119 protein-coding genes, 1 tRNA gene and 5 pseudogenes (2 of these 125 running past the window's edge) are annotated in these 110,825 nt (G+C 62.2%); 57 read left to right on the top strand and 68 right to left on the bottom strand.

Annotation, left to right across the window (positions count from 1 at the left end):
• From NUH86_RS01145 to fabD, 12 genes are all read right to left on the bottom strand, one after another.
• Window positions 1–1,318: the 5' portion of a type II and III secretion system protein family protein gene (locus NUH86_RS01145; protein WP_267250871.1), read on the bottom strand. The gene continues 191 nt to the left of window position 1, outside the view; 1,318 of the gene's 1,509 nt are visible here — the first part of the coding sequence; its start codon is at window positions 1,316–1,318; its stop codon lies beyond the left edge, outside the window.
• Window positions 1,305–2,228 carry a Flp pilus assembly protein CpaB gene (gene cpaB, locus NUH86_RS01140; RefSeq protein ID WP_267250870.1) on the bottom strand — a complete coding sequence of 308 codons (924 nt, stop codon included), beginning with the start codon at window positions 2,226–2,228 and terminating at the stop codon, window positions 1,305–1,307. The genes NUH86_RS01145 and cpaB overlap by 14 nt, the downstream gene beginning before the upstream one ends.
• A 77-nt stretch (window positions 2,229–2,305) precedes the next feature.
• Entirely contained in the window at window positions 2,306–2,506 is a 201-nt protein-coding gene (locus NUH86_RS01135; protein ID WP_267250869.1) for a Flp family type IVb pilin, read from the bottom strand.
• Window positions 2,507–3,161: 655 nt separating this feature from the next.
• The gene (locus NUH86_RS01130) at window positions 3,162–3,947 is read right to left on the bottom strand and encodes a DUF2569 domain-containing protein (RefSeq protein WP_267250868.1); all 786 of its coding nucleotides are present in this window, start codon (window positions 3,945–3,947) and stop codon (window positions 3,162–3,164) included.
• Between the two features lie 156 nt (window positions 3,948–4,103).
• Window positions 4,104–5,729, bottom strand: coding sequence for a sensor histidine kinase (locus NUH86_RS01125; RefSeq protein ID WP_267250867.1), 1,626 nt, complete (start codon window positions 5,727–5,729; stop codon window positions 4,104–4,106).
• A gap of 188 nt (window positions 5,730–5,917) precedes the next feature.
• Window positions 5,918–7,846: an excinuclease ABC subunit UvrC gene (gene uvrC / locus NUH86_RS01120; protein ID WP_267250866.1), complete on the bottom strand. Its 1,929-nt coding sequence runs from the start codon at window positions 7,844–7,846 to the stop codon at window positions 5,918–5,920.
• Between the two features lie 47 nt (window positions 7,847–7,893).
• Entirely contained in the window at window positions 7,894–8,865 is a 972-nt protein-coding gene (gene mltG / locus NUH86_RS01115) for an endolytic transglycosylase MltG (protein WP_267250865.1), read from the bottom strand.
• A gap of 10 nt (window positions 8,866–8,875) precedes the next feature.
• Complete coding sequence (fabF, locus tag NUH86_RS01110; RefSeq protein WP_267250864.1) at window positions 8,876–10,135, bottom strand: beta-ketoacyl-ACP synthase II; 1,260 nt, start codon at window positions 10,133–10,135, stop codon at window positions 8,876–8,878.
• A gap of 180 nt (window positions 10,136–10,315) precedes the next feature.
• A complete protein-coding gene (locus NUH86_RS01105) occupies window positions 10,316–10,549 on the bottom strand; it encodes an acyl carrier protein (protein WP_007689016.1) in 234 nt (77 codons plus the stop codon).
• 243 nt (window positions 10,550–10,792) lie between these two features.
• A complete protein-coding gene (gene fabG / locus NUH86_RS01100; RefSeq protein WP_267250863.1) occupies window positions 10,793–11,533 on the bottom strand; it encodes a 3-oxoacyl-[acyl-carrier-protein] reductase in 741 nt (246 codons plus the stop codon).
• Window position 11,534: 1 nt separating this feature from the next.
• The gene (locus NUH86_RS01095) at window positions 11,535–12,341 is read right to left on the bottom strand and encodes a crotonase/enoyl-CoA hydratase family protein (RefSeq protein WP_267250862.1); all 807 of its coding nucleotides are present in this window, start codon (window positions 12,339–12,341) and stop codon (window positions 11,535–11,537) included.
• Entirely contained in the window at window positions 12,338–13,273 is a 936-nt protein-coding gene (gene fabD / locus NUH86_RS01090; protein WP_267252195.1) for an ACP S-malonyltransferase, read from the bottom strand. The genes NUH86_RS01095 and fabD overlap by 4 nt, the downstream gene beginning before the upstream one ends.
• Before the next feature lie 249 nt (window positions 13,274–13,522).
• On the opposite strand from fabD, the gene NUH86_RS01085 reads away from it, so the two are divergent.
• Window positions 13,523–13,885: an RcnB family protein gene (locus NUH86_RS01085; protein ID WP_267250861.1), complete on the top strand. Its 363-nt coding sequence runs from the start codon at window positions 13,523–13,525 to the stop codon at window positions 13,883–13,885.
• Between the two features lie 35 nt (window positions 13,886–13,920).
• Here NUH86_RS01085 and NUH86_RS01080 read toward each other — a convergent pair whose 3' ends face one another.
• Window positions 13,921–15,324: a GntP family permease gene (locus NUH86_RS01080; protein ID WP_267250860.1), complete on the bottom strand. Its 1,404-nt coding sequence runs from the start codon at window positions 15,322–15,324 to the stop codon at window positions 13,921–13,923.
• Window positions 15,325–15,654: 330 nt separating this feature from the next.
• On the opposite strand from NUH86_RS01080, the gene rpsF reads away from it, so the two are divergent.
• The 3 genes from rpsF to rplI are packed head-to-tail and all read left to right on the top strand — an operon-like array spanning window position 15,655 to window position 16,944.
• Window positions 15,655–16,095, top strand: a complete 441-nt coding sequence (rpsF, locus tag NUH86_RS01075; RefSeq protein WP_267250859.1) for a 30S ribosomal protein S6 — start codon at window positions 15,655–15,657, stop codon at window positions 16,093–16,095.
• Between the two features lie 14 nt (window positions 16,096–16,109).
• Window positions 16,110–16,334 carry a 30S ribosomal protein S18 gene (rpsR, locus tag NUH86_RS01070; RefSeq protein WP_004212076.1) on the top strand — a complete coding sequence of 75 codons (225 nt, stop codon included), beginning with the start codon at window positions 16,110–16,112 and terminating at the stop codon, window positions 16,332–16,334.
• A 13-nt stretch (window positions 16,335–16,347) separates the two neighbouring features.
• Window positions 16,348–16,944 carry a 50S ribosomal protein L9 gene (gene rplI, locus NUH86_RS01065; RefSeq protein ID WP_267250856.1) on the top strand — a complete coding sequence of 199 codons (597 nt, stop codon included), beginning with the start codon at window positions 16,348–16,350 and terminating at the stop codon, window positions 16,942–16,944.
• Window positions 16,945–17,706: 762 nt separating this feature from the next.
• Here rplI and NUH86_RS01060 read toward each other — a convergent pair.
• Window positions 17,707–18,729 (bottom strand): IS110 family transposase, encoded by a 1,023-nt coding sequence (locus NUH86_RS01060; protein ID WP_267250855.1) that lies wholly within the window; start codon window positions 18,727–18,729, stop codon window positions 17,707–17,709.
• A 110-nt stretch (window positions 18,730–18,839) separates the two neighbouring features.
• Here NUH86_RS01060 and NUH86_RS01055 point away from each other — a divergent pair.
• Window positions 18,840–19,825, top strand: a pseudogene (locus NUH86_RS01055) (IS481 family transposase); the annotation flags it as partial.
• Between the two features lie 229 nt (window positions 19,826–20,054).
• Here the strand turns inward: NUH86_RS01055 and cofC are convergent.
• Genes cofC through NUH86_RS01035 form a run of 4 tightly spaced genes read right to left on the bottom strand, consistent with a single transcriptional unit; the run spans window position 20,055 to window position 23,123 of the window.
• Window positions 20,055–20,654: a 2-phospho-L-lactate guanylyltransferase gene (gene cofC / locus NUH86_RS01050; RefSeq protein ID WP_267250854.1), complete on the bottom strand. Its 600-nt coding sequence runs from the start codon at window positions 20,652–20,654 to the stop codon at window positions 20,055–20,057.
• 1 nt (window position 20,655) lies between these two features.
• Window positions 20,656–21,591: a 2-phospho-L-lactate transferase gene (cofD, locus tag NUH86_RS01045; RefSeq protein ID WP_267250853.1), complete on the bottom strand. Its 936-nt coding sequence runs from the start codon at window positions 21,589–21,591 to the stop codon at window positions 20,656–20,658.
• Entirely contained in the window at window positions 21,588–22,346 is a 759-nt protein-coding gene (gene cofE / locus NUH86_RS01040; protein WP_267250852.1) for a coenzyme F420-0:L-glutamate ligase, read from the bottom strand. Before cofE ends, cofD begins: the two co-directional genes overlap by 4 nt.
• A 51-nt stretch (window positions 22,347–22,397) precedes the next feature.
• On the bottom strand, window positions 22,398–23,123 hold the full coding sequence (locus NUH86_RS01035; protein ID WP_267252194.1) for an alpha/beta fold hydrolase: 726 nt from the start codon (window positions 23,121–23,123) through the stop codon (window positions 22,398–22,400).
• Window positions 23,124–23,553: 430 nt separating this feature from the next.
• Here NUH86_RS01035 and NUH86_RS01030 point away from each other — a divergent pair, with 430 nt between their 5' ends.
• The gene (locus NUH86_RS01030) at window positions 23,554–25,083 is read left to right on the top strand and encodes a right-handed parallel beta-helix repeat-containing protein (protein ID WP_267250851.1); all 1,530 of its coding nucleotides are present in this window, start codon (window positions 23,554–23,556) and stop codon (window positions 25,081–25,083) included.
• Between the two features lie 291 nt (window positions 25,084–25,374).
• On the opposite strand, the gene NUH86_RS01025 is transcribed toward NUH86_RS01030, so the two are convergent.
• From NUH86_RS01025 to NUH86_RS01010, 4 genes are all read right to left on the bottom strand, one after another.
• A complete protein-coding gene (locus NUH86_RS01025) occupies window positions 25,375–25,923 on the bottom strand; it encodes a hypothetical protein (protein WP_176596128.1) in 549 nt (182 codons plus the stop codon).
• 159 nt (window positions 25,924–26,082) lie between these two features.
• Window positions 26,083–26,451: a winged helix-turn-helix domain-containing protein gene (locus tag NUH86_RS01020; protein ID WP_267250850.1), complete on the bottom strand. Its 369-nt coding sequence runs from the start codon at window positions 26,449–26,451 to the stop codon at window positions 26,083–26,085.
• 105 nt (window positions 26,452–26,556) lie between these two features.
• Window positions 26,557–26,808, bottom strand: coding sequence for a hypothetical protein (locus NUH86_RS01015; protein WP_267250849.1), 252 nt, complete (start codon window positions 26,806–26,808; stop codon window positions 26,557–26,559).
• Window positions 26,809–27,006: 198 nt separating this feature from the next.
• Window positions 27,007–27,234, bottom strand: coding sequence for a hypothetical protein (locus NUH86_RS01010; protein WP_267250848.1), 228 nt, complete (start codon window positions 27,232–27,234; stop codon window positions 27,007–27,009).
• Window positions 27,235–27,382: 148 nt separating this feature from the next.
• Here NUH86_RS01010 and NUH86_RS01005 point away from each other — a divergent pair, with 148 nt between their 5' ends.
• A complete protein-coding gene (locus NUH86_RS01005) occupies window positions 27,383–28,492 on the top strand; it encodes a sensor histidine kinase (protein ID WP_267250847.1) in 1,110 nt (369 codons plus the stop codon).
• Window positions 28,493–28,557: 65 nt separating this feature from the next.
• Window positions 28,558–29,301 (top strand): LytR/AlgR family response regulator transcription factor, encoded by a 744-nt coding sequence (locus NUH86_RS01000; protein WP_267250846.1) that lies wholly within the window; start codon window positions 28,558–28,560, stop codon window positions 29,299–29,301.
• 144 nt (window positions 29,302–29,445) lie between these two features.
• On the opposite strand, the gene NUH86_RS00995 is transcribed toward NUH86_RS01000, so the two are convergent.
• Window positions 29,446–29,781, bottom strand: coding sequence for a UrcA family protein (locus NUH86_RS00995; RefSeq protein ID WP_267250844.1), 336 nt, complete (start codon window positions 29,779–29,781; stop codon window positions 29,446–29,448).
• Between the two features lie 529 nt (window positions 29,782–30,310).
• On the bottom strand, window positions 30,311–30,883 hold the full coding sequence (locus tag NUH86_RS00990; RefSeq protein WP_267250843.1) for a septal ring lytic transglycosylase RlpA family protein: 573 nt from the start codon (window positions 30,881–30,883) through the stop codon (window positions 30,311–30,313).
• Between the two features lie 125 nt (window positions 30,884–31,008).
• Between NUH86_RS00990 and uvrA the strand changes: the two genes are divergently transcribed.
• Window positions 31,009–33,957: an excinuclease ABC subunit UvrA gene (gene uvrA, locus NUH86_RS00985; RefSeq protein WP_267250842.1), complete on the top strand. Its 2,949-nt coding sequence runs from the start codon at window positions 31,009–31,011 to the stop codon at window positions 33,955–33,957.
• 3 nt (window positions 33,958–33,960) lie between these two features.
• On the opposite strand, the gene NUH86_RS00980 is transcribed toward uvrA, so the two are convergent.
• The 3 genes from NUH86_RS00980 to NUH86_RS00970 all read right to left on the bottom strand — a co-directional run bounded on the left by NUH86_RS00980 (window position 33,961) and on the right by NUH86_RS00970 (window position 35,872).
• Window positions 33,961–35,007, bottom strand: coding sequence for a beta family protein (locus tag NUH86_RS00980; RefSeq protein WP_267250841.1), 1,047 nt, complete (start codon window positions 35,005–35,007; stop codon window positions 33,961–33,963).
• Window positions 35,008–35,010: 3 nt separating this feature from the next.
• Entirely contained in the window at window positions 35,011–35,406 is a 396-nt protein-coding gene (locus tag NUH86_RS00975; RefSeq protein ID WP_267250840.1) for an ImmA/IrrE family metallo-endopeptidase, read from the bottom strand.
• An 85-nt stretch (window positions 35,407–35,491) separates the two neighbouring features.
• Window positions 35,492–35,872 carry a hypothetical protein gene (locus NUH86_RS00970; RefSeq protein WP_267250839.1) on the bottom strand — a complete coding sequence of 127 codons (381 nt, stop codon included), beginning with the start codon at window positions 35,870–35,872 and terminating at the stop codon, window positions 35,492–35,494.
• Window positions 35,873–36,308: 436 nt separating this feature from the next.
• Between NUH86_RS00970 and NUH86_RS00965 the strand changes: the two genes are divergently transcribed.
• The 3 genes from NUH86_RS00965 to NUH86_RS00955 all read left to right on the top strand — a co-directional run bounded on the left by NUH86_RS00965 (window position 36,309) and on the right by NUH86_RS00955 (window position 38,187).
• Window positions 36,309–37,337, top strand: a complete 1,029-nt coding sequence (locus NUH86_RS00965) for a hypothetical protein (RefSeq protein WP_267250838.1) — start codon at window positions 36,309–36,311, stop codon at window positions 37,335–37,337.
• A gap of 114 nt (window positions 37,338–37,451) precedes the next feature.
• Window positions 37,452–37,670, top strand: a complete 219-nt coding sequence (locus tag NUH86_RS00960) for a hypothetical protein (protein WP_267250837.1) — start codon at window positions 37,452–37,454, stop codon at window positions 37,668–37,670.
• Between the two features lie 172 nt (window positions 37,671–37,842).
• Entirely contained in the window at window positions 37,843–38,187 is a 345-nt protein-coding gene (locus tag NUH86_RS00955) for a glycine zipper 2TM domain-containing protein (protein WP_267250836.1), read from the top strand.
• 67 nt (window positions 38,188–38,254) lie between these two features.
• Here NUH86_RS00955 and NUH86_RS00950 read toward each other — a convergent pair whose 3' ends face one another.
• From NUH86_RS00950 to NUH86_RS00935, 4 genes are all read right to left on the bottom strand, one after another.
• Window positions 38,255–39,187, bottom strand: a complete 933-nt coding sequence (locus NUH86_RS00950; protein WP_267250835.1) for an electron transfer flavoprotein subunit alpha/FixB family protein — start codon at window positions 39,185–39,187, stop codon at window positions 38,255–38,257.
• Window positions 39,184–39,933, bottom strand: coding sequence for an electron transfer flavoprotein subunit beta/FixA family protein (locus NUH86_RS00945; RefSeq protein WP_267250834.1), 750 nt, complete (start codon window positions 39,931–39,933; stop codon window positions 39,184–39,186). The genes NUH86_RS00950 and NUH86_RS00945 overlap by 4 nt, the downstream gene beginning before the upstream one ends.
• A gap of 95 nt (window positions 39,934–40,028) precedes the next feature.
• Window positions 40,029–41,228 (bottom strand): ADP-forming succinate--CoA ligase subunit beta, encoded by a 1,200-nt coding sequence (sucC, locus tag NUH86_RS00940; protein WP_267250833.1) that lies wholly within the window; start codon window positions 41,226–41,228, stop codon window positions 40,029–40,031.
• Between the two features lie 138 nt (window positions 41,229–41,366).
• Window positions 41,367–41,699, bottom strand: coding sequence for a hypothetical protein (locus NUH86_RS00935; protein ID WP_267250832.1), 333 nt, complete (start codon window positions 41,697–41,699; stop codon window positions 41,367–41,369).
• Window positions 41,700–41,766: 67 nt separating this feature from the next.
• Between NUH86_RS00935 and NUH86_RS00930 the strand changes: the two genes are divergently transcribed.
• Window positions 41,767–42,165 (top strand): low affinity iron permease family protein, encoded by a 399-nt coding sequence (locus NUH86_RS00930; RefSeq protein WP_267250831.1) that lies wholly within the window; start codon window positions 41,767–41,769, stop codon window positions 42,163–42,165.
• Between the two features lie 14 nt (window positions 42,166–42,179).
• Here the strand turns inward: NUH86_RS00930 and NUH86_RS00925 are convergent, their stop codons facing one another.
• Both NUH86_RS00925 and nhaA read right to left on the bottom strand, forming a co-directional pair.
• On the bottom strand, window positions 42,180–42,359 hold the full coding sequence (locus NUH86_RS00925) for a hypothetical protein (protein ID WP_267250830.1): 180 nt from the start codon (window positions 42,357–42,359) through the stop codon (window positions 42,180–42,182).
• Window positions 42,360–42,510: 151 nt separating this feature from the next.
• Window positions 42,511–43,701 (bottom strand): Na+/H+ antiporter NhaA, encoded by a 1,191-nt coding sequence (gene nhaA, locus NUH86_RS00920; protein WP_267250829.1) that lies wholly within the window; start codon window positions 43,699–43,701, stop codon window positions 42,511–42,513.
• A gap of 156 nt (window positions 43,702–43,857) precedes the next feature.
• Here nhaA and NUH86_RS00915 point away from each other — a divergent pair, with 156 nt between their 5' ends.
• From NUH86_RS00915 to NUH86_RS00895, 5 genes are all read left to right on the top strand, one after another.
• Window positions 43,858–45,246 (top strand): glycosyl transferase family protein, encoded by a 1,389-nt coding sequence (locus NUH86_RS00915; RefSeq protein ID WP_267252193.1) that lies wholly within the window; start codon window positions 43,858–43,860, stop codon window positions 45,244–45,246.
• Complete coding sequence (locus NUH86_RS00910) at window positions 45,243–46,277, top strand: hypothetical protein (protein WP_267250828.1); 1,035 nt, start codon at window positions 45,243–45,245, stop codon at window positions 46,275–46,277. The genes NUH86_RS00915 and NUH86_RS00910 overlap by 4 nt, the downstream gene beginning before the upstream one ends.
• A gap of 49 nt (window positions 46,278–46,326) precedes the next feature.
• Window positions 46,327–47,241: a sulfite exporter TauE/SafE family protein gene (locus NUH86_RS00905; protein ID WP_267250827.1), complete on the top strand. Its 915-nt coding sequence runs from the start codon at window positions 46,327–46,329 to the stop codon at window positions 47,239–47,241.
• Window positions 47,238–47,999, top strand: coding sequence for a TIGR02186 family protein (locus tag NUH86_RS00900; RefSeq protein WP_267250826.1), 762 nt, complete (start codon window positions 47,238–47,240; stop codon window positions 47,997–47,999). Before NUH86_RS00905 ends, NUH86_RS00900 begins: the two co-directional genes overlap by 4 nt.
• 199 nt (window positions 48,000–48,198) lie before the next feature.
• Window positions 48,199–49,203 (top strand): class 1 fructose-bisphosphatase, encoded by a 1,005-nt coding sequence (locus NUH86_RS00895; protein ID WP_267250825.1) that lies wholly within the window; start codon window positions 48,199–48,201, stop codon window positions 49,201–49,203.
• Window positions 49,204–49,576: 373 nt separating this feature from the next.
• On the opposite strand, the gene NUH86_RS00890 is transcribed toward NUH86_RS00895, so the two are convergent.
• From NUH86_RS00890 to NUH86_RS00875, 4 genes are all read right to left on the bottom strand, one after another.
• Window positions 49,577–50,617 (bottom strand): rod shape-determining protein, encoded by a 1,041-nt coding sequence (locus NUH86_RS00890; RefSeq protein WP_267250824.1) that lies wholly within the window; start codon window positions 50,615–50,617, stop codon window positions 49,577–49,579.
• 115 nt (window positions 50,618–50,732) lie between these two features.
• The gene (locus NUH86_RS00885) at window positions 50,733–51,113 is read right to left on the bottom strand and encodes a TadE/TadG family type IV pilus assembly protein (RefSeq protein WP_267250823.1); all 381 of its coding nucleotides are present in this window, start codon (window positions 51,111–51,113) and stop codon (window positions 50,733–50,735) included.
• A complete protein-coding gene (locus NUH86_RS00880) occupies window positions 51,110–51,571 on the bottom strand; it encodes a TadE/TadG family type IV pilus assembly protein (RefSeq protein WP_267250822.1) in 462 nt (153 codons plus the stop codon). Before NUH86_RS00880 ends, NUH86_RS00885 begins: the two co-directional genes overlap by 4 nt.
• Window positions 51,571–52,827, bottom strand: a complete 1,257-nt coding sequence (locus NUH86_RS00875) for a pilus assembly protein TadG-related protein (protein WP_267250821.1) — start codon at window positions 52,825–52,827, stop codon at window positions 51,571–51,573. Before NUH86_RS00875 ends, NUH86_RS00880 begins: the two co-directional genes overlap by 1 nt.
• A gap of 536 nt (window positions 52,828–53,363) precedes the next feature.
• Here NUH86_RS00875 and NUH86_RS00870 point away from each other — a divergent pair.
• The 6 genes from NUH86_RS00870 to NUH86_RS00845 are packed head-to-tail and all read left to right on the top strand — an operon-like array spanning window position 53,364 to window position 58,241.
• Window positions 53,364–54,233 (top strand): cytochrome c oxidase subunit II, encoded by an 870-nt coding sequence (locus NUH86_RS00870; RefSeq protein WP_267250820.1) that lies wholly within the window; start codon window positions 53,364–53,366, stop codon window positions 54,231–54,233.
• Entirely contained in the window at window positions 54,233–55,951 is a 1,719-nt protein-coding gene (locus tag NUH86_RS00865; RefSeq protein WP_267250819.1) for a cytochrome c oxidase subunit I, read from the top strand. The genes NUH86_RS00870 and NUH86_RS00865 overlap by 1 nt, the downstream gene beginning before the upstream one ends.
• Window positions 55,948–56,523: a cytochrome c oxidase subunit 3 gene (locus NUH86_RS00860; protein ID WP_267250818.1), complete on the top strand. Its 576-nt coding sequence runs from the start codon at window positions 55,948–55,950 to the stop codon at window positions 56,521–56,523. The genes NUH86_RS00865 and NUH86_RS00860 overlap by 4 nt, the downstream gene beginning before the upstream one ends.
• A gap of 24 nt (window positions 56,524–56,547) precedes the next feature.
• Complete coding sequence (locus NUH86_RS00855; RefSeq protein ID WP_267250817.1) at window positions 56,548–57,222, top strand: heme-copper oxidase subunit III family protein; 675 nt, start codon at window positions 56,548–56,550, stop codon at window positions 57,220–57,222.
• Between the two features lie 8 nt (window positions 57,223–57,230).
• Complete coding sequence (locus tag NUH86_RS00850; RefSeq protein WP_267250816.1) at window positions 57,231–57,566, top strand: cytochrome C oxidase subunit IV family protein; 336 nt, start codon at window positions 57,231–57,233, stop codon at window positions 57,564–57,566.
• Window positions 57,567–57,569: 3 nt separating this feature from the next.
• Window positions 57,570–58,241 carry a c-type cytochrome gene (locus NUH86_RS00845; RefSeq protein WP_267250815.1) on the top strand — a complete coding sequence of 224 codons (672 nt, stop codon included), beginning with the start codon at window positions 57,570–57,572 and terminating at the stop codon, window positions 58,239–58,241.
• 617 nt (window positions 58,242–58,858) lie between these two features.
• Here the strand turns inward: NUH86_RS00845 and NUH86_RS00840 are convergent.
• A complete protein-coding gene (locus NUH86_RS00840; protein ID WP_267250814.1) occupies window positions 58,859–59,101 on the bottom strand; it encodes a hypothetical protein in 243 nt (80 codons plus the stop codon).
• Between the two features lie 132 nt (window positions 59,102–59,233).
• On the opposite strand from NUH86_RS00840, the gene NUH86_RS00835 reads away from it, so the two are divergent.
• Window positions 59,234–60,853 (top strand): alpha-glucosidase, encoded by a 1,620-nt coding sequence (locus NUH86_RS00835; protein ID WP_267250813.1) that lies wholly within the window; start codon window positions 59,234–59,236, stop codon window positions 60,851–60,853.
• Window positions 60,854–61,142: 289 nt separating this feature from the next.
• Here the strand turns inward: NUH86_RS00835 and NUH86_RS00830 are convergent, their stop codons facing one another.
• Window positions 61,143–61,754 carry a response regulator transcription factor gene (locus NUH86_RS00830; RefSeq protein WP_267250812.1) on the bottom strand — a complete coding sequence of 204 codons (612 nt, stop codon included), beginning with the start codon at window positions 61,752–61,754 and terminating at the stop codon, window positions 61,143–61,145.
• An 83-nt stretch (window positions 61,755–61,837) separates the two neighbouring features.
• On the bottom strand, window positions 61,838–62,452 hold the full coding sequence (locus NUH86_RS00825) for a PilZ domain-containing protein (protein WP_267250811.1): 615 nt from the start codon (window positions 62,450–62,452) through the stop codon (window positions 61,838–61,840).
• Window positions 62,453–62,679: 227 nt separating this feature from the next.
• Here NUH86_RS00825 and NUH86_RS00820 point away from each other — a divergent pair, with 227 nt between their 5' ends.
• From NUH86_RS00820 to NUH86_RS00800, 5 genes are all read left to right on the top strand, one after another.
• Window positions 62,680–63,096, top strand: a complete 417-nt coding sequence (locus NUH86_RS00820) for a BLUF domain-containing protein (RefSeq protein ID WP_267250810.1) — start codon at window positions 62,680–62,682, stop codon at window positions 63,094–63,096.
• A gap of 193 nt (window positions 63,097–63,289) precedes the next feature.
• Window positions 63,290–64,066 carry an SDR family oxidoreductase gene (locus NUH86_RS00815; protein WP_267252192.1) on the top strand — a complete coding sequence of 259 codons (777 nt, stop codon included), beginning with the start codon at window positions 63,290–63,292 and terminating at the stop codon, window positions 64,064–64,066.
• A gap of 95 nt (window positions 64,067–64,161) precedes the next feature.
• The gene (locus NUH86_RS00810) at window positions 64,162–64,686 is read left to right on the top strand and encodes an enoyl-CoA hydratase-related protein (protein ID WP_267250809.1); all 525 of its coding nucleotides are present in this window, start codon (window positions 64,162–64,164) and stop codon (window positions 64,684–64,686) included.
• A gap of 84 nt (window positions 64,687–64,770) precedes the next feature.
• The gene (locus tag NUH86_RS00805; RefSeq protein WP_267252204.1) at window positions 64,771–65,016 is read left to right on the top strand and encodes a hypothetical protein; all 246 of its coding nucleotides are present in this window, start codon (window positions 64,771–64,773) and stop codon (window positions 65,014–65,016) included.
• The gene (locus NUH86_RS00800) at window positions 65,001–65,150 is read left to right on the top strand and encodes a zinc-binding dehydrogenase (protein ID WP_267252191.1); all 150 of its coding nucleotides are present in this window, start codon (window positions 65,001–65,003) and stop codon (window positions 65,148–65,150) included. Before NUH86_RS00805 ends, NUH86_RS00800 begins: the two co-directional genes overlap by 16 nt.
• Window positions 65,151–65,159: 9 nt before the next feature.
• On the opposite strand, the gene NUH86_RS00795 is transcribed toward NUH86_RS00800, so the two are convergent.
• Both NUH86_RS00795 and radA read right to left on the bottom strand, forming a co-directional pair.
• Complete coding sequence (locus NUH86_RS00795; RefSeq protein ID WP_267250808.1) at window positions 65,160–65,681, bottom strand: CvpA family protein; 522 nt, start codon at window positions 65,679–65,681, stop codon at window positions 65,160–65,162.
• Between the two features lie 11 nt (window positions 65,682–65,692).
• The gene (gene radA, locus NUH86_RS00790; protein ID WP_267250807.1) at window positions 65,693–67,060 is read right to left on the bottom strand and encodes a DNA repair protein RadA; all 1,368 of its coding nucleotides are present in this window, start codon (window positions 67,058–67,060) and stop codon (window positions 65,693–65,695) included.
• Window positions 67,061–67,149: 89 nt separating this feature from the next.
• Between radA and NUH86_RS00785 the strand changes: the two genes are divergently transcribed.
• The 3 genes from NUH86_RS00785 to NUH86_RS00775 all read left to right on the top strand — a co-directional run bounded on the left by NUH86_RS00785 (window position 67,150) and on the right by NUH86_RS00775 (window position 70,851).
• Window positions 67,150–67,848 (top strand): endonuclease/exonuclease/phosphatase family protein, encoded by a 699-nt coding sequence (locus NUH86_RS00785; RefSeq protein ID WP_267250806.1) that lies wholly within the window; start codon window positions 67,150–67,152, stop codon window positions 67,846–67,848.
• 64 nt (window positions 67,849–67,912) lie between these two features.
• Window positions 67,913–70,246 (top strand): patatin-like protein, encoded by a 2,334-nt coding sequence (locus NUH86_RS00780; RefSeq protein WP_267250805.1) that lies wholly within the window; start codon window positions 67,913–67,915, stop codon window positions 70,244–70,246.
• Window positions 70,243–70,851: a hypothetical protein gene (locus tag NUH86_RS00775; protein ID WP_267250804.1), complete on the top strand. Its 609-nt coding sequence runs from the start codon at window positions 70,243–70,245 to the stop codon at window positions 70,849–70,851. Before NUH86_RS00780 ends, NUH86_RS00775 begins: the two co-directional genes overlap by 4 nt.
• Here the strand turns inward: NUH86_RS00775 and NUH86_RS00770 are convergent.
• Window positions 70,843–71,130, bottom strand: coding sequence for a 4a-hydroxytetrahydrobiopterin dehydratase (locus tag NUH86_RS00770; RefSeq protein ID WP_267250803.1), 288 nt, complete (start codon window positions 71,128–71,130; stop codon window positions 70,843–70,845). The genes NUH86_RS00775 and NUH86_RS00770 overlap by 9 nt on opposite strands.
• Window positions 71,131–71,214: 84 nt before the next feature.
• On the opposite strand from NUH86_RS00770, the gene NUH86_RS00765 reads away from it, so the two are divergent.
• The 4 genes from NUH86_RS00765 (at window position 71,215) to NUH86_RS00750 (ending at window position 73,564) form a co-directional block, all read left to right on the top strand.
• Complete coding sequence (locus NUH86_RS00765) at window positions 71,215–71,640, top strand: metallopeptidase family protein (RefSeq protein ID WP_267250802.1); 426 nt, start codon at window positions 71,215–71,217, stop codon at window positions 71,638–71,640.
• Complete coding sequence (ccmA, locus tag NUH86_RS00760) at window positions 71,637–72,242, top strand: heme ABC exporter ATP-binding protein CcmA (RefSeq protein WP_267250801.1); 606 nt, start codon at window positions 71,637–71,639, stop codon at window positions 72,240–72,242. The genes NUH86_RS00765 and ccmA overlap by 4 nt, the downstream gene beginning before the upstream one ends.
• On the top strand, window positions 72,239–72,886 hold the full coding sequence (locus tag NUH86_RS00755) for a heme exporter protein CcmB (RefSeq protein WP_267250800.1): 648 nt from the start codon (window positions 72,239–72,241) through the stop codon (window positions 72,884–72,886). Before ccmA ends, NUH86_RS00755 begins: the two co-directional genes overlap by 4 nt.
• 378 nt (window positions 72,887–73,264) lie before the next feature.
• Complete coding sequence (locus NUH86_RS00750) at window positions 73,265–73,564, top strand: hypothetical protein (RefSeq protein ID WP_267250799.1); 300 nt, start codon at window positions 73,265–73,267, stop codon at window positions 73,562–73,564.
• Window positions 73,565–73,578: 14 nt separating this feature from the next.
• Here the strand turns inward: NUH86_RS00750 and NUH86_RS00745 are convergent.
• From NUH86_RS00745 to NUH86_RS00730, 4 genes and pseudogenes are all read right to left on the bottom strand, one after another.
• Window positions 73,579–74,124 (bottom strand): annotated as a pseudogene (locus NUH86_RS00745) (transposase); the annotation flags it as partial.
• A gap of 296 nt (window positions 74,125–74,420) precedes the next feature.
• Window positions 74,421–74,933, bottom strand: coding sequence for a flavin reductase family protein (locus NUH86_RS00740; protein ID WP_267250798.1), 513 nt, complete (start codon window positions 74,931–74,933; stop codon window positions 74,421–74,423).
• A gap of 67 nt (window positions 74,934–75,000) precedes the next feature.
• A pseudogene (locus tag NUH86_RS00735) lies at window positions 75,001–75,672 on the bottom strand (alpha/beta fold hydrolase); the annotation flags it as partial.
• A 235-nt stretch (window positions 75,673–75,907) separates the two neighbouring features.
• Window positions 75,908–77,278 carry an MFS transporter gene (locus NUH86_RS00730; protein ID WP_267250797.1) on the bottom strand — a complete coding sequence of 457 codons (1,371 nt, stop codon included), beginning with the start codon at window positions 77,276–77,278 and terminating at the stop codon, window positions 75,908–75,910.
• Window positions 77,279–77,597: 319 nt separating this feature from the next.
• Here NUH86_RS00730 and NUH86_RS00725 point away from each other — a divergent pair.
• From NUH86_RS00725 to NUH86_RS00715, 3 genes and pseudogenes are all read left to right on the top strand, one after another.
• Window positions 77,598–78,191: pseudogene (locus NUH86_RS00725) on the top strand (SDR family NAD(P)-dependent oxidoreductase).
• On the top strand, window positions 78,191–78,328 hold the full coding sequence (locus NUH86_RS00720) for an SDR family oxidoreductase (RefSeq protein WP_267250796.1): 138 nt from the start codon (window positions 78,191–78,193) through the stop codon (window positions 78,326–78,328). The pseudogene NUH86_RS00725 and the gene NUH86_RS00720 overlap by 1 nt, the downstream one beginning before the upstream one ends.
• A gap of 58 nt (window positions 78,329–78,386) precedes the next feature.
• Window positions 78,387–78,548: an SDR family NAD(P)-dependent oxidoreductase gene (locus NUH86_RS00715; RefSeq protein ID WP_323748997.1), complete on the top strand. Its 162-nt coding sequence runs from the start codon at window positions 78,387–78,389 to the stop codon at window positions 78,546–78,548.
• On the opposite strand, the gene NUH86_RS00710 is transcribed toward NUH86_RS00715, so the two are convergent.
• The 8 genes and pseudogenes from NUH86_RS00710 to NUH86_RS00675 all read right to left on the bottom strand — a co-directional run bounded on the left by NUH86_RS00710 (window position 78,529) and on the right by NUH86_RS00675 (window position 86,767).
• Complete coding sequence (locus NUH86_RS00710; RefSeq protein ID WP_267250795.1) at window positions 78,529–78,819, bottom strand: DUF1330 domain-containing protein; 291 nt, start codon at window positions 78,817–78,819, stop codon at window positions 78,529–78,531. The genes NUH86_RS00715 and NUH86_RS00710 overlap by 20 nt on opposite strands.
• 17 nt (window positions 78,820–78,836) lie before the next feature.
• On the bottom strand, window positions 78,837–79,619 hold the full coding sequence (locus NUH86_RS00705) for an SDR family NAD(P)-dependent oxidoreductase (protein ID WP_267250794.1): 783 nt from the start codon (window positions 79,617–79,619) through the stop codon (window positions 78,837–78,839).
• A 421-nt stretch (window positions 79,620–80,040) separates the two neighbouring features.
• A pseudogene (locus tag NUH86_RS00700) lies at window positions 80,041–80,585 on the bottom strand (aldehyde dehydrogenase family protein); the annotation flags it as partial.
• A 47-nt stretch (window positions 80,586–80,632) separates the two neighbouring features.
• Complete coding sequence (locus tag NUH86_RS00695; protein WP_267250793.1) at window positions 80,633–81,148, bottom strand: nuclear transport factor 2 family protein; 516 nt, start codon at window positions 81,146–81,148, stop codon at window positions 80,633–80,635.
• A 586-nt stretch (window positions 81,149–81,734) separates the two neighbouring features.
• Window positions 81,735–82,766, bottom strand: a complete 1,032-nt coding sequence (locus tag NUH86_RS00690; protein WP_139139481.1) for an IS110 family transposase — start codon at window positions 82,764–82,766, stop codon at window positions 81,735–81,737.
• A gap of 302 nt (window positions 82,767–83,068) precedes the next feature.
• The gene (locus tag NUH86_RS00685) at window positions 83,069–84,100 is read right to left on the bottom strand and encodes an IS110 family transposase (RefSeq protein WP_139139481.1); all 1,032 of its coding nucleotides are present in this window, start codon (window positions 84,098–84,100) and stop codon (window positions 83,069–83,071) included.
• A 51-nt stretch (window positions 84,101–84,151) separates the two neighbouring features.
• On the bottom strand, window positions 84,152–86,194 hold the full coding sequence (locus NUH86_RS00680) for a TonB-dependent receptor (protein ID WP_267250792.1): 2,043 nt from the start codon (window positions 86,192–86,194) through the stop codon (window positions 84,152–84,154).
• A gap of 249 nt (window positions 86,195–86,443) precedes the next feature.
• Window positions 86,444–86,767, bottom strand: a complete 324-nt coding sequence (locus NUH86_RS00675) for a hypothetical protein (protein WP_267252203.1) — start codon at window positions 86,765–86,767, stop codon at window positions 86,444–86,446.
• Here NUH86_RS00675 and NUH86_RS00670 point away from each other — a divergent pair.
• The 3 genes from NUH86_RS00670 to NUH86_RS00660 all read left to right on the top strand — a co-directional run bounded on the left by NUH86_RS00670 (window position 86,762) and on the right by NUH86_RS00660 (window position 89,023).
• Window positions 86,762–87,544: an alpha/beta hydrolase gene (locus NUH86_RS00670; protein WP_267252190.1), complete on the top strand. Its 783-nt coding sequence runs from the start codon at window positions 86,762–86,764 to the stop codon at window positions 87,542–87,544. The genes NUH86_RS00675 and NUH86_RS00670 overlap by 6 nt on opposite strands.
• A 45-nt stretch (window positions 87,545–87,589) precedes the next feature.
• Window positions 87,590–88,639: an LLM class flavin-dependent oxidoreductase gene (locus tag NUH86_RS00665; RefSeq protein WP_267250791.1), complete on the top strand. Its 1,050-nt coding sequence runs from the start codon at window positions 87,590–87,592 to the stop codon at window positions 88,637–88,639.
• A gap of 159 nt (window positions 88,640–88,798) precedes the next feature.
• Window positions 88,799–89,023: a hypothetical protein gene (locus NUH86_RS00660; protein ID WP_267250790.1), complete on the top strand. Its 225-nt coding sequence runs from the start codon at window positions 88,799–88,801 to the stop codon at window positions 89,021–89,023.
• 172 nt (window positions 89,024–89,195) lie between these two features.
• On the opposite strand, the gene NUH86_RS00655 is transcribed toward NUH86_RS00660, so the two are convergent.
• The gene (locus NUH86_RS00655) at window positions 89,196–89,843 is read right to left on the bottom strand and encodes a flavin reductase family protein (protein WP_267250789.1); all 648 of its coding nucleotides are present in this window, start codon (window positions 89,841–89,843) and stop codon (window positions 89,196–89,198) included.
• 494 nt (window positions 89,844–90,337) lie between these two features.
• Window positions 90,338–91,249 carry an IclR family transcriptional regulator gene (locus NUH86_RS00650; RefSeq protein WP_267250788.1) on the bottom strand — a complete coding sequence of 304 codons (912 nt, stop codon included), beginning with the start codon at window positions 91,247–91,249 and terminating at the stop codon, window positions 90,338–90,340.
• 242 nt (window positions 91,250–91,491) lie between these two features.
• On the opposite strand from NUH86_RS00650, the gene NUH86_RS00645 reads away from it, so the two are divergent.
• The 3 genes from NUH86_RS00645 to NUH86_RS00635 all read left to right on the top strand — a co-directional run bounded on the left by NUH86_RS00645 (window position 91,492) and on the right by NUH86_RS00635 (window position 93,010).
• Window positions 91,492–91,950, top strand: a complete 459-nt coding sequence (locus tag NUH86_RS00645) for a cupin domain-containing protein (protein WP_267250787.1) — start codon at window positions 91,492–91,494, stop codon at window positions 91,948–91,950.
• A gap of 36 nt (window positions 91,951–91,986) precedes the next feature.
• Entirely contained in the window at window positions 91,987–92,562 is a 576-nt protein-coding gene (locus NUH86_RS00640) for a cupin domain-containing protein (RefSeq protein WP_267250786.1), read from the top strand.
• A 172-nt stretch (window positions 92,563–92,734) separates the two neighbouring features.
• Window positions 92,735–93,010, top strand: a complete 276-nt coding sequence (locus tag NUH86_RS00635; RefSeq protein WP_267252189.1) for a phage head closure protein — start codon at window positions 92,735–92,737, stop codon at window positions 93,008–93,010.
• A 507-nt stretch (window positions 93,011–93,517) separates the two neighbouring features.
• On the opposite strand, the gene NUH86_RS00630 is transcribed toward NUH86_RS00635, so the two are convergent.
• Window positions 93,518–93,594 (bottom strand) — tRNA-Arg (locus NUH86_RS00630).
• Between the two features lie 583 nt (window positions 93,595–94,177).
• Here NUH86_RS00630 and NUH86_RS00625 point away from each other — a divergent pair.
• From NUH86_RS00625 to NUH86_RS00600, 6 genes are all read left to right on the top strand, one after another.
• On the top strand, window positions 94,178–94,297 hold the full coding sequence (locus NUH86_RS00625; protein WP_267250785.1) for a phage tail protein: 120 nt from the start codon (window positions 94,178–94,180) through the stop codon (window positions 94,295–94,297).
• Complete coding sequence (locus tag NUH86_RS00620) at window positions 94,294–95,319, top strand: contractile injection system protein, VgrG/Pvc8 family (RefSeq protein WP_267250784.1); 1,026 nt, start codon at window positions 94,294–94,296, stop codon at window positions 95,317–95,319. The genes NUH86_RS00625 and NUH86_RS00620 overlap by 4 nt, the downstream gene beginning before the upstream one ends.
• Before the next feature lie 82 nt (window positions 95,320–95,401).
• Window positions 95,402–95,560 (top strand): type II toxin-antitoxin system HicA family toxin, encoded by a 159-nt coding sequence (locus NUH86_RS00615; RefSeq protein ID WP_267250783.1) that lies wholly within the window; start codon window positions 95,402–95,404, stop codon window positions 95,558–95,560.
• Window positions 95,561–95,579: 19 nt separating this feature from the next.
• Window positions 95,580–95,975 carry a type II toxin-antitoxin system HicB family antitoxin gene (locus NUH86_RS00610; protein WP_267250782.1) on the top strand — a complete coding sequence of 132 codons (396 nt, stop codon included), beginning with the start codon at window positions 95,580–95,582 and terminating at the stop codon, window positions 95,973–95,975.
• 129 nt (window positions 95,976–96,104) lie between these two features.
• Window positions 96,105–97,133, top strand: a complete 1,029-nt coding sequence (locus NUH86_RS00605) for a glycosyltransferase family 2 protein (protein ID WP_267250781.1) — start codon at window positions 96,105–96,107, stop codon at window positions 97,131–97,133.
• 166 nt (window positions 97,134–97,299) lie between these two features.
• Complete coding sequence (locus NUH86_RS00600) at window positions 97,300–97,728, top strand: site-specific integrase (protein ID WP_267250780.1); 429 nt, start codon at window positions 97,300–97,302, stop codon at window positions 97,726–97,728.
• A gap of 114 nt (window positions 97,729–97,842) precedes the next feature.
• Here NUH86_RS00600 and NUH86_RS00595 read toward each other — a convergent pair whose 3' ends face one another.
• Genes NUH86_RS00595 through NUH86_RS00580 form a run of 4 tightly spaced genes read right to left on the bottom strand, consistent with a single transcriptional unit; the run spans window position 97,843 to window position 100,200 of the window.
• Window positions 97,843–98,325 (bottom strand): DUF1178 family protein, encoded by a 483-nt coding sequence (locus NUH86_RS00595; protein ID WP_267250779.1) that lies wholly within the window; start codon window positions 98,323–98,325, stop codon window positions 97,843–97,845.
• Entirely contained in the window at window positions 98,322–99,152 is an 831-nt protein-coding gene (locus NUH86_RS00590; RefSeq protein WP_267250778.1) for a carbon-nitrogen hydrolase family protein, read from the bottom strand. Before NUH86_RS00590 ends, NUH86_RS00595 begins: the two co-directional genes overlap by 4 nt.
• A 5-nt stretch (window positions 99,153–99,157) precedes the next feature.
• Entirely contained in the window at window positions 99,158–99,415 is a 258-nt protein-coding gene (gene grxC, locus NUH86_RS00585; protein ID WP_267250777.1) for a glutaredoxin 3, read from the bottom strand.
• Between the two features lie 44 nt (window positions 99,416–99,459).
• Window positions 99,460–100,200: a ComF family protein gene (locus NUH86_RS00580; RefSeq protein WP_267250776.1), complete on the bottom strand. Its 741-nt coding sequence runs from the start codon at window positions 100,198–100,200 to the stop codon at window positions 99,460–99,462.
• 41 nt (window positions 100,201–100,241) lie between these two features.
• On the opposite strand from NUH86_RS00580, the gene NUH86_RS00575 reads away from it, so the two are divergent.
• The gene (locus tag NUH86_RS00575) at window positions 100,242–101,090 is read left to right on the top strand and encodes a class I SAM-dependent methyltransferase (protein WP_267250775.1); all 849 of its coding nucleotides are present in this window, start codon (window positions 100,242–100,244) and stop codon (window positions 101,088–101,090) included.
• Window positions 101,091–101,537: 447 nt separating this feature from the next.
• Here NUH86_RS00575 and NUH86_RS00570 read toward each other — a convergent pair whose 3' ends face one another.
• Together NUH86_RS00570 and NUH86_RS00565 are read right to left on the bottom strand one after the other, a co-directional pair.
• Entirely contained in the window at window positions 101,538–102,506 is a 969-nt protein-coding gene (locus NUH86_RS00570; RefSeq protein WP_013847460.1) for a diacylglycerol/lipid kinase family protein, read from the bottom strand.
• A gap of 9 nt (window positions 102,507–102,515) precedes the next feature.
• Window positions 102,516–103,010 carry a DUF2141 domain-containing protein gene (locus NUH86_RS00565; RefSeq protein WP_267250774.1) on the bottom strand — a complete coding sequence of 165 codons (495 nt, stop codon included), beginning with the start codon at window positions 103,008–103,010 and terminating at the stop codon, window positions 102,516–102,518.
• Between the two features lie 130 nt (window positions 103,011–103,140).
• On the opposite strand from NUH86_RS00565, the gene lptF reads away from it, so the two are divergent.
• Both lptF and lptG read left to right on the top strand, forming a co-directional pair.
• A complete protein-coding gene (lptF, locus tag NUH86_RS00560) occupies window positions 103,141–104,361 on the top strand; it encodes an LPS export ABC transporter permease LptF (RefSeq protein ID WP_267250773.1) in 1,221 nt (406 codons plus the stop codon).
• A 3-nt stretch (window positions 104,362–104,364) separates the two neighbouring features.
• Window positions 104,365–105,468: an LPS export ABC transporter permease LptG gene (gene lptG / locus NUH86_RS00555; RefSeq protein WP_267250772.1), complete on the top strand. Its 1,104-nt coding sequence runs from the start codon at window positions 104,365–104,367 to the stop codon at window positions 105,466–105,468.
• A 3-nt stretch (window positions 105,469–105,471) separates the two neighbouring features.
• Here the strand turns inward: lptG and NUH86_RS00550 are convergent, their stop codons facing one another.
• A complete protein-coding gene (locus NUH86_RS00550) occupies window positions 105,472–106,539 on the bottom strand; it encodes a fatty acid desaturase family protein (protein WP_267250771.1) in 1,068 nt (355 codons plus the stop codon).
• A gap of 157 nt (window positions 106,540–106,696) precedes the next feature.
• Between NUH86_RS00550 and NUH86_RS00545 the strand changes: the two genes are divergently transcribed.
• On the top strand, window positions 106,697–107,854 hold the full coding sequence (locus NUH86_RS00545; RefSeq protein WP_267250770.1) for an N-acetyltransferase: 1,158 nt from the start codon (window positions 106,697–106,699) through the stop codon (window positions 107,852–107,854).
• 25 nt (window positions 107,855–107,879) lie between these two features.
• Here the strand turns inward: NUH86_RS00545 and NUH86_RS00540 are convergent, their stop codons facing one another.
• On the bottom strand, window positions 107,880–108,767 hold the full coding sequence (locus tag NUH86_RS00540) for a diacylglycerol/lipid kinase family protein (protein ID WP_267250769.1): 888 nt from the start codon (window positions 108,765–108,767) through the stop codon (window positions 107,880–107,882).
• A gap of 67 nt (window positions 108,768–108,834) precedes the next feature.
• Here NUH86_RS00540 and NUH86_RS00535 point away from each other — a divergent pair, with 67 nt between their 5' ends.
• Window positions 108,835–109,716: a metallophosphoesterase family protein gene (locus NUH86_RS00535; protein WP_267250768.1), complete on the top strand. Its 882-nt coding sequence runs from the start codon at window positions 108,835–108,837 to the stop codon at window positions 109,714–109,716.
• A gap of 34 nt (window positions 109,717–109,750) precedes the next feature.
• Here NUH86_RS00535 and xth read toward each other — a convergent pair whose 3' ends face one another.
• The gene (gene xth, locus NUH86_RS00530; RefSeq protein ID WP_267250767.1) at window positions 109,751–110,524 is read right to left on the bottom strand and encodes an exodeoxyribonuclease III; all 774 of its coding nucleotides are present in this window, start codon (window positions 110,522–110,524) and stop codon (window positions 109,751–109,753) included.
• A gap of 66 nt (window positions 110,525–110,590) precedes the next feature.
• A protein-coding gene (erpA, locus tag NUH86_RS00525; RefSeq protein ID WP_267250766.1) for an iron-sulfur cluster insertion protein ErpA crosses the window boundary here: on the bottom strand, window positions 110,591–110,825 show its 3' portion. Its footprint extends 92 nt past the window's final position; only the last 235 of its 327 coding nucleotides appear in the window; the start codon falls outside the window, past its right edge — the gene reads right to left on this strand; its stop codon occupies window positions 110,591–110,593.

Here is a 110,825-nt window from a genome sequence, read left to right as displayed (position 1 = left end):
CATCCTCTGCCCGCATCGGCTTCACCAGGCGCGGGGTCACGATGATGACCAGTTCGGTCTCGCTCTTCTGAAAGCCGCTCGACCGGAACAGCGCGCCAATGATCGGGATGGAGCCAAGGATCGGGAACTGCCGCACCGTATCCTGGAAATCCTTGCGCAGCAGCCCCGCCAGAGCGAAGGACTGCCCATCGCGCAGTTCCAGCGTCGTGCTGGCCCGGCGCGTTTGCAAGCCCGGAATGGTAAGGCCGTTCACCGTCACCGAAGCCGAAGGATCGATGGAACTGACCTCCGGCTCCACGACCAGATTGATGATGCCGTCATCCAGCACGGTCGGCGTGAAGCCCAGGCTGACGCCGAAGGGCTTGAATTCGATGGTGATGGCGTTGCCGCCATTGCCCCCGCCCCCGCCGCCGCCGCTATTGCTCTGCGCCACCGGGATCGGGAACTCGCCGCCCGCCAGGAAGGACGCCGTCTCGCCCGAAAGCGCCACCAGCGTCGGTTCGGCCAGGGTGGTCACGACGCCCTTGCGCTCCAGCGCGTCGAGCGCGGTGGTGAGATTGAGGCTGCCTATGGAAAAATTGGCCGCGCCGATGCCGAAGCTGTCGAGGATCTTGCTGAGGTCAACGATCGGCCGGCCATTGGTGTCGGACAGGATGGCGGAGGATTGCGCCCCATTGCCGATGCCGCCCACCACCTTGCCACTGTCGGACAGGAAGGCCGTATTGATGCCGAACTGCTTGGCCGCGCCGCGCGACATTTCGGAGAAGCGCACCTCCAGCATCACCTGCTGCGATGCGCCCACCGACATCATGTTGACGACCTTGTCCCCGGCATAGGTCTTGGCGATCTGCACCGCCCGGTCGACCGCCGCCGCGCTGGAGACGGTGCCGGTCAGCACCACCGAGTCGTTGGATATGCGCGCGCCGATCGGCTGGCCGGGCATCAGTTCCGACAATTGCCGCTTCAGCGTCACGACATCCGGCCCGACCGCCACGTCGACCACCGCGATCATCATGTTGCGGTTGTCATAGAGCGTCAGGCTGGTCGTGCCCATCTTCTTGCCCAGCACATAGACCGAACGGTTGGTCATGGGCAGGATGTCGGCGATTTCCTGATTGCCGATCAGCGCCTTCGAAAAGGGGCGGTCGACGGTCAGCACCTGGCTCTTGTTGAGCGGCACGTCGAGCTGGCCCGCATGATTGGCGTTGCTGACATTGAGGGAGGCGATCTGGGCCTGCGCCTGGATGGGGAGCAGCGACGCTCCTGCACTCAGCGTCAGCAGGGACGCCAGCATCGGCAAGGACTTAGCGGGAACCATAGCGCTTCACCTCATAGCTGGTGCCGGTCGTGCCGCGCACGATCTCGACCGATGCGGTAGACGGCAGGGCGTTCATGTTCTTCGGCACTGCGCGGGCTGGGCGGAAGGCGGGCGCGGGGCGCGGCGGGAGATAGGCCATGTCCGCGACGCGGCCGCGGGGACCGGCATAGCCGCCGACATAGGCGCCGTCGCGCAGATCCTCTATCCCCACGGTCTGCACCGCCGGATTGGGCTTGTCGGTCAGGTTGCGCAGGACCAGCGTGAGTTGCCCCACCTGCTGCGCCAGGACCAGCTTCTGCGCGTCGACCTGATTGACCTCCAGCGTGGCGGTCTTGCCGACGGCCGGGTCTTTCGACGTGTCGTTGGCATTCTGGTCGATGGCGATCACGCGGGTTCCCTGCAACAGGACGTCGGTGATCTGCTGGCTGCCCGCGACGGGGTCCGTCAGCGTGCGCGTCACGAAGACGTCGACGGTATCGCCAGGAAGCACGAAGCCGCCCGCGGCGGCCACATCGCTCACCCGCACCGCGACGGCGCGCATTTCGGGGGCCAGCACGGCGGACATGGTCGCCCGCCCGCCTTCGCCGGAAAGCTTGGAGGCCAGGATCGGCTCGCCCGGCTCGATCTGGCGCAGGACGACCCGTCCCTTGCCAAGCGAGGTCAGTTGGATGGGATCACGGAAAGCGCCCGGCGGCACCGAACTGGCGGGCCAGTCGACCGTGCGTATCTTTTCGGCGGTGACCGCCGATCCGAAGGGCAGCGACACGGTCGCCACAACAACCTTCGCCATGCCGCCATCCGCCTGCGGCGCCTTTTCGGCGCTGGACAGATAGGAGTTGGCGATGAAAACGGCTGCAAGGCCCAGCAATATTGCGAGGCCAAGGGCGATTAAAGATCTGCGCTGCCCCACGACAACTCCCCCCGGAATTGTTAATCCATTAGGCCGGCCAGAAAAATTCTGACCGGCCCAAAAGTATGATTATTTCATTAACAATCAGCAGGAGCCGCAGAAGTATCAGTTCCTGCGCTTGCAATACAATCCTTCGCATTGTTCATCGCAGTACCAACCGCGTCGCCCAAATTCCATGCAGCGACCGCAATACCGGTGCCCACGATTGCCAGGATCAACGCATATTCAGCCGCAGAAGCGCCGCTCTGATCATTCCACAGGTTCTTGAAGAAAGTCATGTCTCTTACCCCTATTCCCGCCGGAAACCATTTTCCCGGCCGCTCTTGCTCAGCTCCACGGTAGGGGCCTGTCCACCTCGCGACCCCGGCGGCGATTATCACCCACTCGCCAGGCAGTTGGCAGTTCCCGTAGAACTTGGGATCAAATTGAAGCAAAGCCGATGCAAGTCAACACGGTAAAAAAATCGTATATTTCTCAATGGCTTATTTCAATTTTTTGTTAACCTTTTCTGGAAACCAATATTGTTACCATAAGTAAACGACATGGCTTTTAAGTATATCTTTGGATATATGGCTTTAGAAAATTATAACTTATCTCATGCTTTACTAATGCTTTAATTTTCATCTACATTTGACGATCAAACTAAATATCAGTGTTACATGAATAATTCTGCATTTCTACTTTCAACAAATAGAAAGCCATCACAGATCAAGCAGGCGCTTATTTGCCCGGATAGTTGGAATGCGGAGCGGGAATTGCCTGCTGGGCTAATACCTTGGTACTAGACTATTCGGAGCGGGGAAAACCGACGACTTAGGGCGGAAAATCGGCAGTCGGCACGGTTCACCGCGAATCAGCCGCGACTCGTCGCGGGAAGATCAGGATAATTCAGCCGCTTATAGATGTCCCGTTTTGGGAAAATCCAGGTCCGCGTCAATGGGCGCTGACACGGTGGCGGAAGGTGACATTCACCCGTTCCGAAAGCAGGAGATAGGGCAGCCAGATCGCGGCGCTGATCAGCACCTTCTTCACATTGCCCGTCAACATGTCGAGCAACGCCGAGTCCACCGCATGCGGCACATTGTCGACCCCGGCCACCAGCCTGGCGATGCCGAGTTGGGCCAGCAGGTCGACGCCCCATACCATCACCAGGAAACGCGGGAACAGCGGCGCCAGCCGCAGCGCCATGGCGAAGGCGAACATGTAAAGGCTGGACAGGATCACCACATCGGCCAGCATCACGCCGTAAAGCCCGACGAACCAGGATGGCGAATAGCTGCCCAGGGCGGGGATAGAGCCGAGAAACTCCAGCGTGCGCACCGGCACGTTCACCGCGATCCCGACCAAAAGCGACGCCATCAAGCCATAGAGGCCGAATTGCGACATCTCCCGCGCCTTCAGGCAATCGACCTTGCGCCAGCGCCCCACCTGCGCCAGCCGGAAGGCGGGCTGCGCATGGATGCGCCCGGCGGGAAACAGCTTCAATCCCAGCAGCAGCGAACCGACCGGCGCCCCCACGACCAGCAGATAGGGCAACAGGCCCGCCCCGCTCACCCAAGGCGTGCTTTGATAGGGCGTCGCGGGAAAGGCCAACCGCAGGCCGCAGGCGAAGGCGGCCGCCAATATCCAGATGGCGACGATCCGTTCCAGATTGACCTGCATCGACAGCACCACGGCCACGCTCTTGCGATAGAGACGATCCCTTACCGTTCGCACCATGGAAACCGGACCTCCTCCGAACGCCTTGCCTGGCCGCGACTATCGGCCATGTTGGTAAATGCCCGGTAAATGCACGACCGACGAAAAGGCCGGGGCTGCCGCCAATATGGGGATGATGGCGGAAAAGTTAAGGAGCGCCCCTGCTCCAGTCACTCCTCACTTCCGCGGAACCGTGATCCGGATCGTCGTGCGTCCGCCGATATTCTGAAGGAACACCTCGCCGCCCAGCATCTGTATCCGCCGCATCAGCGAACGAGAGGGCACCGCCCCGCTCGACCCCAGACGCGCCATGTTGGGCACGCCGTCATCGCTGACCTGAAGGGCGATGCGGTTACCGTCCGGCTCCAGCAGGAAGTCCACGGACCGCGCCCGCGCATGCCGCACCGCATTGGCGACGATCTCCCGCACGGCGAAGCTCAGTTCCCGGCCGATCATGGCGTTGGTCGCGCAATTGCCGTCCTCCACCTTCAGGTTGCAGCTTATGCCCCATTGCTCGCCCAGCGACCGCACCACCATGGCCAGCGTTTCGGGCAGATAGGCCAAATCCTCCTCATCGGCTTCGGGTTTGATGATCCAGCGGATAGTGGCGATCTGGTCCTTCGCGATGCGGTCGACATTCTCCATGACGGCGCGCGGCGCGACAGGCTGGCCGCCCAGCAGCGGCGCGATCTGGAAACGGATGCTGGCCAGCGCCTGCAGGACGCTGTCATGCAATTCCCGCTGCAACCGCTCCCTTTCCCGCGCACCGGCGATGGCATGGGCCAGGTCCAGGCTGTTGCGTACGGTCAGTTCCTCGCAGGCACTTTCGAAAACCCGCTGCGCGATGGCGGCGCGATCCTCATGGCAGGGATCGTCCAGGCAGGCCGCACCCACCGCTTCGAAAGTGCCGATCGCCACCCGCATGGTCAGCACCGTGTCGACATCCAACAGCGCGGTCCACGCCTGCCCGCCTTCGGACAGCGCGCCCAATGTGGAAATTCCGTCGTTCGACAGGATGATCGACGCCTTTCTCGACCGGTCGTGCCAGCCGGTGTCCGCCGCCAGCAGATTGCCGAAATCGGTGGACGGCGGCTCCAGCGCGCCGCTGCCGGCGAAACGGGGCGGTTCATGGCTGGCCATGCGGAACAGCACGGCGACGGCGTCGGCCCCGGTGGCCAGCCTCAACGCCTGGAGCAGGAAGGGACCATGATCTCTCCTGGAGGTGGGCAATTCGCCCTCCAGCAGCCTATTGCTCCGCTCATATTCCAGCAAGGCTTCCCGGCGCGGCCCCAGCAACACGCCCGTCACCAGGATCGCCACCGCCAGATAGCATGCCCGCAGCACGACTCGCTCCGCTTCGGGTTCGGGCGGCAGAAAAGCGACCTTGTCGAACCATGTGGTGCCGATCGCCGCCGCACCGGCCGCCAGCGCGACCAGCAGGTGGAACCGCCGCCGCACGATCAGCGCCACTTCCACCGCCACGAAGAAGCTGCCGGAAAAATAGGGGCTGTTGGACGGGTTCGTCACCAGCAGCAGGGCAAGGAACAACAGCGCGTCCAGGCATATGACCGGCGCGCGAACCCGCATGTCCGTCACCCAGGAACGCGACGACAGGAACACCGCCGACAGCGCCAGCAGCAGCATCAGGACGACCAGCACATGCTCGGCCATCTCCACCCAATGGCGGGCGTTGGAGAAGGTGAAGCTGACGACAGTATAGATGACGGCCAGCAGCAGCCGGGTGAAATCCAGCGTCCGCCAGGGACGAAGCGCCGACAGGGCGCGCATATCCCAACAGCTCATCGCGGATTCGCTCCGCCCATCCATCGCGTGATGCACATCCCCTGTTCGACCCCGATGCTTTATCTCTTTTCAGGTCGCATCTTATGGAAAGGAAATCATGCCCCGGTCAAATGTCGATCCGTTCATCGCAAAGATAATCGGACATGGCATTGCTCGCGCCGCCGGGGACAGGGTCGCGCCCCTCCATGTCAGCCGTGGAAATAATCATATATCTGCTGGGCCACCGCCTTTGACACGCCCGGCGCCTTCAGCAGGTCTTCCAGCGCCGCGCTCTTCACGGCCCTGGCGGTTCCGAAATGCATCAGCAGCGCCTTCTTGCGGGAAGGGCCGATGCCGGGCACTTCGTCCAGCGAACTGACGGTGATCGCCTTGCTGCGTTTCTGCCGGTGCGCGCCGATGGCGAAGCGGTGCGCCTCGTCCCGCAGCCGCTGGAGGTAGAAGAGCACGGGATGGTTGAGCGGGAATGTGATTTCCCGCCCGTCCGGCATGTGAAACACCTCCCGCCCCTCGCGGCCATGATGCGGCCCCTTGGCGATGCCGATCATGCAGACATCCTCTATGCCCATCTCCTCCAATATCGCGCGGGCGGCGGACAATTGCCCCTTGCCGCCGTCGATCAGCACCAGATCGGGCCATTCGCCGCCGTCGCGATCCGGGTCTTCGCGGGCCGCCCCATCTCCCGCCCATTTGGCAAAGCGCCGCTCGAACATCTCGCGCATCATCGCGAAATCGTCGTTCGATGTTTCCGGATTCTTCATGTTGAACTTGCGATAGGCGTTCTTGCGGAAACCCTCCGGCCCGGCGACGACCATCGCGCCCAGCGCATGCGCGCCCTGGATATGGCTGTTGTCGTAAATCTCGATCCGGTCGGGCACCCCGTCCAGCCCGAAAGTCTCGACCATTTCCTCCAGCACCTTGGCCTGCGTGGTGGTTTCCGCCAGCCGCCGGTCCAATGCCTCCACCGCGTTGCGCTGCGCCTGTTTGATCAGGCGGGTGCGGTCGCCCCGCTGCGGCACTTCGATCCGCACCCTGGAACCGATGCGCTCGGTCAGCGCCTGCGCCATCAGATCGCATTCGGCAGGCACGCGGTCCGACAGGATCAGCTTGGGCGGCGGCACCTCTTCATAGAATTGCGCCATGAAGCTGCTGAGCACCTCATCCTCCGCCACCTCCGCCGTGTGGACGGGAAAGAAGCTGCGATGGCCCCAATTCTGCCCGCCGCGAATGAAGAAGGCCTGGATGCACATCGACCCGCCCCTGGTCGCCAGCGCGAAGATGTCGGCATCGCCCAGCCCCTCGGCATTGATCGCCTGGCTGCCCTGGATGAAGGTCAACGCCTTCAGCCGATCCCGCAGCACCGCCGCCTGCTCGAAATCCATGGCGTCGGACGCCGCCTGCATCGCCTGCCCCAGCTTCTTCTGCACGGCGGTCGATTTGCCGCCCAGGAAATCCTGCGCGTCCTGCACCAGTTCGGCATAATGGGCATCATCGATCCGCCCCACGCAGGGCGCGGAGCAGCGGCGGATCTGATAGAGCAGGCAGGGCCGCGACCGGTTGGCGAAAAAACTGTCCGTACAGCTTCTGAGCAGGAACAGCTTCTGCAGGGCATTGATGGTCCGCGTGACCGATCCTGCGCTGGCGAAGGGGCCATAATAGCGGCCCTTATATTTGCGCGCGCCGCGATGCTTCTGCACGCGGGGAAAATCATGATCCTCCCGCAACAGGATGAAGGGAAAGCTTTTGTCGTCGCGCAACAGGACATTGTAGGGCGGGCGGAAACGCTTTATGAGCTGCGCCTCCAGCAGCAGCGCTTCGGCCTCGCTGTTGGTGGTGACGATGGTCATGGAGCGGGTTTGCGCCACCATGCGCTGCAACCGCTTCGGCAGGCGGTCCACCTGGGTATAGCTGGTCACGCGGTTGCGCAGCGCCCGTGCCTTGCCGACATAGAGAACGTCGCCGCGGGCGTCCTGCATGCGATAGACGCCGGGGCGCGTCGGCAGGGTCTTCAACGTCGTGCGGATCGCCTCGACGCCTGCCTCCATGTCGGGCTGACTGCCGGTGACGGTGAAACTCGCCTTGTCTTCATGGAAACGATCGGGAGATTGCGGGCCGGACATGCCGCAGAGATAGCGGGCTTCGCGCGGATCGCAATGGCGCTATCCTCCTAAAGCTCGCCCCTGGCCCGGCGGATTTCAAACCATTTCCGCACATTTTCATTATGCTCTTGCAGCGTATCGGCGAAAATATGCCCGCCCTTGCCGTCCGCGACGAAATAAAGCGCCTTCGTCTCCGCCGGATGCAGCACCGCCAGGATCGACAATCGCCCCGGATTGGCGATCGGCCCCTTGGGCAGGCCAGTCATCGCATAGGTGTTATAGTCGTTGACCGCCGCGATCTCCGACTTCTTGATCCGCCGCCCCAAAGGCTTCCCCTTGGTGATGGGGTAGATGATCGTCGGGTCCGCCTGCAACATCATGCGGGCCTTCAGCCGGTTGCCGTACACCCCCGCGACCATCGGCCGCTCGGAAGGCACGCCGGTTTCCTTCTCCACGATGCTGGCCAGGATGACGGCTTCCTTCGGCGTCCTGGCGACCGTATCGGGCGCCCGCTCCGCCCACAGCTTGGCAAGCGCCTTGTCCATGGCGTCCTGCATGCGCCCCAGCACCGCCGCCCGGCTTTCGCCCTTGTCGAAGGCATAGCTGTCGGGCAGCACGCTGCCCTCCGCCGGCACCGCTATGTCGCCGGTCAGTTCCTCATTGGCCATCAGCCGCTCATGGACCAGGATGGAGGGCATCCCCTCCGGTATGGTGACGAACCGGGTCAGCGTCTTCCCGCCGCCCAATATCCTGAAGATGTCGCTGTTGCTGGCGCCCTTGGGGATCAGGAATTCGCCCGCCTTGATCGATTTGCCGCGCCCGAATATCTTGGCGCGGGTCAGGAAAGCGTCGGCGGAACGCACCGCGCCCTCCCGCTTCAACAGCAGCGCGGCATCCGCGATGGTCGCGCCGTCGGGCACGACCACCGTCATATCCCTGGTCGCCGGTCCCGCCTCGGTCCAGCCATGGACGAAGCGGAACGCCACGAAAGCCGCGACGGCAAGGCCGATCAGCAATATGCCATAGCCCAGCCGCCGCATGCGTCGTGTCTCAGACCGCCTTCATGATCAGCGAAGCGTTGGTGCCGCCGAAACCGAAGCTGTTGTTCAGCACGGCGCGCACCTTGCGCTCCTTGGCGACGTGCGGAACCAGGTCGACGCCCTTGCAGCTTTCGCTCGGCTCGTCCAGGTTCAGCGTCGGCGGCACGATCTGGTCGCGCAGCGCCAGGATGCAGAAGATGCTCTCCACCGCGCCCGCGCCGCCCAGCAAGTGACCGATGGCCGACTTGGTCGAACTCATCGACATGGTGCCCAGATGCTCGCCGAACAGCCGCTTCACCGCGCCCAGTTCCAGTTCGTCGCCCAACGGGGTCGACGTGCCGTGCGCGTTCACATAGTCGATATCGCCAAGGCCCAGACCGGATTTCCTGAGCGCCATCTCCATCGAACGATAGGCGCCATTGCCTTCCGGATGCGGGGCGGTGACATGATAGGCATCGCCCGACAGGCCATAGCCGACGACCTCGGCATAGATTTTCGCGCCGCGCGCCTTCGCCCGCTCATATTCCTCCAGCACGACCACGCCCGCGCCTTCGCCCATGACGAAGCCGTCGCGGTTGACGTCATAGGGCCGCGAAGCCTTTTCCGGGCTGTCGTTGAAGGCGGTCGACAGCGCCCGCGCCTGCGCGAATCCGGCGATGCCGATAGGGCAGATCGCGCTTTCGGCGCCGCCCGCCAGCATCACGTCGGCATCGTCCAGCGCGATCATGCGGGCGGCGTCGCCAATCGAGTGCGCGCCGGTGGAGCAGGCGGTGACAACCGCATGGTTCGGACCCATCAGGCCGTATTTGATCGACACCTGGCCGGAGATCAGGTTGATGAGGCGGCCATGGACGAAGTGCGGGCTGACCCGGCCCGGCCCGCGGTTCGCCAGCACCAGCGATTCGCTCTCGATGCCCGGCAGGCCGCCAATGCCCGAACCGATGGAGCAACCGGCGCGCAGCCGTTCTTCCTCGCTCATATTGTCCAGCCCCGCGTCGCGCAGCGCCTGGCTGGCGGCGGAAATGCCATAGACGATGAACGGATCGACCTGACGCTGGATCTTGTGATCGACGTCCAGCCCGGCGTCATAGCCATATTCGTGATCCGCCGGCTTCACTTCGCAGGCGATCCGGCACTTATATTCGCTGGCGTCGAAGCGCGTGATCGTCGCCGCGCCGGATTTGGACGCGATGATGTTCTTCCAGGTCGTTTCCACATCCCCGCCAAGCGGGCTGACCATGCCAAGGCCGGTGACGACAACACGACGCATATGCTTGCTCCGAAAAATCTCTTTGGCTCAACGCCGCCCATCTAGCCTTTCGAAAGGCGCTTGTGAACGGGGACCAGATACGAAAAGGCTCCCCAAGACCCGGTTTTTTACCGGACAGGAGGAGCCATTTCCTTCAAACGCGGCGGCCAGACCTGCAAAAGGGCGGGCCGCCCGACGTTCTTACTGCTTGCTGTCGATATAATCGATGGCGTCCTTGACGGTGGCGATCTTTTCCGCCGCATCGTCGGGGATTTCGACGCCGAATTCTTCCTCGAACGCCATCACCAGCTCGACGATGTCCAGGCTGTCAGCGCCCAGATCGTCAATGAAGCTCGCATCCTCGGTCACCTTCTCGGCTTCGACGCCCAGATGCTCGACGACGATTTTCTTTACGCGATCCGCGGTCTCACTCATGAGAGGTCCTTCTTACTGGGTATCGTTGATGGTTCTGAATATTTGTTAAGGCATGCCCTAGAGGCAAGCCCCATAAGAGGCAAGAGGCAAGAGGCAAGAGGCAAGAGGCAAGAGGCAAGAGACGATCAGCTGGTACGCCCTTTCCTGCATTCGACGGCTCAACCCCGATGGCACAAGGCGGCGGCTTTGCAAATGCCGAAAATTTTGGGGCGCGATGGAATAAACCCGCCGCGCCCGGCAAAATCAGATCATCGCCATGCCGCCGTTGACGTGCAGAGTCTGCCCGGTGACATATCCGGCTTCCTTGCTGGCCAGATACACGACTGCCGCGCCAATATCCTCGCCCGCGCCCAGATCGCCCGCCGGAATCCTGGTCAGGATCGCGCCCTTCTGCGCGTCGTTCAGCGCGTCCGTCATGGCCGACCGGATGAAGCCCGGCGCGACGCAGTTCACGGTGATGCCCCGGCTCGCCAGTTCCTGGCCCAGCGATTTCGACATGCCGATGATACCCGCCTTCGACGCGGCATAATTGGCCTGGCCCGGATTGCCGGTGACGCCCACGACCGACGTGATGGAGATGATGCGCCCGAAACGCGCCTTCATCATCGGCTTGGCGGCGGCGCGGGCCAGCCGGAACGCCGCCTCCAGATTGACGGAGATCACGTCCGACCATTCCTCATCCTTCATCCGCAGGATCAGGTTGTCGCGGGTGATGCCGGCATTGTTGACCAGTATGTCGATCTTCCCGCCCAGCGCTTCGACCGCCTGCGGGATCAGCGCGTCGACCGCCGCCGGATCGCCCAGGTTGCAGACCAGAATCTTGTGATCCCCGCCCAGTTCGGCTGCGAAAGCTTTCAGCTTCTCTTCATTGCTCCCCGAAAGGGCCAGCGTGGCGCCCTGCGCGGCGAGGGCCTTCGCGATGGCGGACCCGATGCCCCCCGAAGCGCCCGTCACCAGCGCGGTCATGCCTGTCAGATCGAACATGTCAGTCTCCCTTGAAATTCGGCGTCCGGCGCTCGAAAAAGGCGTCGATCGCCTCATCATGATCCGCCGTCGCATGGGCCAGCGCCTGCATCGCGCCCGCCATTTCCATGATCTGGTTCAATTCCGCCGTCTGCGCCGCGCGCAGCAGCCTTTTGGTCATCCGGGTAGCATGAGGCGGATTGGCGGCGATCTTGTCCGCCACAGCCCGCGCCGCCGCCAGCAAATCGGTATCCGGCACCACCTCGCTCACCAGCCCGATCCGCAGAGCTTCCTGCGCGTCGATGGTCTCGCCGGTCAGCGCCAGTTCGGTCGCCTTGGAAAAGCCGACGATGCGCGGCAGCAGCCACGCCCCGCCATCCCCCGAAACGATCCCCAGCTTGACGAAGGATTCAGCGAATTTGGCCGATTGCGCCGCGATCCTGACATCGCACATCAACGTCAGATCGCAGCCCGCGCCGATGGCAGGGCCGTTGACCGCCGCGACCACCGGCAGTTCCAGCGCCTGGAACAGCAGCGGCAAACGCTGGATTCCCGCCCGGTAATTGCGCCGCGTCTGCGCGGGCAGCCCCGCCCGCAACCCGCCCGCATCGGGCCGCATCGCGTTCAGGTCGCCGCCGGAGGAAAAGGCGCTCCCCGCCCCGGTCAGGATCGCCACGCGCACCGACAGGTCGCGCTCCGCCTCCTCGAACACGGCGCATAGCGCGTCCACCATGGCCGGGTCGGAAATAGGATTGCGCCGGTCCGGCATGTTGAGCGTGACCGTCAGCACGGCCCCGTCGCGGCTGGTCAGGACGGGATCGCTGCTCACATCGCCCCCAGGGCGGCCTCTACATCGTCCATCGTCACGATGCTGCGCACGGTCGCGTCGGGCGCGATGCGCTTGACCATCGGACCCAGCACCTTGCCGCCCAGTTCGACAAATTCGGTCACGCCCGCATCCCACATCGCCGCCACGGATTCGCGCCAGCGCACCCGGCCCGTCACCTGCTCGACCAAACGCCGCTTGATCTCCTCCGGATCGGCAATCGCGCTCGCCAGCACATTGGCATAGACCGGCAGCAGCGGCGTGTTGATCGCCGCCTTGCCCAGAGCCTCCTCCATCGCCTCCGCCGCAGGCTGCATCAGCGGGCAATGGAAGGGCGCCGACACCGGCAGCAGCACGCCGCGCTTGATGCCGTGATCCTTGACCAGCGCCACCGCCCGCTCGATCGCGCCGCGATGGCCGGAAATCACCACCTGCGTCGGGTCATTGTCGTTGGCGACGGTGCAGACCTCACCCTCGGCAGCGGCCTCGGCCAGCGCCTGCGCCTTTTCAATGTCCGCGCCCAGCAGCGCCGCCATCGCGCCCTCACCCACCGGCACGGCGGCCTGCATCGCCCGCCCGCGCAGCTTCAGCAGCTTCGACGTGGTGGCGATATCGAAAGCCTCCGCCGCACAAAGCGCGCTATATTCGCCCAGCGAGTGCCCGGCGACGAAATCGCCCTTTTCCGCCAGCGAGAAACCGCCTTCCTTCTGCATCACCCGCAGCGTCGCCAGCGCATTCGCCATGATCGCGGGCTGCGCGTTTTCGGTGAGCGTCAGGTCGCTTTCCGGCCCCTCCACCATGATGCGGAACAGATGCTGCGACAGGGCGTCGTCGACCTCCTGAAACAGCTCCCTCGCCGCCGGGCTGGCGTCGGCCAGCGCCTTGCCCATGCCGACCGACTGGCTGCCCTGCCCCGGAAAAAGAAATGCCCTCATCATCCACCTTCTGACACATGAGCGCCCTGAAAAGCGCTATTTTCCAAGCCGGACACATTCCGGCAATTCCCATCGGAGGACCGCCTTTAACGAGGACGGCGTACAAGGAAAAGGTGCGATATCGAATCCGCCTGCCGTTACAATTTCCGACAAAGTCCACGGCCCCGCGACACATGCCTGCGACAAGCTGCTCCTAAATCTGTTTTCAACGCCGGACAGCGGCGCGAAATTCGAATGAGGAGCGACGACATGATGAAGAAGTTTCTGATGGCCCTGGCCGCAACCACCATGGTCGCCAGCCCGATGGTCGCCACCCAGGCCCAGGCCGCCACGCATCGGGAGGACAGCCGCATCGTCAAATACGGTCCGCACGGCCGCACCGTCGTCAAGCACAGGACGGTCATCCGCAAGGACAATCACCGCCGCTGGGCCAAGGGCCAGCGTTTCGACCGCCGCTACGTCAGCAACTACCGGGTGATCGACAATTATCGCGGCTACCGCCTGAACGCCCCGCCGCGCGGCTATCGCTGGGTCCGTTCAGGCAATGACGCGGTGCTGATCGCGATCACCAGCGGCATCATCGGCGCGGTCGTAGCAGGCGCCATCCATTAAGACGAGAACGCCCCGGAGCCAGCTTCCGGGGCGTTTTATACCCATCCCGTCAGATAATAGACCGCGATCACCACGAAGACGGTGAAGGTCTTGATCAGGGTCAGCGCGAAAATATCCTTATAGGCCTGCCTGTGGGTCAGCCCCGTCACCGCCAGCAGCGTGATCACCGCCCCATTATGCGGCAGGCTGTCCATCCCCCCGCTCGCCATCGACGCCACCCGGTGCAGCACCTCCCGCGGTATGCCCGCCGCGTCGCCAGCCGCCGCGAACTGCTCCGCCATCGCCGCCAGCGCGATCGACAGCCCGCCCGAAGCCGATCCGGTGATCCCGGCCAGCGACGTCACGGTGATCGCCTCATTGACCAGCGGATTGGGCACGGCCTTCAGCGCCTCCTTCACCACCAGAAAGCCCGGCAGCGCCGCGATCACCGCCCCGAACCCATATTCGACCGCCGTATTCATCCCAGCGAGCAAAGCCCCGCCCACCGCCGCCCGCGACCCATCGGCAAAGCGCCGCGCCACCGGCCGAAAGGCGAAAAGCAGGATCGTCGCGATCCCCGCCAGCAAGGCGCCCTCGACCGCCCAAAGCGCCGAAACCTGCGCGACCTTCACCGCCACAGGCTCGGTCAGCCCCGCCAGCGACACGCTGACCTCATCCCCCGCCACCATGCGCGGAATGATCATGGTCAGCGCCAGATTCCCCAGCCCCACGACCAGCAACGGCAACAAGGCGATCAGCGGATGCGCGGACTTCTCGCCGCCATCGACCGCCTCCGGCTCGTTCACCAGCGTCTCCGGCGCGCCATAGCCTTCCCCCGCCGCCTGCATCGCCCGCCGCCGCCAGCCAAGATAGCCCAACCCCATCCCCATGATGCAGACCGAGCCGATCAACCCCAGCACCGGCGCCGCCCAGGTCGTCGTCCCGAAAAAGCTGGTCGGAATGATATTCTGGATCTGCGGCGTCCCCGGCATCGCGTCCATGGTGAAGGTGATCGCCCCCAACCCGATCGTCGCGGGCACCAGCCGCTTGGGAATATTCCCCTGCCGGAACATCTCCGCCGCGAAGGGATAGACGGCGAACACCGCCACGAACACCGAAACCCCGCCATAGGTCAGCAATGCCGTCACCAGCATGATCGCCGGAATCGCCCTCTGCGCGCCCACCAGTCCGATCACCGCCGTCACGATGGCGCGCGAAAAGCCCGAAATCTCGATCAGCTTGCCGAACAGCGCGCCCAGCAGGAACACCGGGAAATAGAGTTTCAGGAAACTCCCCACCTTCTCCATGAAAAGGCCGGAAAACACCGCTGGCACCGCCGCAGGATCGGTCAGGAACACCGCCAGCATCGCCAGCAGCGGCGCCATCAGGATGACGCTCATCCCGCGATAGGCCGCGATCATCAGCAATATCAACGAAAGCGCCGCGATCCCGACCGCCATAACAACTCCCCCCTTATCCCAAAACCGTTCGGGCTGAGCGAAGTCGAAGCCCTTCGCTGAACATAATGAAGCGCCTTCGCTTCGCTCAGGCCTGAACATAATGAAGCGCCTTCGCTTCGCTCAGGCAAGGGCTTCGGCTTCGCTCAGCCCGAACGGAGGATCGAAATCCCAACCACCCTTGCCTTTCCCCCGCATTTCCGTCATAGGCGCCGCTTCCCACGGCCCTGGGGTGACTCGCGGCCGCGTGGATCAATGCTTTGAGACGACAGCCGGAGGGGCGTTCCACATGGGGTGGACGTCAGCGATCGGCCAACAGATGAGGCAATACCCATGGCTCTTTACGAGCATGTGTTCCTTGCGCGCCAGGATCTGGCACAGGCGCAGGTGGACGCCCTGGCGGAAACCGCCACCAAGATCGTCGAGGAAAATGAAGGCAAGGTGACCAAGGTGGAAACCTGGGGCCTGCGCAGCCTCGCCTACAAGATCGCCAAGAACCGCAAGGCGCACTATGTGATGCTGAACATCGACGCCCCCGCCGGCGTCGTCGCGGAACTGGAGCGCCAGACCCAGATCAACGAAGACATCATCCGCTACATGACCATCAAGGTCGATGAGCTGGAAGGTGGCCCGTCGGTCATGATGCGCAAGCAGGAACGTTCCGAGCGTGGCGATCGCGGTCCCCGCGGTGATCGTGGCGATCGTGGCCCCCGCGAAGACCGTGGCGACCGTGGCCCGCGCCGCGAGCGCGAAGAAGCCCCGGCTGGCGAATAAGGAGGATCTGACCAATGGCACGCCCGTTTTTCCGCCGCCGCAAGAGCTGCCCCTTCGCCGCCAAGGATGCGCCGAAGATCGATTACAAGGACGTCCGTCTGCTCCAGGGCTTCGTGTCCGAGCGCGGCAAGATCGTCCCCAGCCGCATCACCGCGGTATCCGCCAAGAAGCAGCGTGAGCTGGCCCAGGCCATCAAGCGCGCCCGTCACCTGGGCCTGCTGCCCTACATCGTGAAGTGAGGGAGTAAGTCTCATGGAAATCATTCTCCTCGAACGGATCGAGAAGCTGGGCGCCATCGGTGACGTCGTCACCGTGAAGGACGGTTACGCCCGTAACTTCCTGCTGCCCAACAAGAAGGCGCTGCGCTCCAACAACGCCAACAAGAAGGTCTTCGAAGCCAACCGCGCGAAGATCGAGGCCGACAACGCCGCCCGCCGCACGGACGCCGAAAAGGCTGCCGAAGGCGTCAACGGCAAGCAGATCGTCCTGATCCGCCAGTCGTCCAACGCCGGCCACCTCTACGGTTCGGTCGCCGTCCGCGACGTCGTGGAAGCGCTGCATGCCGAAGGCATCACCAACGTCAGCAAGGCGATGGTCGTGCTGGAACGCCCGATCAAGACGCTCGGTGTGTTCGACGTCAAGGTCGCGCTGCACCCTGAAGTCGCCGTCACCATCACGGTGAACGTCGCCCGTTCGCCGGAAGAAGCCGAGCTTCAGTCGCAGGGCGTCGACGTGATGGCCGACCTGTTCGAAAAGGACGAGAGCGGCTTCACCGAAGATTATGATCCGAACGCGGAACCGGGCGAAATCGCCGTGGAAGCCGAAGAAGCCCCGGCCGAAGAAGCCTGAGTTTCCCCATCGGACCAAACAGAAAAGCCGCCCCTCACCGGGCGGCTTTTTTGTGTCTGAAAAGGGTGGAGGGCGGACGTTCCAAATCCTCCCCATCGAGAGATGGGGAGGATCGAAGAGAGGCACGTGACTCTCTTCGACAGCCGTAGGCTGGTGGAGGGGAAAGGGGCACGACCTTCGAAACTTCCCCTCCACCATGCTTCACATGGTTCCCCTCCCCACGCTGCGCGTAGGGAGGATTTCAGCGTCAGCCATTGTGAAGGGTTTCGGGCGCTTGCGTACAAAAGCCTCCAATGCAGGAACCCGCGGGCCCAGCAGGTTACCCTATGGGGATTTGAGCTTTCGGTTGTTTAGGCTGGAAGATGTGGGCGAGTTGATTGACGCGCAACAACGGCGGAACGGCAGGTATTGGATGCGCCAACGGCGTGTTCGTTGCACTGACCATGATGATTGCCAAGAGCTGGGCACCTCCATTTACCTCTGGCCAGACGGGCCTTGAGATGATTCATGTGTGGACGACCCCCGGTGGGCAAGGGCGATTTTCGGCAGATGATGCTTTTCCTGGTCAGGTTCATTCATGTGTCCGGCCTATTCGCGCGGCGCGAGAGGCCGCTGGCCATGATGGTGTCAGTGGATCGGATCCTCATCACTGTGTCGCGCTCGCGGCGCGGTGAATCACGCAGGTTGTTCCGATCCCCGGCTTGACCGAGTTGGCATCATTCGTTTCGTTCTCTCCTGCCCAGACTTTGTTCCGTGCGTGCTTCAGGCGATGGCCGGAGCCGCGCGGTAATCCTCCTCTCGCGTCATGACCGCCCAGGCGATCCTCGCCGTCTTGTTAGCGACAGCGACGCTCACCAGTCTCGCCGGCTTGCGCTCCAGCAGCCGGTCCGCCCAGATGCTGACGGCCGTCGTCTTGCGGCGGGTGTAGCGTAGGACAGCAGTGGCGCCGACAACGAGGAGATGGCGCAGATAGCGATCGCCCATCTTCGATATCCCACCCATGCGCTCCTTGCCGCCCGAGGAGTGTTGTTTGGGTACGAACCCGAGCCATGCGGCGAACTGGCGACCCGAGCGGAAGACGCGGGCGTCGCCGACGGTTGCCGCGAGCGCGGTGGCGGTGATGAACCCGATCCCGGGGATCGTCTCCAGCCTACGGGAAGCAATGGTGGCGCGATGCCATCTCATCAACTCGATCTCAATCGCGCGGATCTGCCCGCTCAGCCCCTCGATCATGTCAGCGATCAGCAGCAGGGTCTGGCGTGCGAGCTCCGGTACCAGCGCCGTGCCACTGGCAAGCGCTTCGACCAGCTCGCGAACATGCGCGCGACCCTTGGGCGCGATGACCCCATACTCCGCCAGGTGCGCCCGCATCGCGCTGACTTGTGCGGTCCGCTGCCGGACCAGCAGATGGCGGGCACGATGCAATATCAACACGCTCTGAGCGTCGGCGGATTTGATCGGTACGAACCGCATCGTCGGCCGCCGCACCGCCTCGCAGATCGCCTCGGCGTCGGCTGCGTCATTCTTGTTCCGCTTCACATACGCCTTCACATAGGCTGGCGGCATCAGCCTTACCTCGTGACCAAGTGCCTGGAGCTGACGCGCCCAATGATGCGCCGTCGCGCACGCCTCGATGCCGATCAGGCATGGCTGCAGCTCGCCGAGCAGCGTGAGCAGCTGGTCCCGCTTGACCTTGCGCCGTAGCACCACCTTACCTTCGCAATCTACGCCATGGACCTGGAAAACGTTTTTCGCGATATCCAGTCCGATCGTGGTAATCTCCATGTGGGCGGCTCCTTCCTACTGATGGTCGATGACAGCACCATCATGGCACGACTCGATGCCGTTTGGGTGGGGGCCGTCCACCTCATCACTGTCATCTGGCAGGAAGCGCTATGGGCCAGGTACTCCATGGGAGCGCCACAACGACTGAGGCAGTGCGTCGAGCGATACAGCATAGTCAAGCGAGCCTAAGGACGCTGGCCAAGCGCTACGGCATCAACCAGAAGACCGTCGCCAAGTGGAAGAAGCGGACCGCCCCCGCCGATCTACCACCGGCCCCAAGGTCGCGAGATCGACCGTGCTGTCAATCGAGGAGGAAGCGGTGATCGTCGCCTTCCGCCGGCACACGCTGCTTCCGCTGGACGACTGCCTCTATGCCCTGCAGGCCAGCATTCCGCACCTGACGCGCTCGTCACTGCACCGCTGTCTCCAACGTCACGGCATCTCGCAGCTGCCGAAGATCGAGGGCGATGCGCCCAATAAACGCAAGTTCAAGAGCTACCCGCTCGGCTACTTTCACATCGACATTGCCGAGGTCCGTACCGAGGAAGGGCGCCTATACCTGATTGTGGCCATCGATCGCACCACCAAGTTCGCCTTCGTCGAGCTGCACCAAAAGGCCACCCGTCGGATCGCCGGTGACTTCCTCCGTCACCTCGCCGCCGCAGTGCCCTATAAGATCCACACCGTGCTTACCGACAATGGAACGCACTTCACCGATCCCACCGGCGATGGCTGGACGCCCAACGATATCAAGAAGATACAGGCAGAGAACCAGCGCTTCCTTTGCCATGCGTTCGAGTTCGCCCGCGCCGAGCTGGATGTAGAACATCGGCTGACAAAGCCTCGACATCCCTGGACCAACGGTCAGGTCGAGAGAATGAACCGGACGATCAAGGACGCGACGGTCAAACGCTACCACTACGACAGCCACGACCAACTCCGACAGCACCTCGCCGACTTCGTCGCCGCATACAACTTCGGTCGTCGTTTGAAGACCCTGAAGGGCCTCACACCATACGAAGCCATCTGCAAAGCATGGCTCCCAGAACCTCATCGATCTACGTCAGACCCGACCCAGCAAATTCCAGGACCAAACATCGCCATCCGCCTCCGGGTTGGCGAAAGCGCGGATATCGAGGAGTTGAAGGGGCATCTTATAGCGCGGATCGCCAAGTTCAAGATTCCGTCGTACTGGTGGTTCGTGGACACCTTTCCCACCACCCTGTCTGGCAAGGTCCAGAAATTCGCCCTGCGTGATGCCTATCTGGCGCAACTGGCGGCGCAAGCGGACTGATCTTCTGCACATGGCGAGCGGACCCCGGCTGTTACAGCTGGGGTTCCTGTTGGCCGGGCCGTTCAAGCAGGATCAGGTCTTCGGGCGTATCGATGTCGAGTTGCAATCCAGGCCGCGTCACGACCGTCAACGCCGTGCCCAGACGCGCCGCCTCCCGACTATGGGCGGCAAAGCTGTCCTCTCCATATTGCAGGACGAAGTCCACCGCCAATGCTGCGGGCAGCAGCAGCGCGTTGGTGCCGGTCAAGGCATGATCGGGCGCGATCACCGCACGGGACGGCGCCGTCGCCAGCAATGCACGAACGTCGTTGCTCCCTATCCGCGCCAGATCGGCCGGCAGGAACAGGATACGTTCGGCGCCATCGGCCAGCGCGGCATCTCTGCCGATGGCCAGCGCCATGTTCAGTCCGCTCTGCCCATCGGGCAGAAGGGCTATCGCAGGGTCGATGCCGTGACGTGACGGCCCCACCAGTGTGACAACCGCATCCGGCGCCGCGCCGCGCACGGCGTCCACCACCGTCGCCAACATAGTCGCGACCAGCCTCGCCCTGCGCTCCTGACTCAGCACAGCGGAGAGGCGGGTCTTGGCGCGGGCTACACCCTTGATCGGGATGACCACCCAGGTCTTCACGTCAACGGTCGAGCCCCGCCGCCAGATCGAGCGCCGCGCGAGCCACACGTGCCCGGTCTTCGAGCGACTGCATCAACGTATTGGCCATGGCACAGGCGACCGACACTATCGGCATACCGTCGCGCACATCCACCAGCATTGCATCCAGGAAATCGGCATAATGGTCGGCGATCGTCTCGTTGGAGATCGACAGCCCCAGTTCCGCCATCAATTTGGTCGTCGGCCCCTTGACCGCCTGTCCGCCAACGATGGGCGATATCGCGACGATCGGGGCAGATGCCGATCGCAGCGCCTCTCGCATGCCGGGAACAGACAACAAAGGATCGACGCTGAGCCAGGGATTGGATGGGGCGATCATGATCGCGCTCGTTGCCGGATCACAGATAGCCTCGATTGCCGCAGGCAGGGCGGAGGCATGGGCGGCACCCTCGAAGCGGACCTGATGAACTACGGGTTGGCAGCGGCGCTCCACGAAATACCGCTGAAACGGCAATTCGCCCTCGTCCGTGTCCAGAAAGGTCGCGACCGGATCATTGCTCATCGGCAATATCGTTGCGCCGACACCAAGCGCCCCCGCCAGCCGCGCGGTCATATCCGCCAGTGTCCCCCCCGCGTTCAGGCCATGGGTGCGCAGCACATGCATCGCAAGGTCGAGATCACCCAGCAGAAACCAATCCGGGCCACCCATTCCCTTGAGCGCATCCATGAAGGCCCAGCTTTCACCCTTTCGACCCCAGCCCAGTTCGGGATTGGACTGGTCGGCCAGTGCGTAGACCAGCGAATCGATGTCCGGTGAAATACGCAGACCCAAATGCTCGAAATCATCGGCCGTATTGACGATCGCGGTAATATTTTCCGGCGGCAGCACGGCGGTCAGGCCGCGCACGAATTTCGCGCCGCCAACCCCGCCGGTCAGCACGACGATCTTGTCGGTCATCGAAACAGATCCTCCTCCATGGGTCGGATCTGGGCCGATGCTGGCATATCGCCGGTCGGAAAGGCGACGCCACGGATCAATACGGCCGGTATGCCCTCTGCGCCTTCACCTGTCGCCAGGGCGGCGGCCGTGGCGATCTGGTCGGCCAGCGCGATTTGCGTGACCTCCAATATCCGGCCGTCGCGGTCCAGTTCGCCCCGCCTGTCGATCAACGAGGGCAGGCCCGCTGCACCGATCGCGACGCCGACGACGCCATGGCGCCATGGCCGACCGAAGCTGTCCGATATCACGACCGCCGGCGCAACGCCAAGGCGCTCGCCAAGCCCCTGCCGCAAATCGCCGGCCGCCTGTTCGGGATCTTCAGGCAGAAGCAATATCTGGTCGCCCGATCCCGACCCGATGTTGGACCGGTCGATACCCGCATTCGCCATGACATGCCCCAGACGATGTCGCGTAATGAGCACATGAGGGGCCGCGCGAACGACATGTGCGCTCTCCCGCAGCACCATTTCGACAAGACGGGGCTCCTTTTTGGTCACTTTCGCCAGTTCCAGAGCCCGCGCGCTCGGGATCACCGTGTCAAGATCGACAAAACGCCCTTGCGCTTTCGACACGATCTTCTGGGTAACGACGATGACGTCGCCGACTTGCAGGGGCAATTCGCCGGTGCGCTCGAGGGAACTGGCAAGAGCAGCGGTCAGGTTTGATCGGGGCGAAATTTCTGGAATGCCGGTCAGCGGGAAAATGGATATCATGGACGCTCTCTAACAGCGTGGAACGACAAATCAATCTTCCCATCGGGCGCTCTATCGTTGGTCGAGAAGGTCGAAGCAGTGCCGGTTGAATGCCTCGTGCTCCTCGAAACAGCACCAGTGTCCCGCATTCTTCACGATGCGTAGCCGCGCGGACGGGCGAACCGCCCGCAATGCGGCGAACTGCGCCTGCGGATCGGGATGGGGGCGATCATGTTCGCCCCAGATCGCATCGACCGGAACATCGGTCCGCGCCAGCGCGCGAAGCAGATGGTCGGGCAAGATCATCGGGGCGATGCGCGGTCTGTTTGCCATCACGGGCAGGCGGTTCAGACCGACGTTCAAGGCCTGAACATGAAGGGCCAGCGCATCGACGCTGCCTGGCCGGTGCAGCATCAAGGCAAGCAGATTGTGGCGATGGGCAGGCATGTCGTTCTCGCCCCGCTTTACAGGACGCAGGGCACAATGATGCCGCGGCGTTGCCAGGCCACCGCTGCCCACTATCACTAATCGCTCCACCCGGCACGGCAGGCAGGCCGCCAGTTCCGCACCCACCAACCCGCCGAATGAAAAGCCGACGATATCGCGTGTTATCGGCATAGAACTGTCGGATATCGCCTGTACCAGCGGCGCAGCGATCTCCGCAGCCGATTGTGGCATGAACGACATGGGTGACATGGCGAAACTGGGCATGTCCGGCACGATCACAAGGCGGCTGGTCGCCAGCGCGCGGATGTTCCTGACCCAGTGCAGCCACGACCCATGCCCGCCATGCAGCAGAAGGAGCGGCGGGCCCTCGCCCCATCGTCGACTCCGCGATTTGGTCAGAAAATCAGTGATTACCCGGTGATTACTTCTGCTCGCGGGCCTTCATGGAGTCGAATAAAATGTCTTAATTTATCAATATTTTAAAGGAGTTTGGTGCCTATGGTGTGGTACTTCCGCTACCGGCGCGCCTGAAAAAGAAACCCCGCCGGAGCAAGCTCAACGACGGGGCCAAGGTTCAGGGAGTGTCACTCCAAGGGGGGAAGAGCGACCAACCCAATCTAGGGCCGCAAGATGACAATTCAAGGACATATCATCCCTTTGTCCTTTCGATGCATCGCCCCGTCCCAATCTCCACCGCGCGGCGGACGTCCATCTTAACGCACCGTTCAGCCGTCGCATATCAGGCTGACGTCCAGACCCTATCGCTGCGAAAGACCGTCACGTGCGCAAGTATCTTTGGGCGTTCCTCCTTCTTTCGCCAGGCCTGATCGCGGCCGCCCATGCCGAAACCTATTATGTCGATTCCAACCTCGGCAATGACAGCGCCAGCGGAACGGCGCGGGACCAGCCGTGGCGAACGCTGGCGCGCATCAACGGCTGGCCGCTTCAGCCCGGCGACCAGATCCTGCTGGCGGCGGGATCGGTGTGGAGGGAACCGCTGACGATCACCCGGTCGGGCAAGCCCGGCGCGCCCATCACCATCGCCGCGACCGGCGCCGGCGCTCGCCCCCGCATCGATGCGGGCGGCGTATCCGAATATGCGGTGGGCGTGATCGATGCGGAATATGTCGCGGTCGGCGGGCTGGAGGTCACCAACGACGCCCCCACCCCGTCGCCGCGCACCGGCATATTGGTGCGGGCCGAAAACCGGGGCGTGACGCGGGGCATCCGCATCAGCGACAATTATGTCCACCATGTCCGGGGAACCAACGAGCGCAAGGACAATGGCGGCATCGTCTTCAGCGCGACCGGACGGAAAGTCGCCACCCGCTTCCGCGATCTCGCGATAGAGCGCAACATCGTCTGGCGCGTCGACCGGTCGGGCATCGCCGGGATCAGCGACCGGGTGTCGTTCCTGGACTGGTTCCCCAGTGAAAAGGTCGTCATCCGCGACAATTATCTGGAGGATATCGGCGGCGACGGCATCGTCCCCCGCGGCACCGACGGCGCGCTGATCGAACATAATATCGTCCGCCATGCGGGCAGCCGCGCACCCGGCTATAATGCGGGCATCTGGCAATGGAGCACGGACAACAGCCTGATCCAGCTCAATGAGGCCGCCTATACCCGCACCCGCTATGACGGCCAGGGTTTCGATTCCGACTATAATTCGCGGCGAACCACCTTCCTCTACAATTACAGCCACGACAATGCGGGCGGCTTCCTGCTGATCTGCTCGCCCCGGCGCAATGACAAGGACAATCTGGGCAATCGCGGCACGGTCGCCCGCTTCAACGTCAGCCGCAATGACGGCACGCGCATCTTCCAGCTTTCCGGCAACGTGTCGGACGCGCTGATCGAAAGGAACGTCATCCATGTGGGCAGGGCGATGGACGTCCAGATGATCGTCGCGACCGAATGGCAGGGCTGGGCCCGCGACGTCCGTTTCCAGCATAATATCTTCAAGGTGGCGGGCACGGCCCGCTATGGCAGCGAAAATGGCCGCGACGGCCCCGACTATCTGATCAAGGCCGGCTTCTCCCCCGCCGAAGCGATCCGGTTCAGGCGCAATGCCTATATCGGCAACCATGTCGACCTGCCGGAGGATGGACTCGGCCAGTCGGTCATCCCCTATCAGGAAAGCGCCTCGGACTGGCAGGTGCCGACATTCGACCCCGCCACGCCGGACGGATTCGCGGAATTCCTCGTCCGTCACCGCGCCTGGATGCTGGCCATGCTGACACGGGAACTGGCATCGCCCGTCACGCCCCGTCAACCGCGCCGCAGCTCCATTTTCGAAGCGCGCCGCTGACCCGTTGAAAGGAGGAAGAAAGCAGCCCCGCCCCACGAAGGAAGGGCGGGGCTCAAGGTGGGTCGCACGCAGGCTGACGCCTGCCGTGGCAATAGGTCATAGAAGCCGGTGGAAGTCGATTGCGATAATATAGATGTGGATCAAGCAGTTATTATTAATTCCACCCGCCAAGGACATGCCGTTCGCGAACAGGGGAAAAAAGGACCACGGCGCAGCGGCTTGCACCGCGGCGCGCCATCGCCCCCGCCTCCGTCACGCCCCTCCCCCCGGACGGGCGCCCTGCGGAAAGGCTCAGTTAGCCTTGCTCAGATCCACCTTCTCGACCCATTCGGGATAGAAGGTCGGCTCCCGGTTCGACCAGCCCACAGCCGTCGCCGCCGCTTCGCTGATCGACTGGAGCAGCGCCCGGCGCTTTTCCGGATGCAGATGCGGCAGGCTGGCCGCCGCGCAGAAGGCGCCCGGCAACCATGGCCGCGCCCCCGCCCCCAGCAACCGCTCGTACAGGAAGCGATAGGCCGAAAAGCTGCACAGCCGGTCCTGCCCCAGGTCGAAGGCCGAAATCGTCACCAGCGGCGCCATGAACGGCTCCATCTGGTCCAGGCCGCTGTCATCCGGCACGCGCGCCTTGATCTCCTCCAGCCGCCCGTAGATTCGCGCCTGCGCCCGGATGCTGGCTTCCTCCACCATGTCGCGCGACCACAGCTTCATGGCGTCGCGCCGGTGGAGGCCGATATCCAGCGATCTTCGGATATAACGCTGCGTAGCAGCCGGGAAACTGGCGAATTCACGCAATTCCGCCAGGGTGATGGCCCCGTCCGCTGGTCTTGCACTCGTGCCCATGCTCTTGCCCTCCGACTTCAAGTCGTAAGCAGAACATGCGCCCCCTATGGTTACCGCAAGATTAAGCGCCGGTTCTGCCGACAAGCATAGGGAATCATTTTTCTTTGTGCGGCGCAACATGTAATTTTTATGAATGCGCCCAATCGAGCGGCCAGGCGATCAACCGCCATCCCTCCGCACCGGCAGCGGCCCCAGCCGCACTTCCGCCGCCAGATCGGGCCAGTGGGCGGCGTCGGCCACCCCCGCCACCGCCGCCTGCATCGCCCGATAGCGCGCCAATATCCCCGCGCCATAGTCGGTCAGCCGCGCACCCTCGTTCGATGTCGCGACCAGCGGCTCAGCCCAGCAGCGATTCATCACGTCCACCAGCATCCAGCACCGCCGATAGCTCATCCGCAACTTGCGCCCGGCGGCGGAGATCGACCCCTCGCCGGCAATCGCGTCCAGCAGGTCGGCCTTGCCCGGTCCCATGGCGATCTCCTCGCCGCAATAAATCTGTATCTTTATCTTCAGCACCGGACCACTCATCCGCCGCTTATGCCACGCCGGGGTTCAGGACGCCAATCCACGGTTCGGAACAGTGCCGCCTTCCTCGCCCTGGATCGAGTCCGTGCGCCCCTTCGGAACGGGCGGCTACCCGATCCGGCGCTCCAGCACCGCGCCGATCATGCTGCGCCACACCGCCACGTCGCCCGCCTGCGCCATTTGCGCATCGGGTTCGCGCAGCGTGTGCAGGATCGCATAGGCATCCTCGACATGGTCCTGCCAACTGGCATCGACTGCGCTCGCCGCATGCGGATCGTCGCCCCCGCCGTTCAGGCTGAGCTGACGACCGGCCAGCACGCGGGCGATGCGTTCGACCGCGGAAGTGGCGGAAGTCGGCATATGAATTGGCTCCTCTCACCTGCGGAAGGCCGCGTCGCCGCCGCCTTCCAACCCGATCATATCATGATTCCAAAGCCCGTCTATCGCTAGAGCATCGTGCGCAAAAGTGGGAACCGGTTTCGCGCAAAACGATGCGAAAACAGAAAACTGGCGCGCGCGTCCCGCGTCTCATTGATCGCGGCGCGCTTCAGCCGCCCGTCACTCATCCTTCCTACGCTCCCCCTCCGGAAAGCCGGAAGACGGCACCGGATCGCCATGATCCCCCGGCGCGGTCGCGGAGGGCGGATCGGACGCATCCATGCTGTCCTTCAACCCCTCGTCCAGCTTCTCTTCCTGGGTCACGGCATGGTCCTGCGCATCGGTCGGGCGATTGTCCCCCGCCTCCTCGCGGCTGTTGGGGCGAATATCCGTCTTGTCGTTCATCATGCGCTCCTCTCCGGCGCCGCAAAGGCGCCTCATCGATCAACGGATGGCGGCAGACGCCGGTTCCCCTGATCGACCAACGCATGGAACCCTTCGACCAGCTTCACCGCCAAGGGGCGACAGCGCCCCCGCCTTGGCCTAGACTTTTGCCATGAGCATGAAAAACGAAGACGGCGAGCCGGGCGTGCCGCCGGCGGTCGCACTTTATTCGATCCTGGGTTTCTGGTTCTTCTACGCGGTGCTGGTGACGCTGCGCGCCTCCGTCATGGGGTTCGAGGCGCAGGGGGCCATGGCCGCCCGCCGCGCCGTGGTGTCGGTGATCGGCATCGTCGTCACCTGGATTCTCTATCTCTGCCTGCGCCGCTTCGACCGCCAGCCGCTGATCACGCGCATCGTCGCCGCCTTCACCCTGGCCGCGCCTTTCGCGCTGGCGATGGCGGCCGCCAATTTCTACGTCTTCAACATCTACGACCCGGCATCGCTCTTCCCCGATCCCGATTATCGCAAATATGCCAGCGAACAGGGTTTCGCCCTGATGCAGATCGTGGAGGACGCGATCAGCCGCTATTTCTTCCTTTCCGCCTGGGCCGGGCTGTACCTCGCCCTTTCCTACGCCAGCGAAGCGCATCGCGTCGAACGCCGCGCCGACCGGCTGGAACGCGCCGCCCAACAGGCCGAACTGCGCTCCCTGCGCTATCAGGTGAACCCGCATTTCCTGTTCAACACGCTGAACTCCCTCTCCTCCCTGGTCATGAAGGACCGGCGGGACGAGGCGGAACAGATGATCCTCTCCCTCTCCAACTTCTACCGCACCAGCCTGACCGGCGACCCGCTGGAGGATGTCTCGCTGGAGGAGGAGGTGCATCTCCAGAAACTCTATCTGGATATTGAGGCGGTCCGCTTCCCCGACCGCCTTTCGACCAGCATCCACATTCCGGACGGGCTGCTGAGCGCCTGCGTCCCCGGCCTGATCCTGCAACCGCTGGTCGAAAACGCGATCAAATATGGCGTGTCGCGCACGTCCACCCCCGTCACCATCGCCATCGCCGCGCGCGAAGAGCAGGGCATGCTCCACATCAGCGTCACCGACAATGGCGACCAGCCGCCGGGCGAAGCCGACGCAGGCAGCGGCATCGGCCTCGCCAATGTGCGCGACCGGCTGATCGCCCGCTTCGGCGAACAGGGCCGGATCGACTATGGCCCACGCCCCGGCGGCGGCTTCGCGGTAAACCTGACCCTCCCCATCATCCGCCGGAGCTAGGACGTGCGGAGCCTTCCCGAACGAAATCCCCCATATTCCCGGCACAGTTTGCGAAAGGTTGAAGCATGACCATCCGGACGCTGATCGTCGACGATGAACCTTTGGCCGTCGAACGCCTCCAGATGCTCTGCGCCCGCGAACCGCGCATCGCCCTGGCCGGCACCGCCAGCGACGGGGAAGCGGCGCTGCGCCTGATCGAGGGGCTGGAACCGGACCTGGTGATGCTCGACATCGCCATGCCCCTGCTCGACGGCATCGGCGTGGCGCGGGCCGCCTCGCGCATGGGCATCCGCCCCGCCGTGATCTTCGTCACCGCGTTCGAGGGTTTCGCGGTGGAGGCCTTCGACCTCGCCGCCGTGGACTATCTGCTGAAACCGGTCGCCCATGAACGCCTTTCCCGCGCCATCGACCGGGTCGAACAGGCGCTGGGCAACCGCGCCGCCCCCTCCCCCGCCACCAGCGCGGAGGACGAACCCGAATGGGCCCAGGAATTCTGGGTCCCCCACCGCTCCGAACTGATCCGCATCGGCGCCGTCCAGATCGACCGGATCGAGGCGGAACGCGACTATATGCGGCTGCATGTGGGGGCCGGCAGCTACCTTCTGCACCAGACGATCAGCTCATTGGAAAGCCGGCTGGACCCGCAGCAATTCGTCCGCCTGCACCGCTCCCACATCGTGCGCCGCGACCATATCGCCCGCCTGCGCCACGACGGCAGCGGCGTCTGGTCCGCCTGCCTGGCCGACGGCACCGAAATCCGCATCGGCCGCACCTACCTGGCCAACGCCCGCGCCCTGACCGGCCGCTAACAAAATCCTCCCCATCGAAGATGGGGAGGGGGACCATGCGAAGCATGGTGGAGGGGAAATGCGCAATGCCTGCCCCCAACACTCCGGCCCAACAAAAAAGGCCCGGCATCCACCGGGCCTTTCTCAAGCATCAGCCAAGGAACCTCAGTTCCCTGCAACGACCGGCTTCTCCTTGCCCTTATCGGCAAAACGCGCGCCACTGCCCGCCTTGGCGATCGCCAGTTCCACCGAACCGCGCACATGGGCAGCGGCAACCGACTGGCACTTCTTGATCTCGGCCGATGTCGCGCCATGCTCGCAGACTTTCCACGCGGCCCGCCAGATGCGCCCTTTCAACGCCCTCTGGCCCTTCACGCTCGACAGATCCAGGTCGTGATAACGGACCTCGGCAGTCTTGCCGTTGGATTCGAATTCCTCGGCGGAAGCCGTACCGGCGACACCCAGCAAAGCGGCAACAGCGATCATTTTCGCGGCGATCATGGCAATATCTCCTCAACCATCTCTGTCCGCTCGCAGCGGACCTCCAGCGAAGAGAAGAGCGGCCTAAAGAAATAAGATCATCGCTTCCGTCTTCGCAGCCTGAGCTTTACGCCCACCGCAAAAACATCGCTTCCCGCATTCGACCGGCGCCCATCCCGCTCGGCCAACGACGCCCCTATCGACCAAATGCAGTCCAGCCCGGACGAACGTCAATTTTACGTCAAGAAAACAAATATTCCGTAACGGAAAATGACGAACAGCCACCGGAAAGGCCCATAAGAAAGCACCCCCGGCGCAAGGGAATGGCCGGGGGTGCATCCAGGAAGCTGTCGGGCTCTCCGGGATCTCTTTCCAATATCGTCAGCGAGGGGGCCTCGCACCGGCCGCATTTTATCAGGTCGCCGCCATGACGTCCCGCATCATAGCGCCGTCGCCCAACGGCCGTTTTCCCCATTCGATGATCCGCCGTCCCGCCGCGCCCGGCAGCATCCGCCAGGGACGAACCGACGCCATTCATCCACGAACGACATCACCGCCCTTGTCCCACAAGCTGCGCCCGCAAATTGGCCAGCGTCCGCGCATCGACAACAGGCCGCTCCGGCGCCTCCTTCCCCTCGCGCAGCTTCCTGCGGTCCTTCTCCGGCGGCTCCACCACCCGCACCCTGACCGGCGCATGGCCCGCGGCCCTGATCCCCAATTGCTCCGCCGCCCCCCGCGACAGGTCGATGATCCGCCCCCGCCCGGAAAAAGGCCCGCGATCGTTCACCCGCACCAATATCGTCCGCCCCGTCTCCAGCGACGTCACCTCGACATAGCTCGGCAAGGGCAGGGTCGTATGCGCCGCCGTCACCGCCCTGGGGACGAACCGCTCCCCATTGGCCGTCCGGTTCCCGCTCTCATGCCCATACCAGCTTGCATAGCCCAGATAGTCATAAGCCGGATCGGCGGCAGGCACATAAGTCACCCCCCGCACGCTATAGGGCTTCCCCACCCGCACCGGCACATCGCTCACCGGCCGGAACTTCACGCCCCCGCCGCAGCCCGCCAGCGCCACCGCGGCGGCCAGCGCCCCGCACCGCATCCGAACCGAAATCCCGCTCATCCCCCAGCCCCTACCCCAGCGGCCCTGCGGAGAAAAGCGCCGCCTTTTCCTTTCGTCGCACACACCCTATCTTCCCCGCCACGAAGCCTTGCCCCCGAAGAACAAATCTGGAACAACACGCCCCCATGAGTCTCACGCAAATTTCCGTCCGCGGCGCCCGCGAGCACAACCTCAAGGGCGTCGACGTAGACCTCCCCCGCGACAGCCTGATCGTGATCACGGGCCTGTCCGGCTCCGGCAAGTCCAGCCTCGCCTTCGACACCATCTATGCGGAGGGTCAGCGCCGCTATGTGGAGTCCCTCTCCGCCTACGCCCGCCAGTTCCTGGAGATGATGCAGAAGCCCGACGTGGAGCATATAGAGGGCCTCTCCCCCGCCATCTCCATCGAGCAGAAGACGACCAGCCGCAACCCCCGCTCCACGGTCGCCACGGTCACGGAAATCTACGACTATATGCGCCTCCTCTGGGCGCGCGTCGGCATTCCCTACAGCCCGGCCACCGGCCTCCCCATCAGCGCCCAGACCGTCAGCCAGATGGTCGACCGCGTGATGCTGCTCCCCGAAGGCACCCGCTTCTACCTCCTCGCCCCCGTGGTGCGCGGCCGCAAGGGCGAGTATCGCAAGGAACTGGCGGAATGGCAGAAGGCCGGCTTCACCCGCGTCCGCATCGACGGCGAACTCTACGCCATCGAGGACGCCCCCGCCCTCGACAAGAAATACAAGCATGACATCGAAGTCGTGGTCGACCGCCTGGCCGTCACCCAAGACATGTCCACCCGCCTCGCCGACAGCTTCGAACAAGCCCTGAAACTCGCCGACGGCCTCGCCTATGTCGACCTCGCCGACACCACGGTCGCAGCCCTGACTCCCTCCCCCCAGGGGGGGAGGGCTGGGGAGAGGGGGAGCCCCAAACGCGAAGCCACCCTCAAGGGCGCAGGCATCCCCGAAAACCGCATCGTCTTCTCCGAAAAATTCGCCTGCCCTGTCAGCGGCTTCACCATCCCCGAAATCGAACCCCGCCTCTTCTCCTTCAACGCCCCGCAGGGCGCCTGCCCCGCCTGCGACGGGCTGGGCGAACGTCAGTTGTTCGACCCCGAACTGGTCGTCCCCAACGAAGCCCTCAGCCTCAAGAAGGGCGCCGTCGTCCCCTGGGCCAAATCCAACCCGCCCAGCCCCTATTATATGCAAGTCCTTGGGTCTCTCGCGAAAGAATTCGGCTTCTCCCTGGAAACCCCCTGGGCCGACCTCCCGCCGGAGGTGAAGATCATCATCCTCCACGGCACCGCGGGCAAACCCGTCACCCTCCGCTTCGTCGACGGCAAGAAAAGCTACGAGGTAAAGAAACCCTTCGAAGGCGTGATCGGCAACCTCAACCGCCGCCTGCTCCAGACCGAATCCGCCTGGATGCGGGAGGAACTGGGCAAATATCAAACCGCCATGCCGTGCGAGACCTGCGACGGCGCCCGCCTCAAACCCGAAGCCCGCGCCGTCAAGATCGCGGGGGAGGACATCTCCCTCTCCACCCGCCGCTCCGTGGTCGACGCCCTGCGCTTCTTCCAGACCCTCCCCACCCACCTCAACGATCAGCAGAACCAGATCGCCAAGGCCATCCTCAAGGAAATCGTGGAGCGCCTCGGCTTCCTCAACAATGTCGGCCTCGACTATCTGAACCTGGACCGCACCAGCGGCACGCTGTCCGGCGGCGAGTCCCAGCGCATCCGCCTCGCCAGCCAGATCGGCAGCGGCCTCTCCGGCGTCCTCTACGTCCTCGATGAACCGTCCATCGGCCTGCACCAGCGCGACAATGACCGCCTGCTCATCACCCTGAAACGCCTGCGCGACCTCGGCAACACCGTCATCGTCGTGGAACATGATGAGGACGCGATCCGCACCGCCGACTATATCGTCGACATGGGACCGGGCGCGGGCGTCCACGGCGGCACCATCGTCGCGCAAGGCAACCTCAACGAACTGCTCGCCCACAAGGACAGCCTGACCGCCGATTATCTGAACGGCACCCGCCGCATCGAAGTCCCCACCCGACGCCGCAAGGGCACGGGCAAGAAACTCACCGTCCACAACGCCCGCGCCAACAATCTGCAAGGCGTCACCGCGTCGATCCCGCTCGGCACCTTCACCTGCATCACCGGCGTCTCCGGCTCAGGCAAGTCCAGCTTCACCATCGACACCCTCTACGCAGCGTCAGCCCGCGCCCTCAACGGCGCCCGCATCGTCGCCGGGCCGCACGACAGGATCACGGGCCTCGAACATTGCGACAAGGTGATCGACATCGACCAGTCGCCCATCGGCCGCACCCCCCGCTCCAACCCGGCGACCTACACAGGCGCCTTCACCAACATCCGCGACTGGTTCGCCGGCCTCCCCGAAGCCCAGGCGCGCGGCTACAAGCCCGGCCGCTTCAGCTTCAACGTGAAGGGCGGCCGCTGCGAAGCCTGCCAGGGCGACGGCGTGCTCAAGATCGAGATGCACTTCCTCCCCGACGTCTACGTCACCTGCGACGTCTGCCACGGCGCCCGCTACAATCGCGAGACGCTGGAGGTGAAGTTCAAGGGCCACAGCATCGCCGACGTGCTCGACATGACGGTCGAGGACGCGGTGGAATTCTTCAAGGCCGTCCCACCCATCCGCGACAAGATGGCGATGCTGGCCGAAGTGGGCCTCGGCTATGTCAAGGTCGGCCAGCAGGCCACCACCCTCTCCGGCGGCGAAGCCCAGCGCGTCAAACTCGCCAAGGAACTCTCGCGCCGCGCCACCGGCCAGACCCTCTACATATTGGACGAACCCACCACCGGCCTCCATTTCGAGGATGTCCGCAAACTGCTCGAAGTCCTCCACGCCCTGGTCGAACAAGGCAACAGCGTGGTCGTGATCGAACATAATCTGGATGTCATCAAGACCGCCGACTGGATCATCGACATGGGACCGGAAGGCGGCGTCAAAGGCGGCGAAGTGGTCGCCGAAGGCACCCCGGAAAAGGTGGCGAAGAACGCCCGGAGCTTTACCGGACGGTATTTGGCGCCGTTGTTGGGGTTGGAAGCCGTGGCAGCGGAGTGATTATCAATCCTGATATGGCACTTCATCGGTTGGTAGAATGCTAGATCCGCCTGACTGGATTGTCATATGCATGTTGATGCGAGCAGCCGCAGCGACTTGGCGACCAGTTACACCGGCGCCCTGATCGTCAGTTATCGCGACAGTTTCCTTACCCCAACAATCGGGAACTAAATTAAAGCATTCGTGGTGGTGCGCAATCCATGCGACTTCCGGGAAGCCCGGATCAAGATCAGGATCGGCCCTAAAAATATGCCAAGTGTGGGTGGAAGGAATGTCTATACGCGAGGGGATTGCCCCACCGCCGCCGCCTAGGGTGGGCCTAGTACTTCCCCAATCCCCATAAGTCAGATCAGTCTGCTGAAATCTCTGCGTTAGCGCAGAATATAAACGCCTCTCTGACCCAGTCTCTTCGGCATCCCCAATGATATGGGAGAAGCTATCGGGAAAGGAACTCGACATAACGACGATTTCCGCTTCCGGCAGGGCATTCACAATTCTTTCCAACACAGGAAGTGCCCAAGATTCCAGATCAATGTAATTGCGTGACCAACCTGCATCCACGACGAAGAGTGTATCATGGGGCAAAGGAGGCATATCAATTAAAATGTCAGACAGCGGAATAGTTGCACCTCGACGCTGATGGACTATTAAACCCCTATCTAGACGCTCTGCATTTCCTAACTGATGAAGCAATATGTCAGGGGATCTTGTTGATTGCAGAACAGGTACTGCTCCCCCTATATCCCCAACAAAGTTATAGTAAGCCTGAAACCCTCTACTTTCATTAAAAAGAGCATCAAACTCTCTCTGTGCTGCACGTGAATTATCAAAGCCGTGTCTATCAGCATCAAGGCTGAGACCGAACGGCTGATCACCGACCGCCTCTTTGATGCGTTTGACTGTTAACTGCAAATGACTTGCGTTTGGCCATGGCCTAGCAAGAAAGATTGGGAAAGTTCGATCTTTAATATCGGGATATAAAGACCGGTAAGCATCAACCTCTGCAATACCTGTTCTTAACAGGGGAACATACGGCTTTAGCTGTAGCACCTATCACCCGACCCTGATCGCCATCGCCTGCTTGGAAACCTCGAACACCTCTGCCAAATCTGAAACTGCATCATCATTCATACCGCTTGGGTATCTCTTCATATTACGAACAATTGCATCGCCAGGCATCACAATATCTGCGCCTAGGCGATTGGCCTCTGCTTCCATCCTCGAAGATAACTTTGAACGATAGAGCACAGAATCAACAATACCGCTATTTATTTTATCACGATGCAACAAGTAATGAGCTATCTCATGAGCGATTGTGAATCGCTGCCGCTCTTTGGACTCAAAACGATTCACCTTGATCACGAAGCTATCGCCATCCGGCTGGATAGAACCCGATATGTTCATCGGAAGCGTGGCCAAAACCACTTTGAGCCCCAACGCAGTGGCCAATGCACCAACCTTTACCGGGACATTCGCACAAAATTTGCGGAGTGTGTCCAGTTCGTCCGGTTGGATCCGATAGCTGAAGCTAAAATCAGTCAGCGTAAGGGTCCTCCTGCTGTTCCGGGGCCTTCAATCCGTCGATGCCCGTATACGCGATGTCTGCAAAAAGCTCCTCCAATTCCTTACGCAGAGGCCCGTCCTTCGCAAGCTGTTGCGCGAAATAATCAACCGAATGCGAGCGCAATTTACTTTCCAATGTGGTCCAACCAATCACGCCCGCCGCAGCCAAAAATAGTCCCAGCACCGTAATCATCAGGCTGAGCGCCGTGAGCGTTATCGACAAAAAGTCCGCATAACTCACATCTGTCGACGCACCTGCGGGCACGTGAAAAAAGTGAAGCGACATAGTCGCAGCGACCCCGGCTGCAGCAGCAACCATGCACAGGACAAAAAATTTCACGACCGAAACCATCTCAGTATCTCTACAACAAGGAGGTGAGATATCAAGACCTTGTGAATCGAAGAATTGGCTTCTGACGGTCCATCCCAGCCAACCTTACGTATAACTATCAAGATTGCTCAACTTGCCTTATAACTAAACACGTGCGTGTAAGATACGGTTGCAACCGTGACCTTCCGTAACTACAAATCTAGCCGACCGGCAATTTCGCTCGAAGAGTTTGGGCGCTACCTTGCGCGCCGTCGCGAGGCGCTGGGCGATGCCGCCATCATGCCCCGCAACAGCGGCACCCGCCGTACCGCCTCCAAAAAGGCCCTCCTGAGGGCCATAAAAGACGCAGGCGGTAACTGGTAACCACCACCCCCACACGTACCCATTTTGTTCTGTCCTACAACCCCTCGCCCCTGATACCGTCCCGGCAAACCCTCCCATAAAAAGGAGCTTTGCCATGTCCTACCAATTCCCTCCTCTCCCCACGCCCGCGCAGCAAATCCGAGCCGACGGCTGGAGCCCAGCACGCCAGCGGCACTTCCTCGAAACCCTCGCCGCCACCGGCATCATCCGCGCCGCCTGCGAAGCCGCGCAGATCAGCACCCGCTCGGCCTACACCCTGCGCATCCGCCGCGATGGCGCGGCCTTTCGCCTCGGCTGGGACGCGGCCATCCTCATCGCCCGCGCCCGCCTTGCCGACGATCTGCTCGCCCGCGCCCTCACCGGCCATGAGGAAGTGATCCGCAAGGATGCCGACGCAGGCGAAATCACCCGCCACCGCCACGACAACCGCCTCGCCATGTCGATGCTCTCCCGGCTGGACCGCATGGCGGACAGCCCGGCGCAGGGCAGCGACGCCGCCCTCGCCCGCGTCGTGGCGCAGGATTTCGCCGCCTATCTGGACATGCTCTGCCCGGAAGATCAGGCGACGGCGGAGGCGGATCGCCCCTCCCCGCCCGACCGGGAAGCAGACCGCGCCGCCCTGTCCGACCCCGCCGCCCTGGAAACCCCGCCCGCCGTCGAAGAGGTCGCCACCGCCCTGTCGCCGGGCGCCTCCGCCGCCCTTTTCGTCGCGGCCCGCATGGCGCTGACCGAGCGCGGAAAGACCCAGCTTTACCCCCTTGATGAACGGTGTGAACTTCGCCCGCCCCCGGTCCCGCGGGCAAGCCTTCCGCCCGAAGAAGCCGCCGCCCGGCTGCGCGGCATATGGTGGGATTTCGACCGGGAAAGCTGGCGCACCGACTATCCTCCCCCGCCCGGTTTCGAAGGCGATGAAAGCGAACTGACCTACGACGTCGATTATTATGAGCGCGACCTGACGGCGCTGGAGGAGGAAGTGCTCAACATCCGGGACGAGGAGGCGCGCCGCCCCTATGAACATGCCGCCATCCTCGCCCGCGACGCCTTTTTCGGCTTTTCCGCGCTGGAATGGGCTGCAGCGGAAGGGCCTCTACGGGAGGAGGCTGCACTGGAGGAAGCGGGATGACCAAGCCCCTCCTTGCATCGGCCGCCCCGCTCGCTCCGTCGCATGACGCCGGAACCGATCCCGACGGCCAATGTTATCCATGCAAATCCACCCCCGGACAAGGAGTCCCATCCCATGATCCGCACCCTGATTTTCGGCGCGATCGCTGGCTATGTCGGCAAGAAACTCTATGACGAAGGCAAGCTGACGGAGTTCAAGGAAGACCTGGTCTCCCGCTACAACCAGGCCAAGAGCGACCTTGACACGCGCCGCGCCGACGAAACCGCGGACACCGGCTCGAACCTCGCCCCCGCGACGACGCCCGCCGCTCGCACCGCGCCGCTGGCGCCCTGACCCCACCCGAATCCCTTCCCAGCGGCGAACATGCTTTCGCCGTTGGCATTACTGCCCGCCCGGTTGCCTTTTCCCCCCTTTGGGCCGCCGTGGCGGGCAGACTATTTGGCGCAACTTCCCTCCGTCAAAAGGGTTATCTCTATGCAGGGGCCGATAATGAGGAGAGAAGAAAATGCGCACCCCCCTATTGGCAGCGGCGCTGCTGGCACTGCCGTTGACGGCCTGCGCCTCCGACGGCGACAGAGGCCGCTACGGCTATGACCGACCCAGCCATGGCTACCGCACCAGCGGCCGCCCGATCAGCGAGAATGACTATATCTACCGCGACAATGACGGCCGCTATTATTGCAAGCGCGACGACGGCACCACCGGCACCATCGTCGGCGCCATAGCGGGCGGCGTATTGGGCAACATCATCGCGCCGGGCGGTTCGAAAACGCTGGGCACCATCCTGGGCGGCGCGGGCGGCGCGCTGGCTGGCCGCGCCATCGACAAGAGCGACGTGCGCTGCGAATAGGGAAGACACGAAAAAGGGCGCGGACTTGAAAGCCCGCGCCCTCCTTCAAACCCATCAGGGCAATGGCTTAGAGCTTTTCAACCAGTTCAGGCACGATCTTGAACAGATCGCCGACCAGGCCGATGTCCGCCACCTGGAAGATCGGCGCGTCCTCATCCTTGTTGATGGCGATGATGGTCTTGCTGTCCTTCATCCCCGCCAGATGCTGGATCGCCCCGGAAATGCCGACCGCGATATAGACTTCGGGCGCCACGATCTTGCCGGTCTGCCCGACCTGATAGTCGTTCGGCACATAGCCCGCATCGACAGCGGCACGCGAAGCGCCGACCGCCGCGCCCAGCTTGTCCGCCAGCGGGAAGATGGTCGCCTCGAACGTCTCGCCGTCCTTCAGCGCCCGGCCGCCCGACACGATCACCTTGGCAGAGGTCAGCTCCGGACGCTCCAGCTTGGCGATCTCGGCGCCGACGAAGGAGGATATGCCCTTGTCACCCGTCGAAGCCACCGCCTCGACCGTACCGGAACCGCCTTCCCTGGCCGCCTTCTCGAAAGCGGTGCCGCGAACGGTGATCACCTTCTTGGCGTCCTTCGACTTGACCGTCGCGATGGCATTGCCAGCGTAGATCGGACGGGTAAAGCTGTCCTCGCTCTCGACCGAGAGAATGTCGCTGATCTGCATGACATCCAGCAGAGCCGCGACGCGCGGCGCGATATTCTTGCCGTTGCTGGTGGCAGGCGCGACGAAAGCGTCATGGCTGCCCATCAGCTCGACGATCAGCGGCGCGACATTCTCCGGCAGCGCATGGCCGAAGGCCGCGTCGTCCGCGACATGGACCTTGCCCACGCCAGCGATCCTGGCGGCTTCGGCGGCAACGCCGTCGACGCCCTGGCCCGCGACCAGCAGATGCACTTCACCCAGCTTGCCAGCGGCGGTGACGGCGGAAAGGGTCGCGTCCTTGACGACGCCGCCCTCATGTTCAACCCAAACGAGCGTCTTCGTCATGCTGCAACTCCCAGCGCTTTCAGCTTCGCGACCAGTTCATCGACATCGGCAACCTTCACGCCGGCAGAACGCTTGGCAGGCTCCGTGACCTTGAGCGTTTCCAGACGCGGCGAGATGTCGACGCCATAATCGGCGGGCGCCTTGGTCGCGAGCGGCTTCGACTTCGCCTTCATGATGTTGGGCAGCGAGGCATAGCGCGGTTCGTTCAGGCGCAGGTCGGTGGTGATGATCGCCGGGGTGTTGAGCTTCACCGTCTCCAGGCCGCCGTCGACTTCGCGGGTCACGCTGACCTTGTCGCCTTCGACCTCGACCTTCGAAGCGAAAGTACCCTGCGGCAGATTCAGCAGCGCGGCCAGCATCTGGCCGGTCTGGTTGCTGTCGTCGTCGATCGCCTGCTTGCCCAGGATGATCAGGCCAGCGCCTTCCTCTTCCTGCACCTTGGCGAGCAGCTTGGCCACGCCCAGCGGCTCGACCTCGTCATCGGTCTGGATCAGGATAGCGCGGTCCGCGCCCATGGCCAGCGCCGTGCGCAGCGTTTCCTGCGCCTTCGCCACGCCGATCGACACCGCGACCACCTCGGTCGCCACGCCCTTTTCCTTCAGGCGGATGGCTTCCTCGACCGCGATCTCGTCAAACGGGTTCATCGACATCTTGACGTTCGCCAGATCGACGCCCGTCCCGTCCGCCTTCACCCGAGGCTTCACATTATAATCAATCACCCGTTTCACGGGCACAAGGATCTTCATCTCCAACATCCTCCGTTAATACGCCAACAGGGACGCGGGCGGCCCGTTTCCGGACCACCCACGCCCCAGGGTGTTCAAATAAGTGGCTTAGTGCGTCAGGCCGCCTTCCTCACTTCCGCCACGATCTTCTTGGCCGCGTCGCCCAGATCGTCCGCCGGGACGATAGCCAGGCCCGAAGCCGCGAGAATGTCCTTGCCCTGCTGGACGTTCGTGCCTTCCAGGCGCACGACCAGCGGAACCGACAGATTCACTTCCTTGGCGGCGGCGACGATGCCATCGGCAATGATGTCGCACTTCATGATGCCGCCGAAGATGTTGACGAGAATGCCCTTCACCGCCGGATCCTTCAGAATGATCTTGAAGGCCGCGGTCACCTTCTCCTTGTTGGCGCCGCCGCCGACGTCCAGGAAGTTGGCGGGGAATTCGCCGTTCAGCTTGATGATGTCCATGGTCGCCATGGCCAGGCCCGCGCCGTTCACCATGCAACCGATGTTGCCGTCCAGCTTGATGTAGGCAAGGTCATATTCCGAAGCTTCGACTTCCGCCGGATCTTCCTCGGTCAGGTCGCGCAGTTCGGCGATGTCCTTGTGACGGAACATGGCGTTGCCGTCGAAACCGACCTTGGCGTCGAGGACGAGAAGGTTGCCCTGCTCGGTCAGCGCCAGCGGATTGACTTCGATCTGCTCGGCATCGGTGTCGAGGAACGCGGCGTAGAGCGAAGCGGCGACCTTGGCGGCCTGCTTCGCCTGATCGCCGGACAGGCCCAGCGCGGCGGCGACGGCGCGGCCGTGGTGCGGCTGGAAGCCAGCGGCGGGATCGACCGAGAAGCTGTGGATCTTTTCCGGGGTCGAGTGGGCGACCTCTTCAATGTCCATGCCGCCTTCGGTCGACACGACGAAGGCGACCCGGCTGCTGGCGCGGTCGACCAGAAGGGCGAGGTAGAATTCCTTGGCGATGTCGGCGCCGTCGGTGACGTAGAGGCGGTTGACCTGCTTGCCCGCTTCGCCGGTCTGGATGGTGACCAGCGTGTTGCCCAGCATGTCGGTGGCGTGGGCCTTCACCTCATCCAGATTGAAGGCCAGGCGGACGCCGCCCTTCGCGTCGGGGCCGAGTTCCTTGAACTTGCCCTTGCCGCGGCCACCGGCGTGGATCTGCGACTTCACGACATAGAGCGGCCCAGGCAGCTTCTTGGCGGCTTCGACGGCTTCCTCGACGGAGAAGGCGGCGTAACCGGCGGCGATCGGCGCGCCATACTTGGCCAGCAATTCCTTCGCCTGATATTCGTGGATGTTCATGGGGCTCGCCCGTCCTTTCCGCTGAAACTTGATGTCGAGCGGCTAAGCACAGGCAAAGGGGCAACGCCAGCAGATTTCGCAAAACGACTTTGCAAAATTGCAAAACATTTGCGAAGCGATGCCCCCTTTATTGCGAAATCAACGCTCGATGGCGCAGATGATCGCCGCCTTGCTGGTCACGGCAAAGATCTCCGGCTCCTCCAGCGCGCGGACCTTGTAGAGGAAGCGGTCGACCGTCATATCGCCCATGTGGGACTTGCGAAGCGAGGCCAGCGACTGGAGCCTGCGGAGTTGGGGCACGCTCAGCCGATCCACCATCCTTTCGGCCATGCAGCCCGCCATGAACGGCGACAATCCCGCATCGACCAGCCCGGCGCGTACCCGCGATTCGGGCGATACCGTCGCACAGGACGCAAGAAGGAACGAAGCGCCAAGCCCGCAGGCCAGCGAACGGAAAGAGATGGTTGTCATCGCTCCTTCATGGCAAGCATGGGCTGAACAGAAGCTAAATGCGGACACGCCTTGGGAGAAAATGGAGATGGACAGGATTTTTACGGCCTTTGCGCATAAAATCGCAAGCTGGTCGGGCCAGCCCGCCGCGTTCATGCTGGCGGTTCTGGTCATCCTGGGCTGGATCGTGACCGGACCGATCTTCCATTATTCCGACACGTGGCAGCTTATCATCAACACCGGCACGACGATCGTGACGTTTCTGATGGTTTTCCTGATCCAGAATGCGCAAAATCGCGACGGCTCCGCAATCCAGGCGAAGATGGACGAACTGATCCGCGCCATCGATACGGCGCGGAACGAGTTCATCGGCATCGAACATCTGACGGAGGCGGAATTGGAGAAGATCAAATCCGTCCTGGAGAGAGAATCCGGCGATGCCGAAACGCATCGCCTGTCGATCGAGCACCTGATCCGGCGGCGCTGAATCATGCATGCGCCCTAATGCGCCAGATCGACCAGCCGTTCATTTTCACGCCTGTAGGCGTCGATCTTGTCCGAATAACCGCGGGCAAGGCCCTCATAGGCCTCCCGGCCCTTTGAGGACTGGCTCATCTGCGCGCGGATCAATGCAACTTGCTGCCTGTGCAGCAGATAGTTGACATCCATCTCCCTATTCATATTCACCCTCCTACCTGATCGCTGAAAGAGATTGGTGGGGTTCGCATTCCATGCGATTCGCTCTATGGCCGGGGCACGATAGCATCCCGCCAAAGCCCATGCGATTCCATCCGGCGCATGGGCGGAGCAGTCTAGCGGATAATGCCGACTATCAAAAGCGCTTCGCACTTTGCAGGACGAGATAGCCCACAACGGCGGAAAGCAGCGAACCGGCAAGAATACCGATCTTCGCCTGCTCAATGAGCGCGGGCGAACCGGGAAATGCCAGGGAGCCGATGAAGAGGCTCATGGTGAAGCCGATGCCGCAGAGCAGCGCCATGCCGTAAATCTGCGCCCAGTTCGCGCCGGCGGGCCGCTCCGCAAGCCGCCAGCGGACCGCCAGCCAAATCCCGCCGAAAATGCCGATCTGCTTCCCCAGGAACAAACCTGCAGCCACCCCCAACGGCAGCGGCGTGAACAGCGCGCCAAGCGCCGCGCCGTCAAGCGGCACGCCCGCATTCACGAAGCCGAATAACGGCACGATCAGATAGGCGCTCCACGGATGCACGGCATGTTCCAGGCGATGCAGCGGGCTATCGACGGCGTCGGGCGCGCCGGGGCTGGGCTTGATCGGAATGAACATCGCCGTCAGCACGCCCGACACCGTCGCATGGACGCCCGAAAGCAAGGTGAAATACCATAATGCCGCGAACGCCAACAAATAGGGCGCGAGCGTCCGCACGCCGAGACGATTGAGCCCCCACATCAGCAGAAGCGCGGCGGCTGCCCCAGCCAGAGCGGGAAGATCGATGCCGTGCGTATAGGCGAGCGCGATGATTGCGACCGCGCCCATATCATCGACGATCGCGATCGCCGTCAGCATCAGCTTGAGCGAGGCTGGCACCCGCCGCCCAAGCAACGCCACGACCCCGATGGCAAAGGCGATGTCCGTGGCCGCCGGAATGGCCCAGCCGCCTGACAGTCGAGCCTGCCCCGCGACGAAGACAAGATAGAGGCAGGCTGGCACGGCCATCCCCGCCGCCGCCGCGATGAACGGCAATCGCCTGCGTTCCCAGGTCGAAAGGCCTCCGTCGATCATCTCGCGCTTGATCTCCAGTCCGACCAGCAGAAAGAAGATCGCCATCAACCCGTCATTGACCCACAAATGGACCGTCATGCCACCCAGGCTGGCCTTCAGTTCCGGCCCAATCCCGGCATGAACGAAGGCATGATAGAGGTGCCCGACCGTCCCCGGCAGATTGGCAAAGAGCATCGCCATGGCGGCCGCCGCCATCAACAGAACGGCGCCGCCGGCTTCACTGGTCAAGAAATCACGCAGCGCCGATGGCGGACGTTTCAACATTGCCGTTTACTCCCGAGCGGCAACCTTTACGAAAAGACGCCAACAGATCAAATTCATAAATATTTCCGATATCGGAACGAATAAGCTGTTTCAAAATCAATTCGTTGCTGCCATATCCCCCGCTCAGGGCAAGAGGGGACTTGAGCCGTGGAGGAAATGGTCTTCTCCCTTCTGGCGAAGGTTCATCATGAGATTTTGCTTTTCGCGGCGGTGGGGCTGGCGATTGGCGGCATCGACGATTTCATCATAGACATGGTCTTCCTGTGCCGGCGCCTATGGCGCAATTTGACTGTCTATTCCCGCCATCAGCGCATGACCACGGCCACCCTGCCCGCTTCCCCGCGGCCGGGACGCATCGCCATTTTCATCCCCGCCTGGCAGGAAGCGAACGTGATCGGGCCGATGCTGCGCAACGCGCTCGCACATTGGGGAAATCGCGACTATCGCATCTTCATCGGCGTCTATCCCAACGATCATGAGACACGGGATGCCGTGGCGCCTTTGGCGGCCGGGGAAGAACGGCTGATCCTGTGCATCAACGAGCGGGAAGGGCCGACCACCAAGGCCGATTGCCTCAACGCGGCCTGGCGCGCCATGTTGAAGGAGGAAGAACGCACCGGCATCCTGTTCAAGGCGATCGCCCTGCACGATGCGGAAGATGTGGTCCATCGCGACGAAATCCACCTGTTCGACGTGATAATCGACCGGTTTCAATTGGTTCAACTACCGGTTCTGCCTCTGCCGGGCCATGGCGGCTGGTGGTCGAGGGCCATCACCAACCATTATGGAGACGAATTCGCGGAGAGCCACGGCAAAGCCCTGACGGTGCGCGAAGCCACGGGCGCGTCCATGCCCTCGGCCGGGGTCGCCTGCGCGTTCGAGCGGAGAATGCTGGAACGGCTGGTGAAGCCGGCCTTTGGCGGGCCGTTCGATCCTGGCTCGCTGACCGAGGATTATGAGGTCGGCCTGCGCATCGGCAATCTGGGCGGGCGCGGCGTGTTCGTCCGCATGCGCGACAGCGACGGACAGTTGGTCGCGACCAGGGAATATTTTCCCGACAATCTGAAGGATGCCGTCAAGCAGAAGGCGCGCTGGATCGTCGGCATATCTCTCGCCGGATGGGACCGCATGGGATGGCAGGGCGGTCCCGCCGAATGGTGGATGCGCATGCGGGATCGCGCCGCCGCCCTTTCCGCCTTCATCCTGTTCACCGCCTATCTGGCGCTGCTGCTCTGGGGCGTGCTGCTGGTGGGAAGCCTGTTCAGCGCCTTCCCTGTTCCCAGGCACACGCCGACGGTCGAAGCGCTGCTCTGGATCGATTTCGGCTTCATGATCTGGCGCATGGCGATGCGCGCCATCTTCTCCGGCATGGCCTATGGCTGGGTCTTCGGGCTGGGGGCGATCCCGCGCACGTTCATCGCCAACATCGTCGCGATGACGGCCGCCCGGCGCGCCATGTTCTTGTATCTCCGGTCGCTGATCGGCAGGCCCCTGACATGGGACAAGACCCGGCACCGCTTTCCCGACCTGGAATCTCCGGCATGAACCAAAGGGCCAGCGGGCGGCCGATCCGTTTCTTCGGCCTCCTCATGATCGGCTGGGTCGCGATCCGCCTTGCCAGCCAGTGGGGCGATCTCGTCGGGGAAGCCAAGGAGGATAGCGACGGAGGGGTTTTCCACCCTACGGCCTATGCGAAGAAGGGGGCAGCTTCGGCCAAAGGGAACGGCCTGCCGGCTTGGCGGAACATTGCGGCTCCAAGGCAGAGGCAGGAGCCTTCGCGCATTGCCCCGCGAACATATTCATCGGCGCCTCCAGCCGCTGGCCTGACGACGGGTTCGGCCTTCATTCCCTCTGGGCAGACAGCGGAAAAGACCGAGGAAGCCGCTCCCGCGATCAATCCCGCTCCCGCTTTGCCCCTGGCTTATTCCGCAAGCATCGACCGTTGGCACGGCAGCGCCTGGCTGTTGTGGCGGGAAGGGAGCGCCACGCGGGCCGATGCCGTTACCGGAGGCCGCCTCGGCGGATCGCAGGCGGGTGTCCGCCTCGATTTCGATCTGACGCCCCACGCCTCCAGCCGGGCAACCGCTTATGGGAGGACCAGTGCCGCGCTGAACAGTCCGGCTTCGCCCGAAGGCGCGATAGGCCTTGCCTGGCAACCGACGCGCACCGTTCCGATCGGCTTCGCCGCCGAACGGCGGATCGCGCTGGGCAAGGGCGGACGCAACGCCAATGCCGTGATGGCTGTGGGCGGCTTCGGACCGGCGCAGATCGCGCCTTCGCTGGAGGTCGAAGCCTATGCGCAGGGCGGCATGGTCGGCTTCCGGTCGCGCGACCTTTTCGTCGACGGCAAGATGTCGCTGCTGTCGCCGGTCAGCCATTCTCCCCTGCGGATCGGCGTCAGCCTTTCCGGCGGCGCGCAACCGCAGGTCGAACGACTGGATATCGGGCCGGAGCTTCAGGTCCGCCTGCCCCTGAAGCCCGTCAGTGCAAGGCTTGGCGTCGAATGGCGGGAGCGGGTCGCCGGGCAGGCTGCACCGGCATCCGGCCTTGCCATTACGCTGGGAGCGGATTTTTAAGCGGCAGCGCCTTTATCTCTGCGCATATTGGGCTTAACCCCGTAGTTCCATGGATCTCTATCTGCCCATCGCCAATCTGTCGGTGAATGCGCTGGTCATCATTGCCCTGGGCGGCGTGGTGGGCCTGCTGTCAGGCATGTTCGGGGTCGGTGGCGGATTCCTGACGACCCCGCTGCTGATTTTCTACGGCATTCCGCCGACCGTCGCCGCCGCCTCCGCCGCCAGCCAGGTCACGGGCGCCAGCGTGTCGGGCGTCGTCACGCACATGTCGCGGGGCACGGTGGATTTCCGCATGGGCGGCGTGCTGATCGCAGGCGGCGTGGTGGGGGCCGGGCTGGGCGTGCTGATCTTCCGGCTGCTGCAGGCCATCGGCCAGATCGACACCGTGATCGGCATTCTCTACGTGCTGATGCTGGGCGGCATCGGATCGCTGATGGCGAAGGAATCCATCCAGGCGCTGATCGCGCTCAAGACCGGCAAGCGCATACAGGCGCGCAAGCGGCGGCACCATCCGCTGGTCGCGGCCCTGCCCATGCGCTGGCGCTTCTACCGGTCGGGACTGTATATTTCGCCGCTGGCGCCGCTGTTGCTGGGCCTGGCGACAGGTATCCTGACCATGTTGCTGGGCGTGGGCGGCGGCTTCATCCTGGTTCCGGCGATGCTCTATCTGCTGGGCATGACGACTCAGTCGGTGGTCGGCACGTCGCTGTTCCAGATATTGTTCGTGACCATGGCGACCACGATGATGCACGCCATGACGACCCATGCGGTCGATCTGGTGCTGGCGATGCTGCTGCTGATCGGCAGCGTCACGGGCGCGCAGGTGGGGACGCGCATCTCCATGACGGTCCGGCCCGAATATCTGCGCATATTGCTGGCCGCCATCGTGCTGCTGGTGGCGGCGCGCATGGCGTTGGGGCTGGGATTCCGGCCGGACGAAATCTACACGGTCGAAGTGCGGTGAAACGGCCCGCGCTCCTGGCCCTGTCCCCTGCCCTGCTGCTGCTGTGCGCGGCGGATGAACCGACGCTGGTGCCCGACGTGTCACAGCGCGATGTCGAAATCCAGTACAGCTTCACCGGCGCGGACCTGCTGCTGTTCGGCGCCATCGTCTATCCCGACGGACGGCGGCCGAAAAAGCCCGCCGACATCATGGTCGTGCTGAAAGGCCCGGACCAGTCAATCACCATGCGCGAGAAACAGAAGGTCGCGGGCATCTGGGTCAATGCCGACAGCGCCCGCTTCCGGTCAGCGCCCAGCTTCTATGCCATCGCCTCATCCCGCCCGATCGGCAAGGTGGTCGATGAGCGGACGGCGGCGATCTACGAAATGGGCGTGGACAAGCTTCAGCTTTCCCCCTCCTCCCTCAACGTCAGCGAGGAACTGGACCGGTTCCAGAAAGGACTGATCGATCTGCGGCAACGGGCGGGCCTCTATGTCGAGCGGCCCGGCACGGTGGAGATCACGGACGGCGTGCTTTATCGGGCGCGGCTGCCGCTGTCGGCGCGGGTGATCGTGGGGGATTATACCGCAGAGACCTTTCTGGTGCAGGATGGCCGCGTGGTGGCGGCGGCGGTGCGCGATATCACCATCCGCAAGTCAGGGTTCGAACGCTTCATGGCGGTGGCCGCCGAGCAATGGCCGTTCCTCTATGGCCTGGTCGCGATGATGCTGGCGGTCGGCATGGGCTGGGCGGCAGGCGCGATCGCCAATCGGATTTGAACCGGTATCGAAACGAACCGGACAGGGCGGCTGCCCGCGCTTCGCGGCCAGTCCCGATGCGGGAACGGATGGCCCTTTCATCGCCCCAGCGTCATGAATTGGCGCTTTTCCAATGCCCGTCCGACCGCTACGGCGTAACGCGATTCCATGCATGGCGCGCGTCCGCTCGCCATATTTTATTGAGCGAGCAAAACCGCCTATGTCCATCACCCTCACCCGCTTCCTGATCGAACAGCAGCGGCAGGCCAATGCCCTGCCGTCCGAACTGCGCCTGCTGATCGAAACCGTCGCGCGCGCGTGCAAGACGATCAATCACAGCGTGTCCAAGGGCGCGCTGGGCGAGGTGCTGGGCAGCCTGGACAGCGAAAATGTGCAGGGCGAGGTTCAGAAGAAGCTGGACGTGATCGCCAACGAACTGCTGCTGGACGCCAATGAATGGGGCGGGCATCTGGCCGCCATGGCTTCGGAGGAGATGGAGACGCTCCATCCCATCCCCAACCGCTACCCCAGGGGCGAATATCTGCTGCTGTTCGATCCGATCGACGGGTCCAGCAATATCGATGTGGACCTGAGCGTCGGCACGATCTTTTCCGTGCTGAAGGCGCCGGAGGAATGTTCGGGCCGCGAGGTGACGGAGCAGGATTTCCTTCAGCCGGGCACGCAGCAGGTGGCGGCGGGCTATGCGATCTACGGGCCGCAGACGCTGCTGGTGCTGACCATCGGCACGGGCGTCTATGAATTCACGCTGGACCGGGAAATCGGATCGTGGCGGATGACCGACGGGCCGATGCAGATGCCGCAGGGCAATGCCGAATTCGCCATCAACATGGCGCGGCGGCGGCAATGGTCGCCGGGCATAGCCCGCTATGTCGAAGAGCGAATCCAGGGGACCGAGGGGCCGCTGGGCAAGGATTACAACATGCGCTGGACCGCTTCGATGGTGGCGGACGTGCATCGCGTGCTGAAGCGCGGCGGGATTTTCCTCTATCCGACGGATCATCGCTATGCCGACAAGGCGAAGCTGCGGCTGATGTATGAGGCGAACCCCATGTCCTTCCTGATCGAGCAGGCTGGCGGGGCGGCGAGCACCGGCTATGCGCGGATCATGGACGTGAAGCCGACCGGACTGCACCAACGGGTCGGCGTCGTGCTGGGCGACAAGACCGAGGTGGAGACTGTGGTCGCCTACGGGCAGGAAGGATAGAGCGGAAGGAATGGGCCAGGGCAATGTCGCGCTTTGGCCAGTCCAAGACATTCCTTCTCCCTTGAGGGAGAAGGATACGAAGCCTTGGTGACGAAGGAGCCTAGGCGGAGTTGGATGAGGGGGAGCGGGCCTGCGGCCCGCGCGATCCTGTGGATCGAGCGAACAGGTAAGGGCTGCCCCGCAGCCCTTAGATCATGCCGGGGGCATGATCGACCTGTTCGCTCCCCTCACCCAGCTACGACTAAGGCAGCAAGCTGCCAAGTCTGCGCAACCTCGGCCAGAGTCACGTGCCTCTGGCCGACCCTCAAGGGAGAGGGATTTGGAACGTCCGCTCTCCACCCATAGCCGCCGTTCGCCCCCTGCCGAGCGGTTGTCAGGAAACCGTCAAAACCCCATCATAGGCGCGGTCTTCCAGCGCCCGGCCCGCGCCCATCGCCACGCAGATCAGCGGATTTTCCGCGACCCTGACCGGCAGGCCCGTCGCGTCGGACAGCGCTTCGTCAAGCCGCCGGAGCAGCGCACCCCCGCCAGTCAGGGTAATCCCTTCCTCGATGATGTCGGCGGACAGTTCCGGCGCGGTCTGTTCCAGCGCAGTCATCACCGCCATCTTGATCTGGCCGACCGGCTCCGACAGGGCGTCGGCAATCTCCGCCTCGCCGATCGTCATTTCCGACGGACGGCCATTGACCAGATCCCTGCCCTTCACGATCATGCGGCGGCCTTCGCCTTCGGGCGGGTTGGCGGCGCCCAGTTCGCATTTCACCCGCTCCGACGTGGCTTCGCCGATCATGAGATTATGCGTGCGGCGGATGTGGGATGCGATGGCGTCGTCCAACCGGTCGCCGCCGACCCGCGCCGAACTGCTGTAGGCGATGCCGCGCAGCGACAGGACCGCCACCTCCGTCGTGCCGCCGCCGATATCGACCACCATCGCGCCACGCGGCTCTGTAACGGGCAGGCCGGCGCCGATAGCGGCGGCCATGGGTTCCTCGATAAGCTGAACCTTGTACGCCCCGGCATTGGAGGCAGCGTCCCGCAGGGCGCGGCGCTCGACCATGGTGGAGCCGGTCGGCACGCAGATCACCACTTCATGGCGGCGGCCGAAGCGGCTGTGGCCGTCCAACGCCTTGTCCATGAAATGCTTGATCATCTGTTCGGCGACGTCGATGTCCGCGATCACGCCGTCGCGCAAGGGGCGGATCGCCTGGATGCCGTTGGGCGTCTTGCCCATCATCAGCTTGGCTTCGTTGCCGACCACCTTGACCCTGCGGACGCCGTCCCGCGTCTCGATCGCGATGACGGAGGGTTCGTTGAGGACGATGCCGCGATCGCGCACATGGATGACCGTGTTGACGGTTCCAAGGTCAATGGCCATGTCGCAAGCGTGCGAGGAAAAGAGACGCGGCAGTTTCATCGATTTGGCGGGGAATCCATGACGGGAAAGCGGGACGGCTCCCCCTGCATAGTCGCCTTGTCCAACAGAAGGGCGCTGCGGCAGCCCGTCCGGTATCCAAGGCCAGTTGAGGCCATTAATAGGATCGTCGGGTATAGCTGATCGACAGAGCCGGGGTCTGGAAGACGATGAAGTTCAACGGTCGCGAATAAGTCATGGTGATTTCGGTATAGGGCACGCCATATTGCGTCCCGGTCACCACGGTCGGAACGTTGGTATAGGCCGGGTCCAGGCCGAATTCCCGTGAAGTGACCCTGGCGATGATCTGCTCCTTGGTGGGCGTGGGAAAGATGGTGGCGAAGCGCGCACCTTCATCCACCGCATGTTGCAGCCCGGTACGGGCGCAGGCGATGATGCCTAGCTGGATCGCGCCCATCAGCAGGATCAGGAAAGGCGGCAGGGCAAGAACGAATTCGATCGCCGCCGCCCCACGCTGGTTGCTTATCAGGCGCATCATCGCAGGCGCACCGATGCGGAACCGGTGAGCGCGATCCCCTGGGCAGACCAATTGCCGTTCGGCGCAAGCTTGGCGAACATCGGCATATAATTCCCCGAAATGGTGATGGCGACATAGCGCTTCGTCTGTTGATCGTCGGGGCAAGGCACTTCCGGCGTTGCAGTCTGCACCGTATCATTGCAGAGCAGGGTCTTGGTGATGCTAACGTTGCCGGTCGCGACATTCGCCGCGGAGGCAGCGTCAGCTTTCAAATTGTCGGTGTCATAGGATGCGCCGGTAAGGCCGCCAGCGGTCGCCATCTGTGCCGCGCGTTCAGCCGCGCGCTGGAGCGCGATCTTCGCCTTGAAGGCCATTGCGACATCGCCCGCCATGCAGGTCAGCAGCACCAGCACCGGCATGATGAGCGCCAGTTCGACCGTGCTGGTGCCTGAACGATCCAGGGCAAGCCGGTTCATCATCAGCCCACCAGCCTTACGCGGCTCGCGGGAATAGGGTTAACGCCTGTATTGTCGCATTCATTGACGATTTGGCTGTTGCCGATGAAGGTGACGCGCCTGCTGACCATCTTCACGCATTTGGTCTGCATTCCCGACGTGCCGGAAAACTCCATCGCCTGGCTGGGAAAGTAGAAAGCGCCTTGCAGGACGGAATCGGCGTTGCCGTTGATCTTGTTGGTTCCGGAATCCAGCGCGAGCCGGTCCTGATAGAAGAGGACACCGGAATAAGCGCCGCTGTCCGGCGCGGACAGGTTGAGCTTCGCACCGCCGTTGATGTCCACCGACGCGATCTGGCTGGCGTTGGTGGATGCATTGCGGCTGGTCAGGATGATGGTGACGCGGGAGCCGCTAAGGATAGCTTGCGATCCGACGCTGAAGCTGCCGCCGTCGATAAAATAGGTGCCGGGCGCCAGGGTAAGCGTTCCCTTGATATCTAACCCCTTGTAGCAGCCGGGCTGGAGCGGCTGGGCGACAACTTGGTTGGGCTGGACGCTATATTTGTTATTGCATCCCGTGAAATTTGCCGAGGTGGGCGCTGGCAACCCCGCATATGGGTCGGACAAAGGCAGGCTGTACGGCATCAGCGTGGTTGGCGAGACATAGTTGGTACTGGACGTCAGACCGCCTACGGCGGCGACCGGCGTCGCTGTCACCTTGCTGCTGCCGCCTGCCGTGACCGCATTCGATGCCCGGGAATTGGTGGCGATGCCGCAACCCAGATCGACGGTGGCATTGCCCTGGAGCGTGATGCCGACCGCGCTCGTCTTTTCCAACGAGACGACGCAATAATCGCCCTCCGCCAGCACGGCCGCCGTCGCTTCACCGAAGATGACAGGCGCCTTTACTCCCAATATCTTCGAGAAAGGCAGTTCCCTCGTGGTTTGCAGCACCACCCGCACCGCATTTGCATTGCCGGCGAAAGCCCCCGCGGTGGGCGCATTCTCGATGGTCGGCGTTTGCGACAGGGTGATCAGCGACAGGCGGTTGATGTCGGATGTCGCACTGTCCGATGCGCTGAAGCCCTGCGCCACCGCATAGGCCCCGGCAAGCGCCGCGCTGTCCGCCTGTCGCTGAACCTGTCGTTTCCACAAGGTCCATTGCACCGTGTCGGTCGCCAGCCCTGCCGCCCCGATCAATATGGGCATGGAGGCAGCCGCCATCATCAGGACATTGCCCGTCCTGTCCCGCAGCAATCGCCCCATCGATCCGCCGAACATCACACAAACCTTTCCTGCACATCCGGGACAAAGGCCGGATGACAGAAATATTTTAAATATTATCGGTTAATGAAATGTTATTATTCGGCAAATAATTACATATTATCTAAGTCATATATCTTACGATATATAATAGTATTTGAGATTTATACTCACATATATCAGTAATAATTTTTATTATTTATAATTTCTTGCGTTTTACTTTATTATATTGGGAAATAGGTGGCCCAACAGCAACAGGCTTCCGAAAAAACATCCTATTCCTCCGATAGGCGCCTATTCAGCCTGTCCTATTCAATATCCCTGACCCTATCTCGCAGCCTTCTTTGAAACGTCCGACAGAAACCTGCCTTCGCCTACGCGCGCCCAGGCACGCGCGCGCATACAGTGTGAACTTCGACGGAAAACGGCCAAATCCGGCCCGATGCAACCGCTTCCCCCAGCGGCATTTTTTCTGTACCTTGCCCCGGCGGTTATTACCGAGGCGACTCGAAATGCCGGAACGGCGGCGAGCGTCCTGTATAGGGAGAGGGCTTGTGCCGGTTGCGGTAGCCATCGCCATGCTTGTGGTCGGCTCGGTCGCCTTTCACCTGTTCAGTCCATGGTGGCGCACGCCCATCGCTTCCAACTGGGGATCGATCGATACCGCTCTCGACGTGACGTTGTGGATTTGCGCGGCGGCCTTTGTCGGGTTGAACCTATTCCTCGCCTGGGCGCTGGTCAAATATCGTCACCGGCCCGGTCATCGGGCGCATTATGAGCCGGAGAATAGCTCGCTCGAAAAGCGACTGACGGTCTGGACGGCCATCGGCATTGCCGGGATGCTGGCGCCGGGGCTTGCCGCCTGGGGCAAATATGTGTCCGTGCCCAAGGAAGCGACCGTGATCGAGGCGGTGGGGCAGCAATGGCAATGGTCCTTCCGCTATCCGGGGCCGGACGGCGTGCTGGGCGCGGCGGCGGTCAAATATATCACGCCCGACAATGGGCTGGGCCTGGACCCGCTCGATCCGTTCGGGCGGGACGACATATTGGTGGAAAGCGGCGACCTGCATCTACCGGTCGGCAAGCCGGTGAAGATCGTGCTGCGGTCCAAGGACGTGCTGCACGACTTCTATGTGCCGGAATTCCGCGCCAAGATGGACCTGGTGCCGGGGATCGTCACCTATTTCTGGATGACGCCGACCAGGGCGGGAACGTTCGATATCCTCTGCGCCGAACTGTGCGGGACCGGCCATCATGAGATGCGCGGCAAGGTGGTGGTGGAAACGCCCAAGGCCTTCGCCGCATGGCAGGCGCAGCAGAGCAGTTTCGGGCAGATATTGGCCGAGGCGCCACCCGCCGCCATGTCGATCCTGCTGATCAAGGCCAACGCCTGTATCGTCCCCGCCTCCTGGAGCATTCGCTGATGGCTACCACCCTGGCTGACGACCTGCGCCCGCTGCATCATCCGCATAGCTGGGTCACCAAATATGTCTGGAGCCAGGATCACAAGGTCATCGCCATCCAATATAGCGTGACCGCCATCGGCATCGGGCTGGTGGCGCTGATATTGTCGGCATTGATGCGGTTGCAGCTTGGGTTTCCGGGGGTTTTTCCGGATATCCAGCCCGACAATTACCTGCAATTCGTGTCGATGCACGGCATGATCATGGTGGTCTATCTGCTGACGGCGTTGCTGCTGGGCGGCTTCGGCAATTATCTGATCCCGCTGATGATCGGGGCACGGGACATGGTGTTCCCCTTCGTCAATATGCTAAGTTACTGGCTCTACCTGCTGTCGGTGATCGTGCTCGTGGCGGGATTTTTCGTGCCGGGGGGGCCGACCGGGGCGGGTTGGACGCTTTATCCGCCCCAGGCCATCACCGAAGGGACGCCGGGGCATCAATGGGGCATCGCGACCATGCTGGTAAGCCTCGCCATCTTCGTGGCGGCCTTCACCATGGGCGGACTGAATTATGTGACCACGGTGCTGCAGGCGCGGACCAAGGGCATGACGCTGATGCGGATGCCGCTGTCGGTGTGGGGGATTTTCACCGCGTCCGTGATGGGATTGCTGGCCTTTCCGGCGCTGTTCGTCGCGGCGATCATGATGCTGTTCGATCATTTCGCCGGCACCAGCTTCTTCATGCCGACCATGCAATCCATGGGCGCGATCACCGATACGCAGGGCGGCAGTCCGCTGTTGTTCCAGCATCTCTTCTGGTTCTTCGGCCATCCCGAAGTCTATATCGTCGCCCTGCCCGCCTTCGGCATCGTGTCCGACCTGATCAGCGTGCACGCGCGGCGGAATATCTTCGGTTATCGCATGATGGTGTGGGCGATCGTGATCATCGGGGCCTTGAGCTTCCTCGTCTGGGCGCATCATATGTATGTGAGCGGCATGAACCCTTATTTCGGGTTCTTCTTCGCCACCTCGACATTGATCATCGCCATTCCGACCGCGATCAAGGTGTATAACTGGCTGCTGACATTATGGCGCGGGGACATCCATCTGCGGGTGCCGATGCTGTTCGCCATCGCCTTCATCTTCACCTTCATCCATGGCGGATTGTCGGGGCTGTTCCTGGGCAATGTCAGTGTCGACGTGCCGCTGTCCGACACTTTCTTCGTCGTCGCGCATTTCCATATGGTGATGGGCGTGTCTCCGGTACTGGTGATCTTCGGCGCCATCTACCACTGGTACCCGAAGATTTTCGGCCGGATGTGGAACGAGACGTTAGGGAAACTCCATTTCTGGATCACTTTCCTTGGCGTCTATGCGATTTTCCTGCCGATGCATTATCTGGGGATTTTGGGGGTGCCGCGCCGTTATTATGCGCTGGGCGAGACCGCCTTCATTCCCCCATCGGTGCATCTGGCCAATGAATGGATCAGCATCGCGGCGCTGATCGTCTTCTTCGCGCAGGGGCTGTTCTTCTTCAACATGATCTGGAGCCTGTTTCGGGGGCCGCGGGCCGATCCCAATCCATGGGGAGCGGCCAGTCTGGAATGGCTGACGCCCGACACGCCGCCATCCCATGGCAATTGGGGGCCACATCTGCCGGTCGTCCATCGCTGGGCCTATGATTACAGCGTGCCGGGGGCGGCGCGGGACTTCATCCCGCAGACGGAGCCAAGGACGTGAGCATATTGGCGCGCCTGACCGAAAAAAGCTGGGAGCCGGGCGCGCAGCCGGTGGAGCATGAGCGGCCCTCGGCCGGGGCCGTCGGGACGGTGGCCTATTTCGGCGTGGCGCTGGTCATGTTTGCATTGCTGGTGGCGGCCTATCTGATGCGCATGGGCCTGCACAGCGGAATGGGGCATGGGGATGACTGGAAGCCCCTGCCCGATCCGCCGCTGCTGTGGATCAACACGCTGGTGCTGGTGGCGAGCAGCGCCGCCTGGGAAGTGGCGCGGCGCAAGCGGATGGCTGGCGGGGCAATCGTCGGGGCGGCGCTGGGCGGGCTGTTTCTGGGGCTTCAATGGCTGCTTTGGCAACATTATCAGGCGTCGAGCTATTATCTGTCGGCCAATCCGGCCAACGCCTTTTTCTATCTGCTGACGGCGCTGCATGGGCTGCACATCATGGGCGGGCTGGTCGCCGCCGGGCGGGCATTGGCGGCGGCGAATATGCGCAATGTCGCCCTGTGCGCCCTTTATTGGCATTTTCTGTTGATCATCTGGTTGGTTCTGGCCGTTCTGCTGCTGTCGACTTGAGGATGTGTCACCATGGCTCAAGGCATGATTGATAAGGAAGTCATCGCCCCGACCCTGCGGGAGATCGCGTCCGACTGGTCCGCCGATCAGGAAGTGTTCCGCCATACCCATTGGGGCAAGGCGATGATGTGGATCTTCCTGCTGAGCGATACCTTCATATTCTCCTGCTTTTTGACCGGTTACATGACCGTTCGGTCCTCCGCCGTGCTGCCCTGGCCCAATACGGCGGAAGTGTTCGCGCTGAATATCGGCGGGCAGGATATTCCGCTCGTCCTGATCGCGATCATGACCTTCGTATTGATCAGTTCCAGCGGCACCATGGCGATGGCCGTCAATTTCGGATATCAGCGCAACCGGCGCAAAACGGCGGCCTTGATGCTGCTGACGGCTTTGTTCGGCCTGACTTTCCTGGGCATGCAGGCCTTCGAATGGAGCAAGCTGATCTTCGAGGAGGGCGTGCGCCCCTGGAGCAATCCGATGGGCGCGCCGCAATTCGGCGCCAGTTTCTTCATGATCACCGGCTTCCACGGCCTGCATGTGACCTGCGGCGTCATCCTGCTGCTGATCATCGCGTCGAAAGTGGCGCGGGGGCATTATGACAAGGCGGGCGATTATTCGGCGGTCGAGATCACCGGGCTTTACTGGCATTTCGTCGATCTCGTCTGGGTGTTCATCTTCGCCTTTTTCTATCTCTGGTGAGGACCGTCATGCAGGACAAGGCAGCAGCCCATGAGGGCCAACAGCATCCGATCAGCCTCTACCTCAAGGTCTGGGGGTTGCTGTTCCTGCTCAGCGCCATGTCTTATCTGGTCGATTACATGCATGTGCAGGGGATCGTGCGCTGGATGCTGATCATCATCTTCATGCTGCTGAAGGCCGGGCTGATCCTGTCGATCTTCATGCATCTGGCCTGGGAGCGGCTGTCGCTGATCTATGCGATATTGGTGCCGCCGCTGGTGCTGCTGGTGCTGGTGCGGATCATGACGATAGAGGCGAATTACGCCTTCTGGACCCGCGCCATCTTCATGGGCGGAGGGGGTTGAGCCATGGGCCGGATGCGCGGGATTGCGGTGGGACTGTGCGTCGCGGGGGCGGCGGTCTCCGTGCTGGGCCTCGGCTGGTTCAGCGACAAGCTCTATACGCGGGTGAGGCCGGGGGAACTGGCCTATAAGCCGACGGATGAGATGCCGCCGCGCGTGGACATGGCCTCTGTCCAGCGCGACTGGCCCGCCAGTTTCAGCGAGCCGGGGGAAGGCAGCCGGGTGATCGCCTATCACCGGGACATGCGCGGGAGGGCGCCGCTGCCTGTGGCTGGTGGCGCTGTGGTGGCGGCCCCGCCACCCGATCTGGGCACTTTGCTCGCCAGCGCCGACGCCGGTGTGGGGAAGCAGAAACTGCAGCTTTGCGCAAGTTGTCATGACTTCACCCAGGGCGGACCCAATCGGATCGGGCCGAATTTATGGGGCATCGTGGGACGGCCCGTGGCGAGCCATGCGGGCTTTGCCTATTCGCCCGCCATGAAGGGGCATCGCGGGAGTTGGGATTATGGCGTGCTATTCGAATTTCTGGGCTCGCCTGGGCGCGTGGTGCCGGGGACGAAGATGAGCTTCGCCGGATTGCGCAAGCCGGAGGATCGGGCGGCGGTGATCAAATATCTGGCGACCTTGGGATCGGGAGCGCCGCCTTTGCCGCAGCCCAAGGCGATTGCCGCACGGTAGCGGCATAGGCTGCGTGGCGCATCCGGAACGTCAAGAAATGGCGGTTTTGCGTCGAAGTTCACAGTGTATGCGCGCGCGTGCCTGGGCGCGCGTGGGCGAAGCGGGTTTTTATCGGACGTTTCAAAGAGGTGAGCGGGGTAAGTGGTGGAGGCGGAATAGGACAGGGCGAAAGGAGGCGGTTGTCGAGGAATAGGATGTTTTTTGGGGAGGCTGTTGTTTTTGGGTTACCTATTGGTCTACGTTGAGGTTTGAAATGGCCAATCCAAGACATGAGCGATCATAGTTCCCTTCCCGCTTGCGGGAGGGGTTAGGGGAGGGCCTGTCCATTCAACGCCGCTCTTTGTGGACAAGGCCGATGCTCGCTGCGCTCGCCCCTCCCCTGCCCCCTCCCGCAAGCGGGAGGGGGAATGTTTTAGAACCACCCAAATCGGTCGGTCAGGGAAGCCCTGAATTTGTCCATGCCGTCCTAAGGACAATGCTGTTAACCCGCCCTATACCCTTTCATATGGCTGCTCTAGAGCGGTTTTCGATCTGATTGAATCAGATCGACCGCTCTATTCCTTTGTTTTACCGCGATTTCTTAAACGTCAGATGATGCCATCTGACTGGAAATCGCTCTAGGCGCTTGGCCGCCGCCAGTCTTCCTCGACCAGATAGCGGCTGAGGAAAGTCGATCCCTGCCGCGCCGCCGTCCGGGCGATGTGGCGGCGGATATCGTTGTCGCTGGATGATCCGAGAACGGCGCGGAAGGCCTCCATGGCCTTTGCCGTCGGTTCGCGTTTCAGGTCGACATAGGGCTGGAAAATATCGCCGAGCGCCTGTTCCCAGGCTTTCTCGATCTGGAGTAGCCGCTTTTCCATGGCTCGCCTCGCTGCATGACATGCTGCGTCATGGATATGGTGCGCAGGGGCGTGCGGAACAAGTGCGGTCGGCTGGATGCGGGCCGCATGAGACCCCTATGAAAGCCGCTGCATTCAAGCCAGAAGACAGGAATGACCGACACCCCCCTGCCCTGGTGGCGCGGCGCCGCCATCTACCAGATTTATCCCCGCAGCTTCGCCGACTCCAATGGCGACGGCATCGGCGACCTGAAGGGCATCACCGCCCATCTGCCCTATGTGGCATCGCTGGGGGTGGACGCGATCTGGCTGTCCCCCTTCTTCAAGAGTCCGATGCGGGACTTCGGCTATGACGTATCGGATTATTGCGACGTCGATCCGATCTTCGGCACGCTGGAGGATTTCGACGCATTGGTGGCGCGGGCGCATGGCCTGGGCCTGCGCATCATCGTCGATCAGGTGTGGGCGCATACGTCCGACGAACATCGCTGGTTCATCGAAAGCCGCTCCAGCCGCGACAATCCCAAGGCGGACTGGTATGTCTGGGCCGATCCCAAGCCGGACGGCTCCCCGCCCAACAACTGGCAGTCGGTGTTCGGCGGCCCGGCCTGGACCTGGGACGCGCGGCGCGGCCAATATTATATGCACCAGTTCCTGGCGCAACAGCCGCAATTGCATCTGCATCGTCCCGACGTGCAGGATAGCGTGTTCGACATCATCCGATTCTGGCTGGACCGGGGCGTGGACGGATTCCGCATCGACGCGATCAACCATTCGATGCACGACCCCAGGCTGCGGGACAATCCGCCCGCGCCGGATGACGGCAAGGCGCGCACGCGCCCCTTCGACTTCCAGATCAAGAAATACAGCCAGAGCCATCCGGACATTCCGCTGTTCCTGGAAAAGGTGCGGCAAGTGTTCGATGAATATCGGGATCGCTTCACCGTGGCCGAAGTCGGCGGTGCGGAAAGCGAAAGGGAGATGAAATCCTTTACGCAGGGGGACAGCAGGCTGAATACGGCCTATGGCTTCGATTTCCTCTATGCGCCGGAATTGACGGCGGAGTTCCTCAAGGCGGCGCTCGTCAAATGGCCTGCCGAAACCCATGCCGGCTGGCCGAGCTGGGCGTTCGAAAATCACGATGCCCCGCGTGCGGTGTCGCGCTGGGCCAAGGGGAAGGACGCGGACGCCTATTGCCGGATGAAGATGCTGCTGCTGGCCTGTCTGCGCGGCAATATCTTCCTATATTATGGCGAGGAACTGGGGCTGCCGCAGGTCGATATCGCGTTCGAGGATTTGCAGGATCCCGAAGCCATCGCCAACTGGCCATTGACCCTTTCCCGCGATGGAGCGCGGACGCCGATGCCATGGCGGTCGGATGCGCCCTATCTGGGTTTTTCGGAGGCCAAGCCGTGGCTGCCGGTCGGGGAAGCGCATCGGGCGCTGGCCGTGGATGTGCAGGAAGCGCGGCCGGATTCACTGCTGCATTGGACGCGGCGGGTGCTGGCGTTGCGCAATGGATCGCCTGCTCTGCGTGTTGGCGCCATGGACTTCCTGGAGACGCCAGAGGAATTGCTGGCCTTCGAACGGGTGCATGAAGGCGAACGGCTGCTATGCGTCTTCAATCTTGGCGAGAAGCCCGTGACATGGAAGCCGGATGATCATTGGAACATTCTGCTGTCCACGGGTGGGGTGGAGGCTTGGCGCTTCCCCGCCAAGGGCGCATGCGTCAGCACAAGCGGTCCACCTGGTCCTCATCTACGGCAGCCATGAAGGCCTCTTGTATTCTCTTGTACCGGTCTATTATCTTTTCGCATTCCTCTTTCGATTTGAAATATTCGTCATAATCATCGCTATATAAGGCGCGGTCTTTTTCTGGTTTTTTTGATGTTAACCATGGCCTGAACATAGGCGATGTCTGATTGTCAGATGAATCTCTGAGGTCGGTCCATTTCTTCCTGACAATCCCGTGCCCGAATGTCGGGCTGGGAACATCAAATTTCGTCATTACCAATCCAATTATATTGAATGATGGCAGAGCGGGATTTCACTCATTTCACGATCAGGGCAATCCAGATTCCGGAAGCGCAAGGATGATTTCCGAGAATTTCTTCACGCCGAATTTTTTCATGATGCTGGCGCGATGCATTTCGACCGTTCTGACGCTGATTTGAAGCGCGTTCGCCACGTCCCGGTTGCTGCCGTTGGACCCCAGCGCCCGTACGATATCCCGCTCCCTTTTCGTCAGGCTTTCCAGATGCGCCGCCGCGACTTCCCTCCGCCGCTGGATGTCGATCCGCCGCTCCAATATGGGCTGGACATTGGCGAGCATCTTGAAAATCAGACTTTCCGCGAAGGGCTTTTCCAGAAAATCGACCGCTCCCCGCTTGATGACGTCCACCGCCGTCGGAATGTCGCCCGACGCGCTCATCATGATCACGGGAATGTCCAGCCGCCGGGACAAAATCTCCTCCTGCACTTCCAGGCCGCTCCGATCCGACAGGCGCAGTTCCAACAGCGCAATGCCGGGGGGCAGGAAATCCAGCGATTCCACAAAGTCCGCGCCGCAGGAAAAGGGGGTCGGCTCAAACCCCTCCCGCCGCAAAACGCCCACCAGATATTGGCGCGTCTTGCTGTCGTGATCGACTATATAGACTGGGCATGCTGGGTTCATAGTCAATTGCCGCCACTATCACCTTCCCCCAACGCGCGGGGCGTAAAATAGTTTCGGTACCGATCCTTTTCTTTTCGCCAACCTCAATTCGCGGCCATGCGGCGCGGTTCGAAGAAGACCCCGATCATCCCGCCGCTCGACCACTGAACCCGTCCCATCCGTACATCCACGCCCCTGGCCTTCACAAGCAGCCGCGTTCCTTCGCTCACGCCGGCGCCCACCTCGATCATCATGCCTTCCACCGACATGTTGCGGATCGTGCCGATCAATACGGGTGCCGACGTCACCAGGGTCGCGAAGAAATTGACGTTCAAGCGCTGACCGCGCGGTTCGAATTTTTCGGGCGTGGCGTTCGCATCGGGTTCCTCGCCGGGAACCCAGGGCAACGGCTCCTCCAGCAGAAGGCCGCATCTGGAACCGTTGATCCAGCGGACCTCGGCCGTGCGGAAACTGGCCTCGTCGAAACTGACATGAATTTGCTGATGCAGGCACAGCGACACCGCGCACCGGCCGCTCAGCCCCGCACGCGATATATTGTCGACGGAGAGGTTCGCTTCTTCGAGAATGGGATAGAGCAGCGCTGTCTTGAACACGGTCTGCCGCGGGTGACGGCGCTTTTCCATCATCCCCCTCTCGTCATCCGCCAGCTTGCTTATCTGATTGGCCATATAGCTTTCCCGCAAATCGGGAAAATCCATAAAAGCAGCCTCTTACCCGCACGTTAGGGGCCTGACGGGTAGTCTTACGGTAACCGGCGGAATATATTCGTTAACCCTCCCCCTCTAAAATTTACCGGCGGCGGTTTCTATTCCCGGGCGAGGCGTTCTTATTTATGGGCGGGGCGCATTTCCAGTCCATCGCGCGATCCACCTTAACCAATCCCGAACAACTTTACTTTTCTCCTACAAAGGGCATCATCCATCCCATGCTCGCCCGATGGTCCTACATCAGCACGAGCCGGTTGGACGCGATCGATATCGAAGAGTGCATCCGGGATATCGTCACCGTTTCGATCCCCCGCAACCGTTCGCTGGAGGTGACTGGCTCGCTCCTGTTCACCGGCCGCCGCTTCGCCCAATATCTGGAAGGGGCGCCGCCCGCCATCGAAGAGATCAAGGCAGCTATCCTGCGGGATTCGCGGCATGGGGATGTCCGCACCATCGCGTCGGGCGAATATGCCCACCGCCGCTTCGTCACCTGGTCCCTCGCCTATGCCGGCCCCTCCCATTTCGTCGCGGATATCGTGGAACGCGCCCTGAGCGACGCGCTGGAAAATGGGGATGAGGGGATCGAAGCACTCATCCAGACGATGTCGGAATTCTCGATCCACGGCCGTAGCTGACGGCCCCTATTTGTCAGACCAGAGCGGCGGTATGAGGGATTGAAATCGTCGTTTTCGAATCATTGGTATGTTCAAGACCCAGGTGGACGGACGGGGGGAGGCGCGCCATGACCGAGAAGCTGAAGCCTTCGACCGCGCCGCATGGACCAGCACAGGCAAGGCGGGCGCCCCCTTGCCAGGAGAAGACATTCGCATGAACCTGTTCGACCTGACCGGTAAGGTCGCCATCGTCACCGGCTCTTCACGCGGCATCGGGCGCGCCATCGCGGAAGCCTATGCGGCGGCCGGGGCGCACGTCGTGATCTCCAGCCGCAAGCAACCGGCCTGCCAGGCGGTCGCCGACGCCATCAACGCCACCTATGGGGAGGAACGGACAATCGCCATAGCGGCCAGCATTTCGGACAAGGCCGCCCTGGAGGCGATGGTCGCAGAGACCAGGGAAAGGCTGGGGCGTATCGACCTGCTCGTCTGCAACGCCGCCTCCAATCCCTATTATGGCCCGATGGCGGGGATCAGCGACGATCAGTTCCGCAAGATCTTCGACAATAATGTCCTGGCCAATCATTGGCTGATATCGATGGTCGCGCCGGAGATGATGGCGCGCCGCGACGGATCGATCATCATCATCTCCTCTATCGGGGGGCTGATCGGTTCCGACGTGATCGGCGCCTATAATGTCTCGAAGGCGGCGGATTTCCAGCTCGTGCGCAACCTGGCAATCGAGTTCGGTCCCCATAATGTCCGCATCAACGCCATCGCGCCGGGCGTCATCCGCACCGATTTCGCGCGCGCCCTCTGGGAAGACCCGAAGGCCGAGGCGGCGCTGCAACGGGCGACGCCGCTGGGTCGGATCGGGGAACCGGAGGAGATAGCGGGCACCGCCGTTTTCCTCGCCTCCAAAGCCTCGGCCTATATGACCGGGCAGGGGCTGGTGGTCGACGGCGGTTTCACCATCAAGGGCGGCCTTTGACGATGCGCTTTTCCGGCGAAACCGGCCATGCGCCGGACGGCATCTTCGCCACGCCCTGCGCGCCCGGCAAGACGATATTCTGACGAGAGGCTTCCATGATCGAAACCCAACTTCACGGCGACATCCTCGAAATCGTGATGAACAACTCCCCGGTGAACGCGCTCGGCTTCGGCGTTCGTCAGGGGTTGGCCCAGGCCATCGCCGATGCGCAGGCCGATCCGGCGGTGAGGGCGATCGTGATCCGGGGCGACGGCAAGCTGTTTTCGGGCGGCGCGGACATCACCGAATTCGGCAAGCCCTTCGCTGAACCCGGCCTGCCCCAGGTCGTGGACGCCATCGAGGCAAGCGCCAAGCCTGTCGTCGCCGCGATCCATGGGCTGGCGCTGGGCGGCGGGCTGGAGGTCGCCCTGGGCTGTCACTACCGGATCGCGACGCCGGAAACGAAGCTGGGCCTGCCGGAGGTGAGCCTGGGCCTGCTGCCCGGCGCGGGCGGGACGCAGCGGCTTCCGCGCCTGATCGGGGTAGAGGCGGCGCTGGAGATGATCGTGTCGGGCAGTCCCATCCCGGCAGCCAAGGGCGCGGAACTGGGCCTGATCGACAAGCTCGCCGAACAGGACTAACTCGCGGCGGAAGCCATCGCCATCGCCCGCACCGTCGATGGCCCGCGCCGCACGGGCGACCTGGCCGCATCAGCGACGGCCGACGTGTTCGAACGCTTCGCCGAGAATAACAAGCGCAAGATCGGTGCGCTGGACGCGCCCAAGGCGTGCATCGAAGCGGTGAAGGCGGCGACCGAACTGCCGCTCGACCAGGGCCAGTTCAAGGAACGCGCCCTGTTCACGCAGCTCATGAACGGCGACCAGTCCAAGGCGCTGCGCCACGTCTTCTTCGCGGAGCGCGCACCGAGCGTAACCCCGCGCGGAACCGGGAGCATATCGAACAACTGCTAAGCTGGTGGGCCGAGGGGCGGATCAGGCCCCGCATCGATCGCACCTACGCCCTGGCCGATGGCGGCAAGGCGATCGGACGGCTGGGAAGCCGGGACGCAGTCGGAAAGGTCGTAGTGACGATCTCCGATAGCTGAAGCGGTCTGTCAGGATTCTTCGGCTTCGGCAGGCTTGCGCGCCCGGCGTTCGGCCACGAATTCGCTGATCGCCTGCCCGCTGGCATTGAGCAGCGGGTAGGTGCGCGCATCCGAAAGCCAGTCCGGCCTCCGCGCTCCGCTGCCGTAGAAAGTGTCGTAGACCAGGCTGAACGCCAGAAAGACCAGCGTCGCGCCGATCAGGCCCTTCACCGCGCCGAAGCCCGCGCCCAGCACCCGGTCGACCGGCCCAAGGACGGACTGGCGGGTGCGGCGGCCAATGGCGCGGGCGAGCAGCTTTCCCGCGCCGAAGGTGACGCCGAACACCAGCACGAGGGCCAACACCGCCGCGCCGCTGGTGGTGCCGACGAAGCCATCGAGCATTTCCGTCACCGAAGCATGGAACAGGCGGATCGCGAAGATCGCCAGCACCCAGGCGATCAGCGACAGGGTTTCCTGCACGAACCCGCGCATCAGGCCGAAAATGGCGCAGCCGCCGATCAGGAGCAGGACGAGAATATCGATCGCGTTCATCGCATCGCTGGCTATCCGCGCCCGAGCATCTGGTCAACAAGTTGCGCAAGGGCGCGATAGCCGCTGACCGAAATGCCCTTCACCCCATCGGCCACGGCGGCGGGCACGAAGGCGCGGTTGAAGCCCAGCTTGGCGGATTCGCGCAGCCGGAGTGGGGCATGGGCGACAGGACGAATTTCGCCGGACAACGCGATTTCGCCGAAGAGGACGACATCGGCGGGAACCGGACGTTCCGACAAGGCGGACATGAGCGCGGCGGCGACGGCCAGGTCGGCGGCGGGGTCCGACAGGCGATAGCCGCCCGCGACATTGAGATAGACTTCGCAGGTCGAGAAGCTGAGCCCGCATCGCGCCTCCAGCACGGCAAGCACCATGGCAAGCCGTCCGCTGTCCCACCCGACCACCGCACGGCGAGGGGTGGCGCCGCTGGAAAGGCGGACGACCAGCGCCTGGATCTCGACCAGCACCGGGCGCGTGCCTTCCAGCGCGGGGAAGACCGTCGCGCCGGTCACATTCTCGTCGCGATGGGTGAGAAACAGGGCGGAGGGATTGGCGACTTCCTCCAGCCCCTCCGCGACCATGGCGAAGACGCCAATCTCATCCGTGCCGCCGAAGCGGTTCTTGATGGCGCGCAGGATGCGATATTGATGGCTGCGCTCGCCCTCGAAGCTCAGCACCGTGTCGACCATATGTTCCAGCACGCGGGGGCCGGCGATGCTGCCGTCCTTGGTCACATGGCCGACCAGGATCAGCGCCGTGCCGCGCTGCTTGGCGAAGCGGATCAGTTCCTGGCTGGAGGCGCGCACCTGGCTGACCGTGCCGGGCGCGCCCTCGATCAGGTCGCTGTGCATGGTCTGGATCGAATCGATGATGAGCAGGGCGGGCGGCGCCTCCTCCCCCAGCGTCGTCAATATGTCGCGGACGGAGGTGGCACTGGCGAGTTGCACCGGCGCATTGCCCAGGCCCAGCCGCTGGGCGCGCAGGCGGACCTGATCGGCCGCTTCCTCGCCGCTGATGTATGCGACGCGGTGTCCCGCTGTGGCGATGCGGGCGGCGGCCTGGAGCAGCAGCGTCGATTTGCCGATGCCGGGGTCGCCGCCGATCAGCGTGGCGGAGCCGGACACGATGCCGCCGCCCAGCGCCCGGTCGAATTCCGCGATGCCGGTGGTGGTGCGCGGCGGCAGTTCGACCTTGTCGTCCAGGCCGACCAGCCTGAGCGCGCGCCCCCCGCTATGCAGGTCGTGGCGGGCGGAAAAGACCGTCTCCGCCGCTTCCTCGACGATGCTGTTCCATTCGCCGCAATCGTCGCATTGTCCCTGCCATCGGCTGGAAACGGTGCCGCATTGCTGACAGACGAATTTGCGCTTTGCCTTTGCCATGGGGCACGCATATCAGAACATATGCGGAACACAAATCCTCTTTGCATCTTCCCATGGAAACCGGGCGCGCAGTGGGGCATTGTTTCGGCATGAAGACCGTTCGTGTCGCAAGCTACAATATCCGCAAGGCCATTGGCACCGACCGCCGCCGGGTTCCGGAACGGGTGATCGACGTGCTCAATGAACTCGACGCCGACATCATCGCGTTGCAGGAGGCGGACCGGCGCTTCGGCGTGCGGTCGGCGGCGCTGCCGCCCTGGCTGCTGGAGAGCATCAGCCCCTATAGGCCGGTGCCGCTCAACGTGCATGCCGATTCCATGGGCTGGCACGGCAACGCCATATTGGTGCGCAAGGATGTGGAGGTCGGCCCGCATGACGTGCTGCACCTGCCCTGCCTGGAACCGCGCGGCGCCACCATGGCGGAGGTGAAGATGGGCGAAACGAGCCTGCGCATCTTCGGCATGCATCTCGACCTGTCGGGGCTGTGGCGGCGCAAGCAGGCGGCGGCGGTGATCCATGCGGCTTCCTCCCGCGATGCGATGCCCACGGTGCTGATGGGCGACCTCAACGAATGGAGCGCGGAACGGGGGTGCCTGGCCGATTTCGCGCGGCATTACAGCTTCGCGCCGTGCGGCCGATCCTTCCATGCGCGGCGGCCGGTGGCGCGGCTCGACCGGATCATGCATTGCGGACAGTTGAAGCTGACCGATTGCGGCGTCCATGAAAGCGCGGCGGCGCGCAAGGCGTCGGACCATCTGCCGATCTGGGCGGAGTTCAGGTTGAGATGAGCCTGCATGCCGGATCGCCAACCCTCTCTCGACAAGTCCTTCGCGCTCTGCGACTCTCAACCTCATGAAAGAGCGGGAACTCAGGCTCGCACTGGTCTGCTATGGCGGGATCAGCCTGGCCGTCTACATGCACGGCATCACCAAGGAAATCTGGCATCTGGCCCGCGCCAGCCGGGCTTTCCACGATGGCGTCCCATCCGGCAACAGCAGCGAGGCGGTCTATCGCAAGCTGCTGCAGGATCTGGAAAAGGCGTGCGGCGTCAGATTGCGGGTGATGCCGGACATCATCGCCGGGGCCAGCGCGGGCGGCATCAACGGCATCTTCCTGGCGCAGGCGATAGAGACGGGCCAGTCGCTGGACCCGCTGACAGAGATGTGGCTGGACAATGCCGATGTCGAAAAGCTGCTGGACCCCGACGCCCGCCCGGCGCGGCGGATCACCAAATTCTGGGCGACGCCGCTCGTCTGGATGGCGGCGCGGCATCCGGGCGACACGGTCGAGCGCACGGTCGCCCCCGACACGCGGGAGGAGGTGCGGCACAAGCTGTCGCACTTCATCCGATCCCGCTGGTTCGAGCCGCCCTTTGGCGGCGAAGTCTTCACCGCCATGATCCTGGACGCCTTCGACGCGATGGAGGCGACGGGGAGCGGACCCGCGCTGCTGCCCGCCGGTCATCCGCTGGACCTGTTCGTCACCGTCACTGATTTCGAGGGGCATCCACAGAGCCTGAACCTCAACAGCCCGCCGCAGGTGGTGGAGACGGAGCATCGCCTGTCGATCGGCTTTCGCGCCCATGGTCAGGGCGGTCGCAGCCTTGCCGATACGGCGGAGCTGGTCTTCGCCGCCCGCGCAACCGCCAGTTTTCCCGGCGCCTTCCCGCCCTTCACCGTGCGCGAACTGGACCGGGTGCTGAAGCGCCGCCACCGCGCCTGGCCGACGCGGGACGCCTTTCTGACGCGCGCCCTGCCCCGCCATGCCGCGCGGGGCCGCGCCGAGGATGCGGTGCTGATCGACGGCTCCGTGCTGGCCAACGCCCCCTTCGCGCAGGCCATCGGCGCGCTCAAGAACCGCCCCTCCCGGCGGGAGGTGGACCGGCGCTTCGTCTATATCGATCCCAAGCCCGGCCACCGCTCGATCCAGCTCAACCGCCAGGGAGATGCGGAAGAAGCGCCATCGGGCGAGGATGCGCCGCTGCCCGGCTTCTTCCGCACCATCTTCGGCGCGCTGAGCGACATTCCCCGCGAACAGCCGATCCGCGACAATCTGGAGGCGATCGACCGGCACAGCGCCCGCATCCGGCGCATGGCGCGCATATTGAACGCGCTGCGGCCGGGGATAGAGGCGGAGGTGGAAAGCGCCATCGGCGGCATGCTGTTCCTGGACCGGCCCACGCCTGCGCGCCTTTCCGCCTGGCGCGGCAAGGCGCAGCAGCGGGCGGCCCATTCCGCCGGTTTCGCCTTTCCCGCCTATGGGCATCTCAAGCTGTCGGGCATCGTCGAGGATCTGGCCGACCTGCTGTTCAACCTGAGCGGGGAGGAAAGCCCGCTGATGCGCGAAAGCTACCGCCAGGCGCTGTGGAGCCATGTGCGCGCGATCGGCGCGGATCAGTTGACCGAGGATGTCGGCCCCGCCTCCGCTCCGGTGGGCTTCTTCCGCCAGCATGACCTGCCCTTCCGCATCCGCCGCCTGCGCTTCCTGGCGCGGCGGCTGGCCGAGACGCTGGAGATGGAGACGACCACGGACGAGGCCGTCATCCAGAAGATGCATGACGCCATCTATGCCGCTCTGTCGCATTATACCGAGTGCGAAGGCGTGGACTTCTACAATGGAGAGATCAAGGCGGCGGCACTGGAGGTGCCCAATGATCCGGGCGCCGCGCTGGAGGCGGTGGCGCAACTGCGGGGCCTGCGTGAACGCGACGAGGCGGCGGACATGATGCTGGCCGACGCGCTGGCGGCGCTGCCAAAGGCGGCGCGGCGCACCATGCTGCTCGCCTATCTCGGCTTTCCCTTTTACGACATCGCCACCCTGCCGCTGTTGCAGGGCCATGGGATGGACGAATATGATCCGGTCAAGGTCGACCGGATTTCGCCGGAAGATTGCGGCGCGATCCGGCCCGGCGGGGCGGAAGCGACGCTGAAAGGCATTGAATTCAACAATTTCGGCGCCTTCTTCAGCCGCGCCTATCGCGAGAATGATTATCTCTGGGGGCGGCTACATGGGGTGGAGCGGCTGCTGGATATCGTGATTTCGGCATTGCCCGCAGCAAGCCGTCTTTCGCAGGAGGCGGTGCATCAGTATAGGCGGACCGCTTTTCTGGCGATCCTCGATGAAGAGGAAGAGCGGCTGGAGCATGTCTCCGACCTGATCGCCAGCTTGCGAGAGGAGATTGGGTGAACGCAGGGCCGACGCTGTTTCCGATGATGGTGCTGGCGCTGCTTGCCGGTTGTTCCCCAGCCCCCGACGGACAGGCGAGTGCAAGGGAAGGAACCGGCCGACCGGCCGCCCTCCCTGCTTCGTCCACGACGCAGGATGCACCGACGCCCCATGAAGCGGCGGGTCCGGCATCGGTCCCCGCCATTCTTCCCGATATCGATCCCGCCCTTGCCGTCACGCAGGCGGCGCGGGGTGGAGAACCAAAGGCCGTGCGCAGGACGCCCGTCGATCCGGCCAGCACGCCGCCGATGGAGCCATCTGCCGTCGACATGCCGCCCCCGGCCTATGTCCCCGACCTGCCGCCTTCGGACGGTGCCGCCGACGCCCAGCCCTTTCCCGATGAGGTGACGCGCTACATGGTGGACCGCGACAGTTGCGACCATTTTCGCGGCGAAGAAGCCTATGATGCGGAACGGCTTGCCTATTTGCAGGAGAATATAGCGGCGCTTTGCACAGGCACCGACGCCCGGCTGGCGCTGCTGCGCCAGCTTTACGCCCGCGATCCGGCGGTCATGGCGGCGCTCAGTGGCTATGACGACCGGATCGAGGGAAACGCCTCACAATAGCGCGTCGATCTGCGTGGCGAGGTCGATGTCACGGCGCGACAGGCCGCCCGCATCATGGGTGGTCAATATGATGTCGACGCGGTTGTAGACATTCGACCATTCGGGATGATGGTCCGCCTTTTCCGCGAGCAGCGCCACCTGCGTCATGAAACCGAAGGCGGCGGTGAAATCCTTGAAGGTGAAAAGGCGGCGGATGCCGTCGGGATCCTGAACGGCCGCCCATTCGGGCAGATCCCTGAGCGCCAGCGCCCGTTCCTCCCCATCCAGTTTCGCGATCATCTCTTTTTCCTGACTTTCCTCGCCTTATCCGGCGGCCATTAACCCATTTTCCGATGCGTCGAGAGTTTGCAGACGATTCGGAACATGCTTTATGTCTTCCCTATGCACGATGCCGGTCAACCACCCCGATTTGCGCCGACGCGCGAGGATATCGAAAAGCTGGCGCTGGCGGCCCTGTCGCGCCTGCCCGAACCGTTCCGGTCGCATCTGTCGAACGTCGTGCTGTTCGTGGAGGAATTCGCCGATCCCGACATCCTCAAGGAAATGGAGATCGACGATCCCTACGGCCTCACCGGCCTATATTCCGGCCGTCCGGTGGGGGCAGAGGCGCAGACCGGCGATCTGCCGCCGACCGTGCATCTGTTCCGCCGTCCACTGCTGGACGAATGGGTGGAAACCGGCGTGCCGCTCGACATGCTGATCACCCATGTGGTGGTGCATGAGATCGGCCATCATTTCGGTCTGTCCGACCTCGACATGCATGTCCTGGAGGACATGGTCACTCTATGAGCCGGACGGGATTGCACCTGTCGGGCGTCGCCTGCGTGCGCGGCGGGCGGTTGCTGTTCCGCGGCGTCGATCTGGCGATGGAACCGGGCGGCAGCGCGCTGCTGAAGGGACCGAACGGCATCGGCAAGTCCAGCTTGATCCGCATCTGCGCCGGGCTGTTGCGGGCCTCCGCGGGGACGGTGGAGCGCCATGGCCGGATCGCGCTGGCCGATGAACGGCTGGCGCTGGACATGGAACAATCGCTGGATGCGGCGCTCGGTTTCTGGGCGCGGCTGGACGCGGCGGCTCCGGATGCTCTGGACGCGGCGATGGCGGCGATGGCGCTGGAGCCGCTTCGCCAGGTGCCGGTGCGCATGTTGTCGACCGGCCAGCGCAAGCGGGCGGCGCTGGCGCGCGTGATCGCGGGCGGCGCACCGATCTGGCTGCTGGATGAGCCGGGCAACGGGCTGGACGATGCGGCGCTGGAACTGCTGGGCGATGCGGTGGCGGGGCATCTGGCGAAGGGCGGCATCGTCGTTGCTGCGTCGCACCAGCCGCTGCCGCTGGCGACGCCGGTGGTATTGGCCATGCAGGATCATGTCGCGATGGCGGAGGAGGCGTGAATATCCTCCTCACTTTGGCGCTTCGGGATTTGCGGCAGGCTTGGCAATCCGCCGGTCTGTGGTTGCCCGTCGCCTTTCTGTTGCTGGTCGCCAGCCTCTACCCCTTTGCCGTGGGGCCGGATGCGGCGCTGCTGCGGCGGAGCGGCGGCGGGATGCTGTGGATCGCCGCGCTGCTTGCCAGCCTCTTGCCGGTGGACCGGCTGGTCGCGCCGGACCGGGATGCGGGCGTGCTCGACCAGATTGCGCTGCGCGGGATCGGGGAAGAGATGGTCGTGCTGGCGCGGCTGATTGCGCACTGGCTGGGTTTCGGCCCGGCGCTGATGATCGCCACCCTGCCCGCCGCCGCCCTGTTGAAGCTGGACGGGACGACCATCGGCATGCTGGAAACGGGACTGCTGATCGGCACGCCTGCCCTGGCGGCGCTGGGCCTGCTGGTGGCGACGTTGACGGCGGGACTGCGGTCTAGCGGCGCGCTGGCGGGACTGCTGGCGCTCCCGCTGGCGGTGCCGCTGCTGATCTTCGGTGCGGGGACGCTGGGCGACGGCAGCGGCGCTGCGCTCAAATTCTTAGGGGCGGCTTCGCTGTTGCTGGTCGCCATCACCCCCTTTGCCGGGGGCGCGGCCATTCGCGCCGGGCGGGAATAAGGGAATCCATCGTCCAGCCTCGAACCCGACCGGGTTCGCAAGGCCGAACGGCCGCCCGGCGCTTGAGGGCCAATAAATAAAATGGTGCGCGACGCAGTCCGGAGCGATCCGCTCTCAGTGTCTGAGAATTCCCATTTGGATGGGAATATAGGGAAATTCGTGTTTTCGCGGCAGCGATCTGCGCTGAGTGCAGTCGCAACCTACTGGAGCGACAGATGTTTTCGCCGACCGTGTTCGAGAAAATGGGAATTCGGCTGGGAATGGCTACTATTGTCGGCAAGGATGCTTGTGCCGCTGATCATCGCACGGCATGATCAGTGGTGAGGCATTTGCGCGCCGAAGCAACTGCCCTGATCTGTATGATGACAGGAGGCGCGCATGAGTGATGATCCCGCGAAATTCAGAAGGGCCAGCGGACGTCCGTTTCAGCATGAAGATGACTTGAGACTCCTGCTCCATGTGGAGATCGGGCGCGTCGTTAAGGACCTGAGCGTGAATCGCGTCTTTGAAAAGCTTCCTTTCTGGGATTCGCAGGGGCGGCGATTTCACAAGGCAACGCTCAAGCGGCGCTATTATCAGCGCAAGGCCCTCCTGCAGGGAATGCGTCTGCCCAATGACGTGATCGTGCCCAGTCGATCGTGCCCCGCAGGGTGGTGTAACAGCGCGGATCCTCGGTAGAGGATCGGACTGGATCAGGCAGCCACACCGGGCAGCTTGATGAGAGGATTGTCGCTGACAGGCGCGAGACTTTCAAGGCTCATGTATCGGCGGGATACGGCCCATTCGTCCTGCTGTTCGAGCATCAGGGCGCCGACGAGCCGGATCACGGCCGCATCATTGGGAAAGATGCCGACGACATCAGACCGTCTTTTGATCTCGCCATTGAGCCGCTCGAGAGGATTCGTGCTGGAGATCTGCGGCCAATGGTCCTTCGGGAAGGCGGTATAGGCGAGGACATCCTCTCGTGCGGCGTCCATCATTTCGGCGAGCTTGGGAGCGCGGTCGCGTAGGGCATCGGCGATTGTCTGCCACTGCTTATGGGCCTCCCGAGAGGTCTCCTGGGCAAAGATCGTCTTGATCATGGCCGTGACCGCAGGCCGCTGTTGGGTTGACACATGCGCGAGGGCATTGCGCATCCACACTTCACGGCCTTTGGCTCGCGAAGAACTGCGTGGCCTTCCTAAGAAACAGCCATATCTGGCTCCGGTGGCAGTTCCTGAAGCGAGAAGCCGAAGGCCTTCGCGCGGCGCTGGAGATTGCCGATCACCCGGCTGCGATAGCGCTCTTCATATTGGGTGGCGCCCCCTCTTCATCATTCCAACAATATCTCATAGAAAAGTAAATTGTTCATTGGGCAATTCATTTGATCTACGCGGCGTTCTTGCTCCTCCGCAAGCGGCGCTCGGACTGGGTGCCGAAGTCGTCAACCATGGCGACGACCGTGCACAACGTGGCGAGGCGAATACGCAGGCCGTCCATGCCATTGATGGCGACGGACTCGGTTGAACTCGGGCTTGGTCCGTTCATCGTCATGTCACGGAGGCGGCCGGCTCCCGGCTTCCCGCGCCAGCTCGACGCGCCCATAGGCGCCGTTCATATAGACCAGCGGGTCAATGCCATCGCTCAGGCTGACATCCACCACGTTGCCGAGGAAGATGCTGTGCGATCCATGGTCGATCTGGTGCACGTTGCTGCACGAGATGCTTGCCTGAGAGCCCAAAAGGATCGGCACGTTCGCGCTCGACATCCGCCAAGCCGCCGTTTCGAACCGCGCTTCGCCCTTGACCGCGCTCGAGCAAAGCGCCGCTAGATCCACGTGGCCCTGCGACAGGATATTGACGGCAAACGGGGCCTTGGCGGCGAGCACCGGATATAACGACGCCGAACGGTTGACGCAGATCAGCATCGAAGGCGGCTCGAAGCTCAATTCGCTGACTGCGGTGGCCGCCATCGCATAGCGCGATTGCCCGTCGAACGACGTGATGACGACCACCGCCTTTGCCAAGCGCCGCAAGGCCTGCCTGTATTGTTCAATCACCTGGTCCATTCACGCTCCTTGTCCATCGTCGCGCCGTCAGGCGCGCATCGCTTCGCGCACTGCGGCGAGGGGTGCCTCAAGCATCGAGCCGCTCCAGGAATTTGCGGATGACGCCGTTCACTTCGTCGGCTCGCTCGATATGGGGGCAGTGCCCTGTCCCCTCCACGACGTGCAGCTGCGATCCGGGGATCTGATCGGCCAGTTCCCTTTCCCACCCCGGCAGGCGCAGCTTGTCCTCGTCGCCAGCGATGATCAGCACGGGCATGGTGAGGTTCTGGTACGGCGTATCGTCAGGCTTGCCGAAGAATTCGCGCGGTGGCACCAGCGGGTTCTTGAAACGCGATGCAGCGATACTTTCCCATGCCCCGTGACGGATGCTCGAATCGAAGCGGCGCTGGACATAGTCGGTGTCCTCGCTCCATTTCGGATCGACGAACATCGCGCGCAGCATTGTGCGCATGCCGTCCATCGTGCAGTCATAGTTCACCATTGCACGACGATGCTCGTTATCGGGATTGAATCCGCCGCCGGCGATCATGGTCAAGGAGCGGATTCGATAATCCTGGGGAACTGGGGCGATAGATTTTGAGAACAGGCCCGCGCCCATCGAATTGCCGACGACGTGACTGTCCTCCAACTCCATAACCTGCATGAAACGGCGCATGTGCGCGACCATGCGTGCCTGGCCGCCGCCGAAATCGTAAAGCTTGTCGGTCAGACCATAGCCCAGCCAATCCGGCGCCACGACGCGGTAATGCTCGGGCGAGTTTGGGCAGGACGAATTCCCAGCTCAGTTCTGCGCAAGCGCTGAATTCGCCGCTGTGCAGCAACAACACCGGGCGGCCCTCCCCCGCCTCCAGGTAATGGGTGCGAATACCGTCGATCTGGACGAACTTGCTTATCGGCTTCACGCCTTATCTCCTGCTTTTACTTAGCAAATGCCAGGGGCTGAACGTCAGCACTTACAGCCTGAAGCCAGCCGATCATCGCCCCCGGAGCGTCGCATCCGGTGCGCTGCTCAAGCCGGGGTCCCAACGTCGGTTCTTTAGAAAAAGGACGCAAATCGCGCCCGCGGTGGTTAGGCACACCAGATAGGCGACGGCCCAGGTGATCGCGCCGCTGTTTGCGCGGATTAGCGTGGCAACGACAGAGACCGTCACGCCTCCGCCTAGGATAGCGCCCAAGCTCGCACCAATTGAGACCCCAGAATAGCGCACTTCGGGCGAAAAGGATTCGGTGATTAAGGCCGCGCAAGGCCCGAAGAACGCTGACTGAGCCAGCACCATCAACGACAGGGCCGCCGTGATAAGCAGGGTGCTTTGCGTGGACATGACCAAGAACAGGGGGATGATCATGACCGCAATTGCAAAGGCCGCCGTCACCATGACGGGTGCACGACCAAACTTGTCGGAGAGCATGCCGGCAAAGATCGCACCGAAAATCTGGAAAACAGAAGATACCGCCGAAGCTAGCAGCATCGTGCTTGCCGGCACGCCAAAGGTTGCAGCATAGCTGGCCATAAATACAGTCGCGACGTAGAAGTTGCCCTGGGCGGTCATGAATATAATAGAAATGAGCAGAATTTCCTTGGGGTATCTCTTTACTACCTTGACCAGCGGTGCTTTGCTCAATTTGTGCTGCGCCTGAATTGCCAGAAACCCCGGCGTTTCAGTCGAGAACCTGCGGATATAGATGCCGATCAAGAACATCACAGAGGCCAGCAGGAATGGAATGCGCCAACCCCAGACCATATATTTGTCGCCGGTGAAATGAGCTGACAGTAGCATGATGACCGTCGCGAGGATGAGGCCGAGCCCGGTTCCGGCTTGCGTCAATGCTCCGACAAACCCCTTTTTCCTGGCCGGCGCATGCTCCACCGACATCAGAATTGCGCCGCCATATTCGCCTCCCAGTGCGAACCCTTGGATCAACCGCATGGCCACGAGCGCAATCGGCGCAGCGGCCCCGATCTGGTCGTAGGTTGGAAGGAGTCCGATAATGGTCGTTGCGGAGCCGATCAGCGCCAGGCTGATTATCATCATCGGCTTCCGCCCGATCTTGTCGCCGAAATGCCCAAAGAACAGGCCGCCGAGCGGTCGTGTCAGGAAACCGGCCGCGAACGTCAAAAGTGCTAGGAGCGATGCGAGTCCCGAATCCAGCGATGAAAAGAAAAGCGGCGCGAACACAGTCGCGGTGGCGGCGCCGTAGAGAAGGAAATCATACGATTCTAGCGTCATGCCGAGGAAGCTGCCAATGATCGACCGCTTGGCCTGTTGGTTGCCGAGAAAGGTGGAAAATGGCTTTTCCAACGCGGGCACTTTAGCCAGCGCGACATCGGACACGATCTCTACCATCACCCGCTCCTACACCTCTATAAGTCGATCGACTGTAGTGTGCTGAGCGTCTGGCACGCCCAATCTATCGTATTCCTATCAGCCCATGTTGTGCACTATGTCAATCATATATCACACTGTGCAACACATATAATGAACATTCGGATCATCCTTTGCATTTAGTAGCTTGCCATTGACGGCCGCCGCTGCACGCAGTTATCATATTGTAAAACGCATTCTGCATAATACCAAACCATGCGCGCCGGCATTTCGGTTGCTTTGAGGGGGACCGCCATTGGACTTTTTTCAACGGGTTTTCGCCCTTCACGGTCAGCTGTCAGTGGTGACCGGCGGCGCCAGCGGGCTAGGCAGAACATTCGCGCTCGCGCTGGCAGAAGCCGGGGCCGACCTCGCATTGATCGATATGAACGCAGATGGTTTGCAAGAGACCGCGGAACAGATCCGCCGGATCTGACGCACGGTCGCCTGCTATGTCGCGGACATCACCGATGAAGGCTCGATCGGCGCAGCCTTTGCGGATGCCGCCCGGCTCACCGGCCGTATCGACATTCTGGTTAACAATGCCGGCGTCGGCGAATCATGCCGCGCGTTGCTACACGAATATACCAGCAGCGACTGGCAACGCCTCCTGCGGATCAATGTCGATGGCGTGTTCATGTGTTCGCGCGAAGCGCTGAAGCTCATGCATGCGCAAAAGCGAGGCAGGATCATCAATATCGCGTCGATATGGGGTTTGACCGCCGGCGGCATCATCAACATCACAGGCTATGCCGCTTCGAAGGGCGCGATTGTCAACCTGACGCGCGAGATGGCGGTGCAATATGCGCCATATAATATACAGATCAACGCGGTCTGCCCCGGATTTCATCGCACGCCGCTCGCTAATTTCAGCGACACCAGTTTCACGGGTTGATGACTGGCCACACTCCGGCTGGACGCATCGCGGACGCTGAAGAGTTGCAAGGCACGGTTGTCTTTCTCGCCTCGTCAGCGTCCGATTTTATGTGTGGCGCAATCATTCCGGTCGATGGCGGCTATCTGGCGCGGTGACGCCGTTGATCTTCTACGGTTGATTTTCGCGTAGACCAACATTCTGAGGAGCTTCTTCATGCAACAGAGCCTGTCTGGTAAAGTGGCGGTGGTCACCGGGGCGGCACGCGGAATCGGACAAGCGATTGCGGTCAAGCTTGCCGCGAATGGTGCGACTGTCGTGCTCGTCGACGAGCAATTCACGGCGGGAGTCAATATACTCAGGCTACGCCTTCGATAATCATGATGTCACCCGTCGCGTTACCGATGCGATGTGCCCTCGCAGCCTGGTATTCGGGAGAATTATAACAGCGTAACGCGGCATCCAGGCTGTCAAATTCGATGACGACATTGCGCGGCCGCGTGGTTCCTTCGAGCGAGACCATTCGGCCGCCCCGTGCGAGCGGCCGGCCACCAAATAACCTGAAGGCGTCGGTCGCTCCCACGGTGTACAATTGATATGCCTCGGGGTTCTCGACCGTGATATGTGCGATCCAATATCCCTTTGGCATCAAGGTGTTCCCCTGCTTCACCGGCTCCCGAGTGATTTCTGCGTAAAAAGGGTCTGGGACAGGCCGCCGTCGCAATTGATGACCTCGCCCGTGATGTACGAAGCTGCCGGCGAAGCGAGAAAAAGAACTAGCTCAGCAATTTCCTGAACCGTTCCCAACCGGCCCAGGGGAATGCTTGAAACTCGACTGGATATCACCGCGGTGGGCATCTTCTGGCGGACCGCCAAGGTATCGATGGTACCAGGACTGACGACGTTCACACGAACCCCGGATGGCGCCCACTCGACTGCGAGTTGTTGCATCAACGAGTTCAACGCAGCTTTGCTAGGACCGTAGGCCCCGCCATTGGGATATGCAGTCCCACCAGCGAGCGAGGAGATGTTGATGAAGGCTGCGCTAGAACTGCTCCGCAAGGCGGGCAAGGCCGCGCGTGCCAGATGGAAGGCGCCGTCGACATTTACGGCGAAAGTTTGGCGCCACGTTTCAGCCGACATTTCCTCGATCGGAGAAGGCGTGAGGACGCCGGCGACGTTGACGACGATGTCCAACTGGTGAAATGCGTCAAGAGCTGCGGACACGCCGGCCTGCGCCTGGGCAGCTTGGGTGATGTCCAAGCTAACTGAGATGGCCGTTCCAACGTTTGCAGCGATGTCGCGCGCAACTTGCTCGGCCGCCGCGGCATTCAGGTCCGCAACGACGACCTTGGCGCCCACACTGCCGAAACTCCGCGCGATGCCCTCGCCAATGCCGCTGCCGCCGCCAACGACCAGCACTATGCGATCAGCCAGGTGGACACGCATCAATTCACTCCTTAAAATGGGATCTTGGTCGAACTCACAAGCTCGGAGACCGGGCGCGGGGATAACACCCCCCAACAATCAGACGCAGCGCTGGATGCTACCCGCCGGGTATGCTGACAGACCTTCAAGCGGGGCCGTAAGCGCTGCAATTCCCGATGCGATCCCGGAAATGGTTGCGCGCGCTGAACAAGAGCGGTTCGTACTCACTTGGCTTGCGCCCGGGGCCAACCGCTGCGTTGTACGTGCCGCTGCACGATCCGCGCAACCAGCTCGGCGCAACATCGATCCGGTTATCCCATCGTCGGGATGACGAAGGCATTGCCCCCGTCGGGCGAACCGTCGGGCCAGCGCTGAGTGATGGTCTTGACCTTGGTCCAGAAGCGGACGCCTTCCATGCCGTGCTGGTTGACGTCGCCGAAAGGACGGGGACGGAAGGATCGCGTTCACTGGGCTTGAGCAGAAAGGCGTTGCCGCAGGCGATCGCCACGCCCGACATCCACAAGGGGATCATCGCGGGAAGTTGAACAGGGTGATGCCGGCGCCGATACCGAGCGGCTGACGCATGCTGTAGACGTCGATGCCGGGGCCAGCGCCTTGGGTATATTCGCCCTTGAGCGCATGCGGGATGCCGCAGGCGAACTCGATCACTTCGAGCCCGCGCTGGATGTCGCCCTTGGCGTCGGCGATGACCTTGCCGTGCTCTGAGGAGATGAGGTGGGCGAGGGCGTCCATATTCGCCTCGACCAGTTCCTTGAACTTGAACTTCACGCGGGCGCGGCGCTGCGGATTGGTCGCGGCCCAGCCCGGTTGGGCGGCCTGTGCGGCGGCGACGGCACGATCGAGATCGGCCTGCGTGCCCAGCGAAACACGGGCCTGGACACCCCCTATATTGGGATCGAAAACGTCCGAGGTGCGGCCTGCGCCGCCGCTGGCATGGCCCGCGATGAGATGGTCGATCGTGCGCATAAGCTCTCCTGCGACGGGTCCCACGGCCCCACTCGTCGTGCAATTCTTCAATTGCCGTTGAAAAACGCGTAAGATGGATCTTCCTTATCCCGGCGCCCCTTAGGCAGCAGGTCGACGAAGGGACCCTGCATCTTGAACACGACGGGGTCGATGCGGTCCTTTTCATGCAGCGTCACGCGCTCGACGATCTTCCACTCGCCCTCCCGCCGTTCGAACCGGTCGAGATACCGGCCAGGCGCCATCATGTCGTGATCCACGCCATCCTTGTTCAAGCGGTAGAAGACGATAACGTGCAATTCGCTGACTGCGGTGTCACCATCAATATCCAGATTGATCTGACCTAGAAAATGCATGCACTGTTCGATCTTGCCTGCATGTCGCTCAAGAACCCAATCGGCAAAGCCGACCGCCGATCCTTCATAGGAGCCGTGATGGTCGATCGCGTCCGGGTGATAACAAGAAATCATCAACTCGCGATCAAGGCGATCAATGCCCCGCGACAACCGCGTCAGCACATCCTGAATTTGCCGGCGCGCCTCAAGATCACGCACCACTTCAACCATATCTAGGTCCGACATATCGTTCTTTCTCGGGTGTCTGTTCAAGCGGAGAGGCGTGCAGCCTCGCATAGCTTGTTGCAGCTGTTGTCTGGCTAGGCCTGGCGCATCCCGTGGGAAGGAACTTGTCGTTTCCTTCCCACCCGTTGTTCAACTTAGAACCGCAGCTCGGCTCCAAGGCCGACCTGACGCGGAGGTTCGTAGACCTGATCCGCTGATTGGAGACCGATCCGAATTTGCTGGACGATCTTGGCATTTGTCAGGTTGTTGGCCCATACACTGAAAGTCCAGTTGCTCCCGCTGGGCGAGAACGAGGCTTCTGTGGTTGCCGCCCGTGATGCAAGAAGTTTCTGATCCGAAGAGCGAGTGATCGAGTGCGGTCTTCTGTCAGGCCTTTGGTTGCGGCGTTTCAGAAGCCGCTGGCCGGTATGGTGATCTGCGGTTCGAGTCCAAATCTCGTTTTCGAGCTGGGATGCTCACGCCTCGTAACTGGTTTTCCCGAACCAGATCTGTTCGCTCATTTCGCCCATTCGGGTCGTCGCCTTCTCACACCCCCATCATCCGACGTTAGGTAAGCTTGTTGGCATGCCGATCATGCAACTGCTGCCTGCGCCGGAATTCTGTATTCATTACCATTTTTTATCAGGGCCCAAATCGTTCTGGCCATCTTGTTGGCGAGGGCAATTGCCACAAGCATTCTCGGTTTCCTGGCAAGCATATCTGCGAGCCAGGAATTTTCTGGAATCGATCTTCGACCCATCCAATTCAGACGGGACATTGCACCTATGATAAGCAGTCTGCGGATATCGGCCTGACCCGCTTTCGAAATACGTCCAAGGCGCTCCTTTCCGCCCGAGGAGAATTGTCGCGGGACAAGACCGAGCCAGGCCGCGAAGTCCCGCCCGCATCGGAAGCTCTCCATTGATGGGGCGAAGGCCTCGACCGCTAAGGCTGTTAAAGGGCCAACTCCCGGAATCGTCTGTAGCCGCTTGGCCGCGTCAGTTTCAGCCGCCAGCGCTTTGATCTTCTTTGTCCGTATATTGATACGCTCAGTTTTCTCAGCGATCTGTGCCAATAGATCTCGGCATTCCTCCCGCATCAAAACGGGCAAATCGCTGTTAAGCTCATCAAGAATGTCCGCAATCCTGCAGAGCTGATTTATGCCTTGGGGGACAACATGACCATATTCATAGAGCGCCGCCCTTACGGCATTGACCAGTTCCGTGCGTTGATGAACCAGCCGTTCTCTTCCGCGAAATAGAATCGCCCTGCTTTGCTGCTCTTCCGACTTTGGATCAACAAACCGCATCTCTGGTCGTTGAGCCGCAATTACGATCGCTTCAGCGTCAGCGGCATCATTTTTCTGTCGCTTCACGAACGGCTTAACATAGTGTGGTGCGATAAGTTTGACCTCGTGGCCAAGCCGGATCATTTCCCGGGCCCAATAATGCGCACTGCCACATGCTTCCATCACGATCACCGCCGACGGTTGCGCTGCCATAAATGCGGCGAAGGCTGAACGCGGAAGCTTTTTCCGAAACTTGGGTTCGCCTGTCATTGACGCTGCATGAAGCTGAAACACGGACTTTGCCAAGTCCACGCCGATCATTGTATCTTTTGACACGATTGCCGTCCTTTCCGCTCAGTGGTCCTCTGTGGTTGCCGCCCGTGATGCAAGAAGTTTCTGATCCGAAGAGCGAGTGATCGAGTGCGGTCTTCTGTCAGGCCTTTGGTTGCGGCGTTTCAGAAGCCGCTGGCCGGTATGGTGATCTGCGGTTCGAGTCCAAATCTCGTTTTCGAGCTGGGATGCTCACGCCTCGTAACTGGTTTTCCCGAACCAGATCTGTTCGCTCATTTCGCCCATTCGGGTCGTCGCCTTCTCACACCCCCATCATCCGACGTTAGGTAAGCTTGTTGGCATGCCGATCATGCAACTGCTGCCTGCGCCGGAATTCTGTATTCATTACCATTTTTTATCAGGGCCCAAATCGTTCTGGCCATCTTGTTGGCGAGGGCAATTGCCACAAGCATTCTCGGTTTCCTGGCAAGCATATCTGCGAGCCAGGAATTTTCTGGAATCGATCTTCGACCCATCCAATTCAGACGGGACATTGCACCTATGATAAGCAGTCTGCGGATATCGGCCTGACCCGCTTTCGAAATACGTCCAAGGCGCTCCTTTCCGCCCGAGGAGAATTGTCGCGGGACAAGACCGAGCCAGGCCGCGAAGTCCCGCCCGCATCGGAAGCTCTCCATTGATGGGGCGAAGGCCTCGACCGCTAAGGCTGTTAAAGGGCCAACTCCCGGAATCGTCTGTAGCCGCTTGGCCGCGTCAGTTTCAGCCGCCAGCGCTTTGATCTTCTTTGTCCGTATATTGATACGCTCAGTTTTCTCAGCGATCTGTGCCAATAGATCTCGGCATTCCTCCCGCATCAAAACGGGCAAATCGCTGTTAAGCTCATCAAGAATGTCCGCAATCCTGCAGAGCTGATTTATGCCTTGGGGGACAACATGACCATATTCATAGAGCGCCGCCCTTACGGCATTGACCAGTTCCGTGCGTTGATGAACCAGCCGTTCTCTTCCGCGAAATAGAATCGCCCTGCTTTGCTGCTCTTCCGACTTTGGATCAACAAACCGCATCTCTGGTCGTTGAGCCGCAATTACGATCGCTTCAGCGTCAGCGGCATCATTTTTCTGTCGCTTCACGAACGGCTTAACATAGTGTGGTGCGATAAGTTTGACCTCGTGGCCAAGCCGGATCATTTCCCGGGCCCAATAATGCGCACTGCCACATGCTTCCATCACGATCACCGCCGACGGTTGCGCTGCCATAAATGCGGCGAAGGCTGAACGCGGAAGCTTTTTCCGAAACTTGGGTTCGCCTGTCATTGACGCTGCATGAAGCTGAAACACGGACTTTGCCAAGTCCACGCCGATCATTGTATCTTTTGACACGATTGCCGTCCTTTCCGCTCAGTGGTCCTAATTCCACTATCCTGGCACATCTCAGTGCCGTCTGGGGAGGGCGGCAACCACCCCATCTCGACCGTTGACCCGAGTGAAGGGTTGCTGAGAGAAGCGATTGGCAAAATCGTAATAGACGCGCGCGCTGTGGAATAGATTAGCGTTCACGCGTGCGGTCCCGGCACTATATTCATGCTTCCAGGCTCCGCCGACCGAGAAGGTGTATTCGGGACTGCGAATGAGCCGCTTGCCGGCGACATCCGCCGTGACGGCAGCATTGCCCCCCGTCGCCAGCGGCACGAATGTCTGGGCCAACGGAAAGTTTTTGTACTTGCCATCATTATAGGACACAGCCGCGTTGAGCTGCAGGCCCCTGAGCGGCGACGCCGTCAATTCGAACTCGCCACCCGAAATCCTCGCTTCACCCGCATTCTGGAGAATATAGTTTCCGTTTGCCAGCGGGCTTCGTGACTGAACCTGAAGGTCGGTATAGTCGTACCGGAAGACTGACAGGTTGGTCCGCAGCCAATCCAGTGGTTCGACTTTCAACCCGGCTTCCCAGGATCTGATCTCTTCGGGATTAACCGGATCTGGCGAGGTCGATGAACCGTTGTAGACGCCGCTCTTGAACCCCGTGCTGTAGCTCGCATAGATATTGGCGTTTTCTGCAAACTGATAGCGCACGATGCCGCGATAGGTCGGCTTGTCGAATGTCCGGCTGGTTTTGCCGAAAGCGAGCGTCGTACCGTTGACCGTCTGCTTGAACGTTTTCTTTTCCGTCGTGTAGCGGGCCCCAACGGTTACGAACAGCGAGGGCACGATCTCATAGGTTCCTTCGGCAAAACCGGCGAAGGATCGCGATGTTATGCGCGGCTGCAGGTCAAGGGTCGACACAGGTCCGCCCGGCAGGCCGTTGGAGGTGATGATCTGGGCAGAGGTGCCCGCCTTCAGATAAAAGGCATACACGCCGGCCGTCCATTGGAACCGCCCGGAAGACGTCGATAGCGCGCGGACTTCCTGGCTGAAGTTTTTGGCCGTACCGTAGATCGGGATCTGGCCAAGGAAGATGTTCGAAGAGTCCGAATCAGTCGTGTAATCCGTCACGCTGTCTTGATATGCACCGGTGGTTTCGACATTGAACCCATCAAAGTTCAGCTCAGTCTTCAGCGCGAACTTCAGGCTATGGAAGTCCAGGCGCGGTGGAATATTTGTTGACGCCTGCCAAGGCCCTGTAGGGAGGATGACTCCTGGATAACTCAGCCCCCTTGTGTTGGTGTTGTTATAGGGCTGCAGTGCGTTGGACGTTGACTTCTGTTCGACATATTCGCCGGTCAGAACCAGTTTTGCGCTATCGCTGGGCTGCCAAAGCAGTTTGCTGCGGACATCGAAAACTTTCTGGTCGCCCAGCGTGCCGCCACGAACGAGATCCTTGATATAGCCGTCGTTCGAACGGTAGAGCACCGCAAGATCCGCAGCCACCGCGTCGGTCAGACCGCCGGTGATATAACCGCGGACGTCGAACAAATTCGACTTAAGGCGACTGCGGCCATATTCGCCGGCGATGCGCCCACGCATTTCAAAGCTTGGATCGGGCGTGATGACGTTGACAAGCCCGCCCGTCGCGTTGCGACCGAAGGTTGTACCCTGCGGGCCGCGCAGCACTTCCACACGATCGATCTCGACGAGTTCGATGAATGTCGAGAATGGGTCCGCCTGATAGACGCCGTCGACATAGGTCGCGACGTTCGATTCGTCGCCGGGAGAGACACCGCTGGAGCCAACGCCGCGGATAGTGGGCTGATTGGCGCCCACGTTGCGGCCCGAAATGAAACCGGGCGCAACCTGCCCGAGATCACGCACTTGGCTCACGCCAGCACCGCCAAGCGTCTCTGCCGTGACCGCAGTGACCGAAACCGGCACGTCCTGGAGCTTTGCTTCTCGCCGGGTCGCCGTGACGACAATTTCCTCAAGACCGCTGCTTCCCTCTTTTTCCCCCGGCGGCGCTTCTTGTTCCTGCGCCGCCATGGCGATCGACGACGTAGAAACCGACAGCAAACCAAGTGTGAGTGACAGAACTGCTCGCATGGCTTTCCCCTCCACAACGTCTCAGTAATCGAGACTGTTATTGCATATTATGTAATCTGCTACGCAGGAGACGTCAACCATAGACGGTGCAAGGTGAGCAAAACATTGTGCTATCGAGCATTTATGGCATAAAACAGGGGCAGAGAGGCATCTCCTCCTCCCATACTCGCGATGCTCATCACAAATATATTGCCCATTGTATAATATAAGATCTATGGTGCAATTATCGGAGAGGGGCCAGCGATTCGCCTATCGCGCCGACAAGGCGATGCGGCGGATCGACTGGGGCGAGCGATGCCGCGTCTGAAAGTCGTTCCCAACCATTTTCAGCGACGCGCGCGTGCGTGAAAAACGGAGTGGAATGCGATGGACACAGCTACGCAATACTCGCGCGATGCCGCGCAAGGCGCGGCCGATCCGGCAATCACGGAGATCATTGGGATCGAACATTCGGTCGAAAGCAAATCCGCACATGACGGATCGCAACTGCGAATCCATGTCTGGGAAAAGCACCGCGCCGATCTGGACCCTAGGGAGCTTGCCGCGTCGGGACGCGCCGTCGTTCTGATGCATGGCTCCCGGCGCTCGGCCCGTGTCGCATTCGATCTGCAGGTGCCGTTGGAGCCGGATGAGCCATCCTATTCCCTGATGGACGTGCTGGCGAACGCAGGCTTCGACGTCTTTTCCGTCGATGTGCAGAATTATGGCCGTTCGGACCACCATCCCTCAGGCCTGAAGGTGACGACTGAAGTCGCGGCAAATGATGTGCGCAATGCAGTAGAGTATATCTGCGATTTGCGCGGCGCGAAGGATGTCCTGCTGCTGGGATGGTCATGGGGAAGCACAGTCGTCTCGCTTTATGCCGAGTCCGCCGGAAACCGCGTACGTCGGCTGGTCCAGTTCGGCCCGAAGGTCGTCGCGCTTCCAGCGGGCTCGGGCGGCCCGGTCGATGTTCCGCTCGACCAAGACTTCTTCGAAACAACTGCAACCACGTCAGAACAATCCTTCCAGGCCGAATATGGTGAGCGGAAAGTCGTTGAGGCGTGGTGGAATGAGGGTCGAAAATGGGACCGGTTCGGACCCAATGGCTGTGCTGCCGACTTCATTCGTCGCTTTCCGCTATCCAGGCCCGAACGCCTGACTGTGCCGACGCTGATCATCCTCGCAGGCGGCGACTTCATGTGGTTCGATAAGGATCATATCGTCAAATATTTCGTCGAGATCGCGGCGACGGAGAAGCATCTGAGCCTGCTGCCTGATGGAGGGCACGCTGCGCATCTTCATCGCGGCCGCTCTCAGTTCTTTAAGCGTGTCATCGACTTTTTCGAGGCCGGTAACGGCGATCGGTGACGCCGACGCCGTCCGCAAATCAACTTCAAGTGCAAGGATTACAGGATGAAGTTCTCCATCTCCTATATTGCGCAGGCAGGGACCGAAGAACCTATTGCCACCGCGCTGTCGCGTGTGGCCGACGCATGTATCGAAGCAGAGGATTTCGGCTTCGACACATTCATGATCGGCGAGCAGCATTTCACGCCCTATCTGGTCAATCCGGACAGTCTGCAATATTTCACCTACCTGGCGGCCAGGACAAAGCGCATCCGCTTCTGCTCCGGCGTCATCGTGCTGCCGCACCATCATCCGATCCAGTTCGCGGAGCGCGTCGCGCTGCTCGATATCCTGAGTGACGGGCGCCTGGATATCGGCATTGGCCGCGGCTATCAGCGCCGCGCCTACGACGGGCTTGGCATCAACATGGAGGATTCGTCAGAACGGTTCGACGAAACGCTCGAGATCGCCAAACTGGCCTGGACGAGCGAGAATTTCACATACGAAGGCAAATATCATTCCGTAAAGGATCCGATCTCGGTCTATCCCAAGCCTGTCCAGCAACCCTATCCACCTATCTGGGTCGCAGGCGTCAGTCCACATTCGCTCGAGAAGATCGGGAAGAGCGACTATGGCTTCCTCAAGAATCCGTCGGACAATCTCGAGACGAGCAAGCTCCAAATCGACACCTACAAGGCCGCGCGTCGCGCTGCTGGCCTACCTGAATCCGGTGATCGCATTCGTCTGGATCGGATGACCGTCGTGCTGGAAGATCGCAAGGAAGCCAAGGCGCATGCCGATGATGTCATGCGGCGCTTCACTCGCCTGTTCGCAGGTGCGACGATCAAGCCGCCGCCCGGCAAATCTTACGAACACTATCAGTCCAAGCAGTATCGTGAGGACCGCGGTCTCGAAGGCGGCTATGATTTCGAGCGGATCGACGCCGAGCAAATGTTTACCGATCCCGAGGGCGCGATCGAGCGGATCACTTACTTGCGCGACGTCGTGGGCGCCACGGAGGTTTCCTTCAACGTGGGCATGGCCGGCATGTCGCCTGAGTTGATCTCGCGCGTGATGCGAACGATATCGGAAAAGGTGATGCCGGCGTTCAAATAAACGTGGAAGCGCAGGTGGATCGCGATCGAGGTTCGCGATCCACCCGGGGATAGCAACGTTGCGAAGACTAGAGTTTTTCCGCTTGTGATTGAATCGAAGGGATTCTCTTTCGTCTGATTTTGTGCTTCAAGCTGGCTACTGGTGAAGAGGCCAGCCTGGATGAGGGCATATTCAGCGGATTTGCGGGCATTGTTCTGCCGTTATCTTGATGAAGGCATGTCGTCGCGCGCCGCCGGACGTGTGGTTGGCTCCGTGATCGGCCGCTACATGCAGCGGCACCGGCATCAGGAGTTCATCCGCTTCGGGCCGGCCCATCCCCGGGGCACGACGTGGAAGGGCGCGGGTGGCTGGGCGACCCGTCTCGTGGCGCACATCGCTGGCTGAGCACGAAATGCACATTCTGTTGCGAATGGCTGCATGATCCGGTGACTGAAATTTTTAAGCGTGTCAGGCTGAAAGCTCTACGCGGCCTCAGTCCGGCGTGCCACACGCTCCGTCGCGCATGCTCGTCCCGACGGGCAAGCACAGCGCCGTCTCTCGCAAGGTTCATATCGTATTAAGCCGCGCTTTTCTCCACCGCGGAGTCCGTTGGGTCTTCGGCGCCTTCGGGCCGAACGATCTGGAACATGCTGTCGGCCACGACATAGTCCTGATAGCCGCAGCGCGCGATCGGACGCATGGCGGCGACATCGACGATGCCGTCCTTGATGAACTCATCGTTGATGTGGAAGCCGACGACCTCCCCCAGGATGAGGACGTTTTCGACCGATTCACCAAGGTGATTCTTTAACGTTATGACGTCGCAAACCTTGCACTCGAGTGAAACCGGCGAAGCGGCAACCCGGGGCGGACGGACAAGACGGGATTTGGCAGTTTCCAGGCACGCAAAGCTGAACTCGCTCTCGCCGCGCGGCAGCGGCGTGGACGTCGCGTTCATTTCAAAGCGTAGATCGTAGGTCGCCATGTTCCAGACGAATTCGCGGGTCTCGATTGCGAATGTTGCGGAGTCCCGCAACCCATCGCTTGAAAAGCCAACAATTGGCGGACGTCCGGCGAACGCGTTGAAATAGCTGTAGGGGGCGAGATTCACCGCGCCATCCCGATTCATCGTGGAAACCCATCCTATCGGGCGCGGTACGACCAGCGCCTTGAATGGATCATGAGGAAGCAAGGTGCGGTCGCGCGCCTTTGGTTCGTAGAACATAGTACCTCGCCGCACCGCCAGGGGCGCAAATGAGTGGGGTTTGACGCGATAGGTATCGTCGGATTCATAGCGCGTTTCTCCGAGCTCGAGGAAAGCGCCATCAGCACCTGAGATCGTCGCCCATAGCCTAATGGCACACTAATTACATATTATGCAATAAGACATTTTGCGGGATGGGCTGCATTGGAGACAATGCGCACAGGAGCTTGTCGGTTCTGCCGAAAACCAGCCTGCTCCGCACATCAGTATGGAGGAGTGTCCGAATATGGAGATGGCCTGAATTACGCATCTGAAGCTGATTGCGCGACAACTGATTTGTTGGAGCGTAGGCTGGGAGTCAGCACACGGTTGTCAGTCGTTGTGTGCAAGCAGGCGGCGCGCAGACGGATGCTTTTTGGCGCGTCTGTGGTCACAGACGCCCGGACGGTCACAGAGAGGCGGATGACCGATACCGACAGCGCCCCCTGAAAGCGCCGGAAATGCCGCTTGCGTGATCACGAACTTGCGACGGCATCGCCTGGCGGACCGATCGACAAGCGCTGCGCGAACTCGCGAATTTCCTGTTGCCAATCAGGTCGGCGGCCCTTGTGATCGTACAACGTGCCGACAAGGGTTACGGCCACTTCAATCTCTCCCTGCCAATTTGTTATCGGCGCGGAGAGGGAAAAGAGCCCGGGGATACTGCGCTCATCAAGGGCCGCCAGACGATCGGCCCGAACCTTCTCGACCATTCGATCGATACTCTCGGGATTCGGATCGATATCCGGCAACCATTGCCCCGCGTCGAGCCAGCGCTCCATTTCGATGCGCATCCGCGCGGCTGTGATACGTCGCGGCAGAAAGGCGAGAAATACGCGCCCACTCGAGGACGAAAGAAGGGGCAACGTACTTCCGAGACCAAAAGAGGTCACGGTCGTGCTGCTGCTCCGCTCCCAGCGTACGATCGTTGCGCCCTGCCCACCCCAAACCGACAGCAGCGCTGTAAGACCAGTCGCCGTACTAAGTTCCTCAAGGGCGTCAGCCGCGCGGTTGACGAAATCATTGCGCCCCAGCGAAGCCAGGCCAATCTCGACCGCCCTCGGCCCAAGGTCGTAACGACCAAGTCTGCCTTGTTGAACAACCAGGCCGGCCTTCATGAAACTGGCGAGGTAACGATGCGCCTTGCTAGTCGGTAGATCTGCGGCTCGAGCCAAATCAGCCAGCCCGACGGCTGTTGGAAATTTCGCTAAGGTTTTGAGCAGGCCAAGCGCGGCGTCCAGCGACTGAATGCCTCTACGCGCTGCAATCTCGGCATCTGCGTCCGACACCTCCCGCTCACCAAGTACGAGAGGCTTGGCACTGAGCTCCTGCTGGGCAAGCACAGCCTCAACACGTGACCGCTTCGTAGAACTGGACTTTGCTGCCATGTAATCCTCAATCGCCGCATGGGCTCATCATGGCCCGATGGAGAAAAATTTCTCAGTCCAGGCGTACATTGCCATTGGAAGCTGCACAAGTCGATGCACTGGCAACAACGAACGATCTTAGCGGCAGCGCTCATCAAGAGCGGCTAGCCGTCCATCAAGGGCATGATCGCGGTTAAAATATTTGACCCTCGCGCCGATTTAATGCGCATAGCAGAACGTGTTCCATATGGAGGAATATCGTTATGTCTGTTGAAGACGATGGCATCGTTGCGACAGTCGATCGGCAGGCTGAGCTGGGACGCATGTCGTTCTATGAGAAAGCCGGATCGGAAAACCTTGCGCCACTTTGGCGGGTTCTTCACGGCTTGGTCACCGAAACACCAAGGCCGACTGCCATTCCAGCGCATTGGAGCTATCGCTCGGTGCGGCCTTATCTGATGGAGGCGTGCGATATCATCTCCACGAGCGAAGCCGAACGCCGCGTCTTGGTGCTCGAAAATCCGGGCTTGCGCGGCCAGTCGCGTATCACGCCCAGCTTGTTTGCCGGCTTGCAGATCATCCTGCCGGGCGAGATTGCGCCCGCTCACCGTCACATCGCGTCGGCGCTTCGCTTCATCGTGGAAGGAAGCGGGGCCTACACGGCGGTAGCAGGCGAAAAAACCATGATGGAGCCAGGCGATTTCGTCATCACGCCTTCATAGACCTGGCATGATCATGGCAATCCATCGGACAATCCAATGGTATGGCTCGATGGCCTGGACATGCACGTGGTCAATATCTTGAGCGCCAGCTTCCGAGAAAACCATGATGACGCAGAGCAACCGGTTACGCGAGCCGAGGGTACGTCATTCACCGAAGCAGGCTGCAATCTTCTGCCTCTAGACTATAAGCCGAAGTCGCAGACTTCTCCCCTGTTCAACTATCCCTATCGCGTCAGCCGCGAGGCGCTCTATCGTCTCAGCCTCTCGCGCGATCCTGATCCCCATCATGGATTCAAGATGGTCTATATCAACCCGGTGACCGGTGGTGCGGCGATGCCGACGATGACCACCGCCACCCAGCTCCTTCCCCGCAGCTTCAGCACAGAAGTCTACAAGTCCACGGCCGGCACGGTTTTCTCCGTCATCGAAGGAGCGGGAAGCGCGGTAATTGGCGACCTCAGGTTCGAATTCGGTCCCAAGGATCACTTCGTCGTTCCAAGCTGGGTACCTTTCACCCTTACAGCTAGCGAAGATTCGGTACTTTTCAGCTACTCCGATAGAAGTATTCAGGAAAAACTTGATCTCTTTCAGGAGATGCGCGGCAATGCGTGACATGCTTAATATCCGATACTCCACGGGTAAACAGAGTCCCGGTGAAGGGCGAGGACAAACGTTTTCTGGTCAGGTAAATTTACTGCGTTGGTCGCGGCTATGCTGAACATCTCCGAGAAATGGTCGCCGACGAACGGCAAAGCCTTTTTTCCAGAAGCCGTCTGATGCGCTCATAGAAGACCGGGTAGCGGCCCCCTATGGCGGCGAGATCGTCACATGGGGCGCTCTGGCGACCGTCTATGCCGAGGTGCGGCAGCAAGGCGGGCGTGAGTTCCTGCCGGCTCAACAGATGATGGCGAGCAAGCGCGTGGTTTTCTATCTGCGCTGGACACCCGGCCTTACTGTAACCGATCACGTGGAGCATGACGGCGTGATCCACAATATCGAGGAAGTGCGCGAGATCGGGCGGCGCGATGGCTTGGAACTGCACACGGTAGCAACCGCCTGATGCAAAAAGCCCCGCCTCACTCAAAGGAAGGCAGGGCAAGTTTGGGTCGCACTGCAGGCGAACCTGCCAAGAAGTGAAGCGCCTTATCCGGAGAGATGGCAACCCGGCTACCTATTAGAGTTACTGCTGGCGCAAAAGAGTAGGCCCAAAAAGGCGGGGCCTGCTTTTAGGGGCCTGACAGACTCCCGCCCGTCTCCTCCGAGGTCGGTATTTTAGCAGCGTTGGGCAGTTCCCCGGTCTCCGTTGGATCAAAGCCCCGCGCCTGTGTGAGGTGGGGCCGAGCAAGGGACCTGTTCCGATGTATGTTATACTCTCAAGCTGCGGCCCGTACGCGTGCGATATGGGCTAGCCGCCGGCAATTAAACGCATCTTCATGTGCCATGGAGCCGCCGCAAGCCAAGAGAAAACGGCGGAAAACCGGGGAAAACGGCGTCACAGGATTGGCGCATGAGATTTGCGCCCAAGTCGACGGCTGAGCTCGCAAGTGACTGTAAGTAAAAGAGAAAATGGTGCACCCGGCGGGATTCGAACCCACGGCCCTCAGATTAGGAATCTGATGCTCTATCCTGCTGAGCTACGGGTGCACTGAGCGAAAGCCTTGGGTTTCCGCGCTTTTCCGTTAACCGCCCTTCCCCCGTTCGTCAATAAGATCGGAACGAAGCGGAAACCTGCGGCACATCGCGGCACAATCCTGTCACATTCCGCGTCACACTCCATCGTCACATGCAGCGGTAAAACGCTGTCATCACCGCCTATTACAAAAACGCCTTGAAACAGGTTTAGTAGTCAGGGGGAGCGCGGGAAAAATCTTACCTCTCTTACAATGGCGGAAAACAGCCATTTTTTACCTTACCTTTCACCTTACCTTTTCCTTACCATGTAAGGCGCTCTCAACCTCACATTTTCGATTTCGATAATCGTTTGTTTTCAATGTTTTATCGACACACCATTACAAATGTAAGACGAGGTAAGGCGAATAACCTGACCAATAAAATACATATATTTCATAATGTTATGTGCAATTTTTGGAGCTGGTAAGGGAGGTAAGATTTTTCCCGAATACCCCATCCCGCAACGGGCGTGGCTTCGACCAAAATAATTTCACGCGGAAAACCGAAGACGCTGCATCAACGCGCGTCTCCCCGGATCGCAGCGAAAATTGGTCCCATGGGCGAAGTGCTGGGCGATTTCTTCATCCGCCGCCTCTCGCTCGATCGCGGCTATTTCTTCAAGGACGGCGTGGCGCGCAAGGCGGACTTCACCCTTGATCTGGAGCGCGCGGAATGAGCGAACCCGCAGCCGCCAGGAAAATGCCCTTCGCCGCGTGGCGCGTGACGCTCGACGGCAAGGATTTGACCGAGGCCATGGCCCCGCGCCTGATTTCGCTCAGCCTCAGCGAAAAGCGGGGCGATGAGGCCGATCTGCTCGACATCGTCATACACGATGCGGACGGCCTGCTGGAAATCCCAAAATCCGGCGCGGTCCTGCGCGTGGCGCTGGGCTGGAAACAGGGGAGCGGCCTTCCGGTCGGCTTGGTCGACAAGGGCAGCTTCAAGGTGGACGAAGCCAGCTTTTCCGGCCCGCCCGATCTGGTGACGGTGCGCGCCCGCTCCGCCGACCTGACCGATAGCTTCCGGGTCCGCAAGGAACGCAGCTTCGTGGGCAAGACGGTGAAGGACATCGTCACCGCCATCGCGGGGGACAATGGCCTGAAACCCCAGATCGACGCCGGGCTGGGGGCGAAGGTCATTCCTGCGCTGGGCACGGGCGCGAAAAGCGATGCCGCCTTGCTCCGCCTGCTGGGCAAGCGGTTCGACGCGGTGGCCACCGTCAAGGCCGGGGCGCTGATCTTCGCGCCGATCGGCAAGGGCATGACCACCAAGGGCACCGCCCTGCCCGTCGAAACCCTCAATCGCAGCGCCAGCGAAAGGCTGGAATATAGCCGCGTCGAACGCGACCAGCATGACGGCGTGGAGGCGTCATGGCACGACAAGGCGACCGGCGAGCGCAAGGCCGTGAAATCCGGCCACAAGGGCAAGGGGAAGGCCAAGCGCCTGCGCAAGACCTATGCCAGCGAAACCGACGCGCGCCATGCGGCGGATGCGGAGAACGGACGTATCACCCGCGCCAAGGCGAAATGCACCTTCACCTTGGCCTATGGGCGGCCCGACATCTTTCCCGAACGGCCGATAGAGCTGGAAGGCGTCAAGGCGGAGATCGCGGGGCATAGCTGGATCGTCGCGGACTGCACCCATAATATGGACGGTCAGGGCGCGCTCAAGACCACGCTCAATCTGGAAGCTATTTAGCACAAATATTTGTGCATTTTGCTTGCATCGCTGTCCCTTCGTGTGTATATATTTGTGCATGGAGCGGGATAGCAAAAAGATCGTGAAACGCCTCGCGGATGAAGGCTTTGAACTGGTTTCGGTGAAAGGCTCTCACCACAAGTTCCGCAAGGGCGGCCGCATGATCATCGTCCCCCACCCGAAGAAAGACCTGCCGTTGGGAACGGCGCGGAGCATAGCGAAAATGGCGGGGTGGCTGTAAGGCCCCCCGGAAAGGCAAAATGATGAAATATTTCTACGCCATCGTGCACAAGGATCCTGACAGCGCCTATGGCGTCACCTTCCCCGATCTTCCGGGCTGCTTTTCTGCGGCCGACCGGGAGGAGGAAGTGCTGCCCAACGCCGTCGAGGCGCTCGACCTGTGGTTTGAGGATGCCGACGATGTGCAGCCCCGGCCCATCGATCAGATCCGCGCGGCAGTCGCGGACGAGCTGGCGCAGGGCGCTTATCTGTTGGCGGTCCCCCGGATCAGCGCAGCCGGGAAGATAACCCGCGTCAACCTCTCGATGGATCGCGGCATGCTGGACGCGATCGATGACGCCGCCGCCCTGCGGAAGCTCACCCGCAGCGCCTTCATGATCGAAGCGGCGCGGAACGAGATCGAGGGGCGGCATTGATCGCACTTTTCGCGGCGGCCGCGCTGTCGGGCTGCATTGTTATGGACGGCGGCATGCGGCGATAACGATCGCATCGTTGCAATTAAACTCTCGCTTGCCTCCGTTCGTCACACGAATTAACGGGCGGTTATGACAGCTCCTCTCGTTTCGGTCCTCATACCGACTTTCAATCGTGCCCATTATGTTGGCGATGCCATAGCCAGCGCGCTAGGACAGACCGTCACAGACATCGAGGTAATTGTCGTCGATGATGGTTCCACCGACACGACGACATCCTTGCTCGATTCCATCAGCGATCCAAGAATGCGCGTGATCCGGCACGAACGGAATATGGGAATCCCGGCGACACGAAATACCGCCCTGGCAGCCGCCGAAGGAGTGTATATCGCATGGCTGGATAGCGATGACATCGCTCGACCGACGCGGCTAGCGGAACAAGTCGATTTTCTCGAACTCTATCCCGACATTGCAATGGTCGGGTCATGTGCGGGGAAACTCCGCCCCGATGGAAGTCGGAAGAAGGGCGTTAGGATACCGCCTTTTACGCCAGACCTCATTTCTTCATGGTTGTTGTTCAGATCCGCGTTTCAGCAATCTTCGATATTGGGTCGCGCGGCGATCCTTAAGAACTATCAATACGATTTGGATTTTCCTGTTTGCGAGGACGTGGACATGTTCCTGCGCCTTCAGGAAAATCATCGCCTTGCAAACCTTCCCCGCGTTCTGATCGATCGCAGGATTCATCCAGAGCAGAGTGTGCGTGAACGCGGCGCAGAAATCGCGGACCGCAAGATGATGCTGGCGAGGCCGATGCTGGAACGGCTTGGCGTATCGGTTACCAAGCAAAATCTTGAACGCCACGGCCTGCTTGGCAAGGTTAATTTAAGGGGCGAGCAGCTTCCCGATGATTTCCTGAACTGGACGAAGTCTTGGCTGCATGAATTACAGGACGCCAATAAGTCAGCTCGTATATATGACCAAAGCGCACTGGCATTGGCCTGTGACTTCTTTTGGACGCTCGCTTGCCGTGGTTCAGCGTCGTCAATAGGCGTTCCTGCTGCGACGGGTGCGTTCGTCGGAAGACGCCCTCGTAGCCTTTTCAATTCCACCAGTTACGGTTGGTTTCGCGATGCCCTGCCGCTTCTCGTTCGGGGATAGCTCAAGGGCGATTTTTCGCTTTTGTTCGGCGCATCAAGTGCGCCGGATGACCCCGACGACGCGACCGATCACGAACATTTCGCCATCCACCGCCGTTTCCTCGCGGACCTGCGGATTGTCGGCCATCAGCTTGTAGGAGCCGTCCGGCATCGCACGGACGCGCTTGATGGGTAACATCCTCGCCATGGATTGGCATCAGGTCGACCTGCGCGGCTCCACCATCACCCTGGCCGAAGTAAAGGGCGGAAAGCCGCACATGGTGCAGATCGCGCCCGCCTTACGTGCGGAAATGGCGCGGACGAAGCCGAAGGATCGGAAGGGGCCGGTATTCAATACGACCAACCATAAGCGCCGATGGAGCGCAGCCGTCAAAGCGGCCGGGCTGGTCGACTTCAAATTTCATGATCTCCGCCACACCTTCGCGAGCTGGGCGCGGCAGAACGGCGCGGACCTGATCGACATCTGCGAGGCGCTCCGCCACCACAATGTATCGGTCACCCAGCGGTATGCCCATGTGAAGCCAACGGACACCACAACGGCCTTCGACCGCGTTGCCGCGCTGCTTTCGTCACAATCGCGGAAGAAAAAGGCATAAACCCTAGCTTTTCCGCCGTTTTTCGGGATCGCGCTATCAGATTAGGAATCTGATGCTCTATCCTGCTGAGCTACGGGTGCCCGGTGACGGCTCTATTGCGCGAAAGGGGCGCGGTCAATTCTTCGCTTCGGGGGGAACCACCGGAAAAGGCAAAGGCGCGACCTCCACGCCCTCGGCGATCAGCGCCCGCGCCTCGCTCAGCGCGACCTCGCCGTGGATGCTGGCGCGATCCTGCTCGCCATAGTGCATGGCGCGGGCCTGTTCGGCAAAATCGCGCCCGACCCAGGTCGAATCCTCCAGCGCCTTCTGCTGCGCCTTCGCCAGCGCAAGCACCAGTTCGCGCATCTTCGCTTCCTCGCCCGCGCCCATGACGATGGACGCATCGCCCGAAGATGCGACTTGGGGCATCGTTTCCGGGCGGCTGTTGCCCTTGGGCGCGACGGCGGGGGCCATCACCGCCTTGCCCACATGTTCGTCGCCGCAGAGAGGGCAGGCCAGCAGGCCGCGCGCCTTCTGATCCTCATAATCGGCGCTGGAACCGAACCACGCCTCGAACACATGGCCTTGGGATTCGCATTTGAGGTCGAAAACGATCACGACACTGTCACATCCATGGGCAATGATCGCCGGTTGGCGAGCGCGGGCACCCGACCGCGCACTTCCCCTATGCGCGACAGGTCGATCTCCGCAAGAGCAAGACCCGGCTGTTCGCCCATCTCCAGCACTATGTCCCCCCATGGGTCAGCGATCAGGCTGTGCCCATAGGTGTCGCGGCCATCGGCATGATGGCCGGTCTGCGCGGCGGCGATCACGAAGCAGCCCGCCTCTATCGCCCGCGCCCGCAGCAATATATGCCAGTGCGCCTTGCCGGTCGGCACGGTGAAGGCGGCGGGCGTCAGCAGCACCGTCGCGCCCGCATTGGTGAGCGCCCGGTAAAGATCGGGAAAGCGCATGTCGTAGCAGACCGACATCCCCATGCGCGCCCATGGCGTATCGACCGCGACGACCCGTTCGCCCGGCCCGTAGACCGACGATTCGCGCCAGCTTTCGCCCGTCGCCAGATCGACGTCGAACAGGTGGATCTTGTCATAGCGGGCGCGGATTTCGCCGCTGTCGTCGATCATGAAGCTGCGATTGGCCCAGCGCCCATCGGTTCGCTCATCCTTCAGCGGCAGGGAACCGAGATGCACCCACAGGCCCTGTTTCGCCGCCGCCTCGCGCACGGCGGCCAGCACGGGATCGTCCGCCTCCGACCGCAACGTCGCCGCCGCCCGCTGCCGGTCGCGATCCAGATAGCCCGCCATTTCCGGGGTGAAGAGCATGTCCGCCCCCTCCCCCCTGGCGCGCGCGGCCATATCCGCGATGGCAGCGGCATTGGCGGCGGGGTCGATCCCGCTCGTCATCTGGAAGATGGCGGCGCGCATCCTGCCTATGCCTCCAGCAACGTGTCGAGCTTGCCCTGACGGTCGAGCGCCGCCAGGTCGTCGCTGCCGCCGACATGCTGGCCGTCGATGAAGATTTGCGGCACCGTCGTCCCGCCATGGGCACGGTCCAGCATTTCCTGACGCTTCGGCCCGCCCATGGTGATGTCATATTCCTCGAACGCCACGCCCTTGTCGTTCAGCAGCGCCTTCGCCCGGGCGCAATAGCCGCACCAGGCCTTGGTATAGATTTCGACCTTCGCCATATTTTACTCCTCGATCGTCGAAATTGTGGTTCGGCGGCTATTTGTCAATCGATCCCGTCCGGCAGAACCCGCGCCCAGCACAGCAGATGAACGCTTGCCGCGCCGCCGCGTTTCAGCGTCCGGGCGCAGGCCGCCGCCGTCGCGCCGCTGGTGTGCACATCGTCTATCAGCAGCACGGCGCGCCCCTTCAGCCCATGATCCGGCGTCAGGGCAAAGGCGCCGCGCACCGCCCTGGCCCGCAATTTCGGGGTCATGCCGCGCAAGGGCTGGGTCCGGCGAGTGCGCAGCAGGGCGTGATTGTCGACCGGCAAGCCCGTCAGCCGCGCCAGATGGCGGGCGATCAGGGCCGACTGGTTGAAGCCGCGCCACCAGAGCCGCCAGCGATGCAGCGGCACCGGCACGATGACGGCATCATCCACCGCCGGAACCTGCCGCGCCATCTGCTTCGCGATCAGCCGGGCAAGGCCGATGCGGCGGCCATATTTGAGGCGCAGCGCCACGGCGCGGGCGACATCGCCATAGGCCAGCACCGCCTGCGCGCTGTCGAAGGGGGGTGGATCGGCCAGGCAGGCGCCGCATTCCGCCCCGGCGCCGCGATCATAGTCGAACGGTGCGCCGCAGCGGGCGCAGCAGGGCGCGCCGAGGAACCGCATTCCGCCCCAGCAGCTCAGGCAAAAGGCGTCGTCGGCATCCACGATCGCGCCGCAGCCGGGGCAGCGCGGCGGCAGGGCATAGTCGACCAGGGGGCGCAGCGCTGTCTTGAGAAGCGGGGAAAGGGACATCATCTCCCTTGTTCCCGCTCCTTCGCCGTTGCACAAGGCCCGCCATGACCCACGCCGACATCTTCGACCGCGCCCTGCGCGCCAAAAGACGCGACCGGATGATGGCGCGCTTTGCCGGGCATGATTTTCTGTATCGGGCGATGCTGGATGAGTTGCTCGACCGGCTGGGCGACGTGCAGCGGGATTTTGCGGACGTGCTGGTCATCGGCTGCCCTGACGGCAGCGCCAGGGCAGCGCTGGAGGCGATGGGCAAGCGCGTGGTCTGCGCCGATCCCGGCTTCGCGGCGGCGAAGGCGCAAGGCGGGGTGCAGGCGGATGAGGACGCCCTGCCCTTTGCCGATGAGAGTTTCGACCTGGTGATCGCGTGCGGAACGCTGGACAGCGTCAACGACTTGCCGGGCGCGCTGATCCTGATGCGGCGGGTGTTGCGGCCCGATGGGCTGATGCTGGCGGCCTTCACCGGAGCGGGTTCGCTGCCCCGGCTGCGGGCGGCGTTGATGGCGGGCGAAGGCGACCGGGCGGGACAGCATATCCATCCGCAGGTCGATGTGCGGTCTGCGGGCGACCTGCTGGCGCGGGCGGGCTTCACCATGCCGGTCGCGGATGGGGATGTGCTGACGGTGCGCTATGGCGATATGCTGCGGCTGATGCACGACTTGCGGGGGATGGGGGCGGGCAATGTGCTGGTTTCGCGGGCGCCTGCGCTGCGGCGGGAGGCGCTGGCCGGAGCGGCCGGGCACTTCGCCGCCGCCGCCGATCCCGATGGCAAGACCGCCGAGCAGATGGCGATCCTGTATCTGAGCGGGTGGAAGGCCGATCCCAGTCAGGCTGGGCCTGCCCGGCGAGGGAGTGCGACCGTGTCGCTGGCCGAGGCGCTCAAGCCGAAGCATTGAGGCCATGCGCGGCAAGGGCCGGAAAATGGCAGTTTTGCGTCGAAGTTCACACCATATGCGCGCGCGTGCCTGGGCGCGCGTATGCGAAGCGGGTTTTTGATCGGACGTTTCAAAGAGGGATGGGGGATAGAAGGGCGGACGCGAAATAGGACAGGCTGAAATGCGCGGCTGGCGAGAAATAGGATGGTTTTTGGGGAGGCTGTTGCCGTTGGGCTGCCTATTTGGTTGGAGGATAGACAAGAGCGGACATTAGATATCCGTTCGGGCTGAGCCCTTCGACTGCCTGCCAGGGCAGGCGCTCAGGATAAACTTGCCTTCCGCAAGTCGAAGCCTTCAGCCGAGCGGAGCGAGGCTTCCATGCTTCGCCTCCGCTCAACAGGACCCTTCGACTTCGCTCAGGGCGAACGGAAAACTGAACGTCCGCTTCCCACCCCAAACCGCCAAAAGCTACGCCGCCAGGCGCAGGAACGGTACCGGTTCGGTCGAGCGCAGGACTATGGGCTTGCCTTCCGACGCTTCGAACAGTTCGCCGTCCAGGATGACGCTGCTGCGGTCGCCCTCTATGCGGATCACGTCGCCCTGTTCCAGATGGATGCCCTGCATCTGCGCCTTGCCCACGCGATTGGTGACGCTCGCCCAGACGAGGCGCAGCAGCGCGGGCAGATTCTGGTCGACGGCCATCAGCTTCATATTGCCGCGCCTGCTGTCGCCCGGCTGCACGCCCAGCAACAGCTTTTCCAGCGTCGTCACGATCAGCACCGCGAAGCGCCCCGCCAATTGCCCGTCGCGGATCAGCGAGATGCGCACCGGATGGCTCGATTGCGGCAGGAATCGGGCGCGGATGCCAAATAGCAGCGACACGACCACCGCCAGCGCCGTCAGGAAATGGCTGAGGCCGTTGGACAGGCCCAGCGGATAGATCTGGTTGCGGCAATAGAGCATGTAATCGGCCAGCCCTGCTCCGCCTAAGAACATGCCCAGCACCGGCCGGCTTTCCGCCCGCCCGTCCGACAGCGCGATCAGTTCGCGCGCGACGACATGATCGTCGACGCCCGCCTTGGCGATCTGGACGATCCGTTCCAGCGCCTTGATCGGATCGCCGTGGATGCCCAGGTCCAGCGCGATCAGGTTGGTCTTGCCATTGGGCAGCACCGCGATCGGCGGCACCCGGCCCTTGAAATGTTCGCCCTGGTAGAGTTCCGTCAGCGCCGCCTGCACCGTGCCGTCGCCGCCGTTGATGACGATGACGACGGGATCGACATGGGCGATGGTCTGGAGCGCACGGCCGATCTGGTCGACATGTTCCACCTCATAATGGAAGATGTCGGGATTGCTGGCGCAATAGCTGCGCACGCGCGGAAGCGTCTGCCGGTTGCCCGTGGATTTGGGATTGGACAAAAGGGCGACGCGAACCATGATCGGGGATCACATATATCTGAGGTTGATGGTGATTTTCGTCACGCCCGGACCCGCATAGAAGGCCGCCTTTTCGACCCCCGGCTTGCCCAGGTTGAAGATGCTGATCGACGGATTGTTGGAAAAGCCGCCGCCGTCGCGGGAAATGTCGGTCTTGCCGTTGCCGTCGCGGTCGTGGCGCACGGCGATGCCATATTTGCCCGGCTGCGGCACCGGCACGCAGAAGCGCATTTCGCCGCCCGCGGCCTTCACCGGCACGTCGATGCGGTTCAGCCATTCGCCCTTGTTGAGCCAGGCGGCCTTGGTCGCGGGATAGGATTGCACGCGCACCGTGCCGGTCGCCGCGGAAAAACCACGCACGTCGACCAGAACCGCCGGCCCCCTGGCCGTGGCGGAACAACGTTCCAGATCGTTGCCGATCTCCATTCCATGGGCGATTGCCGGGGTAGCGGCGAACAAGGCCCCCACCGACATCAGACCCATTGCAACTTTGAACATGACCATCCAACTCCGTGAAGCTATAGCCGCCCGTTGAAAAGGACGGCGAGCCCCTGTTCGCCCCGCAAATTGACCTGACTCGCATATGGGGGGGGTTTGCGGCCAAATCATGGTGATGGGACGACCACTTAGAGAAATGCTGACAGCCACCGACAGATATCTCGCCCGGCTGATCGCCCTGCCCATGTTGGGTACGCTGGTGATCTCTGCCATGCTGCTGGTGCTCGACAAGATGCTGAGCCTGTTCGACTTCGTCGCGGCGGAGGGCGGGCCGGTCAGCGTCGTGTGGCGGATGCTGGCGAACATGATGCCCGAATATCTGTCGCTGGGCATTCCCATCGGCCTGATGCTGGGAATTTTGCTGGCTTTTCGAAAGCTTGCCCTGTCGTCCGAACTGGACGTGATGCGCGCGGTGGGGCTTTCCTATGGCCGGTTGCTGCGTGTGCCCTATATGTTTGCCATCGCGCTGGCGCTGCTGAATTTCGGCATTGTCGGCTTCGTCCAGCCCTTGTCCCGCCATGCCTATGAGGCGCTGCGCTTCGAACTGCGCTCCGGGGCACTGGGCGCATCGATCAAGGTGGGCGAGTTCACCAATCTGGGCAAGCGCATGACCCTGCGGATCGAACGCAGCCTGGACGAGGGCCGCAATCTGCAAGGGATTTTCGTCCGCGCCATGGGCAAGGACGGCCAGACCGTGGCGGTGACGGCGGCACAGGGCGAATTCCTGGCGACCGACGACCCCGACACCATCATCTTCCGCCTGCGCGACGGCGTGCTGGTGAACGACGCGCCCAAATACCAGTCGCCGCGAATCCTGTCCTTTTCCAGCCACGACCTGCCGATCGACCTGCCGCAGATCGAGAAATTCCGCGGCCGCGACGTCGACCGGGAAAAAACCATCCCCGAACTGGTCGTGATCGGCCATGATCCGGGCACGCCCGACAAGCTGCGCAACGAGATTCGCGCCAATTTCCATTTCCGCATGGTGGAGGTGGCGATGATGCTGCTGTTGCCGCTGGCGGCGCTGGCCTTCGCCATTCCGCCCAAGCGGTCGACGTCGGCGCTCGGCGTGTTCCTCTCCATCATATTCATCGTGACCTATCACAAGGTCAACGAATATGGGCAGGGCGTGGGATCATTGGGCAAGATCGACCCGATCATCGCTTTGTGGGGGCCGTTCCTGCTGTTCGCGGGGCTGATCCTGTGGATGTACCATGTGATCGCGCGCCGGCCCGGCGGCCAGCCGATCGCCGCGCTGGAATATGCCTTCGCCAAGATCATCAAGCAGGTTTTCCGCCTGCTGGGCCTGGTCCGGCGGCGACCAAAGGCGAAAACCATGGCGGAAGGAGCCGCCTGACCCATGCATCAGTTCAATTTCTTCCCGTCGCGCCAGATCAGTTGGTATATGGCGCGGCTGTTCCTGACCCGGACCTTCGCGGTGCTGGCGATGCTGGTCGCTGTGCTCCAGACGTTGGACCTGCTGGGCGAATCCGGCGATATCCTTGCCTATGCGGGCAATGGTGACGCCCAATTATGGCATTATGTGGCTTTGCGCGCGCCGCAGATCGTGGCGCGGTTCCTGCCCTTTTCAGTGCTGCTCGGCACGCTGATCATGCTCGCCAGCCTGAACCAGAACAGCGAGATCATCTCGATGAAGGCGGCGGGGCTGTCGGCGCACCAGATATTGGCGCCGCTGCTGGCGGCGGCGCTGGGCGTCGCGCTGATCAGCTATGCCTTCAACGAGCGGATCGTGGCGCGGTCTACGGCGCGGCTTTCCGCCTGGCAGGCGGTGGATTATGGCCCCCTGCCCCCGGAAACCGGCATCAAGGCCAGCCCCTGGGTGCGCGACGGCAATAATCTGGTGACGGCGGCCATCGTCGCCGGGCGGGGCACGGCGGTGCAACTGCGCAAGGTGGAGATATTCAACCGCGTCAACAATATGCTGACCACCATCGTCCAGGCGCCCAGGGGGCATTATGACCCCGCCGCCAGAAGCTGGGTGCTGGAGGACGCACGGCAGTTCGACGTGGCGCGGGGCACGGAGCGGCGGATCGGCACCGTGCGCTTCGGGCGTGACATCCGGCCCGATCAGTTCACCCTGGCAAGGGTCGATCCCGATGCGCTGACCTTCAGCCAGTTGCAGGCGGCGATTGGCGACCTGCACGATGCGGGGCGGCCTACGGCCGAGTTGGAGGGAAGCCTGTGGCACAAGCTGTCCGGGCCATTGTCGGCGCTGCTGATGCCGATCCTGGGTTCGGTGGCGGCGTTCGGGCTGGCGCGGTCCGGGCAGTTGTTCGTGCGCGCCGTGTTGGGGATGGCGCTGGGCTTCGCCTATTTCGTGGCGGACAATTTCTCGCTCGCCATGGGGAATCTGGGGGCTTATCCGCCGTTTCTGGCGGCATGGGCGCCGTTTCTGCTGTTCCTGCTGGTGGGCGAGACGGTGTTGTTCCGGACGGAGGAATAAACCCTAGCGCTTCACCATGGTCGAACGGGCGATCTTGCCGACCAGCGGCCACATGCCGGGATAATTGCCCCGATGATAGGGTGAATCGCTGGTCAGCGTAGCCACCAGACGACGGTGCGCCTCACCCAGCGCATGATAGGGCACGCTGGGCAACAGGTGATGCAGCGCGTGATAGCGCAGCCCCACCGGCGCCCAGATCGCGGCGAAGGGCGACGGCGGCGGGACATTCACAGAATCCAGATATTGCGCGGTGACGGTCATCGCGTCGCCCTCATTTTCCCAGAGATGCGCGACCAGCGTGCGCAACTGGTTGATGACGGTCATGCCCGAATGCACGGCCATATAGGTGAGCAGCGGCTTCCAGCCGAAGGCCAGGACGCTGCCGACCAGCGCCAGCGCAAAGAGGCTCGCACCCGCTTCCTGCCAGGCCCATTGCCGGGCGAACGCCCCCTCCGGTGCGCGGCGGCGATAGGCGGGGTTGATGGAAAGCGCGGAAAATTCCGCCACCACTTTCCGGCGCAGCGGCGGGACGATCAGGCTGAGCGGCGTCAGCAGGCCGAAGCGCAGGATGAGGCCGACGGGCGCCAGCGACGCCACCAGGATGAACAAGGGCAGCGACCAGGGCTTCATCAGCGCGAGCGGCAGATATTCCGGGTCGTTCGCCGTGCCGTAGCGGGTGCGGGCGTGGTGCTGGGTATGCACTTCCTCATACAGGAAGCTGGGGATCAGCAGCGGGATGCCGACGAGCAGGTTCCAGCCGACGCGGAAGCCGGGCAGGGCGTCCTTACGGATATGGGTCAGTTCATGGATGAAGCTCGACGCGCGATAGAAGGCGAGCATGGCCACCAGGCCCAATGCCGGCATGAGCATGCCGTTGCCGGTCAGGATCGCCCCGGCCAGCGCCGCATAGCCGATGAAGGCCGACGCCAGCATGTCGGGCCAATAGATGGAAGGCCGGGCCGTCGACAGTTCGCGGGTCAGGTCCGCCGCCGCGCGCAGCATCGCCGCATCGTCGGGGATCGCGCTTTTCGTCCGCGACGCGGCTGCGATAAGGGGGTCGTGCACAGTCATGCCGTGGTTCCTAAAGGGTAAATGCGCTGCAATTGGGGCAGCAACATGACGATTTGGCCACCATGATCCCATCCGCTCATGTCCCGATTGACATTCCCGAAACAAGCGACGATCCGTCCTGTCAAACACTCCTGCTCTTGCGAAAGCCCCCACCGCCGTGGCCAATACCGAACTGGTGATCACTCCCGTCATGTCCAAGGCCGACCGGAAGGCTTTCGTGGACCTGCCCTGGCGGCTTTATGCCAACGATCCCAACTGGGTGCCGCCGCTGAAGGATGAAGTCTACAGCCTGATCACGCCCAGCAAGAACCCCTTTTTCGGCCATGCCGAGGCGCAATATTTCCTGGCGCGCCGGGGCGGCACGGTGGTCGGGCGCGTGTCGGCGCATCTGGATCATCTGGCGCTGGCCCAACCCGCCGAACAGGGCATGGGTCCGGGCACGGGCAATTTCGGGCTGTTCGAGGCGGAAGACGCGGAGGTCGGCGCGGCGCTGATCGCGGCGGCGGAGGGCTGGCTGCGGGCCAAGGGGATGACGCGGTCCCTGGGTCCGATTTCGCTGTCGATCTGGGAAGAGCCGGGACTGCTGATCGAGGGCTTCGACCATAAGCCCACGGTGATGATGGGCCATGCCAGGCCGGAATATCGGGCCATGGTCGAAGGCGCGGGCTATCGGCCGGTCAAGCAGCTCAAAACCTATGAACTGGACATCACCCATCCGTTCCCGCCGCTGATCCAGCGCGTCATCCAGTCGGGAGAGAAGAATGCGCGCATCCGCATCCGCAAGGTCGACAAGGCGAAATTCGATAGCGAGGCGGCGATCATCCTGCGCATATTGAACGACGCCTGGGGCAATAATTGGGGCTTCGTGCCGATCACCGACGCAGAGGTCGCGCATTTCGGCAAGCAGTTGAAGCCGATCGTGTTCGACGACCTGATCATGATCGCGGAGCTGGAGGGCGAGCCCGTCGCCTTCATGATGACGCTGCCCGATCTGAATGAGGCGATCGCACCCCTGAACGGTTCGCTCTTTCCCCTTGGCTGGGCGAAGCTGCTGTGGTGGCTGCGCAAGCCCCAGGTGCGGACCATGCGGGTGCCGCTGATGGGCGTGGTGCAGCGGTTGCAATCGTCGCGCCTGGCAAGCCAGTTGGCCTTCATGATGATCGAATATATCCGCCGCGCCGCCATCGCGAACTATGGCGCGACGCGGGGGGAGATCGGCTGGGTGCTGGAAGACAATCAGGGCATGAACGCCATCGCCGACGCCATAGAGAGCCGGGTGAACAAGGTCTATCAGCTATATGAGAAGCCTCTCTGAACTCCCGGCTGCGGGCGCGGAATGACTACGGCACCGCGACTTCCACTGCCCCTGCCGCGATTTTCACCGTTGCGGGGGTTTTCGCCAGCACTTCCCCGTCGATGGAGATGCGTTGCCGCGGCACCGTTTCCACACGGAAGGATTTGCCGCGAAATTCCTGCGTATGCGCATGGCGATCGCGCAGCCTGAAGAATTTGGCGTACCAGTCCCATGCGAGCCGCGCATGGCTGCGCCCGACCACGGCCTGAATCACGATCTCCCCCGTGTCCACATCGGCCTGATCGGACAGTTCGACCCCGCCATGATAGGGGCCGTTCAGAATGCGCACCTCCGTCGCCCACATGCGCCGTTCCCGCACGCCGTCGTCCAGCATCAGCCGAAAAGCGCGGAACCCGATGGAACATTTGACCGCCCAGAGCAGATAGCCGAGCCGCCCAAGATAGCGCTTCAACTGGTGGGGGACCGTCTCGCCGATCATCGGGGACAGGCCCAGCGACGCCGCGTTCACGAAATAATCCCGATCGATCATGCCCAGGTCGATCCGCCGCCGCCGGCCGCCGGCAATGGCGGCAACCGCGCCCGGCAGATCGAGGGGAGTGCCCAGCGTCCGCGCAAAGCTGTTCGCGGTGCCGAGCGGCAACAGGCCGAACACGCAGTCCTTGCCCACCAGTTCATCCACCGTTCCGGACAGCGATCCATCGCCGCCGCCGACGATCACCATCGGCGCGCCCTGCGCGACTGCCTGCCTGACCATCGCCTGCAAGCGGCCCGGATCCTTCACCGCATGGGCGGCGATCAGGCGCAGGCCCGCCTGTTCCAGCAAGGCCTTGGCTTCCTCGAACAAGGCCTCCCCCCGGCGGGAGTGGACATTGACGATCAGCACCGCTTCTCGCGGCAGGGACTTCATTTCCATGCCTTAACAACACGCAACTGCGCGCCAAGGTCCGAAACCATCGGCGGCCTTCGCTCGTTCATGGGGCATGGCCCGTATCGCCCATCTGTCCGACATGCACTTCGGCGCGCATGATCCCAGGATCGTCGCCGCCGCCGAAGCCTGGATGCAACAGAACCAGCCCGACCTGGTGGTCGTCAGCGGCGATTTCACCCAGCGCGCCCGGCGCGACCAGTTCCGGCAGGCCAGCGCCTGGATCAACCGGCTGCGCGCGGCAGGCCTGCAATTGCTGGTCGTTCCGGGCAATCATGACGTGCCGCTCCATAATCTCGCCCAACGGTTTGGGGCGCCGCTGCGCCGCTACAAACGCACGATCAGCAACGATCTCTGCCCCTTTTACGAGGATGAGGAGGTGGCGATATTGGGCCTCAACACGGCGCGGTCGCTGACGATCAAGGGCGGGCGGATCAATCATGACCAGATGCGCCTGCTGCGGGACCGGTTTGCGCGGGTGGCGGAGGGGAAGACCCGCATCCTGGTCACCCATCATCCGCTGTTCGCCATGCCGATCGGCAAGGGCGGCGAACTGAGCGAAGCCGTCGGGCGGCATGAGGACGCGGTGCGGGCGGCGGCATCGGCAGGAATCCATATCGCGCTGGCAGGCCATTTCCACCGCACCTATGCGGAGGCGGCGGAAAGGATGGTGGCCCATGCCGGCGGCGCGCTGGTGATCCAGGCGGGAACGGCCACCTCCACCCGGCTGCGCAATGCAGAGCCGCAAAGTTTCAACTGGCTGCATGTCCACCGCCATGACGAGATCGAATTGCAGGTGGTGGTGTGGGACGGTGCCAGCTTCCAGCGGGGGCACCATGTCGCTTATTTTCGGCAGGACGGGGCGTGGATCGGGCAGGATATGGTCGATCCGGATGCCCTGCCGGGGATTCGGGTGGCTGAAAGCGCGCGGGAATGAGGCGGACTGGCGGTCAGCGCCCGCCACCCGAACTTCATTCCGTCAGTTCCACCCAGGTCGGGGCATGATCGCTCGCCTTTTCGCGCCCGCGGAAATCCTTGTCCACCTGCGCGTCGATCAGGCGGTCGGCGGCGGCCGGGCTGAGCAGCAGATGATCGATCCGGAACCCCGCGTCGCGTGGCCAGGCGTTCATCTGATAGTCCCAATAGGTCCACACCCCACCGGCCGGATGGCGGGAGGCGATGGCGTCGGTCCAGCCGTCGCCCAGCAGGCGGCGATAGGCGGCGCGGCTTTCCGGCTGCATCAGCGCGTCGTCGGCCATGGCCTTGACCGAATAGACATCCTTGTCGCGGGGGATGACATTATAATCGCCCGCGAGGATGGCGGGGACTTCCTCCGCCCAGATTTCCGTGGCGCGATCGCGCAGGCGTTTCATCCAGCGCAGCTTGTAATCGAATTTCGGCCCCGGCTGAGGATTGCCGTTGGGCAGGTAGATGCTGGCGACGCGCAGCGCCTTCACATCGGCTTCGAGATAGCGGCTATGTTCGTCCTCCGGCTCGCCTGCCAGGCCGCGCTGGACCTCCACCGGGGTTTCGCCGCGCGCGAGGATGGCGACGCCGTTGAACCCCTTCTGCCCGTGCCAGATGGCGCCATAGCCGACATCCTCTATATCCTTGACCGGGAAGGTATCGTCGGATGTCTTTATTTCCTGAAGACAGGCGATGTCGGGGCGCGTTTCGTCCAGCCACTCCAGCAGGCGCGGCAGGCGCGCCTTGATCCCGTTGATGTTGAAGGTGGCGATGCGCATGGACGAAATCTCCTTGCGCGCATCCCTAAAGAGAAAAAGCCCCCGCCGACAAGGGCGGGACCGATTTTAAACCGAAAAGCTGGTGCCGCAACCGCAGCCGGCGGTGGCATTGGGGTTCGTCACCTTGAACGCCTTGCCCCCAAGATCGGAGACGAAATCGACCGCGGAGCCGCGCACCAGGTCGATGCTGACGTCATCGACCACCAGCGTCACGCCGTCGCGCTCCACCGCGATATCGTCCGTCTCCACCGCGTCGGCCAGGCCAAAGCGATATTGGAAGCCCGAACAGCCTCCCCCCTCC

Source organism: Sphingobium sp. JS3065 (assembly GCF_026427355.1).
In the GTDB taxonomy this organism is placed as follows: domain Bacteria; phylum Pseudomonadota; class Alphaproteobacteria; order Sphingomonadales; family Sphingomonadaceae; genus Sphingobium.
The sequence above is the reverse complement of the archived record's forward strand: the minus strand, read 5'-3'. Positions and strand labels throughout refer to the sequence as shown.

Bases quoted from the DNA above. Each gene is read 5' to 3' on its own strand.
- NUH86_RS00540 (WP_267250769.1), bottom strand. From the start codon at position 108,767: ATGGAAATGAAGTCCCTGCCGCGAGAAGCGGTGCTGATCGTCAATGTC.
- NUH86_RS00550 (WP_267250771.1), bottom strand. From the start codon at position 106,539: ATGACTGTGCACGACCCCCTTATCGCAGCCGCGTCGCGGACGAAAAGC.
- NUH86_RS00575 (WP_267250775.1), top strand. From the start codon at position 100,242: ATGACCCACGCCGACATCTTCGACCGCGCCCTGCGCGCCAAAAGACGC.
- rpsR (WP_004212076.1), top strand. From the start codon at position 16,110: ATGGCACGCCCGTTTTTCCGCCGCCGCAAGAGCTGCCCCTTCGCCGCC.
- NUH86_RS00620 (WP_267250784.1), top strand. From the start codon at position 94,294: ATGAGCGAACCCGCAGCCGCCAGGAAAATGCCCTTCGCCGCGTGGCGC.
- NUH86_RS00835 (WP_267250813.1), top strand. From the start codon at position 59,234: ATGACCGACACCCCCCTGCCCTGGTGGCGCGGCGCCGCCATCTACCAG.
- NUH86_RS00905 (WP_267250827.1), top strand. From the start codon at position 46,327: ATGGATCTCTATCTGCCCATCGCCAATCTGTCGGTGAATGCGCTGGTC.
- NUH86_RS01000 (WP_267250846.1), top strand. From the start codon at position 28,558: ATGACCATCCGGACGCTGATCGTCGACGATGAACCTTTGGCCGTCGAA.
- NUH86_RS01085 (WP_267250861.1), top strand. From the start codon at position 13,523: ATGATGAAGAAGTTTCTGATGGCCCTGGCCGCAACCACCATGGTCGCC.
- NUH86_RS00895 (WP_267250825.1), top strand. From the start codon at position 48,199: ATGTCCATCACCCTCACCCGCTTCCTGATCGAACAGCAGCGGCAGGCC.
- fabG (WP_267250863.1), bottom strand. From the start codon at position 11,533: ATGTTCGATCTGACAGGCATGACCGCGCTGGTGACGGGCGCTTCGGGG.
- NUH86_RS01005 (WP_267250847.1), top strand. From the start codon at position 27,383: ATGAGCATGAAAAACGAAGACGGCGAGCCGGGCGTGCCGCCGGCGGTC.
- NUH86_RS01010 (WP_267250848.1), bottom strand. From the start codon at position 27,234: ATGATGAACGACAAGACGGATATTCGCCCCAACAGCCGCGAGGAGGCG.
- NUH86_RS00660 (WP_267250790.1), top strand. From the start codon at position 88,799: ATGAGGGCATATTCAGCGGATTTGCGGGCATTGTTCTGCCGTTATCTT.
- NUH86_RS01125 (WP_267250867.1), bottom strand. From the start codon at position 5,729: ATGAGCTGTTGGGATATGCGCGCCCTGTCGGCGCTTCGTCCCTGGCGG.
- NUH86_RS00640 (WP_267250786.1), top strand. From the start codon at position 91,987: ATGGTATGGCTCGATGGCCTGGACATGCACGTGGTCAATATCTTGAGC.
- NUH86_RS00705 (WP_267250794.1), bottom strand. From the start codon at position 79,619: ATGCGTGTCCACCTGGCTGATCGCATAGTGCTGGTCGTTGGCGGCGGC.
- NUH86_RS00825 (WP_267250811.1), bottom strand. From the start codon at position 62,452: ATGGATTTTCCCGATTTGCGGGAAAGCTATATGGCCAATCAGATAAGC.
- NUH86_RS01135 (WP_267250869.1), bottom strand. From the start codon at position 2,506: ATGACTTTCTTCAAGAACCTGTGGAATGATCAGAGCGGCGCTTCTGCG.
- NUH86_RS00780 (WP_267250805.1), top strand. From the start codon at position 67,913: ATGAAAGAGCGGGAACTCAGGCTCGCACTGGTCTGCTATGGCGGGATC.
- NUH86_RS00960 (WP_267250837.1), top strand. From the start codon at position 37,452: ATGATCCGCACCCTGATTTTCGGCGCGATCGCTGGCTATGTCGGCAAG.
- NUH86_RS00720 (WP_267250796.1), top strand. From the start codon at position 78,191: ATGACTGGCCACACTCCGGCTGGACGCATCGCGGACGCTGAAGAGTTG.
- NUH86_RS00750 (WP_267250799.1), top strand. From the start codon at position 73,265: ATGAGTGATGATCCCGCGAAATTCAGAAGGGCCAGCGGACGTCCGTTT.
- NUH86_RS00625 (WP_267250785.1), top strand. From the start codon at position 94,178: ATGGGCGAAGTGCTGGGCGATTTCTTCATCCGCCGCCTCTCGCTCGAT.
- NUH86_RS00600 (WP_267250780.1), top strand. From the start codon at position 97,300: ATGGGTAACATCCTCGCCATGGATTGGCATCAGGTCGACCTGCGCGGC.
- rpsF (WP_267250859.1), top strand. From the start codon at position 15,655: ATGGCTCTTTACGAGCATGTGTTCCTTGCGCGCCAGGATCTGGCACAG.
- NUH86_RS00710 (WP_267250795.1), bottom strand. From the start codon at position 78,819: ATGCCAAAGGGATATTGGATCGCACATATCACGGTCGAGAACCCCGAG.
- NUH86_RS00995 (WP_267250844.1), bottom strand. From the start codon at position 29,781: ATGATCGCCGCGAAAATGATCGCTGTTGCCGCTTTGCTGGGTGTCGCC.
- mltG (WP_267250865.1), bottom strand. From the start codon at position 8,865: ATGCGGCGGCTGGGCTATGGCATATTGCTGATCGGCCTTGCCGTCGCG.
- NUH86_RS00930 (WP_267250831.1), top strand. From the start codon at position 41,767: ATGGACAGGATTTTTACGGCCTTTGCGCATAAAATCGCAAGCTGGTCG.
- NUH86_RS01080 (WP_267250860.1), bottom strand. From the start codon at position 15,324: ATGGCGGTCGGGATCGCGGCGCTTTCGTTGATATTGCTGATGATCGCG.
- NUH86_RS00645 (WP_267250787.1), top strand. From the start codon at position 91,492: ATGTCTGTTGAAGACGATGGCATCGTTGCGACAGTCGATCGGCAGGCT.
- NUH86_RS00580 (WP_267250776.1), bottom strand. From the start codon at position 100,200: ATGATGTCCCTTTCCCCGCTTCTCAAGACAGCGCTGCGCCCCCTGGTC.
- NUH86_RS00695 (WP_267250793.1), bottom strand. From the start codon at position 81,148: ATGGTTGAAGTGGTGCGTGATCTTGAGGCGCGCCGGCAAATTCAGGAT.
- NUH86_RS00880 (WP_267250822.1), bottom strand. From the start codon at position 51,571: ATGATGAACCGGCTTGCCCTGGATCGTTCAGGCACCAGCACGGTCGAA.
- uvrC (WP_267250866.1), bottom strand. From the start codon at position 7,846: ATGTCCGGCCCGCAATCTCCCGATCGTTTCCATGAAGACAAGGCGAGT.
- cofD (WP_267250853.1), bottom strand. From the start codon at position 21,591: ATGACCGACAAGATCGTCGTGCTGACCGGCGGGGTTGGCGGCGCGAAA.
- NUH86_RS00610 (WP_267250782.1), top strand. From the start codon at position 95,580: ATGATGAAATATTTCTACGCCATCGTGCACAAGGATCCTGACAGCGCC.
- NUH86_RS00810 (WP_267250809.1), top strand. From the start codon at position 64,162: ATGATCGAAACCCAACTTCACGGCGACATCCTCGAAATCGTGATGAAC.
- NUH86_RS00535 (WP_267250768.1), top strand. From the start codon at position 108,835: ATGGCCCGTATCGCCCATCTGTCCGACATGCACTTCGGCGCGCATGAT.
- NUH86_RS00865 (WP_267250819.1), top strand. From the start codon at position 54,233: ATGGCTACCACCCTGGCTGACGACCTGCGCCCGCTGCATCATCCGCAT.
- NUH86_RS01020 (WP_267250850.1), bottom strand. From the start codon at position 26,451: ATGAGTGGTCCGGTGCTGAAGATAAAGATACAGATTTATTGCGGCGAG.
- fabD (WP_267252195.1), bottom strand. From the start codon at position 13,273: ATGAGGGCATTTCTTTTTCCGGGGCAGGGCAGCCAGTCGGTCGGCATG.
- NUH86_RS00915 (WP_267252193.1), top strand. From the start codon at position 43,858: ATGGTCTTCTCCCTTCTGGCGAAGGTTCATCATGAGATTTTGCTTTTC.
- NUH86_RS01025 (WP_176596128.1), bottom strand. From the start codon at position 25,923: ATGGGCACGAGTGCAAGACCAGCGGACGGGGCCATCACCCTGGCGGAA.
- NUH86_RS00605 (WP_267250781.1), top strand. From the start codon at position 96,105: ATGACAGCTCCTCTCGTTTCGGTCCTCATACCGACTTTCAATCGTGCC.
- NUH86_RS01130 (WP_267250868.1), bottom strand. From the start codon at position 3,947: ATGGTGCGAACGGTAAGGGATCGTCTCTATCGCAAGAGCGTGGCCGTG.
- NUH86_RS00875 (WP_267250821.1), bottom strand. From the start codon at position 52,827: ATGTTCGGCGGATCGATGGGGCGATTGCTGCGGGACAGGACGGGCAAT.
- NUH86_RS00910 (WP_267250828.1), top strand. From the start codon at position 45,243: ATGAACCAAAGGGCCAGCGGGCGGCCGATCCGTTTCTTCGGCCTCCTC.
- NUH86_RS00965 (WP_267250838.1), top strand. From the start codon at position 36,309: ATGTCCTACCAATTCCCTCCTCTCCCCACGCCCGCGCAGCAAATCCGA.
- nhaA (WP_267250829.1), bottom strand. From the start codon at position 43,701: ATGTTGAAACGTCCGCCATCGGCGCTGCGTGATTTCTTGACCAGTGAA.
- NUH86_RS00885 (WP_267250823.1), bottom strand. From the start codon at position 51,113: ATGATGCGCCTGATAAGCAACCAGCGTGGGGCGGCGGCGATCGAATTC.
- NUH86_RS01060 (WP_267250855.1), bottom strand. From the start codon at position 18,729: ATGGAGATTACCACGATCGGACTGGATATCGCGAAAAACGTTTTCCAG.
- NUH86_RS00850 (WP_267250816.1), top strand. From the start codon at position 57,231: ATGCAGGACAAGGCAGCAGCCCATGAGGGCCAACAGCATCCGATCAGC.
- fabF (WP_267250864.1), bottom strand. From the start codon at position 10,135: ATGCGTCGTGTTGTCGTCACCGGCCTTGGCATGGTCAGCCCGCTTGGC.
- NUH86_RS00655 (WP_267250789.1), bottom strand. From the start codon at position 89,843: ATGTTCTACGAACCAAAGGCGCGCGACCGCACCTTGCTTCCTCATGAT.
- NUH86_RS00830 (WP_267250812.1), bottom strand. From the start codon at position 61,754: ATGAACCCAGCATGCCCAGTCTATATAGTCGATCACGACAGCAAGACG.
- NUH86_RS00740 (WP_267250798.1), bottom strand. From the start codon at position 74,933: ATGGACCAGGTGATTGAACAATACAGGCAGGCCTTGCGGCGCTTGGCA.
- NUH86_RS00925 (WP_267250830.1), bottom strand. From the start codon at position 42,359: ATGAATAGGGAGATGGATGTCAACTATCTGCTGCACAGGCAGCAAGTT.
- lptF (WP_267250773.1), top strand. From the start codon at position 103,141: ATGCTGACAGCCACCGACAGATATCTCGCCCGGCTGATCGCCCTGCCC.
- NUH86_RS00765 (WP_267250802.1), top strand. From the start codon at position 71,215: ATGCTTTATGTCTTCCCTATGCACGATGCCGGTCAACCACCCCGATTT.
- NUH86_RS00950 (WP_267250835.1), bottom strand. From the start codon at position 39,187: ATGACGAAGACGCTCGTTTGGGTTGAACATGAGGGCGGCGTCGTCAAG.
- NUH86_RS00935 (WP_267250832.1), bottom strand. From the start codon at position 41,699: ATGACAACCATCTCTTTCCGTTCGCTGGCCTGCGGGCTTGGCGCTTCG.
- NUH86_RS00650 (WP_267250788.1), bottom strand. From the start codon at position 91,249: ATGGCAGCAAAGTCCAGTTCTACGAAGCGGTCACGTGTTGAGGCTGTG.
- rplI (WP_267250856.1), top strand. From the start codon at position 16,348: ATGGAAATCATTCTCCTCGAACGGATCGAGAAGCTGGGCGCCATCGGT.
- NUH86_RS00785 (WP_267250806.1), top strand. From the start codon at position 67,150: ATGAAGACCGTTCGTGTCGCAAGCTACAATATCCGCAAGGCCATTGGC.
- xth (WP_267250767.1), bottom strand. From the start codon at position 110,524: ATGCGCATCGCCACCTTCAACATCAACGGGATCAAGGCGCGCCTGCCG.
- NUH86_RS00670 (WP_267252190.1), top strand. From the start codon at position 86,762: ATGCATGGCTCCCGGCGCTCGGCCCGTGTCGCATTCGATCTGCAGGTG.
- NUH86_RS01105 (WP_007689016.1), bottom strand. From the start codon at position 10,549: ATGAGTGAGACCGCGGATCGCGTAAAGAAAATCGTCGTCGAGCATCTG.
- NUH86_RS00945 (WP_267250834.1), bottom strand. From the start codon at position 39,933: ATGAAGATCCTTGTGCCCGTGAAACGGGTGATTGATTATAATGTGAAG.
- NUH86_RS00565 (WP_267250774.1), bottom strand. From the start codon at position 103,010: ATGGTCATGTTCAAAGTTGCAATGGGTCTGATGTCGGTGGGGGCCTTG.
- radA (WP_267250807.1), bottom strand. From the start codon at position 67,060: ATGGCAAAGGCAAAGCGCAAATTCGTCTGTCAGCAATGCGGCACCGTT.
- NUH86_RS00680 (WP_267250792.1), bottom strand. From the start codon at position 86,194: ATGCGAGCAGTTCTGTCACTCACACTTGGTTTGCTGTCGGTTTCTACG.
- NUH86_RS00795 (WP_267250808.1), bottom strand. From the start codon at position 65,681: ATGAACGCGATCGATATTCTCGTCCTGCTCCTGATCGGCGGCTGCGCC.
- NUH86_RS00840 (WP_267250814.1), bottom strand. From the start codon at position 59,101: ATGGAAAAGCGGCTACTCCAGATCGAGAAAGCCTGGGAACAGGCGCTC.
- NUH86_RS01015 (WP_267250849.1), bottom strand. From the start codon at position 26,808: ATGCCGACTTCCGCCACTTCCGCGGTCGAACGCATCGCCCGCGTGCTG.
- NUH86_RS00955 (WP_267250836.1), top strand. From the start codon at position 37,843: ATGCGCACCCCCCTATTGGCAGCGGCGCTGCTGGCACTGCCGTTGACG.
- NUH86_RS00715 (WP_323748997.1), top strand. From the start codon at position 78,387: ATGCAACAGAGCCTGTCTGGTAAAGTGGCGGTGGTCACCGGGGCGGCA.
- lptG (WP_267250772.1), top strand. From the start codon at position 104,365: ATGCATCAGTTCAATTTCTTCCCGTCGCGCCAGATCAGTTGGTATATG.
- NUH86_RS00730 (WP_267250797.1), bottom strand. From the start codon at position 77,278: ATGGTAGAGATCGTGTCCGATGTCGCGCTGGCTAAAGTGCCCGCGTTG.
- NUH86_RS00675 (WP_267252203.1), bottom strand. From the start codon at position 86,767: ATGCATCAGAACGACGGCGCGTCCCGACGCGGCAAGCTCCCTAGGGTC.
- uvrA (WP_267250842.1), top strand. From the start codon at position 31,009: ATGAGTCTCACGCAAATTTCCGTCCGCGGCGCCCGCGAGCACAACCTC.
- NUH86_RS00970 (WP_267250839.1), bottom strand. From the start codon at position 35,872: ATGGTTTCGGTCGTGAAATTTTTTGTCCTGTGCATGGTTGCTGCTGCA.
- NUH86_RS00815 (WP_267252192.1), top strand. From the start codon at position 63,290: ATGAACCTGTTCGACCTGACCGGTAAGGTCGCCATCGTCACCGGCTCT.
- NUH86_RS00855 (WP_267250817.1), top strand. From the start codon at position 56,548: ATGATTGATAAGGAAGTCATCGCCCCGACCCTGCGGGAGATCGCGTCC.
- sucC (WP_267250833.1), bottom strand. From the start codon at position 41,228: ATGAACATCCACGAATATCAGGCGAAGGAATTGCTGGCCAAGTATGGC.
- NUH86_RS00820 (WP_267250810.1), top strand. From the start codon at position 62,680: ATGCTCGCCCGATGGTCCTACATCAGCACGAGCCGGTTGGACGCGATC.
- NUH86_RS00890 (WP_267250824.1), bottom strand. From the start codon at position 50,617: ATGAAACTGCCGCGTCTCTTTTCCTCGCACGCTTGCGACATGGCCATT.
- NUH86_RS00770 (WP_267250803.1), bottom strand. From the start codon at position 71,130: ATGATCGCGAAACTGGATGGGGAGGAACGGGCGCTGGCGCTCAGGGAT.
- ccmA (WP_267250801.1), top strand. From the start codon at position 71,637: ATGAGCCGGACGGGATTGCACCTGTCGGGCGTCGCCTGCGTGCGCGGC.
- grxC (WP_267250777.1), bottom strand. From the start codon at position 99,415: ATGGCGAAGGTCGAAATCTATACCAAGGCCTGGTGCGGCTATTGCGCC.
- NUH86_RS00990 (WP_267250843.1), bottom strand. From the start codon at position 30,883: ATGAGCGGGATTTCGGTTCGGATGCGGTGCGGGGCGCTGGCCGCCGCG.
- cofE (WP_267250852.1), bottom strand. From the start codon at position 22,346: ATGATATCCATTTTCCCGCTGACCGGCATTCCAGAAATTTCGCCCCGA.
- NUH86_RS00665 (WP_267250791.1), top strand. From the start codon at position 87,590: ATGAAGTTCTCCATCTCCTATATTGCGCAGGCAGGGACCGAAGAACCT.
- NUH86_RS00845 (WP_267250815.1), top strand. From the start codon at position 57,570: ATGGGCCGGATGCGCGGGATTGCGGTGGGACTGTGCGTCGCGGGGGCG.
- NUH86_RS00570 (WP_013847460.1), bottom strand. From the start codon at position 102,506: ATGGTTCGCGTCGCCCTTTTGTCCAATCCCAAATCCACGGGCAACCGG.
- NUH86_RS00590 (WP_267250778.1), bottom strand. From the start codon at position 99,152: ATGCGCGCCGCCATCTTCCAGATGACGAGCGGGATCGACCCCGCCGCC.